The sequence below is a fragment of the Azospirillum endophyticum genome (assembly GCF_016595245.1).
Taxonomy (GTDB): Bacteria; Pseudomonadota; Alphaproteobacteria; order Azospirillales; family Azospirillaceae; genus Azospirillum; species Azospirillum endophyticum.
In genome coordinates, this window is the sequence record NZ_JAENHM010000044.1 from 115,344 (window position 1) to 227,954 (window position 112,611).

General features: G+C 68.7%; 106 protein-coding genes and 2 pseudogenes (1 of these 108 cut by a window edge). 38 read left to right on the top strand and 70 right to left on the bottom strand.

The genetic code is table 11. The features are described 5' to 3' along the window. Positions 1–937 carry the 5' portion of an FAD-linked oxidase C-terminal domain-containing protein gene (locus tag JHL17_RS13860; protein ID WP_200194039.1) on the bottom strand. 485 nt of this gene lie to the left of the window's left edge, so the window shows 937 of its 1,422 coding nt (coding positions 1–937); the start codon lies at positions 935–937; the stop codon falls past the left edge of the window. 272 nt (positions 938–1,209) lie between these two features. Here JHL17_RS13860 and JHL17_RS13865 point away from each other — a divergent pair, with 272 nt between their 5' ends. The 9 genes from JHL17_RS13865 (at position 1,210) to JHL17_RS13905 (ending at position 12,086) form a co-directional block, all read left to right on the top strand. Continuing rightward, the gene (locus tag JHL17_RS13865) at positions 1,210–1,569 is read left to right on the top strand and encodes a hypothetical protein (RefSeq protein ID WP_200194041.1); all 360 of its coding nucleotides are present in this window, start codon (positions 1,210–1,212) and stop codon (positions 1,567–1,569) included. A 225-nt stretch (positions 1,570–1,794) separates the two neighbouring features. After that, complete coding sequence (locus JHL17_RS13870; RefSeq protein ID WP_200194043.1) at positions 1,795–2,229, top strand: DUF4399 domain-containing protein; 435 nt, start codon at positions 1,795–1,797, stop codon at positions 2,227–2,229. 38 nt (positions 2,230–2,267) lie between these two features. Further along, on the top strand, positions 2,268–2,855 hold the full coding sequence (locus JHL17_RS13875) for a DUF4399 domain-containing protein (protein WP_247893529.1): 588 nt from the start codon (positions 2,268–2,270) through the stop codon (positions 2,853–2,855). Between the two features lie 69 nt (positions 2,856–2,924). Further along, the gene (locus JHL17_RS13880) at positions 2,925–4,484 is read left to right on the top strand and encodes a DUF4384 domain-containing protein (RefSeq protein WP_200194045.1); all 1,560 of its coding nucleotides are present in this window, start codon (positions 2,925–2,927) and stop codon (positions 4,482–4,484) included. 118 nt (positions 4,485–4,602) lie between these two features. Then, positions 4,603–5,430, top strand: coding sequence for an OmpA family protein (locus JHL17_RS13885; protein WP_200194047.1), 828 nt, complete (start codon positions 4,603–4,605; stop codon positions 5,428–5,430). Between the two features lie 26 nt (positions 5,431–5,456). After that, positions 5,457–5,831 carry a hypothetical protein gene (locus JHL17_RS13890; RefSeq protein ID WP_200194049.1) on the top strand — a complete coding sequence of 125 codons (375 nt, stop codon included), beginning with the start codon at positions 5,457–5,459 and terminating at the stop codon, positions 5,829–5,831. A 26-nt stretch (positions 5,832–5,857) separates the two neighbouring features. Beyond that, entirely contained in the window at positions 5,858–7,051 is a 1,194-nt protein-coding gene (locus tag JHL17_RS13895; RefSeq protein ID WP_200194051.1) for a DUF4384 domain-containing protein, read from the top strand. A 7-nt stretch (positions 7,052–7,058) separates the two neighbouring features. Further along, positions 7,059–8,990, top strand: a complete 1,932-nt coding sequence (locus JHL17_RS13900; protein ID WP_200194053.1) for an adenylate/guanylate cyclase domain-containing protein — start codon at positions 7,059–7,061, stop codon at positions 8,988–8,990. Positions 8,991–9,260: 270 nt separating this feature from the next. After that, positions 9,261–12,086, top strand: coding sequence for an SUMF1/EgtB/PvdO family nonheme iron enzyme (locus JHL17_RS13905; RefSeq protein WP_200194055.1), 2,826 nt, complete (start codon positions 9,261–9,263; stop codon positions 12,084–12,086). A gap of 12 nt (positions 12,087–12,098) precedes the next feature. Here JHL17_RS13905 and JHL17_RS13910 read toward each other — a convergent pair whose 3' ends face one another. The 7 genes from JHL17_RS13910 to JHL17_RS13940 all read right to left on the bottom strand — a co-directional run bounded on the left by JHL17_RS13910 (position 12,099) and on the right by JHL17_RS13940 (position 16,278). Then, positions 12,099–12,812 carry a hypothetical protein gene (locus tag JHL17_RS13910; RefSeq protein WP_200194057.1) on the bottom strand — a complete coding sequence of 238 codons (714 nt, stop codon included), beginning with the start codon at positions 12,810–12,812 and terminating at the stop codon, positions 12,099–12,101. 101 nt (positions 12,813–12,913) lie between these two features. After that, positions 12,914–13,624 carry a Crp/Fnr family transcriptional regulator gene (locus JHL17_RS13915; protein WP_200194059.1) on the bottom strand — a complete coding sequence of 237 codons (711 nt, stop codon included), beginning with the start codon at positions 13,622–13,624 and terminating at the stop codon, positions 12,914–12,916. A gap of 216 nt (positions 13,625–13,840) precedes the next feature. Further along, on the bottom strand, positions 13,841–14,116 hold the full coding sequence (locus JHL17_RS13920) for a hypothetical protein (RefSeq protein WP_200194061.1): 276 nt from the start codon (positions 14,114–14,116) through the stop codon (positions 13,841–13,843). Between the two features lie 32 nt (positions 14,117–14,148). Further along, entirely contained in the window at positions 14,149–14,505 is a 357-nt protein-coding gene (locus JHL17_RS13925) for a hypothetical protein (protein WP_200194063.1), read from the bottom strand. 49 nt (positions 14,506–14,554) lie between these two features. After that, the gene (locus JHL17_RS13930) at positions 14,555–15,007 is read right to left on the bottom strand and encodes a hypothetical protein (RefSeq protein ID WP_200194065.1); all 453 of its coding nucleotides are present in this window, start codon (positions 15,005–15,007) and stop codon (positions 14,555–14,557) included. 246 nt (positions 15,008–15,253) lie between these two features. After that, positions 15,254–15,796: a hypothetical protein gene (locus JHL17_RS13935; protein ID WP_200194067.1), complete on the bottom strand. Its 543-nt coding sequence runs from the start codon at positions 15,794–15,796 to the stop codon at positions 15,254–15,256. A gap of 116 nt (positions 15,797–15,912) precedes the next feature. Further along, entirely contained in the window at positions 15,913–16,278 is a 366-nt protein-coding gene (locus JHL17_RS13940) for a cupin domain-containing protein (RefSeq protein ID WP_200194069.1), read from the bottom strand. A gap of 117 nt (positions 16,279–16,395) precedes the next feature. On the opposite strand from JHL17_RS13940, the gene JHL17_RS13945 reads away from it, so the two are divergent. Further along, entirely contained in the window at positions 16,396–17,298 is a 903-nt protein-coding gene (locus tag JHL17_RS13945; RefSeq protein ID WP_200194071.1) for a LysR family transcriptional regulator, read from the top strand. Between the two features lie 7 nt (positions 17,299–17,305). On the opposite strand, the gene JHL17_RS13950 is transcribed toward JHL17_RS13945, so the two are convergent. Further along, positions 17,306–18,046 (bottom strand): SDR family oxidoreductase, encoded by a 741-nt coding sequence (locus tag JHL17_RS13950; protein WP_200194074.1) that lies wholly within the window; start codon positions 18,044–18,046, stop codon positions 17,306–17,308. Between the two features lie 99 nt (positions 18,047–18,145). Between JHL17_RS13950 and JHL17_RS13955 the strand changes: the two genes are divergently transcribed. Both JHL17_RS13955 and JHL17_RS13960 read left to right on the top strand, forming a co-directional pair. Further along, complete coding sequence (locus tag JHL17_RS13955; RefSeq protein ID WP_200194076.1) at positions 18,146–19,096, top strand: AraC family transcriptional regulator; 951 nt, start codon at positions 18,146–18,148, stop codon at positions 19,094–19,096. 85 nt (positions 19,097–19,181) lie between these two features. Next, on the top strand, positions 19,182–19,346 hold the full coding sequence (locus JHL17_RS13960) for a hypothetical protein (protein ID WP_200194078.1): 165 nt from the start codon (positions 19,182–19,184) through the stop codon (positions 19,344–19,346). Positions 19,347–19,386: 40 nt separating this feature from the next. On the opposite strand, the gene JHL17_RS13965 is transcribed toward JHL17_RS13960, so the two are convergent. Then, positions 19,387–19,695 carry a hypothetical protein gene (locus JHL17_RS13965; RefSeq protein ID WP_200194080.1) on the bottom strand — a complete coding sequence of 103 codons (309 nt, stop codon included), beginning with the start codon at positions 19,693–19,695 and terminating at the stop codon, positions 19,387–19,389. Between the two features lie 410 nt (positions 19,696–20,105). Here JHL17_RS13965 and JHL17_RS13970 point away from each other — a divergent pair, with 410 nt between their 5' ends. Together JHL17_RS13970 and JHL17_RS13975 are read left to right on the top strand one after the other, a co-directional pair. Beyond that, the gene (locus tag JHL17_RS13970; RefSeq protein ID WP_200194082.1) at positions 20,106–21,872 is read left to right on the top strand and encodes an SLC13 family permease; all 1,767 of its coding nucleotides are present in this window, start codon (positions 20,106–20,108) and stop codon (positions 21,870–21,872) included. A 79-nt stretch (positions 21,873–21,951) separates the two neighbouring features. After that, positions 21,952–22,383: a CBS domain-containing protein gene (locus JHL17_RS13975; protein WP_345773806.1), complete on the top strand. Its 432-nt coding sequence runs from the start codon at positions 21,952–21,954 to the stop codon at positions 22,381–22,383. A 29-nt stretch (positions 22,384–22,412) separates the two neighbouring features. On the opposite strand, the gene JHL17_RS13980 is transcribed toward JHL17_RS13975, so the two are convergent. From JHL17_RS13980 to JHL17_RS14030, 11 genes and pseudogenes are all read right to left on the bottom strand, one after another. Next, positions 22,413–23,015, bottom strand: a complete 603-nt coding sequence (locus JHL17_RS13980) for a DUF533 domain-containing protein (protein ID WP_200194084.1) — start codon at positions 23,013–23,015, stop codon at positions 22,413–22,415. Positions 23,016–23,022: 7 nt separating this feature from the next. Continuing rightward, positions 23,023–23,418: a response regulator gene (locus JHL17_RS13985; protein WP_200194085.1), complete on the bottom strand. Its 396-nt coding sequence runs from the start codon at positions 23,416–23,418 to the stop codon at positions 23,023–23,025. Then, positions 23,411–27,145: a PAS domain-containing protein gene (locus JHL17_RS13990; RefSeq protein WP_200194086.1), complete on the bottom strand. Its 3,735-nt coding sequence runs from the start codon at positions 27,143–27,145 to the stop codon at positions 23,411–23,413. Before JHL17_RS13990 ends, JHL17_RS13985 begins: the two co-directional genes overlap by 8 nt. Positions 27,146–27,501: 356 nt before the next feature. Beyond that, positions 27,502–28,287 (bottom strand): ABC transporter ATP-binding protein, encoded by a 786-nt coding sequence (locus JHL17_RS13995; RefSeq protein WP_200194087.1) that lies wholly within the window; start codon positions 28,285–28,287, stop codon positions 27,502–27,504. Next, a complete protein-coding gene (locus JHL17_RS14000; RefSeq protein WP_345773807.1) occupies positions 28,281–29,345 on the bottom strand; it encodes a FecCD family ABC transporter permease in 1,065 nt (354 codons plus the stop codon). Before JHL17_RS14000 ends, JHL17_RS13995 begins: the two co-directional genes overlap by 7 nt. Next, on the bottom strand, positions 29,342–30,502 hold the full coding sequence (locus JHL17_RS14005) for an ABC transporter substrate-binding protein (RefSeq protein WP_200194088.1): 1,161 nt from the start codon (positions 30,500–30,502) through the stop codon (positions 29,342–29,344). Before JHL17_RS14005 ends, JHL17_RS14000 begins: the two co-directional genes overlap by 4 nt. Positions 30,503–30,506: 4 nt before the next feature. Beyond that, complete coding sequence (locus JHL17_RS14010) at positions 30,507–31,715, bottom strand: MFS transporter (protein ID WP_200194090.1); 1,209 nt, start codon at positions 31,713–31,715, stop codon at positions 30,507–30,509. 6 nt (positions 31,716–31,721) lie between these two features. Further along, a complete protein-coding gene (locus tag JHL17_RS14015; protein WP_200194091.1) occupies positions 31,722–34,133 on the bottom strand; it encodes a TonB-dependent receptor in 2,412 nt (803 codons plus the stop codon). 95 nt (positions 34,134–34,228) lie between these two features. Further along, the gene (locus JHL17_RS14020; protein WP_200194092.1) at positions 34,229–35,260 is read right to left on the bottom strand and encodes a FecR family protein; all 1,032 of its coding nucleotides are present in this window, start codon (positions 35,258–35,260) and stop codon (positions 34,229–34,231) included. A gap of 10 nt (positions 35,261–35,270) precedes the next feature. Next, positions 35,271–35,810, bottom strand: a complete 540-nt coding sequence (locus JHL17_RS14025) for a sigma-70 family RNA polymerase sigma factor (protein ID WP_200194093.1) — start codon at positions 35,808–35,810, stop codon at positions 35,271–35,273. A 150-nt stretch (positions 35,811–35,960) separates the two neighbouring features. Beyond that, positions 35,961–36,651: pseudogene (locus JHL17_RS14030) on the bottom strand (IS5 family transposase). A gap of 273 nt (positions 36,652–36,924) precedes the next feature. On the opposite strand from JHL17_RS14030, the gene JHL17_RS14035 reads away from it, so the two are divergent. Continuing rightward, positions 36,925–37,359: a hypothetical protein gene (locus tag JHL17_RS14035; protein ID WP_247893530.1), complete on the top strand. Its 435-nt coding sequence runs from the start codon at positions 36,925–36,927 to the stop codon at positions 37,357–37,359. 46 nt (positions 37,360–37,405) lie between these two features. After that, complete coding sequence (locus JHL17_RS14040) at positions 37,406–37,942, top strand: HD domain-containing protein (RefSeq protein ID WP_200194095.1); 537 nt, start codon at positions 37,406–37,408, stop codon at positions 37,940–37,942. A 17-nt stretch (positions 37,943–37,959) separates the two neighbouring features. On the opposite strand, the gene JHL17_RS14045 is transcribed toward JHL17_RS14040, so the two are convergent. Continuing rightward, entirely contained in the window at positions 37,960–38,322 is a 363-nt protein-coding gene (locus tag JHL17_RS14045; RefSeq protein WP_200194097.1) for a hypothetical protein, read from the bottom strand. A gap of 246 nt (positions 38,323–38,568) precedes the next feature. Here JHL17_RS14045 and JHL17_RS14050 point away from each other — a divergent pair, with 246 nt between their 5' ends. Beyond that, positions 38,569–39,066, top strand: coding sequence for a nuclear transport factor 2 family protein (locus JHL17_RS14050; protein WP_247893531.1), 498 nt, complete (start codon positions 38,569–38,571; stop codon positions 39,064–39,066). A gap of 68 nt (positions 39,067–39,134) precedes the next feature. Here the strand turns inward: JHL17_RS14050 and JHL17_RS14055 are convergent, their stop codons facing one another. Together JHL17_RS14055 and JHL17_RS14060 are read right to left on the bottom strand one after the other, a co-directional pair. Then, positions 39,135–39,572, bottom strand: coding sequence for a hypothetical protein (locus tag JHL17_RS14055; RefSeq protein WP_200194098.1), 438 nt, complete (start codon positions 39,570–39,572; stop codon positions 39,135–39,137). A 22-nt stretch (positions 39,573–39,594) separates the two neighbouring features. After that, the gene (locus tag JHL17_RS14060; protein ID WP_200194099.1) at positions 39,595–40,953 is read right to left on the bottom strand and encodes an Nramp family divalent metal transporter; all 1,359 of its coding nucleotides are present in this window, start codon (positions 40,951–40,953) and stop codon (positions 39,595–39,597) included. Between the two features lie 183 nt (positions 40,954–41,136). Here JHL17_RS14060 and mntR point away from each other — a divergent pair, with 183 nt between their 5' ends. After that, on the top strand, positions 41,137–41,607 hold the full coding sequence (mntR, locus tag JHL17_RS14065) for a manganese-binding transcriptional regulator MntR (RefSeq protein ID WP_200194100.1): 471 nt from the start codon (positions 41,137–41,139) through the stop codon (positions 41,605–41,607). A 25-nt stretch (positions 41,608–41,632) separates the two neighbouring features. Here the strand turns inward: mntR and JHL17_RS14070 are convergent, their stop codons facing one another. Together JHL17_RS14070 and JHL17_RS14075 are read right to left on the bottom strand one after the other, a co-directional pair. Further along, entirely contained in the window at positions 41,633–42,265 is a 633-nt protein-coding gene (locus JHL17_RS14070) for a response regulator (protein ID WP_200194101.1), read from the bottom strand. Beyond that, on the bottom strand, positions 42,262–43,611 hold the full coding sequence (locus JHL17_RS14075) for an ATP-binding protein (protein WP_345773808.1): 1,350 nt from the start codon (positions 43,609–43,611) through the stop codon (positions 42,262–42,264). Before JHL17_RS14075 ends, JHL17_RS14070 begins: the two co-directional genes overlap by 4 nt. Positions 43,612–44,053: 442 nt before the next feature. Between JHL17_RS14075 and JHL17_RS14080 the strand changes: the two genes are divergently transcribed. Both JHL17_RS14080 and JHL17_RS14085 read left to right on the top strand, forming a co-directional pair. After that, positions 44,054–45,982: a methanol/ethanol family PQQ-dependent dehydrogenase gene (locus tag JHL17_RS14080; protein WP_200194102.1), complete on the top strand. Its 1,929-nt coding sequence runs from the start codon at positions 44,054–44,056 to the stop codon at positions 45,980–45,982. Between the two features lie 75 nt (positions 45,983–46,057). Then, positions 46,058–46,738: a pentapeptide repeat-containing protein gene (locus tag JHL17_RS14085; RefSeq protein WP_200194103.1), complete on the top strand. Its 681-nt coding sequence runs from the start codon at positions 46,058–46,060 to the stop codon at positions 46,736–46,738. A 29-nt stretch (positions 46,739–46,767) separates the two neighbouring features. Here the strand turns inward: JHL17_RS14085 and JHL17_RS14090 are convergent, their stop codons facing one another. From JHL17_RS14090 to JHL17_RS14100, 3 genes are read right to left on the bottom strand one after another with little or no spacing between them, the layout of a single operon-like run. Then, entirely contained in the window at positions 46,768–46,965 is a 198-nt protein-coding gene (locus JHL17_RS14090) for a hypothetical protein (protein WP_200194104.1), read from the bottom strand. A gap of 3 nt (positions 46,966–46,968) precedes the next feature. Continuing rightward, the gene (gene feoB, locus JHL17_RS14095; RefSeq protein WP_200194105.1) at positions 46,969–48,888 is read right to left on the bottom strand and encodes a ferrous iron transporter B; all 1,920 of its coding nucleotides are present in this window, start codon (positions 48,886–48,888) and stop codon (positions 46,969–46,971) included. A gap of 35 nt (positions 48,889–48,923) precedes the next feature. Further along, the gene (locus tag JHL17_RS14100) at positions 48,924–49,190 is read right to left on the bottom strand and encodes a FeoA family protein (protein WP_345773809.1); all 267 of its coding nucleotides are present in this window, start codon (positions 49,188–49,190) and stop codon (positions 48,924–48,926) included. Between the two features lie 850 nt (positions 49,191–50,040). Between JHL17_RS14100 and JHL17_RS14105 the strand changes: the two genes are divergently transcribed. The 5 genes from JHL17_RS14105 (at position 50,041) to JHL17_RS14125 (ending at position 56,535) form a co-directional block, all read left to right on the top strand. After that, on the top strand, positions 50,041–51,579 hold the full coding sequence (locus tag JHL17_RS14105; protein ID WP_211113417.1) for an MFS transporter: 1,539 nt from the start codon (positions 50,041–50,043) through the stop codon (positions 51,577–51,579). 116 nt (positions 51,580–51,695) lie between these two features. Further along, a complete protein-coding gene (locus JHL17_RS14110) occupies positions 51,696–52,850 on the top strand; it encodes an alpha/beta fold hydrolase (protein WP_247893533.1) in 1,155 nt (384 codons plus the stop codon). An 11-nt stretch (positions 52,851–52,861) separates the two neighbouring features. Next, positions 52,862–53,494 (top strand): histidine phosphatase family protein, encoded by a 633-nt coding sequence (locus JHL17_RS14115; protein WP_200194108.1) that lies wholly within the window; start codon positions 52,862–52,864, stop codon positions 53,492–53,494. 86 nt (positions 53,495–53,580) lie between these two features. Continuing rightward, positions 53,581–55,257: a methyl-accepting chemotaxis protein gene (locus JHL17_RS14120; RefSeq protein WP_200194110.1), complete on the top strand. Its 1,677-nt coding sequence runs from the start codon at positions 53,581–53,583 to the stop codon at positions 55,255–55,257. Between the two features lie 153 nt (positions 55,258–55,410). Continuing rightward, positions 55,411–56,535 carry a malate/lactate/ureidoglycolate dehydrogenase gene (locus JHL17_RS14125; protein ID WP_200194111.1) on the top strand — a complete coding sequence of 375 codons (1,125 nt, stop codon included), beginning with the start codon at positions 55,411–55,413 and terminating at the stop codon, positions 56,533–56,535. A gap of 10 nt (positions 56,536–56,545) precedes the next feature. On the opposite strand, the gene JHL17_RS14130 is transcribed toward JHL17_RS14125, so the two are convergent. Together JHL17_RS14130 and JHL17_RS14135 are read right to left on the bottom strand one after the other, a co-directional pair. After that, on the bottom strand, positions 56,546–56,977 hold the full coding sequence (locus JHL17_RS14130) for a DUF1810 family protein (RefSeq protein WP_200194112.1): 432 nt from the start codon (positions 56,975–56,977) through the stop codon (positions 56,546–56,548). Between the two features lie 113 nt (positions 56,978–57,090). Further along, the gene (locus JHL17_RS14135; protein WP_200194113.1) at positions 57,091–58,104 is read right to left on the bottom strand and encodes a zinc-dependent alcohol dehydrogenase family protein; all 1,014 of its coding nucleotides are present in this window, start codon (positions 58,102–58,104) and stop codon (positions 57,091–57,093) included. Positions 58,105–58,210: 106 nt separating this feature from the next. Here JHL17_RS14135 and JHL17_RS14140 point away from each other — a divergent pair, with 106 nt between their 5' ends. Next, positions 58,211–59,173, top strand: a complete 963-nt coding sequence (locus tag JHL17_RS14140; RefSeq protein ID WP_200194114.1) for a LysR family transcriptional regulator — start codon at positions 58,211–58,213, stop codon at positions 59,171–59,173. Between the two features lie 12 nt (positions 59,174–59,185). Here the strand turns inward: JHL17_RS14140 and JHL17_RS14145 are convergent, their stop codons facing one another. Both JHL17_RS14145 and JHL17_RS14150 read right to left on the bottom strand, forming a co-directional pair. Continuing rightward, positions 59,186–60,343: a hypothetical protein gene (locus JHL17_RS14145; RefSeq protein WP_200194115.1), complete on the bottom strand. Its 1,158-nt coding sequence runs from the start codon at positions 60,341–60,343 to the stop codon at positions 59,186–59,188. Positions 60,344–60,351: 8 nt separating this feature from the next. Beyond that, positions 60,352–61,593 carry a polysaccharide pyruvyl transferase family protein gene (locus tag JHL17_RS14150; protein WP_200194116.1) on the bottom strand — a complete coding sequence of 414 codons (1,242 nt, stop codon included), beginning with the start codon at positions 61,591–61,593 and terminating at the stop codon, positions 60,352–60,354. 713 nt (positions 61,594–62,306) lie between these two features. Between JHL17_RS14150 and rpoH the strand changes: the two genes are divergently transcribed. Further along, positions 62,307–63,266, top strand: coding sequence for an RNA polymerase sigma factor RpoH (rpoH, locus tag JHL17_RS14155; RefSeq protein ID WP_200194117.1), 960 nt, complete (start codon positions 62,307–62,309; stop codon positions 63,264–63,266). 258 nt (positions 63,267–63,524) lie between these two features. After that, entirely contained in the window at positions 63,525–64,316 is a 792-nt protein-coding gene (locus JHL17_RS14160) for an SDR family NAD(P)-dependent oxidoreductase (protein WP_200194118.1), read from the top strand. 23 nt (positions 64,317–64,339) lie between these two features. Here the strand turns inward: JHL17_RS14160 and JHL17_RS14165 are convergent, their stop codons facing one another. From JHL17_RS14165 to JHL17_RS14175, 3 genes are all read right to left on the bottom strand, one after another. Next, complete coding sequence (locus JHL17_RS14165; protein WP_200194119.1) at positions 64,340–64,783, bottom strand: hypothetical protein; 444 nt, start codon at positions 64,781–64,783, stop codon at positions 64,340–64,342. 143 nt (positions 64,784–64,926) lie between these two features. Then, positions 64,927–65,706 carry a class I SAM-dependent methyltransferase gene (locus JHL17_RS14170; RefSeq protein WP_345773810.1) on the bottom strand — a complete coding sequence of 260 codons (780 nt, stop codon included), beginning with the start codon at positions 65,704–65,706 and terminating at the stop codon, positions 64,927–64,929. Between the two features lie 32 nt (positions 65,707–65,738). Further along, positions 65,739–66,599, bottom strand: a complete 861-nt coding sequence (locus JHL17_RS14175) for a MipA/OmpV family protein (RefSeq protein ID WP_200194120.1) — start codon at positions 66,597–66,599, stop codon at positions 65,739–65,741. Positions 66,600–67,013: 414 nt separating this feature from the next. Here JHL17_RS14175 and JHL17_RS14180 point away from each other — a divergent pair, with 414 nt between their 5' ends. The 3 genes from JHL17_RS14180 to JHL17_RS14190 are packed head-to-tail and all read left to right on the top strand — an operon-like array spanning position 67,014 to position 69,852. Further along, a complete protein-coding gene (locus JHL17_RS14180) occupies positions 67,014–68,339 on the top strand; it encodes an FAD-dependent oxidoreductase (protein WP_200194121.1) in 1,326 nt (441 codons plus the stop codon). Continuing rightward, the gene (locus JHL17_RS14185) at positions 68,288–69,070 is read left to right on the top strand and encodes a lysophospholipid acyltransferase family protein (protein WP_200194123.1); all 783 of its coding nucleotides are present in this window, start codon (positions 68,288–68,290) and stop codon (positions 69,068–69,070) included. Before JHL17_RS14180 ends, JHL17_RS14185 begins: the two co-directional genes overlap by 52 nt. Beyond that, positions 69,067–69,852: a glycosyltransferase family 2 protein gene (locus JHL17_RS14190; RefSeq protein ID WP_345773811.1), complete on the top strand. Its 786-nt coding sequence runs from the start codon at positions 69,067–69,069 to the stop codon at positions 69,850–69,852. Before JHL17_RS14185 ends, JHL17_RS14190 begins: the two co-directional genes overlap by 4 nt. Here JHL17_RS14190 and fabG read toward each other — a convergent pair. The 20 genes from fabG to JHL17_RS14290 all read right to left on the bottom strand — a co-directional run bounded on the left by fabG (position 69,833) and on the right by JHL17_RS14290 (position 89,359). After that, complete coding sequence (fabG, locus tag JHL17_RS14195) at positions 69,833–70,552, bottom strand: 3-oxoacyl-ACP reductase FabG (protein WP_200194124.1); 720 nt, start codon at positions 70,550–70,552, stop codon at positions 69,833–69,835. The genes JHL17_RS14190 and fabG overlap by 20 nt on opposite strands. Continuing rightward, positions 70,549–71,010, bottom strand: a complete 462-nt coding sequence (locus JHL17_RS14200) for a hotdog family protein (protein WP_200194125.1) — start codon at positions 71,008–71,010, stop codon at positions 70,549–70,551. The genes fabG and JHL17_RS14200 overlap by 4 nt, the downstream gene beginning before the upstream one ends. Further along, positions 71,001–71,813: a beta-ketoacyl synthase chain length factor gene (locus JHL17_RS14205; RefSeq protein WP_247893562.1), complete on the bottom strand. Its 813-nt coding sequence runs from the start codon at positions 71,811–71,813 to the stop codon at positions 71,001–71,003. The genes JHL17_RS14200 and JHL17_RS14205 overlap by 10 nt, the downstream gene beginning before the upstream one ends. Further along, on the bottom strand, positions 71,813–73,006 hold the full coding sequence (locus JHL17_RS14210; protein WP_200194127.1) for a beta-ketoacyl-ACP synthase: 1,194 nt from the start codon (positions 73,004–73,006) through the stop codon (positions 71,813–71,815). Before JHL17_RS14210 ends, JHL17_RS14205 begins: the two co-directional genes overlap by 1 nt. Positions 73,007–73,015: 9 nt before the next feature. Next, on the bottom strand, positions 73,016–73,825 hold the full coding sequence (locus tag JHL17_RS14215) for a class I SAM-dependent methyltransferase (protein ID WP_200194128.1): 810 nt from the start codon (positions 73,823–73,825) through the stop codon (positions 73,016–73,018). Further along, the gene (locus JHL17_RS14220; protein ID WP_200194130.1) at positions 73,818–74,627 is read right to left on the bottom strand and encodes a polysaccharide deacetylase family protein; all 810 of its coding nucleotides are present in this window, start codon (positions 74,625–74,627) and stop codon (positions 73,818–73,820) included. The genes JHL17_RS14215 and JHL17_RS14220 overlap by 8 nt, the downstream gene beginning before the upstream one ends. Beyond that, complete coding sequence (locus tag JHL17_RS14225; RefSeq protein ID WP_200194131.1) at positions 74,620–76,980, bottom strand: MMPL family transporter; 2,361 nt, start codon at positions 76,978–76,980, stop codon at positions 74,620–74,622. The genes JHL17_RS14220 and JHL17_RS14225 overlap by 8 nt, the downstream gene beginning before the upstream one ends. After that, positions 76,977–77,537 carry a LolA family protein gene (locus tag JHL17_RS14230; protein WP_200194132.1) on the bottom strand — a complete coding sequence of 187 codons (561 nt, stop codon included), beginning with the start codon at positions 77,535–77,537 and terminating at the stop codon, positions 76,977–76,979. Before JHL17_RS14230 ends, JHL17_RS14225 begins: the two co-directional genes overlap by 4 nt. 28 nt (positions 77,538–77,565) lie before the next feature. After that, on the bottom strand, positions 77,566–78,531 hold the full coding sequence (locus JHL17_RS14235) for a lysophospholipid acyltransferase family protein (protein WP_200194133.1): 966 nt from the start codon (positions 78,529–78,531) through the stop codon (positions 77,566–77,568). Next, positions 78,528–78,821 (bottom strand): ApeI family dehydratase, encoded by a 294-nt coding sequence (locus tag JHL17_RS14240; protein ID WP_200194134.1) that lies wholly within the window; start codon positions 78,819–78,821, stop codon positions 78,528–78,530. Before JHL17_RS14240 ends, JHL17_RS14235 begins: the two co-directional genes overlap by 4 nt. 11 nt (positions 78,822–78,832) lie before the next feature. Then, entirely contained in the window at positions 78,833–80,191 is a 1,359-nt protein-coding gene (locus JHL17_RS14245; protein ID WP_200194135.1) for an AMP-binding protein, read from the bottom strand. Further along, positions 80,188–80,832: a COG4648 family protein gene (locus JHL17_RS14250; protein WP_200194136.1), complete on the bottom strand. Its 645-nt coding sequence runs from the start codon at positions 80,830–80,832 to the stop codon at positions 80,188–80,190. Before JHL17_RS14250 ends, JHL17_RS14245 begins: the two co-directional genes overlap by 4 nt. Next, positions 80,832–81,107: a phosphopantetheine-binding protein gene (locus JHL17_RS14255; RefSeq protein WP_247893535.1), complete on the bottom strand. Its 276-nt coding sequence runs from the start codon at positions 81,105–81,107 to the stop codon at positions 80,832–80,834. The genes JHL17_RS14250 and JHL17_RS14255 overlap by 1 nt, the downstream gene beginning before the upstream one ends. Positions 81,108–81,498: 391 nt before the next feature. Beyond that, the gene (locus tag JHL17_RS14260) at positions 81,499–82,491 is read right to left on the bottom strand and encodes a carbohydrate kinase family protein (protein WP_200194138.1); all 993 of its coding nucleotides are present in this window, start codon (positions 82,489–82,491) and stop codon (positions 81,499–81,501) included. A gap of 14 nt (positions 82,492–82,505) precedes the next feature. Further along, complete coding sequence (locus JHL17_RS14265) at positions 82,506–83,981, bottom strand: mannitol dehydrogenase family protein (protein ID WP_200194139.1); 1,476 nt, start codon at positions 83,979–83,981, stop codon at positions 82,506–82,508. Between the two features lie 222 nt (positions 83,982–84,203). Further along, the gene (locus tag JHL17_RS14270) at positions 84,204–84,989 is read right to left on the bottom strand and encodes an L-iditol 2-dehydrogenase (RefSeq protein ID WP_282189307.1); all 786 of its coding nucleotides are present in this window, start codon (positions 84,987–84,989) and stop codon (positions 84,204–84,206) included. 14 nt (positions 84,990–85,003) lie between these two features. Next, positions 85,004–86,032, bottom strand: a complete 1,029-nt coding sequence (locus JHL17_RS14275; protein ID WP_200194140.1) for an ABC transporter ATP-binding protein — start codon at positions 86,030–86,032, stop codon at positions 85,004–85,006. A gap of 12 nt (positions 86,033–86,044) precedes the next feature. Then, the gene (locus tag JHL17_RS14280; protein WP_200194141.1) at positions 86,045–86,875 is read right to left on the bottom strand and encodes a carbohydrate ABC transporter permease; all 831 of its coding nucleotides are present in this window, start codon (positions 86,873–86,875) and stop codon (positions 86,045–86,047) included. A 2-nt stretch (positions 86,876–86,877) separates the two neighbouring features. After that, positions 86,878–87,750, bottom strand: a complete 873-nt coding sequence (locus tag JHL17_RS14285) for a carbohydrate ABC transporter permease (RefSeq protein WP_200194142.1) — start codon at positions 87,748–87,750, stop codon at positions 86,878–86,880. Between the two features lie 298 nt (positions 87,751–88,048). Then, a complete protein-coding gene (locus JHL17_RS14290) occupies positions 88,049–89,359 on the bottom strand; it encodes an ABC transporter substrate-binding protein (protein WP_200194144.1) in 1,311 nt (436 codons plus the stop codon). Positions 89,360–89,844: 485 nt separating this feature from the next. Between JHL17_RS14290 and JHL17_RS14295 the strand changes: the two genes are divergently transcribed. Then, the gene (locus JHL17_RS14295) at positions 89,845–91,050 is read left to right on the top strand and encodes an ROK family transcriptional regulator (RefSeq protein WP_200194145.1); all 1,206 of its coding nucleotides are present in this window, start codon (positions 89,845–89,847) and stop codon (positions 91,048–91,050) included. A 38-nt stretch (positions 91,051–91,088) separates the two neighbouring features. On the opposite strand, the gene JHL17_RS14300 is transcribed toward JHL17_RS14295, so the two are convergent. Together JHL17_RS14300 and ccoG are read right to left on the bottom strand one after the other, a co-directional pair. Next, a complete protein-coding gene (locus tag JHL17_RS14300; protein WP_200194146.1) occupies positions 91,089–92,570 on the bottom strand; it encodes an aminotransferase-like domain-containing protein in 1,482 nt (493 codons plus the stop codon). Positions 92,571–92,700: 130 nt separating this feature from the next. Then, positions 92,701–94,194 carry a cytochrome c oxidase accessory protein CcoG gene (gene ccoG / locus JHL17_RS14305; protein WP_200194147.1) on the bottom strand — a complete coding sequence of 498 codons (1,494 nt, stop codon included), beginning with the start codon at positions 94,192–94,194 and terminating at the stop codon, positions 92,701–92,703. Positions 94,195–94,516: 322 nt separating this feature from the next. On the opposite strand from ccoG, the gene JHL17_RS14310 reads away from it, so the two are divergent. The 4 genes from JHL17_RS14310 to JHL17_RS14325 all read left to right on the top strand — a co-directional run bounded on the left by JHL17_RS14310 (position 94,517) and on the right by JHL17_RS14325 (position 99,249). Continuing rightward, positions 94,517–94,873 carry a DUF1289 domain-containing protein gene (locus tag JHL17_RS14310; protein ID WP_211113418.1) on the top strand — a complete coding sequence of 119 codons (357 nt, stop codon included), beginning with the start codon at positions 94,517–94,519 and terminating at the stop codon, positions 94,871–94,873. Between the two features lie 188 nt (positions 94,874–95,061). After that, a complete protein-coding gene (locus JHL17_RS14315; RefSeq protein ID WP_200194148.1) occupies positions 95,062–96,915 on the top strand; it encodes a TOL_0244 family TonB-dependent receptor in 1,854 nt (617 codons plus the stop codon). Between the two features lie 2 nt (positions 96,916–96,917). Then, positions 96,918–97,445 (top strand): YfiR family protein, encoded by a 528-nt coding sequence (locus JHL17_RS14320; RefSeq protein WP_200194150.1) that lies wholly within the window; start codon positions 96,918–96,920, stop codon positions 97,443–97,445. 49 nt (positions 97,446–97,494) lie between these two features. Then, complete coding sequence (locus JHL17_RS14325; RefSeq protein WP_200194151.1) at positions 97,495–99,249, top strand: ATP-binding protein; 1,755 nt, start codon at positions 97,495–97,497, stop codon at positions 99,247–99,249. 17 nt (positions 99,250–99,266) lie between these two features. Here the strand turns inward: JHL17_RS14325 and JHL17_RS14330 are convergent, their stop codons facing one another. The 4 genes from JHL17_RS14330 to JHL17_RS14345 form a co-directional block, all read right to left on the bottom strand. Beyond that, the gene (locus JHL17_RS14330; RefSeq protein WP_200194152.1) at positions 99,267–100,061 is read right to left on the bottom strand and encodes an alpha/beta fold hydrolase; all 795 of its coding nucleotides are present in this window, start codon (positions 100,059–100,061) and stop codon (positions 99,267–99,269) included. A gap of 182 nt (positions 100,062–100,243) precedes the next feature. Further along, entirely contained in the window at positions 100,244–100,786 is a 543-nt protein-coding gene (locus tag JHL17_RS14335; RefSeq protein WP_200194153.1) for a hypothetical protein, read from the bottom strand. A gap of 181 nt (positions 100,787–100,967) precedes the next feature. Beyond that, complete coding sequence (locus tag JHL17_RS14340; protein ID WP_200194154.1) at positions 100,968–101,807, bottom strand: transporter substrate-binding domain-containing protein; 840 nt, start codon at positions 101,805–101,807, stop codon at positions 100,968–100,970. 163 nt (positions 101,808–101,970) lie between these two features. Then, a complete protein-coding gene (locus tag JHL17_RS14345; RefSeq protein WP_200194155.1) occupies positions 101,971–102,414 on the bottom strand; it encodes an Lrp/AsnC family transcriptional regulator in 444 nt (147 codons plus the stop codon). Positions 102,415–102,552: 138 nt separating this feature from the next. Here JHL17_RS14345 and rocF point away from each other — a divergent pair, with 138 nt between their 5' ends. Next, positions 102,553–103,503: an arginase gene (gene rocF, locus JHL17_RS14350; RefSeq protein WP_200194156.1), complete on the top strand. Its 951-nt coding sequence runs from the start codon at positions 102,553–102,555 to the stop codon at positions 103,501–103,503. Positions 103,504–103,522: 19 nt separating this feature from the next. Then, positions 103,523–104,566 (top strand): annotated as a pseudogene (locus JHL17_RS14355) (ornithine cyclodeaminase); the annotation flags it as partial. A 162-nt stretch (positions 104,567–104,728) separates the two neighbouring features. Here the strand turns inward: JHL17_RS14355 and JHL17_RS14360 are convergent. From JHL17_RS14360 to JHL17_RS14395, 8 genes are all read right to left on the bottom strand, one after another. Beyond that, positions 104,729–106,333 (bottom strand): Na+/H+ antiporter, encoded by a 1,605-nt coding sequence (locus JHL17_RS14360; RefSeq protein WP_200194157.1) that lies wholly within the window; start codon positions 106,331–106,333, stop codon positions 104,729–104,731. A 44-nt stretch (positions 106,334–106,377) separates the two neighbouring features. After that, positions 106,378–107,079 carry a YoaK family protein gene (locus tag JHL17_RS14365; protein ID WP_200194158.1) on the bottom strand — a complete coding sequence of 234 codons (702 nt, stop codon included), beginning with the start codon at positions 107,077–107,079 and terminating at the stop codon, positions 106,378–106,380. Between the two features lie 14 nt (positions 107,080–107,093). Beyond that, positions 107,094–107,540 (bottom strand): DoxX family protein, encoded by a 447-nt coding sequence (locus JHL17_RS14370; protein WP_200194159.1) that lies wholly within the window; start codon positions 107,538–107,540, stop codon positions 107,094–107,096. 208 nt (positions 107,541–107,748) lie between these two features. Beyond that, a complete protein-coding gene (locus JHL17_RS14375) occupies positions 107,749–109,626 on the bottom strand; it encodes an amidohydrolase (protein ID WP_200194160.1) in 1,878 nt (625 codons plus the stop codon). A 131-nt stretch (positions 109,627–109,757) separates the two neighbouring features. Beyond that, a complete protein-coding gene (locus JHL17_RS14380) occupies positions 109,758–110,069 on the bottom strand; it encodes a XapX domain-containing protein (RefSeq protein WP_247893536.1) in 312 nt (103 codons plus the stop codon). Between the two features lie 69 nt (positions 110,070–110,138). Further along, positions 110,139–110,819, bottom strand: coding sequence for a hydrolase (locus JHL17_RS14385; protein ID WP_200194161.1), 681 nt, complete (start codon positions 110,817–110,819; stop codon positions 110,139–110,141). A gap of 159 nt (positions 110,820–110,978) precedes the next feature. Next, complete coding sequence (gene dps / locus JHL17_RS14390; RefSeq protein ID WP_200194163.1) at positions 110,979–111,473, bottom strand: DNA starvation/stationary phase protection protein Dps; 495 nt, start codon at positions 111,471–111,473, stop codon at positions 110,979–110,981. A gap of 4 nt (positions 111,474–111,477) precedes the next feature. Next, positions 111,478–112,476, bottom strand: a complete 999-nt coding sequence (locus tag JHL17_RS14395; protein WP_200194164.1) for an alpha/beta fold hydrolase — start codon at positions 112,474–112,476, stop codon at positions 111,478–111,480. Positions 112,477–112,611 lie beyond the last annotated feature (135 nt).

Below are 112,611 nucleotides of genomic sequence, written 5' to 3' on the forward strand. Positions count from 1 at the left end.
CGGTCAGCAGGCCGTCGCCGAAGGCGTCCTCCAGGATCGCCTGCAACTCGGCGTCGAGGGCATCGCCGCCGCTGTTGTCAGACAGCTCGATCAGCACATGCCATTCGGCCTCGCCCTCGATCGGGCTGCGGCGTCCCGGCACGTTCCCGATGACGAGATCGAGCTGGAGCCGGTTGATCATCTCGAAGGCCGACAGCCGGGCGCCGCAGCGCTCCTGCACGCGGGTCAGCAGGGTCAGCGCGTCGGCGGGCGAGGCCATTCCGACCCAGGCGACGGCATGGCGCGTCGGCAGCGGATGCAGTTTCAAGGTCGCCGCGGTGATGATGCCGAGCGTCCCTTCCGACCCGATGAACAGGTGCTTCAGGTCGTAACCGGTGTTGTTCTTGCGCAGCCCGTACAGCCCCGACCAGATGGTGCCATCGGCGAGGACCACTTCCAGGCCCAGCACGTTGTCGCGCGTGTTGCCGTAGCGCAGGACCGAGGTGCCGCCGGCATTGGTGGCGATGGTGCCGCCGATCTGGCAGGAGCCCTCGGCCCCCAGGCTGACCGGATAGAGCCGTCCCGCCGCCGCCGCCGCTTCCTGCACGGTGGCGAGGACGCAGCCGGCCTCGACCTCCATCGTGCTGTTGACCGGGTCGATGGCGCGGACCGCGCGCATCCGCGACAGGTTGAGGATGACCGGGGCGGGGCCCTTTTCAGAGGGAACGGCGCCGCCGCACAGGCTGGTGTTGCCGCCCTGCGGCAGCACCGGAACGCCGTGGCGGGCGCAGCAGCGCACCACCGCCGCGACCTGTTCGGCGGTGGCCGGACGGGCGAGGCACAGCGCCGGGCCGCGGTAGCGCCCGCGCCAGTCCTCTGTGACCGCGTCCAGGTCGGATGGGGATGTCAGGACGGCGTCGGCGCCGATCAGGCCCGACAGCTCAGCGATCACGTCCACACGCGATCTCCTTGATCTGTATGGTGTCTGTCAAATCAATCGCTATACGATTGAAGCAACTGAAATATGATAGTCTGTGATCGCCCTGCCAACAATCCAAATTTTGCTTCGTGTTCGAATTTTTCGCCGGGGCAGCTTTGGTGTGCGGCCGTGCCGATTTGTCCGGCGGTGTGGCCCAGCCCACAGCGGATGCCAGGACCTTTGCGGCAGCATGGGGATCTCACCGCCCGCTCCTCTTGCCGAACTGCGTCCCTGCGTGAAGGAACCGTCCGATGCGCCGACTTGCCGTCATGCTCCTATGCCTGATCCTCGCCACGGCGGTTTCGATCGCCGGCCGGCCGGCTTCCGCCTTCGAGGTGCAGTCCGGCGGCATCCCGCTGTCGGCCGTCGCCGTTGCCGTGCTGGCGAACCGCGTCGGCACCGCGCCGCCGGCCCAGGCAGGCACCGGCAGCGCCTTTCCGCCTTGGATGGGCGGCGGCCGCACGGGAGCCGGGGCCATGGGCGTCGGGACCATGGCGACCGGACTGCCGGGGGCGAAGGGCGCCGGGTTGCCGCCGGCCGGCCGGCCGGCCGGCATGGGTGTCCCGGACCGGGCGGCGATGAACGAGCAACTGTTCGGAATCAAGCGCTGACGGAGGGCGCCGCATTCGATTTCCCGCGCGTCCGGACTGGGCATTCCCCGCAATGTTGGGGAAGGCGACTGCGATAGTCGGCCAATTCGGAAGGGGATGCCGCGGAACCGGGTCGTTTTCCAATGGGATGGGATTACCCAAGAATTCGGGGGCACCCTGCTTCCCGGTCGAAGACTAAGATCAAGGTCTTCAGACGAAGGGCAATGAAGAAAACAGGGGGAAATCATGCTGCGGACTGCCGTGATCGCGGTCGGCGCCCTGCTGCTTCTGCCGCTGTTTATGGCTGGGCAGGGAATGGCCGACCGGGCGAAAGCGCCCGAAGACGCGCGTGCCTATATCCTGTGGCCTCCCAACGGGGCGGTCATCAATGGCGGAAAATTCTGGGTCCGCATGGGCCTCCAGAACATGGGGATATCGCCGGCCGGCATAAGCCACGCCGACAGCGGGCACCATCACCTGCTGATCGACACCGACCTGACGAACCCGGACGAGCCGATCCCCAACGACAAGCAGCACCTGCATTTCGGCGGCGGCCAGACCGAAGCGCGGCTGGAACTGCCGCCGGGAACCCACACGCTGCGGATGGTGCTGGGCGACGCCGACCACATTCCGCACAACCCGCCGGTGATGTCGGAGAAGGTGACCATCACCGTCCGCTGACCGGTCCCGACCGGTTCATGTCCGCCAGGGAGGGCATCATGAAGACAGGTCCCATCAAGACAGGCCCGATCAAGACAGCATTGTCCGCGCTCAAATACGGCTCCGGCCCTTGCGCCGTCTTCGGCGCGATGCTGCTGGGGCTGATGTCGACCGTGCCATTGGTCTTCGCGTCGCTCCCGGCCGTCGCGGCGGAAGCGTCCGCCGATCATAAGGGCGACCATGATGCGGCGGCCGCCGCGCAGCGGACACCCGGCCGCAAGGATGCCTGGCTCTATATCGGCTGGCCCAACAACGGGCAGGTGGTCGGTACGCGGTTCAAGGTGTGGTTCGGGCTGCGCAATTTCGGCGTCGCGCCGGCCGGCGTCCGCAAGGACGGCACCGGGCACCATCATCTGCTGATCGACACCGACCTGAAGACTTTCGACGAGCCGATCCCCAGCGACAAGCAGCACCTGCATTTCGGCAAGGGCCAGACCGAAACGATCCTGGAACTGCCGCCCGGCCGTCACACGCTGCAACTGGTCCTGGCCGACGCCGACCATGTGCCGCACGACCCGCCGATCATGTCGAAGAAGATCACCATCACCGTCAGGGCGGACCGCGGCCAGCAACTGTCGGCGCGGTGACGGCCCGGAGCCGCAGATCCGGACCCTGAACCGGGGGCCGGGCGCGCCAACCCATGGGAGACAGCGCCGATGAGCATGGTCCGGGTCCTTCGTTCCCTCGGCGCGTCCGCCGCCCTGACGCTGGCGCTGGGCGGCTGTTTCACCTCCGGCGAGATGGCGCGCGTGGTGCAGCAGCCCAAGACCCCGGCGGTCCGCACCATCAGCAGCTTCAGCGAGGCGCTGCGCTGCATGGACCGGCTGCTGTGGACCCATGGCAAGCACGACATCTACATCACCGCCAACGGCCTGCCCGACGCCACCGGCCGGGTGGCCGGCGGCACCAAGGAGATGCTGATCACCGCGGTCTCGCGGATGTCGGAAAGTTCCAGCGCCTTCCGCTTCGTCGATTTCGAACCGGCGCTGGACGACGTCAACGCGCTGTACTGGATGATCGGGGTGCAGCCGAACTTCCGTGCGCCGTCCTACTACATCCGCGGCGCCATCACCCAGCTCGACGACAATGTGGTCAGCGAGGCGGCGGGGGCGGGGTTGTCCCTGCCCAAGCTGGATCTCAGCGTCTCGGCCGACCAGGTGGTGTCCATGGTCTCGATCGACCTCAATGTCGGGGAATTGGTGACCCGCCAGATCATCCCCGGCATGTCGGCATCCAACACGCTGGCGGTGGTGTCGTCGGGACGCGGGGCGGATGCCGGCGGGGTGATCGGCAAGGCCGGCCTGTCCTTCAACATTTCGCTGAACCGCTCGGAAGGGCTGCACCAGGGCGTGCGCACGCTGGTCGAGCTCAGCACCATCGAGGTGCTGGGCAAGCTGACCCGGGTGCCCTACTGGCAATGCCTGGGCATCGACCAGACCAACCCCGCCTTCATGGCGGAGGCCCGCGGCTGGTTCGACGGCATGGCGCCGTCGGAACGCGTCACCTTCAGCCAGCGCGCGCTGTCGGCGCAGGGCTATTACGACGGGCCAGTCAACGGCCAGCTCGACCAGCGCACAGCCGAAGCCGTCGGCCGCTTCCAGGCCGACAACGACCTGATCGCCACCGGCCGCATCGACTTCGACCTCTACCAACGCCTGCTCGCCAAGCCGCCCGGCGAAGGCGGGGCGCCGCCGGCCCGGCTGCAGAGCGTCAGCAACGCCGGCGGCGAGGGGCTGCCGCGCGCCCAGCCGTCGCCGTCCCGCCTCGACCTGCTGCTGTCGTCGGACCGTGGCCCGGTGCCACGCTACCGTGCCGGCGAAGCGCTGGTGGTGCGGATGCAACCGACGGCGGACGGCTTCGTCTACTGCTATTACCGCGATGGCGCCGGCACCGTCTCCCGCATCTTCCCCAACCGGTTCCAACCCGACGCCTTCGTCGAGGCTGGCCGGCAGGTGGAAATCCCGCCCGGCGTGCAGAAGCCCTTCAATCTGCGGATGGACCGGCCGGGCGCCGAGGAGACGGTGGCCTGCGTCCTGTCCCATGACGAGATCGGGGTCCGTATTCCGGAAGCGTTCAAGAGCGAGGATCTGCAACCCATTCCCGGTGCCGCCCTGGACGACGTCATCAACGCCTTCGCGACGGCGAAGGGAAGCGACGCCCGTGCCAAGCGGCTGACGGTCAAGGTGCTGCCCGGCACGCTGGCGCAGGGGGAATGAGACCCGGCCGATCGCCGGAAATCGGGAGCCGACTGTTGGCCGGCTCACAGCGCGGGGAGGGGGACGGCGCTAGAACCAGGGGCAACGCCGCTTTCTCTCCAGCCCAGGGAGCTTTCCCATGACCAAGTCCTCCAAATCCGTCGCGTCCCATGCACTGTCCCACATCCTGGTCGCCACGCTGCCGGTGCTGGCCGTCGCCTGGGCCGGCCCGGCGCCGGCCCAGACGATCGAAGGGTCTGGGTCGTCGAAGGTGATGATGTTCGACCGGCCGCCCAGCGTCGAGGAACTGCGCGGGGTGGTGGCGCCCGACCCGAAAATCCGCACCCGCAGCATCGAGATCATCGGCGGCGCCGCCGGTGCCGCCGCCAAGCGGCCCCGGCCCATCGACGAGATCAATTACGGCACGGCGCCCACGCCGCCGGCAGCGCAGCCCGCTCCCCAGCCGGCTTACCAGCAGGAGGCACAGCCCGTCGCGCAGCCGGTTCCCCAGCCCACCTCTCAAGCCACCCATCAATCCTCATCGAGCCGCCCTGTCCATAAGCAACGCCGGCAGGAGGCACGGATGGAGGCCCCCGCCGCCGAGCCGCAGGCCGCCGCCGAACCGGAAGCGGCACCGCAAGCCTTCGGGTTCCGCATCAACTTCGCCCTCAACTCGGCTGAGATCCCGGCGGAGTCCGCCTCCTACATCGACGCCGTCGGGGCGCTGATGAAGGAGGACCCGACCCTGGGACTGACGGTGGAGGGGCACACCGACGCCAGCGGCAACCTTCCCTACAACATGCTGCTGTCGCAGCGCCGCGCGGTGTCGGTGGGCGAGTATCTGGTGCGCGTCCACCAGATCGATCCCAAGCGCATCACCGTGGACGGCAAGGGTCCGACCGCGCCGCTCGCCGCCAACCCCTACGACGGCCGCAACCGGCGCGTCGAATTCAAGCCGACCCATTGAGCGGCGGCCGCAATGGAGGGGATGCCATGAAACATGCCTTGCTCCTCGCCGCCTGCCTTGGCCTGCTGGCCGCTGCCGGCATTGCCGCCTCCGACCGGGCCGATGCGACGGTGGTCCGCAAGAAGGGACCCGAGAATTCCGGTGCCGCCAGCGGCGGGGCCGCGGGCGGGGTGGACATCGCCCCCGCCGGCAAGCGGGTTCGCGTCCAATGCTGGCAGGACGGCCACAAGATCATCGACGAAGCGGACCTTGCCGTCGTCTCGCTCAGCATCGCCAGCCAGATGAACGGGCTGCGCTTCCGCCGCAACGGCGGGACCGATGGGGCGGTGTCGGTGATGACGCAATCCCGCACCGCCTGCCTGCTCGCCCCCGACGAAGGAAAGGGCCGCAACCGCGACTGATCTCCCGCATCCAGAAGGTGACAATCATGTCCAAGCGATCCTTTTTCCATCAGTCCCTTTCCCATCTCCTGGCCGCCGCCTTGGCCCTGGGCTGCGGCCATGCCGCCGGGGCACGGGCGGAGGCCGTGGTCGTGGCGTCCAGCGCCCCCGGCTATGCCCAGGGACAGCTCGTCGCCGACGGACAGGCCGTCCGGCTTCCCGACGGGGCGAATGCGACGCTGCTGTTCGCCAACGGCCGGCTCCTGCGGTTGCGCGGCCCCTATGACGGGGTGCCCGGCGACATGGCAAATCGTGACATGGCAAGTCGCGGCGTGTCGGCCCGCGCCGGCCCCGGCGACGACCGCTTCATGCAGAGCGACCTGGGGGCGGCGCGCGCCCTGGGGAGCCCGCTGGATTCGGCGCTGGAGCGGGCGCTGGCGATCGACCCGTCGGTTTCCGGCGTTCAATGCGTCAAGGCCGGAAGCCCGCCCTGGCTGCGCCGGCCGGCCGAGCCGGGGATGGACCAGCTGCTTCTGCAGGACAAGGCGGGGGGAGAGCGTGCGGCGGTCGGCTGGACGAACGACGGCCCGGTGCCTTGGCCGCGGACCCTGCCGCTGGCCGACGGGATGGATATCGGCGCGCAACGGCCCGACGGAACGCCGGTCGGCACGCTGCATGTGCGGATGGTAGAGGCGACGGGCGGTGCGGCCCTGGCGGTGCGCATGGCGTCGGCCGGCTGTGCCGGGCAGGTCGGTGCGGCGATGGCGACCTTGCGCGATGCGACGGTCCCGCTCGACCTTTTCCTTGCGACCGATCGCCTTTCCGGTCCAGCCGATCGCCCTTCAGGCGATGGTGCCGCCGGAGCCGCCTACCGGCCGGGCGAGGACATCCGTCTGCTGGTCCAGACCGATCGCGACGCCCATCTCTACTGCTATCTGCGCAATGCGCGCGCCCAGTTGATCCCCATCTTTCCAGCCGGCGCCGCGATGAGTGCCCGCGTGGCCGGCAACGTGCCGTTCAGCCTGTCCGGCGACCGCATGCCGTTGCGTGCCGGCGAAGGGCCGGCCGACCTGGAGGTGCGCTGCATCGCCGCTAGCCGCAACCTGGACGGCGAGATGCCCGGCCGCGCCGCGGCGTTCCGCCCCTTGGGCGAGGATGCCGCCGGCCAGCTCGACCGCGCGGTGTCCCGACTGCGCGAGACGGAGGTGGCATCGGCCCAGCTCATCCTCAAGGTCCGGTGAGCGCCGGATGGACGGTCCGCCGGTCCGACCCGGGGAGGGGCCGCTGGTTCCTCCCATCGCGAAACCGGTGGCGCCCCTGCCGCCGGCGTCCGGCCGCAGGGGCTGGCCGGAAACGCGGCTGACGATCGGCATCGTGCTGGGCAGCATGCTGATGGCGCTCGCCGCCACCAGAATGCTGCCTCCGCTGCGCACCGCCGACGAGAGCCTGGGCGACCGGCTGATCGCCGCGTCGACTCCGGCCCGGCCGCAACATCCGGGTATCGCGCTGGTGCTGTTCGGCGAGGACAGTTTCACCGGCCTTGCCTGCCGGTCGCCGGTGGATCGCGGCATGCTGGCCAACATCATCGACGTGCTGGCGGCGGCCGGGGTCCGCGCCATCGGCATCGACGTGCTGTTCGACCAACCGACCCTGCCGGCCTTGGACGAACGGCTACGCCGTGCCCTGCTGGGTGCCCCGGTTCCGGTGGTGGCGATCACGGCGCTGGACCAGACGCCGCTGACCGAGCGGCAGCGACGCTTCCTCGACGAATTCACCGCAGGGATGCCGCGTGGTCATGCCAATCTGGCCAAGGACCGGCTGGATGCCGCCGTGCGCTGGCATGTTCCCTTCGGTGGCGACGGCACCCCCAGCCTGCCGGTGCGGCTTGCCCTCCTCGGCGGCGTGGCGCAGGTGCCGGCGGAGCCCTTCCGCATCGATTGGCGCGGACGGCCGGACGGCGCCACCGCTCCCTTCCCGGTCTATCCCGCCGAGGCGGTCGCCGTCCTGCCGAAGAGCTGGCTGGCCGGGCGAATAGTGCTGGTGGGCACGGTTCTGGCCGGGATCGACCAGCACCGGACGCCGCTGTCGACCGCCGGAGCCTCGACGCCGGGCGTGGAGATCGAGGCGCATGTGCTGGCCCAACTGCTCGACGGGCGGAGAGATCCGCGCCTGCCCGTCGCAGGGGAGGCCGTGCTGGCACTGCTGATGGCGGTGGCCGGCGTCGCGGTGGCCGCCGCCGCTCCGCCGCTGTGGCTGCTGGCGGCGGCGGGCCTGCTGGTGCCGGCGGCCGCCTGGGCGGGGAGCGCGGCGCTGTTCGCGGCGGGCGGGCCGCTGGTGCCGCTGGTGGCGCCGGCACTGGCCTGGGGGGCCGGCATCGCCGCCATGACCGTGCAGATGTCGCTGCGCGAGCGGGCCGACCGGCGCGTCATGATGCAACTGTTCGCCAACCATGTCTCCCAGCCGGTGGCGGAGGAGATCTGGCGGGAACGCGCGACCTTCATGGCCGGTGGACGGCCGCGGCCGCAGCAGCTGACCGCCACCGTGCTGTTTTCCGACATCGAGGGATTCACCACCATCTGCGAGGCGCTGGAGCCGGAACCGCTGATCCGCTGGCTGGAGGGCTATCTCGATGCCATGGTGCGCATCGTCACCGCCAATGACGGAGTGGTGCTGCGCTTCGTCGGCGATGCCATCCTGGCGGTGTTCGGTGCGCCGGTCGCCCGCACCACGCAGGCGCAGATCGACGCCGACGCCTGCCGTGCCGTCCGCTGCGCCCTGGAGATGGGACGGGACCTGGTGGAGCTCAATCGGCGCTGGCAGGCGGAGGGTCTGCCGCCGGTCGGCATCCGCGTCGGGGTGCATACCGGCCCGCTGGTGGCCGGCAGCCTGGGCGGCTTGCGCCACAGCGAATATTCGCTGCTGGGCGACACCGCCAACACCGCCGCCCGGCTGGAGGCCTATGGCAAGATGGTCGACGCCCGGACGTCCCGCCATTGCCGGGTCATCGTCGGCGACCCGACTTGGCAATCGGTGGGGCAATCGGTGGAGCAATCGGCGCGGCGGGCCGTCCCCCCCCTTTGCACGGCCTTGCCGGTGGGGGAGGTGGCGCTGAAGGGCAAGCTCAGGGCGGTGCGCGTCTGGCTGTTGGTCGATGACGACGGCGACGACATCGACCAATGAAGGATGGCGGCATTCGTGATCGATGGGCGAAGTAATCACTTCGGCTTGCCACCCCCTCTTTTTCCATTCCGAGGCGGAAGGGGCGGTTTGGCATCGATTCAAGCCATGGTATGCTTCCACGATCCACGGCAGGCTGTCGACAATTTCCGATATTATTATCGACAGCCTTCCGTCATGCGCCATGAGCTTCGCCGGAAGCCGCGGAGTCACATCCGTGGCCGAACTGACCGGCGACTTGCGGCGCCTCTTCGCTCGGGTACGGAGGCGGGGATGATGGGACCGGTCAGACCCTGCCGGATGGTTTTCGCGCTGCTGCTGGTCCTGCTTCTGGTCGCGGGAGCGGGAGGATCGGTGCGTGCGGCGGGGCCGCCCGCCGCCGGCCAGCCCGCCGGATCCGGTGCCGGTACCGGCGCGGCGGAAAGCCGCCTGGCGCTGGTGATCGGGGTCAGCAATTACCGCAACGCGCCGGAACTGATCAACCCGCGCAACGACGCGCGCGCCATCGGCGAAGCCCTGCGGGCGCTGAATTTCACGGTGGACGAGCAGTACGACCTGGATGCCCGTGGCTTCGCCACCGCCCTGCGCCAATTCGGCATCAAGGCCTCGCAGGCCGACGTGGCGGTGATCTTCTATGCCGGCCATGGCATCCAGGTGAATGGCGTCAATTATCTGCTGCCCGCCGACGCCCAGCTCGAGCGGGAGCGCGACCTGGTCTACGAGGCGATTCCGCTGAACCTGCCGATGGGGGAACTGGCCGGGGCGCGCAAGCTCGGCATCCTCATCCTCGACGCCTGCCGCAACAATCCCTTCGTCGACCGCCTGACCCGCAGCGGGTCGAACCGCAACCAGGCGCATCCCGGCCTGGGCAGCGTGGACGACGCGCCGAGCGACACGCTGGTGGCGATGGCGACCCGTGCCGACCAGTTGGCCGAGGACGGCACCGGCGACCACAGCCCCTTCAGCGCGGCGCTGCTCCAGCATCTCCAGACGCCGGGGCTGGAGTTGAGCCTGTTCTTCCGCAACGTGCGCGATACGGTGAAGCAGGCGACCAACGGCCGGCAGGAGCCGTTCGTCTACGGATCGCTCGGCGCCACGCCCTTCTATTTCAATCCGCGGCCGCCCAACCGGCCGCCGGTGCTGGGCGAGTTGCGGGCGCTGACCCTGTCCGACCGGGCCGGGCCGGAACCGCTGGCGCCCGGCAAGCCGACGGACCCCGACGACGACCAGATGTATGCCCGCGTCACCGGGCTGCCGCGCGGCGGCACCGTGCGCGTCGGCGAGCGCAGCGTATTGATCGGCGATTACCTGACGGTGGACCAGTTGGCGGCCACCAGCTTCAAGCCCGACGGCAGCTTCCGCGGGGAGGCCGGCGCCTTCGAGTTCCTGGTGGCCGACGGCCGCGGCGGCACGGTCACCGGCACCATCCCGGTCACCATAAGGCCGAGCAACCAGCCGCCGGCGGTGGTGGCGGAGCGCAAGCTGCGCGTCGCCGGCAACCCGATGGGGATCGACGCCCCGGTGGATCCGGACGGCGATCCGCTGACCGTCACCGTCACCGCCGTGCCGGAGCGCGGCAGCGTCCACAATGGGGCCGCGGTGGTGAAGCCGGGCGACCGGCTGACCGTCCAGGCGCTGACCGCCCTGACCTTCGACCCGGAAGCCGCGGCGCCCGGCCCGGCCGGCAGCCTGCGCTACAGCGTCGACGACGGACGCGGCGGCACCGCCACGGCAAGCGTCGGCGTGGACATCGCGCCGCCGGGGACCGCGCCGGTGGCCGAACTGGAGGATGGCGTGTGGAAGCGCATCCAGGCCAGCAAGGAGCCCGGCGACTTCCAGGCCTTCCTGCAATTGTTCGGCGGCAGCGGCCATGCCCCGATGGCCCGCCGCCAGCTGGAGGGGATGAAGCTCGCCGGCAAGCCGGCGGAAGCGCCCCCGAAGGCGGAGGCGAAGCCCGAAGCCAAGCCGGAGACGGTGTTGGGACCCGGCCTGGAACCGGCCGAACCGGGGCGCTACGCCGTCACCGCCGACGGCATCTTGCGGGCGACGCCGGCCAATGGCGGCGCGCGGGTCGGCCGGGTCGCGCGCGGGGCGACGGTGCAGGTTCTCGGCCGCGTGCCGGAGGGCGGGTGGTACCGCATCGCGCTGGAGGACGGCACCCAGGGCTTCATCGCCGCCTCCCTGCTGAAGCGTGAGCCGTTGCCGGCCCCGGCGGCATCCGCAGCGGCTCCCGCACAGGCACCGGTCGCGGCGACCCAGACAGCACCGGCCGCACCCCCGCCCCCGCCCCCGGCCGAGCCGCAGGTGGCGGCGACCGCGCCGCCGGCGCAGGGGCCCGGGCCGACCAATGGGACAACAAACGGCGCGGCGCGCAACCATGGCACCGGCAACAGTTTCCAGGACTGTCCGACCTGCCCGGTGCTGGTGCGGGTGCCGGCGGGCGGCTTCATGATGGGGAACGACAAGGGTGACCCCTCGGAAAGGCCGGTCCATCGCGTCACCATCGCCAAGCCCTTCGCGCTCGGCATGTATGAGGTGACCGTCGGCGAATGGCGCGCCTGCATCCAGGACGGGGGGTGCACCGACATGCCGCGCATGGTCAACGCGACCGACGGGACACCGGTCCACAACCTGCATTGGCAGGACGCCCAGGCCTATGTGGCCTGGCTCAGCCGGAAGACCGGACAACGCTACCGCCTGCCGAGCGAGGCGGAGTGGGAGTTCGCCGCGCGCGCCGGGACGGCGACGCCCTATTGGTGGGGGACGGAGGAGGGAATCCACGCCGATTGCGACGATTGCGGCGGCCCGCACGAGCATCTGACCCCGGCGGCTGCCGGAAGCTACAAGGCCAATCCCTTCGGCTTGCACGACATGAACGGCGGCGTGGCGGAATGGGTGGCCGACTGCTGGAACAAGAACTACCAGGGCGCCCCGGCCGACGGCAGCGCCTGGAGCCAGGGCAACTGCCGCAAGCGCATGCTGCGCGGCGGGTCCTGGCGCGACAAGCTGGAGGCCATCAACGACACGATGCGCAACAGCTATGACGTCGACGTGCGCTATCTCACCAACGGCTTCCGGGTGGCGCGGGAGGTGAACTGACGGATTCTCCGCTCAGCGCTGGACCGTGACCGTCTTCTGGGTCGCCCGGTTCCCCGTGCCGACGGCGGTGTTGGTCGTGGTGTTCACGTTGTTGAACTGCACCCCGCCATGGGCCAGCGCCGAGGGCAGGTGCGGCAGCGGCCCGGCGGTGCTCATCAGCAGGTCCAGCGTCGACGGACCGGCGGGCTTGGCGGCGGGGGCGGGTTTCGGGTCGGGTGCCGGGGCCGGCTCCGGCGCCGGAGCGGCCGTCTCCACCGGTGCTCCGCTTCCCGCGGCGGAGCCGTCGCCAAGCTGCTGCTGGCTGACGTTGCCATCCCCGAAGGCGAAGTTCAGCGCGCTGTTGAAGTTGTTCACGATGAAGGGCGCGTCGATGATGGTGAAGCTGGGATCGACCGGCGGCGGCTGGCGGCTGGCGGCCAGTGGCTGCCCCTTGCTGAAGCCGGCGAGATAGCCGGCGTCGCCGCGGATGCGGGTGATCGCCTGCTGGTTCACGGTGGAGCGGCGGAGCGACGGGTTGGTGACCATTGCGCCGGGAGGAGCGCCGCGGGGTGTCGGGTTCACCGATACCGGCAGGCGCGGCGTCTGAGCGAAAGCCTGGGCCATCGCCGCCCCGGGGATCGGGCCGGGCGGAAAGGCGATGCCGCCGGTGACCTGGGCTGCGGCCGTCCCGGCAGTCAGCAGCAGGGCGGCGGCGGTGGTCAGAAGAGTGGTGCGGGGCAACAGCATCGCGGGCTCCCTCGGGGCTGACGGCCGGTATGGGGAGCATGATGGGATCGCCCGAAGCGGGATGCTGTGGCGCGGCTCACAGGATGCGTGAAATCGGCGTCTCAGCCGCAGGAATCGGCGATCTCGTCCAGTGCGCCGCTGTCGCGGATGACGATGTTGCCGGCATCCATTTCGATCACCCCGGCGCGCTGCCATTCGTTCAGCAGCTTGTTGACGCTCTCCCGCGACACGCCGACCAGACAGCCCAGCTGCTGCTGCGACAGCTTGATGTCCAGCCGCAGTCCCTCCGGCCCCGGCTTGCCGAAGGCGTCGCCCAGCCGTTTGAGGGCGCGGGCGAAGCGGGAGGGCGCTTCGAGGAACAGCGTGTCCTCCAGATGCTCACTCGTCTGGCGCAGCCGCTTGCACAGCACGCTGATGATGCGGAAGGCCAGATCAGGCCTCGCCGTCAGCACCGGCATCAGCTGCGACCGGTCGAGGATCAGCAGGTCGGTCTCCTCCAGCGCCACCGCGTCCGCGGTGCGCGGCTCGCCGTCCAAAAGCGCGATCTCGCCGAACAGGCCGCCCTTGTTGATGATGCTCAGCACCAGTTCCTTGCCGTCCAAGGAGTGGCAGCAGATCTTCACCCGGCCGCGGATGACCGCCATCATGCTGTCGCCGGGATCGCCCTTCTGGAAGATCATCGCGCCGCGCGGGTGGTGGGACAGCCGTGCGGCGGTCGCCAGCCGGTGCCGCTCCTCCCGCTCGAGATGCTTGAGCAGGAAATGGCCGGCGAGGACGAGATCCTTGTCGAAGTTGATCCGTATCGCGGTCATGGCTGTCCCCTGGCTGACATCGCGCGCCGGTCCTGACGAGGGCATGGATACGACCAGGGCATGGTACGCCGGCAACCGGCATGTCCCCCACCGTCAATGGCGGTACGCCGTCGTCGGTGCTTCTGCCCTGTTCGTGTGGGGACCGGACACGAAAAGGGCGGCCGGTGCTGGCCGGTCGCCCCTTGGTCGTGTTGATCGGAAAGAGACTGCCTGCCTTCAGCGGAAGATCGCCTTCGGCGGCAGAGGCTGCGGGTTCAGGGCGCGGTCGCCGCCGTAAACCGGACCCGGCGTGAGTCCCGGCAATGTCGGCGCGCCGCAGGTCAGGCAGGGCGGCGGCTTCGGGATGCCGGGAGCCGGCTGGAGGATCAGCGGGCCGAGCGTGGTAGTCCGCGTATAGGACAAGGTCGGCGGCGCGGCGAAGGCCGGTGCGGTGGCGATCGCGGCGAGGGTCAGCGACAGGGCCAGAAGACGAGAGCTTGGAAGGCGGGACATGGTGGAGCCTCCGGTTCGGTTGCGGCGGGGGATCAGTCGATGTCGGCGTCGTCGTCGTCCTCCAGCTTCAGCGAGCGGGCCTGATGGCCGAAGGGGAAGCCCCGGCGGTCGAGGAGCCCGTGCAGGTCGGGGGCGACTGGGCGGGGCAGCCGATGGATGTCCGCATCGGGAACGACCTCGGACTGTGGGTCGGACGGCGTTGCCGAACAGCGGGTCCGGCCGTCCAGCGTCACGCAGCTCAGCGTTCCCGAGCCCCGCATGCAGACGGTCTTCCCGTTGACCGTCTGGCAGGCGAGGGAATCGGCCCGGACCGGAGCCGTCCCGGCCGCGAACAGCAGGACGGGCGCAACGACGGTCAAGATCGTTGGGAGCTTGGGGAGCTTCGGCATCGGTGGCCTCCCGGGCAAGGGGGTGGCAGGGGAGAGAGCGAAGGGGCGCTCAGCGGCGGAGACCGGTCAGCGACTGGGCGGCGCTGTTGCCGAGGCCGGCGGTGACGTTGGTACCGATCCCGACATTGGTATTGACCATGGGGCCGCGGCCGCTGAAATTCAGCCCGACCTGGACGCCGCTGCCCTGTATGCCCAGCAGCCTCTGCCCGGCAGTGTTGCCGATGCCGGCCGCGACGTTGGTGGCGGTGCCGACATTGGTGTTGACCAGCGGGCCGACGCCGCGGACCGGGGCGCCGCCACCCTGGAGCACGACGCCCTGCTGCTGTGCCGAGTTGCCGATGCCGGCGCCGACGTTGGTGGCATTGGCGACGTTGGTGCTGACCAGCCCGGGTACCGCCATCATCGACGGCATGCCGGGTCCGGGGCCGGTCTTGGGCTGCGCCAGGGCGGGCGTCGCGAGGAGGATGGTGGCAAGGGCGCCGAGGGCGAAATTACGGATCATGGCGGGTTTCCTTCGGTCGGAGTGAGGCTTCGGGCTTCCGCGCCCCGGCAGGCTTTGGCCAGCTTCTGAAAGGCCGTGTTCTTGAGGAGAGCTTAGAGAAGCGCCAGGAAGGCTTCTGTGAGCTGCCCCACAGGTGGGGGCCGAATTCCTGCAAGGTCCCGGCGGAAGGCGCCGGGCAAAAGAAAGCTCCGGCCGGATGCCGGCCGGAGCGAGGTCAGGGGAGGAAGCCGGGAGGAGAGAAGGCGGTCAGCGCTGCTTCACCAGGGCGCTCTGTCCGGCAAAGTTGCCGACGCCGGCCGACAGGTTCTGCATGGAGCTGCGGTTGGAGGGGCCGAACAGCCCGCCCGAACGCTGCAGCACGGTGCCACTCTGCAGGGCGGTGTTGCCGATGCCGGCCGCCGTGTTGCCGACATTGGCGACATTGCCGCCGCCGAACAGGCCGCCGCTCCTCTGCATCACCGTCGCCATCTGGCCGGCATTGTTGCCGATGCCCGCGGCGGTGTTGCCGATGTTGGCGACCGAGCCGCCGCTGAAGGCACCACCACTCCGCTGCTTCACGAAGGCGCTCTGGTCGGCGGTGTTGCCGATGCCGGCGGCGAGGTTGGAGACGGTGGCGACGTTCGGCCCGGCGAAGCCGCCCTTGGACTTCTGCATGACCAGCGCGCTCTGGTTGGCGGTGTTGCCGACCCCGGCCGCGGTGTTGGAGATGTCGGAGATGTTCTGGGCCATCGCCGGGGCGGCGAACAGGGCGAGCGAAGCGAAGCCGGTCAGCAGGGCGGTGCGGATCATGGTCTGTCTCCTGTTTTCGGGGGCCGCGGGGTGCGGCGTGTTGCCGATGGACAGACCCTACCCAAACCCCGGATCCGCGGATGTGAGCCGCTCCACACTCTTGGGTCTTTTGTCGATCACCGCTGTTTCGTGTCGGGATGCGCCTCCTGCCAATGCGGATGGGTGACGTAGGCGGTGAGGGCGCCCTGCTCATGCGAGCGGATGGTGACCGACGAGCCCTTGGGCATGTAGACGATCTCGCCCGGACCGGCGGTGACCGTGCCGGCGGCGGACGAAACCGAGACCCGCCCCTCCAGCACCACCATGACGTCGTCGACGGCGATCGCCTCGTCGATGCTCTGGTCGGGTTCGTAGCGGCCGTAGCCGATGGTGACCGGGCCGCCATGGCGCTGGTCGACCAGGTTTCCGACGAACACGTCGGCTTCCTGCCCGGGCGTGCGTTCGAGCGACACGTCGGTCAGGGCGAATTTGCGGACGGTCATCTGCGTCTCCTTGCAATGGCGTTGCGGAATGGTGCTGTTGACCCCCATCACCTAATATCGGCCGAGCGGGCGCATAAGGCGCCTGCGATGCAACAGCTTGATGGGTGGCATTCAGCAATGCGCAGACGCCTGAAGCCGGGGGAATATGCGGAGGTGCGGGCGTTCGCCGCGGTGGCGGAGGCGTGCAGCTTCCGCCGGGCGGCGGCGGACCTGGGCCTGACGCCATCGACGCTGAGCCATGCGGTCCGTGCCTTCGAGGATCGGATCGGCCAGCGGCTGCTGAACCGCACCACCCGGGCGGTGACGCTGACGGAGGCCGGCACCAAGCTCCTGCAGGATCTGCGGCCGGCGCTGGAATTGCTGGACGATGCCGTCGCGGCGGTCGGCATTCCCGAGGATATGCCGGTCGGGACCGTGCGGCTGGCGGCGCCGCGGCTGGCGATCCAGATGCTGGTCGGACCGGCGATCCGGCGGCTTGCGCGGGATTGCCCGCATGTGACGCTTGACGTCCGCACGGTCGAATGGCCGGGCGATTTGACCGGCGGGTTCGATCTCGGCATCCAGTACGGCAACGACGTGGCGCAGGACATGGTGGCGGTGGCGCTGACCAAGCCGTTCACCGCCGCCGTCGTCGGCTCGCCGGGCTATTTCGCCGACCATCCGCCGCCGCTCCACCCCGCCGATCTGGTGCGCCACCGCTGCATCGGCTGTCTCAGCGGCCCCGCCGGCGCGCTCTATCGCTGGGCTTTCGAACGCGACGGTGAGACGGTGGTGCTCGACGTCGGCGGCACCCTCGTCACCGACGATGCCGACCTCATGCTGGACGGCGCGATCGGCGGCATCGGACTTTGGCACGGCATCGACCAGGTCGTGCAGCCGATGATCGACGACGGGCGGCTGTTGCGGGTTCTGACGGATTGGTCGCCGAGCTTTCCCGGCTTTCATCTTTACTATGCGGCGGGTGCGCCGCTGTCGCCCGCCGTGCGCGCCGTCGCGGACGCCTTGCGGAGCCGCGGCTGACCGCAAGTCATGCCGATGCGAGAGCCACCGCATCGGCACCGGCGGCAAGACGCAGCGGGCAGGACGGATCGGTCGCCGCACGCCAGACGCCATCCGCCACGTCGGATGCATGGGTGACCGGACCCGGCTGCTGCCAGGCAGCGAAAACGCTTTGGGCCAGCGGCGCGTAGGCCTCCGGAATGGCGTTCTCGATGCGGGATCGCGCATTCTGGCCGAAGGCGGTGTCCGGTGCGCGGCCCGGAAGGACCAGATGCGCCCGGACATTGAAGGGCTCCAACTCCAATGCCAGGGATTCGGTGAAGGCGTTCACCGCCGCCTTGCTCGCCGTGTAGACCGAGAGCAGATGCAGAGGCTTCAGGGTCACGCTGGAGGTGACGTTGATGATGACGCCCGACTTGCGTGCCCGGAATTGGGGCAGCATCGCCTGCGTCATCGCCATGGTACCGAAGGTGTTCGTCGCGAAAATTTCGCGCACGCTGTCCATCGTCACCCCTTCCAGCGCGCCGAGCAGTCCGATGCCGGCATTGTTGACCAGCACCTCGACCGCCCCGGCCTCTTCCACCGCCCGCCCGATGCTGTCCGCATCGGTGACGTCGAGGCGGAGGATGCGCAGGCGCTCCGAGCGGGGAAGGATATCCTCGCGCGGGGTTCGCATGGTGGCGATGACCGTCCAGCCGCGATCGAGGAAGAGACGGGCCGTTTCCAGGCCGAAACCGGATGAGCAGCCGGTGATGAGGATCGTCTTCATGGAATGGCTCCTGCCGCTGAATTGCGAAGCGGAAGATAGACCGCCTCGTCCGGATCATCTACGATCTGAAGTCCGGAATTCATTGGCAAGAGTCCGAAATTGATCGATCCCCTGGCTCAGGTGGTCGGCCTGCTGCGGCCGAGCGCCTCCTTTTCGAAGCTTACCCAAGGAGCCGGCCACTGGCGGGTCCGGCGGACGGAAAGCGGGCGTCCGTTCTATTGCGTGGTTCTTGACGGCTCCTGCCGTCTGACCGTTGGCGGCGGCGATCCGATCATCCTCGAAACGCATGACTTCGTGCTGATCCCGGCAGCGTACCAATTCACGATGTCGAGCATCGAACCGATGCCGCCGGGCGCCGCCGATACCGCTCCCGTCGAATTGCGCCCAGGCGAATTCCTGCTCGGCAGCCCCGACCAGCCACCGGAGGTCCGCAGCCTCATCGGCTATTGCGCATTCGGCTCGCCTGATGCGGCCTTGCTGCTGTCGCTTCTGCCGCAACTCGTGCATGTTCGCGGCGAGAGGCGGTTGAGCACCCTGGTTCAACTGGTGAACGAGGAATCGCGGTCATTGCGGCCGGCGCGCGAGGTCATCCTGGCCCATCTGCTGGAGGTTTTGCTGATCGAGGCCCTTCGCTCTACGACGTTGTCGGCTGGATCGCCGGGCCTGTTGCGGGGGCTCGGCGACGATCGGATCGCCGCTGCACTGAGAGGCATCCATGACCGCCCGGCCTTGCCCTGGACGGTCGCGCAACTGGCGAAGGAGGCCGCGCTGTCCCGGTCGACCTTCTTCGAGCGGTTCCGGCAGGCGGTCGGCGTCGCGCCGATGGAATATCTGCTGCAATGGCGCATGGCGCTGGCGAAGGACATGCTGCGCCGGCGGGATGGCGGCATCGCCGCCGTCGCGGAGCGTGTCGGCTACAGCTCCGCCAGCACCTTCAGCGTGGCCTTCACCCGCCATGTCGGCGTCCCGCCGACGGTCTATGCGCGCCGGCAGGACGAGGGGGAGATGGAGCTTTCCGACCAGGTGCCGGCTGCCGGCCCGGATGCCTGAAACCGCTTTTTCCACGGTCGCCGGGGAACCGGCGCCCCGCTTCACCGGTTGGCGGATCGTATCCTGCTTTCCAAGGGAGCCGTCCATGTCCAGCACGAAAGAGCAAGACCGGGGACCGAAGCGGCCGGCCGGCCGCGATCCGGCCGCCCCCCATGACGACGGCGCGGTTCCGCGGACCACGGAGGACAACAGGGAGGCGGCCGACGGCAAGCGCTTCGAGAAGGTCCCCAATCCAGGTCACCCGGTCTGAGGCGCTTGACCCGTCTGCGCAAGGCGGTACCGCCCACCAATCATTCCGCTGCGGTCATCGCCGGCGTGACGGACTGCGCCAGCTTGCCGGAGCGGAAAACGAGCAGGGTGAAGAGCGCGAGCGCACCGAAGACCAGCAGCGAACTGACGGCGGCGACCGGTTCGAACGCGGCGTAGCCGAGATGCAGGGCCGCCACGGCGATCGTCAGGAACGCCGTGCCGACACACCAGACGACGATCTGGGTCATCGCGAGGCGGCTGGCTTCCAATGCCGGATGCAGCCGGTAATAGACCCCGAACAGGAAGAGCGACACCCAGCCCAGAAGATTGAGGTGGGCGTGAGCCGGCATCAGGCTGTGATCCTGCGAGGCTGCCATCCCAATACCCATGCCGAGACCGCAAAGAGCGAACAGGCACGCCGCCCTGAAACTTGTGGATGAGGCTTTCATTACCCGAACCTCCCGTCGCCGTCCCCGTTAAAGTTGGTGCACGAACGATGTCAGAGCACTGAAGACGTGTCCATGGAAAATCTCGGCATGTCCATTTGAGCGGTGACAATGGATATTTGCAAAGGCTCGGATATCGACGGGGATACTTCTCCTCTCCCAAGTCGTGGCGCGTCATAACGAAAAATTCCCTCCCGATCGCGCGTTCCCGTGCTCGGGAGGCGGCGATCATCCCGGAACCAGCGCGGGCTCTGCGGGAACGCGGCCGGGGGTCGCGGGGTTACCTCCGGGCGACATCAATGGACGGACACCCGATGACCCTGCAGCAGTTCATGGCTTTCGCGCTGGTGGGCATCGTGGTGGCGATGCTGGTCTGGAACAGGTGGCGCTTCGACGTGGTTGCGGTACTGGCCCTGCTGGCCGGCGTGGCCCTGGGGCTGGTTCCGGCCAAGGAGGCCTTCTCCGGCTTCGCCGACGACATCGTCATCATCATCGCCTCCGCGCTGATCGTCAGCGCCGGGATCGCCCGGTCGGGGGTGATCGATGCACTGGTACGCCCGGTGGCGGCGAAACTCAGCACGCCGACGCGGCAGATCGCCTTCCTGTGCGGGTCGGTGGCCTTCATGTCGGCGCTGATGAAGAACATCGGCGCGCTTGCCATCTTCCTGCCGATCACCATGCAGCTGGCGCGGCGGCATCGGACCGGGTCGCATCGGGTGCTGATGCCGATGGCCTTCGCTTCCCTGATGGGCGGGCTGATGACGCTGGTCGGCACCTCGCCCAACATCATCGTGTCCCGCGTGCGGACGGAAATCGTCGGCCAGCCCTTCTCCATGTTCGACTATCTGCCGGTCGGGCTGGGAATCACGATCGTCGGGCTGCTGTTCCTGATGGTCGGCTGGCGCCTGCTGCCCCAGGACCGCAGCGGCGCGCGGTCGGCGGAGGAGACCTTCGCGGTCGAGAACTACGCCAGCGAGATGAGGCTGCCGGCCTCCTCGTCCTTCGTGGGGCGCAAGGTCGGCGACGTCGACGCCCTGGCGGAGGGCGAGGCGCAGGTGATCGGGCTGATCCGCGAGCGGTTCCGCCGCTATGTGCCGGACAAGCATTGGACCTTGCTGGCCGACGACGTGCTGGTGCTGGAAGGCGACGCCCCCGCCCTGCAGCGCATCGTCCAGGGCGCCTCGCTGGAGCCGCTGGGCATCCTGGAAGGGGTGGAGGGCGAACTGCTGGCGGTCGAAGCGGTGGTGACGCCGGATTCGCCGCTGTCCGGCAATTCCGACCGCAAGCTGGATCTGCGGCGGCGCTTCGGAGTCAGCCTGCTGGCGGTCAGCCGCGCCGGCGAGCGGATCTCCCGGCGCCTGCACCATGTGATGTTCAAGGAGGGCGACCTGCTGCTGCTCCAGGTGCCGGCGGAGCGCTATCCCGATGCGCTCGCCGATGCCGGATTGATCCCGCTGGCCGAACGCCGCCTGCAGATCGGGCGGCGCCGGCCGGTATGGGTGCCGGTCGGCATCCTCGTCGTCACCATGCTGGTCCTCGCCTTCCATCTGGCGCCGCTGGCCGTCACCTTCCTGGCTGCGGCCACGGCGATGATCGTCACCGGCGTGCTCAGCGTCGAGGATGCCTACCACGCGGTCGAATGGCCGATCATCATCCTGCTCGCCGCCCTGATCCCGGTCAGCGGCACGCTGGAGAGCACCGGGGCGACGCAGGTGATCTCCACCCTGCTGGCCGATGCCGCGCGGGGCCTGCCGGCGGTGGCCTGCGTGACGCTGATCATGGCGGCGGCGATGGCGGTGACGCCCTTCCTCAACAATGCCGCGACGGTCCTGGTGATGGCGCCCATCGGCGCCGGGGTGGCCCAGCAGCTCGGGCTCAGCCCCGATCCGTTCCTGATGGCGGTCGCCGTCGGTGCCGGCAGCGATTTCCTGACGCCCATCGGCCACCAATGCAACACGCTGGTGATGGGACCGGGCGGCTACCGCTTCGCCGATTATCCCCGGCTGGGCGTGCCCCTGTCGCTGATCATCCTGGCGCTGGGAACCTGGCTGATCGTGATGGTCTGGCCGCTGGGCGGCTGAAGGGCAGGCCGAGAAGGCGTCCGGGGAACAACGGCGAAGGGCCTCCGTTCCCGAATTCCAATCGACGAGGATCACGACCGTGCTGGTTTCCGAGATCATGGCGAAAGCGCTGGAGTTCATCTCGCCCGACGCCACCGTCCAGGAGGCCGCGACGCTGATGGGCGAACTGGACGTCGGCGCCCTGCCGGTCGGCTCGCCGGACGATCTCGTCGGCATCCTGACCGACCGCGACGTCCTGTTCCGCGTGGTGGCGGAGGGCGGCGACAACGCACGGGTGCGGGTGCGCGAGGCGATGTCCAGCGCCCTGTTCACCTGCCGCGACACCGACACGTTGGCGACAGCCATGGACATCATGGGCGCCTATCACGTGCGGCGCCTGCCGGTGCTGGACGAGGGCGGGCAGGTGGTCGGCTGGATAACGCTGAGCGACATATCGCGCCGGCTGCTGCTGGAAACCGACACGATCCGCAACGCGCTGAGCGAACTCAGCGCCAGCGGGCAGGATGTCTGACGACTGGAGGCGCCCCTCGCTTCCGCCGCCTACAGGCGCAACCCCATCTGCCGGTTCAGCCGGACCACCAGATCGGCCGGAAGGCCCAGACGCTGGGCGAGATAGCGCAGGTAGGAGCGGTTGATCGGCGCGTTCTTGTCCACCGTCGCCAGCGAGACGGCATAGAAGCGCGCCGCCATCCGTGGGGTGTCGACCCGACGGACCAGTTCCTCCAGGCATTGCGGCTCCTCGATCATCCGCTCCAGCCGGCTCCGTTCCTCCTCCTCCAGGCTGCTGGTGCGGAGCCTGCTGCCGATCCGGTCGCGCTCGGCCGCGTCCAGCCCGCCGTCGGCATGGGCGGCGGCGGCCATGGCGAGGACCAGCAGACGGGTCTCCTCGGCGTTGAAAGTCCGGAAATCCGAGGGCGCGCGGTCGAGCAGCTGGTGGCGGTTGCGCAGATGGGCGTCGAGGATCTGCCGCGCCAGCATTTCGTGCAGCACCGGCCGATGGCCCAGGCGTGATTTCGTTGCACCCGGCTCCCCCGCCGGCCCGGCGACGAGGGCAGGGGCGGGTTCGGATGGGGACGCCTGCTGCACCGTGGCGAAGAGGCGTTTCAGCAGGCCGGGCTTGGTCGGCTGACGGGCATGGCTCATCCTGCGGCTACTCCCCGGCGCCCGCGGCCGCTTCCGGGCGCCGTTGCATGGCGGTGTCGATCTGGGTCAGCAGGCGAGAGAAATCGATGGGCTTCGGGTGATAATCGTCGCAGCCGGCCTGCAGCGTCTTTTCGCGGTCGCCGGACATGGCGTGGGCGGTCAGGGCGATGATCGGGATGCCGGCGGTCTCCTCGCCCGCCTTCAACTCGCGGGCGGCGGTCCAGCCGTCGATGACCGGCAGGTTCATGTCGAGCAGGATGACGTCCGGCCGCTCGCCGCGCGCCATGTCCACCCCCTGGCGGCCGTCGAAGGCGAGAACGACGTCGAAGCCGCGCCGTTTCAGCCGGCGCGACAGGAAGTCCCAGATTTCCTCATGGTCCTCGACCAGCAGCAGCTTAGCCATCGGTTCCTCCTGTTCCGTCCATGGGTCCGCTTCCCTTGTCCCGTTCGGGGGGAGCGGGCCGCAGGCGTGCGATCGCTTCCTTCAACTCCTCGATCATGCCGTCCGATCCATCCTCCGCCAGCGGGATGATGTCCCGCACCCGGCCGCGCAGCTCTTCGGTCTCTTTGTGTCCGATCTCCTGGGCGGCGACGACGATGACGGGAATGCGGCTCCAGTCGGGGTTGCGGCTCAACGCCTTGAGGAAGGCGAAACCGTCCAGCCCAGGCATGAAGGGGTCCAGCAGGATCACGGTCGGCACCGTGGCGGCGAGCTGCCGGAACGCCTCCTCCTCGGTTTCGGCATCGCCGACCCGCCAGCCGTCGCGTTCCAGCTCGGCGCCCAGCAGGGCGCGCGTCTCGTCCGCCTCTATCAGCACCAGCGCCGTGCCGGGAGCCTGGCCGCTGAGGCCGCCAAGCACCCGGTGCAGGCGCTGCCAGTCCACCGGCTTGGTGAAATAGTCGGCGGCACCCAGCGACAGGGCCAGCCCCTTTTCCCGGCGCGACGACACGATGATGACGGGGATGTCGGCAAGGTCCGGCTCGGCCTTCAGCACCGACAGCACCGACCAGCCGTCGGTCCGCGGCATCATCACGTCCAGCAGGATGGCGCGCGGGCGGATCTGCCGGGCGATGGACAGGCCGGTCTGCCCGTCGGCGGCCAGCGCCACGCCGAAGCCCTCGCGGTGCAGGAAGCGGGCGAGCAGTTCGCGCATCGCCTGCTCGTCGTCGATGATCAGGATCGTCTCGCGCGCGGCCTGGGCCGGCGTGACCTCCTCCACCCGGACGGGACCATGATCGATGGCGCCGGGCAGGCGGCCATGCCGCAGGTCGGCAGGCAGGCGCAGGGTGAAGCTGGTGCCGGTGCCCGACGCGGTGTCGACGGCGATCTCCCCGCCGAGCATGTCGGCAAAGGCCTTGGTGATCGCCAGCCCCAGCCCGGTGCCGCCGAAGCGGCGGGTGGTGGAGCTGTCGGCCTGCATGAAGCGTTCGAACAGCCGCCGGACCTGCTTCGGAGTCATGCCGATGCCGGTGTCGGTGACGCGGAAGACCACCGTGTCGGCGGGGGGCGTCGCGGACTCGTCCCTGGCCCGTTGTTCCACCGACAGGGTCACGGTGCCGTTCTCGGTGAACTTGGCGGCGTTGCTCAGCAGGTTGAACAGGCACTGGCGCACCTTCACCACGTCGGTGTGCATATGCCCGGCCCCGTCGGCCACCTCCACCGCCAGCCGGTTGCCCTTCTTCGACACCAGAGCCTCGACGGTCGCGGCGACCTCGCGCGTCAGGTCGGCGACGTCGGCGTCCTCGCCATGCACCTCCATCTTGCCGGCCTCGATCTTGGAGATGTCGAGGACGCCGTTGATCAGGTTCAGCAGATGGCGGGCGTTCGCCTCGATCTTCTCCAGGTCGGGCAGCATGCTGTCGACGCCGAGGTCGGCCAGCTCCTCCTCCAGCATCTCGGTGTAGCCGATGACGGCGCTCAAGGGCGTGCGCAGTTCATGGCTCATGTTGGCGATGAACAGGCTCTTGGCCCGGTTGGCCTCCTCGGCGGCGAGGCGGGCGGCCTCCAGCTCCTCCTCCACCCGCTTGCGAACGCTGATGTCCTGCATGGCGCCGATCATGCGCAGCGGCTGGCCGATCGGGCTGCGCAGCACGAATCCGCGGTCGAGGATGCTGGCATAGCTGCCGTCGGCGCGGCGGAAGCGGTATTCGTCGTTCCAGCGCGTGCCGCCGCCGTCGATCACCGCATGGATGCCGGTGACCACATGGTCCTGGTCGTCGGGATGGATGTGGTCCATCCACCAGGAGGCGGAGGTCTCGGCCGCATCCTCGCCATAGCCGAACAGGGTGCGCACCGCCTCGTTCCAATGGATGCGGTCGGAGGACAGGTTCCAATCCCAGATGGCGTCGTTGGTCGCCTGCGCCGCCAAACGGTAGCGCTCCTCCGTCTCGCGCAGAGCCTCCTCGGCCCGGCGCCGCGTAGTGATGTCGGTGTGGACGCCGACCCATTCCTGAACGCCGCCGCCGGCATCCAGCAGAGGAACGGCGCGGACCAGCATGTCGCGATAGACGCCGTCGTAGCGGCGCAGCCGGTGCTCCGCCTTGTAGATCGTCCGCCCGGCCCGGGCCGCGCGCCAGGCTTCCGAGGTGTGGGGACGGTCGTCGGGGTGGATGGCCTCGACCCAGCCGGTGCCCTGCAGTTCCTCGAAGCGCTGGCCGGTGAAGCAGCTCCAGCTTGGCTGCGGGGCCTCGAAACGGCCGGCGCCCGACGTGTTCCAGACGATGGCGGCGGTCGCCTCCACCAGCGAGCGAAAGCGTTCCTCGCTGAGGCGCAGCTTCTCCTCCGCCCGCTTGGCGTCGGTGGTGTCCCAGGTCACGCCGATCAGCGTCAGGCTGCGTTCCGGCGTGCTGTCGGTCACGATGCCGCGCGCCACTGCCCAGCGCACCTCGCCCGACGGCAGCAGGATGCGGAATTCGGCGTCATATTCGCCGCGCTTCCGCCGGGCGGTGTCGATGATTTCCTGGATCCGGGGCCGGTCGTCGGGATGGACGCGGCCGGTCACATTCGATCCCGAAATCGGCTCATCCGCCGTGAAGTCGAAGATCTCGCGCAGCCTTGCGTCGGCCTCGATGCGGTCCTCCCGCAGGTTCCACGACCAGGCGCCGATCCGTGCGGCGCGGAGTGCCAGTTGCAGCCGTTTCTCCGCCTCCGTCACCCGGGATTCGGCCTTGCGCTGCTCGGTGACGTCGGTGTTGGTGCCGAGCCAGCGCAGGATGCGTCCGTCATGGCCGCGCACCGGCACGGCGCGGGACAGGAACCAGCGATAGCGGCCGTCCTTGCCGCGCAAGGGGAAGGTGTCCTCCCATGGCTCGCCCGTCCGGATCGCGCGGAAGAAGCCGTCGGAGGCGCGGTCGACATGGTCGGGGTGGTGGACGCTCCGCCAGTTCCAGCCCTCCGTCTCGCCCGGTTTGGCGCCGGTGAAATCATACCAGCGGCGGTTGTACCAGTAGACGGCGCCGCCGGCATCGGCCATCCAGGTCAATTGCGGGATCAGGTCGGCGAGGCCGCGGAACTGGGCCTCGTTCTCGCGCAGCAGGGCTTCGGTGCGTCGCCGCTCGTCGGCATCGCCGGCGCGGTCGATGGCGCCGCCCAGCAGGTTGGCGACCGCTCTGAGGAACGTGGCGTCGGCAGCGTCGAAGCGGCCCTCGCGGCGGCCGTCGGCCTCCAGCACGCCGAATGGTTCGCCCTCGCCGCGGATGACGACGGCGATGGTGCTCTTCACTCCATGCTCCGCCAGCAGATCGGGGCAGCGGAAGCGGGGGTCACCGCCGATGTCATCGGAGACGACCGGCTCGCCGGTCTTCAGTGAATAGCCGGCGGGGGACGCAAGGTCGACGCCGACCGACCGGTGTCCGACCACGCCTGGCTTCCAGCCGACCCCGGCGCCGACCAGCAGGTGTCCGACGCCTTCGGTGTCCTTCACCCATTCCAGGACCCCGCACAGTTCGGCCTCCAGGCCTTCGGCGCACAGGGTGGCCGCCTCCTGCCGCAGGGCGCCGATGTCGGTGCTCTTCAAGGCGGCCATGCCGAAGCGGGCCAGCAACTCGTGCTGCTTCTCCCTGCGGCCGAGAAGTTGGGCGAGATGGCCGCCGGACAGGGTGTCGCTGTGGGAGGCTTGGGCTGGGGGCATGAACCGCGTGCGGAAAGGGAAGGGCAGCGATAGGAACAGCCGGCGACGGCATTCGTTCGCAACGGCGTGATGGGTACTGCACACGACCCGCGTCGTCGCAGGCGGGCCACAGCCCGATGGGGCAGGGCGGCACGCGTCCGATGCGATAGGACGCGGTACCGGGCCTCTGGAATCTTGTGACGGTGCGGCTCGTTGGCCTTGTGGGGCATCGGGGCCTCGGACTCAGCGGGCCGCTTCTATGCCCGTTCGCCCTCACGACCGCCACCAGCCCGGCCTTTTTGCACCAACGTCGCCTGAAGCGGCTGGCTCCCAAGGAGGTCAACGTGTGACTGCTGCGAATAGACACTCAGTTCCCGTTAGCCAGTCTGATGAAGAATTTCGCCACCGGCAGCGCTATACCCGTCAATGATGACGTGGCTGCTGCCTTGGGTGCAGCGTTCGATCCGGGCGTCGATCCGGTAGACCTGACGCAGCAGATCGACGGTGATGACGTCCTTGCAGGAGCCGCTGCCACGGGACGTTCCGCCGGCAAGCACCAGGACCTTGTCGGCGAAGCGCAGGACCTGGTTGAGGTCGTGCAGGGCGATGAAGACGAGAATCCCTCGCTCCCGCGCGAGGTCGCGGACGAGGGTCAGCACCTGCATCTGCCGGTGCAGGTCCAGCGCGCTCGTCGGCTCGTCCATCAGCAGGATCTCGGGATCGCGGGCGAGCGTCTGTGCCAGCGAGGCGAGCTGTCGCTGGCCGCCGCTGAGTTCACCCAGACTGCGGAAGGCGATGTCGGCGATGCCCAGGGACGCCAGGACCTCGTCGACCGCCGTGAGATCCGTGTCATGCACCACCCATGAGGCGTTCTGCTTGCGGGCCAGCAGGACGGACTCGTAGACGGTCAGCGCCGCACTCGTCGGCGGGTCCTGGGGCATGTAGCAGATGCCCGAGGACCCGCGTTGCGTTCCCGCCACCACGACTTCGCCGGGACCGCCCAAGAGGCCGGCCATGCGCTTGAACAGCGTCGATTTGCCGGCGGCGTTCGGGCCGATGACCGCCACCACCTCGCCGCCGGTAAAGGCCGGGGTCTCGATCCCGGAAATGGTGAGATGGCGCCCGTGGAAGGCACCGACGCCGTCGAGTTGCAGCGTCACCATGCGCGCCTCCTGCTTCCCAGAATCAGCGAGATGAAGAACGGAATGCCGATCAGCGAGGTGACGACCCCGATCGGAAAGATCGTCCCCGGGATCAGGATTTTGCTGACGACCGAACTCAGCGACAGGATGACCGCCCCCGCCAGCATCGAGGCCGGCAGGAAGAAGCGCTGGTCCTCGCCGATCAGCATACGGGCGATGTGGGGGCCGACCAGCCCGATGAAGCCGATGGTGCCGACGAAGGCCACCGGGAACGCGGCCAGCAGGCTGACCAGCACCAGCGTGTGCAGGCGCAGCCGGCGCACGTCCACGCCGAAGCTGGCCGCCTTGTCGTCGCCCAGTCGCAGCGCCGTCAGCGCCCAGGCCCGCCGCAGGAAGAGCGGAAGGGTCGCCGCCAGCACCGCCGTGGTGATCGCCAGCTTGCCCCAGGTGGCCTTGGTCAGGCTTCCCATCGTCCAGAACACCACGGCGGCGACCGCCTGCTCTGTCGCGAAATACTGCACCAGCGCCAGCAGGGCGTTGAAGGTGAAGACCAGCGCGATGCCGAGGAGGACGATGGTCTCCGCCGTCACCCCGCGCCGCAGGCTCAGCGCGTGGATGATCAGGGCCGTGAGCATGGCCATGACGAAGGCGTTCAGCGGCAGCATGTACTCCGCCGCCACCGGCAGCAGCCGCAGGCCGAAGGCGAGCCCCAGCGCCGCGCCGAAGCTGGCGGCCGCCGAGATGCCCAGGGTGAAGGGGCTGGCCAGGGGATTGTTGAGGATCGTCTGCATCTGCGCTCCGGCCAGCGACAGCGCCGCGCCGACGACCACGGCCATCAGCGCCACGGGCAGGCGGATGTCCCAGATCACCACGCGCGCCTGCGGCGGCACGCTGTCCGGGGACAGCAGCGCCTGCACCACCTCCCAGGGGCCGAGACGCACGGACCCCAGCCCGAGGTCGAGCAGCAGACTGCACAGCAGCGCCAGCGCCAGCAGGCCGAGCAGCAGCCGCTTGCGCCTGACCACCGCGCGGTAGCCGTGGCGGGTCGGTGAGTCCGGCAATGGCATTGCTTGGGTCACGGGCTGGTCGCCTTTCCGCCGAGCGACACGAAGTAGCCGGGCTGATGGGGGATGGGCAGGAAGCGTTCGTGCAGTTCCCGGAAGGTCGCTTCCGGGTCGAGGTCGACGAACAGGGTGGGATGGAACCATTTGGCGAGCTGCTGGAGCGCCACGAACTGGTAGGGGCTGTTGTAGAACTGGTGCCAGATGGCGTGGAAGGATCCGGTGGCGTTGGCCCGGATGCCGGTGTAGGCGGGGCGTCCGGTGAAGGCCCTCAGCTTGCGCGCGGCTTCGCTCAGGTCGGCGCCCGGCCCGACGCCGATCCAGCCGCCGCCGGGAACATAGGCTTCCCAATTGGCGCTGGTCACCACCACCTGATCGGGGTTGGCGGCGATCACCCGCTCCGGACTCAATTGCCCGAACGTGCCGGGGATCAGATCCCTGGCGATGTTGCTGCCGCCGGCCATCTCCACCAGCCGGCCGAAATTCTCGTCGCCGAAGGTCAGGCAGCAGTCCGGGGTGTAGCCGCCGATCCGCTCGATGAAGATTTTCGGGCGCGGCGGCCTGCTGGCGGCGATCACGTCGGTGACGCGCCGAATCTGTTCGGCGCGGAAGGCGATGAAGGCCTCGGCGCGCTCCTCCTGCCCGAACAGCCGGCCGAACAGGCGGATCGTCGGCTCGGTGTTCTCCAGCGGCTTATGGCGGAAATCGGCGTAGACGACCGGAATGCCCAGCGCCCCCAGCTTCTCGATGATGCGTGCGTCCTCGGTGGACCGCTGCGCTTCGATGTTGAGGATGAGGGCGTCGGGCTGCAGGGCGATCGCCTTCTCCAGGTCGAAGGTACCGTCGTCGATTCCGCCGAAGGTCGGGATGCGGGCGATCTCCGGAAAGGCCCGCAGATATTGGTTGTAGGTGTCCGGATCGGCCTGGATCAGATCCTTGCGCCAGCCGGCGATGCGGCGGGTCGGATCCTCGCGGTCCAGCAGCGCCACGACGTAGAGCTGCCGCCCCTCGCCGAGGATGACGCGCCGCACCGGCGTGCGGACCTCCACCGTGCGTCCAGCGAGGTCGGTCACCGATGCCGCCTTCGCCGCACCGGATGCCGGGATGCCGAACGCCGACAGGATGCACAGTGCGCAGAGGCCCGCGAGGATCGTCGGTTTGCCGAGGAACGCCATGATGTCACCTGTGTCGGTCGCGTGCCGCCGCCCACAGGGCGACGGCGCTCGCCGCGTAGGCCGCGGCGACGAAGAAATACGTGTGCTCGAATCCGACCGTCTGGCCCAGTCCGACCCCCAGGGCGATGCCGGCCATGGAGGCGCCCTGCGTCGTGCTCTGCGCCACGCCGAGGATCCGGCCCTGCCGCGCCCCGTCCGTCGCGCGGGAGACCAGCGCCATCAGCACTGGTGTCGTGGCCCCCAGCAGGACGCCCCAGGCGAGATAGACGGCGGCGAAGACGGCGACGCTGGCGGTCAGGCCGGCGACTGCCGTCAGGCCGGCGCAGCCCGCCGCCACCCATGTCATCCGGCGAAGCGTCGCCGTCCGCGCCATGCCCTCGAAGTGCCGGGCCCAGGCGGGAGCCGCGATCACGAAGCCCAGCGCCAGCATCGCGTAGCACAGCCCCGTCACCCCGGTGCCGGCACCCAGAACCGACGTCACATACAGCGAGAAGGGCGCTTGCGTGATCATGCGGGCGGCGAGCAGCAGCCCCATGACGCCGAGCAGGGCGAGAACCGGCGCCGGCAGCCGGGATCCCGCCGTGGGCCGGTCTGCCGGCACCGGGGTCTTGGTACCGGAGGTGGGCGGAGGCGTGTCGGGCAACAGCGTCGCCACGGCCACCGCACAGGCGGCGCATATCGTGGCGGCGGCGGCGTTGATCCAGAAGAACGCCGCGTGATCGAGGATCACGCCACCCGCCACCGCCCCGACGACCGAACCGACGTTGGTGGAAACCTGCAGATGAGCGAAGAGACGCGTTCGCGCCGCAGGCGATTCGATGCCGACCCCATAGGCCTGGGCCGGGGCGATGTATCCGGCACAGGCCCCTTGCAGGAAACGCAGCGCCAGGATCGTCCAGACGTCGCCGGCAAGGGCCAGCGCCAGCTGTGTCAGCGCGAGTCCGAGCAAGGCCCGGATCATCATCGGCCGGTGTCCGAAGCGGTCGCCGACCCGTCCCCAGAAGGAACCGGTCAGCGCGACGCCCAGCATCGGCCCGACATAGACGACAGTCCCCGCGACGCCGAACAGCCAGCCCGGCGGGTCGTAGGAGGCGAGATGGACCGGCCAGAAGGGACCGCTCATCTCCATGGCCCCCATGGAGATGAACTGGACCACGAACAGGATCCGGACGGCGCGCCGGACACGGTCCGGCGCCAGGGAAACGCTGGTCATCCGGCTTCAGAAATCGGTCGAGACGGACAGCAGCGCGGTGCGCGGCGCCCCCTGCGACACGCCGCCCCAGCTCGCCACGCCGGACCAGTATTCGGTGTCCAGCACGTTCTGCACCGTCGCCCGGACGGTGACGGGCCGGTCGTGAATGGTGGTGCGGTAGCGTGCACCCAGGTCGAGCCGGGTCCAGGCCGGAATGCGCTGCGTGTTGGCGACGTTGACGTATTGCCCGCTGGTGTGCGCGACGCTGCCGACCACGGTGAGGGCGTCCAGGAACGGCGTGTCCCACTCGGCGCTGAGGTTCGCCAACACCTTCGGCACGCCGACCGGCGCGTTGCCGCGGGTGGCGGCGCTGTTGGTCCTGGTCAGTTCGGCGTCGATGAAGGTCACGCCGGCCAGCAACCGGACCGACGGCACCACCTCGCCGAAGACGGAGAGTTCCAGGCCGCGGTTGCGCTGCTCGCCTCCGGCCGAATAGACATTGCCGGCCAGTTGCCCCGACGGCTTGGTGATCTGGAATACGCTGGCGGCGGCGCCCAACTGGCCGAAGTCGAGCTTCACGCCGGCCTCGTACTGCTTGGCGACATAGGGGGACAGGGCCTCGCCGGCATTGACGGCGGTGGCCGGCGCGACATCGCCCTTGCTCAGCCCCTCGATGTAGTTGGCATAGACGGTGACCCTGTCGCTCGGCTTGAAGACGAGGGCGGCCATGGGCGTGACCGTGCTCTTCTTATAAGACGAGGTGGTGGCGCCGGTCGTGGCGCTGAAGTTTTCCGACTTGATGGTCTGCTGCCGGACGCCCAGGACCAACTGCACGCGGTCGTCCAGGATGCCCAGCGTATCGGACAGCGCGACGCCGGTCAGGTCGGTTTCCGAGATCTTCGGCACCCAGCTTGGCGCAGCGACCGACTGGGCGATCCGGTCGACCGGGCTGTAGATGTTCGACGTCACCGCCCGGCCGGCCGTCAGAGCGCGCGACAGCGTGTCGTGGTAGCGGCTTGCCTGGACGGTCATGCTGTGGCTGACCATGGCGGTGTCGAAGCGCGCGCGCAATCCGGCATCCAGCGTCGAGCGCTCGACGTCGAACTTGTAGTGCTCCGGCGTCTCGCTGGTGTCGCCGCGCGGGTTGAGGATGGTCGGCGTGCCGAAAAGCCGCTCCACCTCGGTCCAGCCGCCGCCGGCATTGGCGAACACCGTCACGCTGTCGGTCAGGTCGTATTCGCCGCGCAGGAGCGCCGCGCGGTCGGTGGCCTCCGACCATGCCCAGGGCTGGGTGATGTTGCGCCGGCCATCGGGCGCCGAGGGAACGGGCACGCCGGCCGCGACCAGGAACGGACGGGACGGCGCGTCGAAGTCCTCCTTCTGCTCCAGCAGGTCGAGGGAGGCGCGGAACCGTTCGCCACGATAGTCGAGGGCCAGCGCGCCGACGCGCGCCTCGCGCGACTGGTTGTCCAGCGGCGTGTCGCCGCCCCGGTAGCTGCCGTTGAAGCGGACGCCGAACTCGCCGTTGGGGCCGAAGCGGCGACCGACGTCCAGCTGTCCGCCGAACTGCGAAGTGCCGACATATTCGGCCGTCAGCCGCGTCAGGTCGGTATCGGCGGCGCGCTTGGGAACGATGTTGATGCCGCCGCCGATGCTGCTGCTGGGCGACATGCCGGACAGCAGCGCGGTGGGGCCCTTGATCACCTCGACCCGCTCCGCGTAGTCGGCGAAGACGCGGTAGTTGGGAGCGACGCCATAGACGCCGTCGAAGCTGATCTCGCCGAGGTTGCCCTCGCCGACGGGAAAGCCGCGGATGAAGAAGGAATCGAGCATACCGCCGGTCTGGCCGCTGGTCCGCACCGACGGATCGCCGGCCACCACGTCGGCGACGGTGGTCGCCTGATCGTCCTCGATCTTCTTCGCGGTGTAGCTGGTGACGCTGAACGGCGTGTCCATGATATCGCGGTTGCCCAGCATGCCGATGCGCCCGCCGCGCGCCACCTGTCCGCCGGCGTAAGCCTGCGGCAACGCGTCCGGATGCGTCGCGCCGGCGGATACCGTCACCTCCGGCAGCGTCATCGCCCCATCGGCCTCGGCTTGCCCCGCCACCGATGCCGGCACCAGGACATAGCCGGCCGGCGTCCTGGCGATGCGGTAGCCGCTGCCTTGCAGCAGTGCCGTGAACCCCTCGTCCACGCCATAGCTGCCCCGGAGGCCGGGAGAGCGCAGCCCCTTCACCTTTTCGGCATCCACGACGATGGCGGTGCCGGACTGCTGCGCGAAGTGGTTCAGCGCGTCGGCCAGCGGGCCGGCCTGAATGTCGTAGCGGGCAACGGGTTGGCCGGCGGACTGGGCGCGGGCCGGCACGACGCCGGCGGTGGTGAACAGCAGGGCTGCGGCAAGAGGGAGGACGGCGGCGCGGGCGTGCTTGAACGACATGTTGGACGGCTTTCCATGGCGGAGGTCTCGCTTCCCTTGACGGACGAGATCCGGAAAGCCGAACCGACCCGGCAGAACTTTTTTCCGCGCTCCGTTTATGGGGGGCCCGGCGCGTCCACCAGCACCACCCAGGGGGTCAGGGTCCGTACCCGGATGGCTGGGAAGCTGGCTGCCAGCAGACTGAGCGCCCGGTCGGTATCGTCCAGCGGCAGGACGGCGGAGACCGTATAGGATTGCAGCGCGGCACGGTCGTAGTGGATGAGGCCCCGACGGTAGCGGCTCAACCGCTCCAGCACGTCCGGCAACGGTTCCCCCTGCACCACCAGCTGGCGGAAACGCCAGGCGCCCTCGACGCTGCGCACGTCGACGGCGGTCACCGGCCCCGGCCCGGCGGCGGTCAGCCGCAGGCGCTGGCCGGCCTGGACGACCAGACGGTCCGGCGACGCCGGGATTTCGACGGAAACCTTGGATTCGACCACCGTCAGCACGGTGGCATCCTCTCCCCTGTCCGTCTCCCGGGATACCGAGAAGCGCGTGCCCAGCGCCCGCATCCGGCCTTGCGGCGTCTCCACCACGAACGGGCGGTTGGCATCGGGCGCCACATCGACGAAAATCTCTCCCCGCAGCAGTTCCACCGTCCGCCGGCTTTCGTCGAAATGCAGATCGACGGCGCTGCCGCTGCCGAGCGTCAACCGGGTATTGTCGGCCAACGTCCGGGTGGCCCATTCCCCGGTCCCCGTGTGCGCATCGGCGGTCAGGGTGGCCATCAGCTCGGTGGGGGGATAGGCCCGAACCGCCAGCCAGCCCGGCAGGCCGAGCGCCAGGACGATCGCAAGCGCCGCCACCAGACGGCGGGAGCGTGTACGCCTGCCGTTGGCAAGCGCTGCGTTCAAGGCGGCGCGGGCTGGCCGGGTGGTGCCCCCGGCGCGCATACGCTGCAGCTGTTCCACCAGATGTTCCATGCCGGCGGCGGCTTCGGCATGGCGATGATCCTCCTTCTGCCAGCGCTCGAAACCGGCACGGGCCTGTTCGCGCTCGACCGCACTGTCCGCCGTCAGCGCAACCACCCACCGCGCCGCCTCTTCGGCAATGGCATCGTCGGCCGTGTTCCGGGTTTTCGCACTCATGTCGGGCGCCTCACAGATGGCTGTCGCGCACCCGGCAGCACTGCAACAGGCACTGCGCCAGATATTTCTGCACCATCCGCGTCGACACGCCGAGGTGACCGGCGATGGAGGCATGGGTCTGGCCGTCCAGATAATGCATCAGGAAGGCCTCCCGCGCCCTGGCCGACACCGCCTGCAAGGCAGCGCCGATCTGCTCGAGCGCCTGTACCGCGGCGAGCACATCCTCCGGCGACGGATGGCCGGCTATCGTCTCGGCAGCGAGCGCCAGCTCGGCCAGATAGGCCTGCTCGATCGTCTGGCGGCGCGCACGATCCAACAGCAGACGCTTCGCCGTGGTGGTGAGGAAGGCACGGGGTTCGCGGATGCCCAGCAACGCGTCGCGTGAGGCCAGGATACGCAGGAATGTGTCCTGCGCCACATCGGCCGCGTTGTGCGTACATCCTAACCTGCGTCGTAACCAGTTGTGCAGCCAGCCATGATGCTCGCTATAGAGCAGTCCAAACTGAGCGGTCCCACAAGCTTCTTCGAGTACAGGTTGTTTAATGGACATATACTGACCCCCCGGCCCCTGGTCCGCCTGAACACAAGCATGAGAATGACAATCACTATCATGTTTGCGGCGTAAAGTGGAAGTCGCCGTTTTATAGAGCTTGGTGCAGAACTCGGCCTGCGGACGGATTTTGCCCAAAGGCGGTGGAGATCAGACGACCTTCCGGGAGTCTGGCATGCCGAGGCTGGTCATGCGATTGATGACAGCGCAGGCGGCCTTGGCTTCGGCTTTTCGTGCGGGCGGAGTGCGGGCGCGCAGGCTGCGTCCGATCAAAACCGTGGACCGAAGTATCGCCACCTCGACCAACGATCTCCTGCCGCATTGGACGGCTCGCTGCCAGCCCAGCCGACCACGCTCCTTGATCGTCTGGATGTGATGGTCGCGCAGGGTGGGGGCGCTCTCGGCGGTGTCGCTTGGCACCGCGGTCGCACGCAGCGGGATGATCACCTCGGTGTCCGGAGCACGCTCGGCGACAGCACGATAGACGGGCTCGCCGTCGTAGGCGCCGTCCGCCAGCACCGAGCCGATCGGGCCCGTGACCTGGTCGAGCAAAGGATCGACCAGCGAGGCGTCTCCCTCCTCGTTGCCTGTCAACGCCGAGGCGAGGATCGCGCCGGTGGCGGGATCGACGGCCAAGTGCAGCTTGCGCCAGCATCGGCGCGCTGTGCCGCCGTGCTTTTCCAGGTGCCACTCGCCCCGGCCGAACATCTTCAGCCCGGTGGAATCGATGACCATGGTGACCGGCCCGTCCGTCCTGGCAAGCGCCGACGAGACGGCCAGATCGGCGCTGCGCCGCATCGTAGGCCGCCCAGTTCTCCACACGGTACCGGGCCTTCGGGATCTTGTGACGGCGCGGCTCGTTGACCTTGTGGAGCGTCGGAGTCTCGGACTCAGCGGGCCGCTTCTATGCCCGTTTGCCCTCACGACCGCCACCAGCCCAGCCTTTTTGCACCAACGTCCGCAACCACCCCTTCGACAGGGCAGGGCCGCACACTGGTCATACCACTTGACGATATGTCGCGCCCTGCTGCTGCGGTGCAGCATGTTAAGGAAATGGACGGGAGACGCGCCGGGATCGGCCCGTCCACGCCTCCCTCCAGGAGTGCCATTTCCGATGCCTCACGATGCCTTGTCCCATCGCTGGTCCGTTGCCCCGGCCCAACGTGCCCTCGACCATGAACCGCTCGATTCCGGCATCCGTGCCGCCTTCGCACAGGTGGTCGCCCGTCTGCAGGTCGAGGCCGGTGCGCTCGCGCGGCGCATGGCCGATGCCGGTACCGTCGAACTGGTGGAGCGGGAAGGCGGTGCGCAGGTCCTGTACCGCGCCCATCATGGCGAGGACTGTGGCGAAGGTTCCCACAGGCTGATCGGCGACTTCGACCTGCATCTGACGCATGACGGACGGGTGGCGATCCATATGCGGATCCGCGGCGATGTGCCGCCGGCCGAGATCCTGGACTTCGACCGCGCGACGGCGGACCATTTCCGGAACAGGCTGCGCGCGTTCGAGAGCGGCTGTCGCCATGCTCCCGCCGCAAACGCTGCCTGAACGGGCCAGGGCCTTCGCCGCCCGCCTGCGGCACGGAGGAAAGCACATGTCCATGGACAAGCAAGTGATCGTCGCGGCTCTGCGCTACGCAGCCGCCCTGCATGACGGCACCTATCGGCCGGATCGGGCGCGCACGCCCTTCGTGTCGCACCTGTCGGAGACGGCGGAACTGGTGGCGCAGGCCGGCGGTTCGCCGGCGGAGGTCGCCGCGGCCTGGCTGCACGACGCGGTCGAGGACGGCCTGACCACGGTCGAGGATCTGGCCCAGCGGTTCGGCCGGGAAGTCGCCGACCTCGTCGCGGCGGTCAGCGATGCGCCGGAGGATGTCGGCAGGGCGATCGCCGAGCGCAAGGCGATCCAGGCCGAGCGCCTCGCCGCCGCGCCGGAGGGGGCCAAGCGCATCAAGCTGGCCGAGCAGATCTCGATCCTCAAGGCGCTGGCGGTCGAACGCCCGCTGTCCTGGAGCGTCGAACGCGCCGAAGACTACGTCGAAGGATCCCGCCTGGTGGCCGCGGCCTGCGCCGCGGCCAGTCCGCTGTTGGCCGAGCGCTACGCCGCCGCCCTGGCCGCGGCGCGGCACTGAAGCCGGGCCGGCGCTTCTCAGACCATCGAGGAACGCCAGAGCCAGACCAGGCCGGCGACCGCGCCGGCCGCCAGCACGACCAGCGCCAGGATGATGGCGAGCGCGGTGCGGCGATCCTTCGCGTCGCGCTGTTCGGCCTCACGCCGCTTCTTCAACAGATATTGCTGTTCCGGGCTGAGGAAGCGGCCGGCGGCGGCATCGGGGGTGGCCGAGAAACGCACCCTGCGGTTCTTGGCCCCGGCGGTCGGCCCGCGGATCGCCGTCGCGATGCCACCCGGCGATGCCCGGCCGGCGGCGATGCTCTCCGCCGCCGATCCGCGGACCGCCGTTGCCTGCCTGCCTTTGCGCTTGCGCGGCATCTTGCGCCGTCTGCCCGCCATGTCGTCCCCTCGCTCTCGTCCCCTTGGTCAAGGAGGGCGAGCATAGACGCCTGGACGGCCGGACGCAGCCCATCACAAGAGGATCTGCGGAAAGTTACATGACCCATGCGGCCGGCGCTCCATTTGTCCCGGGATCAATCGGCGCGCGGACAAACTGTTTGCAGCACTGATTTGAATACTAGTATACTAGTCTTGCGCCTGCTCCACCGCGGGTGGGCGCAACGGCAATCGATTGGGAGGATCACCATGCTCAAGAAGTCTGCATTCAAATCCGGCCATATCCGCTCGCGTCGCGTCCTGCTGGCCTCCGTGGCCGCCGGCTTGGCCATGCCCGCCGTCGTCGCCCCCCTGGCCACCGCGCTTGCCGCCGATGATGACCAGCAGCTCGTGACGAAAGCCGTGAACGCGCTCCGCGACGCCATGCTGGCGGGCGATGGCGCCACCCTGCGGGCGATGACGATGGACCAGCTCACCTACGGCCATTCGAACAGCAGGCTTGAAGACAAGGCTGCCTTCGTCGGCAGCCTGGACGGCAAGAACGCCTTCAAGGCGCTCGACCTCAGCGACCATGCGATCCAGCTGGTCGGCGACGTCGCCATTGCCCGTCATACCTTCGATTCGGTCAACAATCTGCCGGATGGCAAGACCAACACCGCTCACATCAAGGTGCTGCAGGTCTGGAAGAAAATCGACGGCACCTGGAAGCTGCTGGCCCGTCAGGCCTCGCCGCTCCCCGCCGCCTGATCCGGTCTCCTGCCGCCTCTTCCATCATGGCGGGAGGGGCGGCAGGGTGACGGGTGATGGACCAGCGATCAGCGCACGCAATTTCCGACGATCCCGTAGCACAGCGTGGGGTCGCGCCTCTCGTTGTAGCGCACCGCCGCCACTTGGCCGCCGCGCAACTCGACGGTGGCTTCGCAGCTGTAGGTGCGGGACCAGGTCGTCACGTCGGGCTGCCAGAGCATCGGGCCGCGCGGGCCGAGCCAGGGGCTGGGCTCCCAATCGACGTCGCGGTCGACCAGCGTCTGCCGGCGCGTGTAGACCAGATACTCCGCATCGCCGGAGACCGCCGACCGTTCCGGCACGCCGGCACAGGACAGCAGGCTGCCCTTGCTCATGCCGATCATCGCCGCGGGCGCCCGCAACGCCAAGTCCGCCTGCGGGTTGGCGCAGGAACCCGCCAGCACGGCGACGGCGGCCAGAAGCCCGCCGCGCCATATCCAAGTCATCCGGTTACGGCCGATGGTCATGTCTGGTCCTCCGCAACGGCGGTCAGCCGAGAACGGTATCGTACAGCAGCTTCAGGTTCAGCACGACGATCAGGCCGGCCACGATCCAGGACAGCCCGGCGACCCAGCCGGGGACGACGAAGCGGCCCATCTTGCCGCGGTCGGTGACGAAGCGGACGAGCGGGATGACCGCGAAGGGAAGCTGCATCGACAGCACGACCTGGCTGAACACCAGAAGCTGCGCCGTGCCGCTCTCGCCATAGAGCGCCGTCACCACCACCACCGGGATGATGGCCAGCCCGCGGGTCAGCAGCCGGCGCGCCCAATGCGGCAGCCGCAGCCGCAGGAACCCCTCCATCACGATCTGCCCGGCCAATGTCGCCGTCACCGTGGAGTTCAGGCCCGACGCCAGCAGCGCCACCGCGAACAAGGTCGAGGCGATGCCCAATCCCAGCAGCGGCGACAGCAGCTCGAACGCCTCGCCGATCTCCGCCACCTCGGTGTGGCCGCTGCCGTGGAAGACGCTCGCCGCCAGGATCAGGATGGCGGCGTTGACGAACAGGGCCAGCATCAGCGCGACCGTGCTGTCGACGGTGGCCCAGGTGATGGCGTCCCGCCGGCCCTCGTCCGTCCGCGGATAGGCCCGCGTCTGCACGATGGAGGAATGGAGGTACAGGTTGTGCGGCATCACCGTCGCCCCCAGGATGCCGATGGCGACATAGAGCATGCCGGGGTTGGTCACGACCTGCGTCGTCGGCACGAAGCCGTGGAGCACGGCGGCCACCGGCGGGGATGCTGCGATGATCTGCACCAGGAAACAGCCGGCGATGACCGTCAGCAGGGCCACCACGAAGGCTTCCATGTAACGGAAGCCCCGCTGCATCAGCAGCAGCACCAGGAAGGCGTCGAGCGCGGTGATCAGGGCACCGCCGATCAGGGGAATGCCGAACAGCAGGTTCAGCGCGATGGCGGTGCCGATGACCTCGGCAAGATCGCAGGCGATGATCGCCGCCTCGCAGGCGACCCACAGCGTCAGGTTGACCGGGCGCGGGTAGTGGTCGCGGCAGGCCTGCGCCAGATCGCGTCCGGTGACGATGCCCAGCCGGGCGGCCAGCGACTGCAGCAGGATCGCCATCAGGTTCGACAGCATGATGACGGACAGCAGCGTGTAGCCGAACTGCGACCCGCCGGCGAGGTCGGTCGCCCAGTTGCCGGGATCCATATAGCCGACCGACACCATGTAGCCCGGGCCGGCGAAGGCCAGCAGGCGCCGCAGCCACAGGCCACCCTGCGGCACCGCGACGGAGGCATGGACCTCCGGCAGGCTTGGCCGGCTCGTCCCATCCGGGCTGGCGTATCTCCAGGCGCTATGGGGCGGCACGGCGGCTTCGGCTTCCGACATCGACGAGACTCCCGGCCGAACTGAGAACTGGTATCAATCAAGTATGTACCGGGGCAACGAGTATGCAAGGTGCTATACTTTCCCGCCCCGAACATTTTTCCGGTAAGGTCAGGGCCTGACTGTCAGAAGAGCGCGGAGCACGCGATGGCCGATCTCCCTAAATCGACCGGTTGGGGTGTGGATATGTCCGCGCAGGCCGAGCCGACCCAGGCCGACACCGCACTGCCCGACACCACGCTGCCCGATGCCGAACTCCACGCCGAGGGCTTCCGCAAGACGCGGGAGGCGCAGCGGACCGCGCTGGCCGAGGATTACGTCGAACTGATCGCCGACCTGATCGAAAGCGGGCAGGAGGCGCGTCAGGTCGACATCGCCGCGAGGCTGGGGGTGGCGCAGCCGACCGTCGCCCGCATGCTCGACCGGCTGGCGGCCGAGGGGCTGGTCTACCGCAAGCCCTACCGCGCGGTGTTCCTGACCGACGCCGGCCGCCGGATCGCCGGGGAAAGCCGCGAGCGCCACCAGACGGTGGAGGCTTTCCTCCGTTCTCTCGGCGTCAGCGCCGACACCGCGCGCATCGACGCCGAAGGCATCGAGCACCATGTCAGCGCCGAGACGCTGGCCGCCTTCCGCCGTGCGCTGGCGAGCGGCGGTTGAAGTGAGGAAAGCGGTCGACGGGCGCTCAGTCCGCCAGACCGTTGTCGATGGCGATGCGGATCAAGGCGCGGGCGCTGTCGGCGCCCAGCTTGTCCTTGATCTGGGTGGAGGCGTTGGCCACCGTCTTCTGGCTGATGCCCAGCCTTTCCGCGATGGCCGCCGCGGTCATCCCGCGCCCGACAAGACCCAGGATCTCCCGCTCGCGTTGGGTCAGGTCGGCCAGCGGGTCGGATGGCGGCGACAGGGTCATCAGCGCCAATTCGCGGGCGAGCCCGTTGTCCAGATGGATGCGCCCCGCCAGCACCGTGCCGATGGCGGAGGCCAGGCTGTCGGGCGCGTCGTTCTTGGTGACGTAGCCCCTGGCCCCCGCCTTCAGCGCGCGGGCGGCGATGGCCGGATCCTCGTGCATGCTGAAGATCAGGACGGGGACTGCCGGGGTTTCCTCCCGGATGCTGCGCAGCACGGCCATGCCGCCGCCGTCGCCCGGGATGTTGAGATCGAGGACGACGACGTCCGGCCGCTCCGCCCGCCACAGGTCGAGGGCGCTGCCGACATCCTCCGCCTCCACCACGCGGCCGAGCGCCGCTTCGGCAAGCAGGCGCTGGCAGCCGGCGCGGACGATGGGATGGTCGTCGACCAGAAGGATGGTGCGGGTCATGCCATGCGCTCCAATGCGGACGGTGACGGCGGCGAGAGGGTCGGCCGGGGCAGGCGGGCCGACAGGCGGGTGCCGCCGCCGGCCGCCGCGCCGATCGACAGGGTGCCGCCCAGGGTCCGCACCCGCTCGGCCATGCCGGAGATGCCGAAGCCGCCCCGTCCCGGCTCATCGCCGCCGGGCAGGCCGGGCCCGTCGTCGGCGACCGTGACCTCCAGCGTTTCGGGGTCGATGCGCACGCCGACCGCGACGGCTGACGGCTTGGCGTGGCGCAGGGCATTGACCAGCGATTCCTGCACCAGCCGGTAGACGGTCAGCCGCAACACCTCGTCGCAGCCGTCCAGTTCCGCGCTTGCCGACGGCGGTTCGATGGCGAGGGTCAGGACGACGCCGGGCTGGCGCCGCATCCAGCCGCCAGCCAGTTCTGCCAAGGCTTCGCTCAGCGGCAACTGGTCCAGCAGGGCGGGACGCAGCCGGGCCAGGATGCGGCGGCTCATATTGTGGACCTCGGCCGCGGCGTCCAGGATCTTGGCGGCGCGCTCTGCGGCTTCCCTTGCTGCCTCCCCCTTTGCCGCCTCGGCTCCGCCATCCCGCAGGCGCAGGATGCGGCCGGCATCCACCTTGATCGCGAAGAGGGCGGCGCCGAGTTCGTCGTGGATCTCGCGGGCGATCTCCCGCCTGTCGGCATCCTGCGCCGCGACGATCCGCTGGCCGGTCCGCCGGTTCTCCGCTTCCGCCGCCGCCAGCCCCTCGGCCAGCGCGGCGATGCCGGTTCCCAGCCGGACGAGTTCGGGGACGCCGCGGCCGTCGAAGGCGAAGGCGTACCGGCCGGCGCGCAGCCGTTCCACCCCGGCCTCAAGGCGCGACAGCGGGCTCAGGGCACGCCCGACCGCCAGATGGGCCGCCCCCATCAGCAGCAGCCCGACCGCGAGCATCGCGGCGGCGAGATCGCTCATGTCCTCCCAGACCTCGGCGATCTCGTCCCATGGCTCGGCGACGATGCGCAGACCGCTCCCCGCCAGCCGCCGTTCTTGCGGTTCCCCGCCGATCAACGCGGCGAACCAGTCGGGTGCACGCCGTTTCGCCGCCCCGGACTCCGGCTCCGGCGGGCCGTCGGCCCCGACGAAGCGCAGATGGCGCAATCCCAACCCGTTCAGCAGTCCGATGCCGCCCGGCACATCCCCGCGTTCCGCCGCGGCAAGGCCGAGCGCACCGCCCAGTTCCAGGGCCGAGTCCATTTCCGCACGGACGGCGTCGCGGGCGTTGGCGACCATCACCGCCCCGCCGGCGGTCGCCATCAGCAGCAGGAAAAGCCCGATCAGGGCCAGGATGCGCATCCTCAGCGACACCGTCGCCCACTCCATAATAAGACCATAGGCGGAATGTTAGTCGATCCACCGGATCGGGCGCCATCCGCCCTTCGGACAATCGAATGGCGGTGCGGACGCAGAGTCCGGCGTCCGGCGCAAGTGCGCGGGAAAAAATCCCGGATCCTACGGGATGTCGTCATGGCGGCGCATCAAGAAGTTCTTCCCCGGATTGTCGAATGGAACGAAAAATCCGCCGGAGAGACTATTGGCATCGGCAAGACATGGTGCTGTGCGCCGGGCGGGATGCACAGGCCGGCTTTCAAAGGTCCTGCCGCTCAGAAAGCAACGGCCTTCTGGCACGACATCGTCACGCCCGGTCTTTCCCGCTCCCGGAAGCGGCATCGCCTCCCGCCGTCGGCGGGAACGGGATGGGCCGGCGTGACGGTATCGCCGGCATCGGGTCAATCAACGGGGGAAACGCATGACACTTTCGTCCTACAGCAAGACGGCAGCCTCCACCGGCCGCAAGCCGCGGCGCCGGTCTCGCGGGATTCCGCTGCCGGGGATCGCCACCGGAATCGGCGCCGTGATCGCGGGACTGTTCCTGGCCGCGGCGCCGGCCGCTCCGTCGCTGGCTTCCGACATCACCTGGGATGCCATCGCCAACGATGCGAAGAATCCCGGCGACGTGCTGATGTACGGCATGGGGGTGGAGGGCAAGCGTTTCAGCACCCTGAAACAGATCGATACGGAGAGCGTGTCGCGTCTGGTCCCGGCCTGGTCCTTCTCCTTCGGCGACGAGAAGCAGCGCGGGCAGGAGACCCAGGCGCTGGTCCATGACGGGGTGATCTACGTCACCGGTTCCTACTCGCGGATGTTCGCGCTGGACGCCAAGACCGGCAAGCGGCTGTGGAGCTATTCCCACCGGCTGCCCGACGACATCCGGCCCTGCTGCGACGTGGTCAACCGCGGCGCGGCGATCTACGGCGACAAGCTGTTCTTCGGCACGCTCGACGCCTCGATCGTCGCGCTGAACAAGGATACCGGCAAGGTCGTCTGGAAGAAGAAGTTCGCCGATCACAAGGTCGGTTACACCATGACCGGCGCGCCCACCGTGGTGAAGGACCAGAAGACCGGCAAGGTCCTGCTGATCCACGGCTCGTCGGGCGACGAGTTCGGCGTGGTCGGGCGGCTGTTCGCCCGCGATCCCGACACCGGCGAAGAGATCTGGATGCGCCCGCTGGTCGAAGGCCACATGGGCCGGCTGAACGGCAAGGACAGCACGCCCACCGGCAGCGACAAGGCCCCGTCCTGGCCGCGCGACAAGGACGGCACTCTGGTGGAGGCCTGGAACCATGGCGGCGGCGCGCCCTGGCAGAGCGCCACCTTCGATGTCGAGACCAACACCATCGTCATCGGCACGGGCAACCCGGCGCCGTGGAACGGCTGGGCGCGCTGGCCCGGCGACAGCCTCTACACCTCGGGCCAGGCCTATGTCGATCCGACCACCGGCGAGCTGAAGGGCTTCTACCAGCACACGCCGAACGACACCTGGGACTTCTCCGGCAATAACGAGCTGGTGCTGTTCGACTATACGGACCCGTCGGGGAAGACGGTGAAGGCGACGGCGCATGCCGACCGCAACGGCTTCTTCTACGTCACCGACCGCATCAAGCTGGCGACGGCCGGCGGCGAGGCGAACAAGCCGAACAGCGTGCTGGCGGCCTATCCCTTCGTCGACGGCATCACCTGGGCCAAGGGCATCGACCTGAAGTCCGGCCGGCCGATCGAGAACGAGGGCCAGCGTCCGCCGCTGCCGGCCGAAGGCGAGAAGCGCGGCAAGCCGGTGGAGGTCTCGCCGCCCTTCCTGGGCGGCAAGAACTGGAACCCGATGTCCTACAGCGAGGACACCAAGCTGTTCTACATCGCCGCCAACCACTGGAAGGAGGATTACTGGACCGAGCATGTCGGCTACAACCCCGGCTCGGCCTATCTCGGGATGGGGTTCCGCATCCACAAGATGTTCGACGACCATGTCGGCAGCCTGCGGGCGCTGGATCCGAAGACCGGCAAGATCGTCTGGGAGCACAAGGAAGAACTGCCGCTGTGGGCCGGCACGCTGGCGACCGCCGGCAACCTGGTCTTCACCGGCACCGGCGACGGCTTCGTCAAGGCCTTCGACGCCCGGACCGGCCAGGAGCTGTGGCACTTCCAGACCGGGTCGGGGATCGTCTCCTCCCCCATCACCTGGGAGCAGGACGGGGTGCAGTATGTCGGCATCACCACCGGCTATGGCGGCGCCGTGCCGCTGTGGGGCGGCGACCTGGCCGACCTGACCACCCGCGTGACCCAGGGCGGCTCCTTCTGGGTGTTCAAGCTGGCCGACGTGAAGCTGTCCAGCACCAAGTGACCGGTTCCGGGAAACCGGAGCACGGAGCGCCGGGGCGGCCGCCGCCCCGGCCCTTTCCCTCTCGGAGGCATCACCATGACGTCGCGCAGCAAGGCCGTGCCTAATAAATTGTGCCAGTTTCTGACACTGAACATCTTGGCCCTCTGCCTCGCGTCGCCCGTTCCGTCCGCCTTGGCGGCCGAGATGGAGACGGCCGCGATCCCGGCCGCCGCCGAAGACCAGGCCGGGCAGCCGGTCGGCGGCGGTGAGGAGGAGCGGGCGAGCGTCGTCGACGGATGCACGCTCGGTCCCCGCGTCGTCTGCCCCAAGCTGGATTTGCGGCACCGCAACCTGCGCGGCCTGTCGCTGGCGGGGGCTGATCTGCACGGGGCCAACCTGATGCGGGCCGATTTGCGCAAAGCCGATCTGCGTGGCGCAGACCTGACGGGCGCCATCCTGGACGGCGCCGACCTGCGGAACGCTTTCCTCCAGGGCGCGCGCCTGTCGGGTGCCCGGCTGCGCGGTGCCAATCTGGAGTTCGCCCGCGCCACCGGCGCCGATTTCACCGGAAGCGACCTGACCGCCGCCAATCTGGAGGCGATCCGCGCCGACAAGATCAACCTCGCCGGCGCGAACCTGGAGGGGGCCAACCTCCAGGAGGCGAAGATGGGCCTGTCCAACCTGTCGAACGCCAACATGGACGGGGCCAAGCTGCGCTTCGCCATCTTCCAGGATGCGCTGATGACGGGATGCCGGGCCTGCCCCACCGGCTGGTGAGCGGCCGTGTGGAAGGCCGTGTGGTGAAATCAGCAGTGCCGGCTGCGCTTCGGCGTCGCCGCGTCGCAACCGCAGCATCCCCCGCCACAGCCTGCCGCCTGCGATGGCACCGGCCGTCCGGCCAGCCGGCGCAGGCGGTTGCGCAGGCCGGTCGGCAGCAGGATGGTCCAAGCCACCCAGGCGAAGGCGGCGGCGACGATCAGGCCGACGAACAGGCTTTCCATCATGGCTCACCCTCCCAGCAGGGCGCTGGAGACCCGGAAGGTGACGAAGGCGGCGCCGTAGGCGAGCGCCGTCATGTAGGCGATCATCACCAGCATCCAGAACCAGCTGTTGGTCTCCCGCTTCACCACCGACAGGGTGGAGACGCATTGCGGGGCGAACACGAACCAGGCAAGCAGGGACAGCGCGGTCGGCAGGCTCCAATCCGCCGCCAGCACGCCGGCCAGCGAGCCGGACAATGCGTCTCCCGTCTCGCTCAGCGCATAGACGGTGCCGAGCGCCGCCACCGCCACCTCGCGCGCCGCCATGCCCGGCACCAGGGCGATGGCGATCTGCCAAGTGAAGCCGATGGGGGCGAGCAGCGGTGCCAGCGCATGGCCCAGCATCCCGGCGAAGCTGTAATCGATGGCCGGACCCGTCGCCCCGTCCGGCGCCGCCGGGAAGCTGCCGAGGAACCACAGCAGGATCATGATGGCGAAGATCACCGTGCCGGCGCGGGCCAGGAAGATGCGCGCCCGTTCCAGCAGGCCGAGCAGGATGTCGCGCGGGCTGGGCAGCCGGTAGGCCGGCAGTTCCATCAGCAGCGGATCGCGGGCGCCCTTGAAGATCGTGCGTTTCAGCACGAAGGCGACCGCCAGCGCCGACAGGATGCCGGCGGCATAGAGCGTGAACATCACCAGCCCTTGCAGCCCGATCAGACCGCCGGCCACGGTCCGCTCCGGCACGAAGGCGGCGATGATCAGCGTATAGACCGGTAGCCGGGCCGAGCAGGTCATCAGCGGGGCGATCATGATCGTCGCCAGCCGGTCGGCGCGGTTCTCGATGGTGCGGGACGCCATGATGCCGGGCACGGCGCAGGCGAAGCTGGACAGCAGCGGGATGAAGGCCCTGCCATGCAGCCCGACCCCACCCATCAGCCGGTCGAGCAGAAAGGCGGCGCGGGCCATGTAGCCGGTCGATTCCAGGATCAGGATGAAGAAGAACAGCACCAGGATCTGCGGCAGGAAGATCACCACGCTGCCGACCCCGGCGATGATGCCGTCGGTCAGCAGGCTTTTCAGCAGGCCGTCCGGCAGGGCGGCCCCGGCGGCAGCCTGCACCCAGCCCAGCCCCTTGTCGATCATGTCCATCGGCACCGCGGCCCAGGCGAACACCGCCTGGAACATCAGGAACAGCACCAGGAACAAAAAAGGCAGGCCGATGGCCGGGTGCAGCAAAGCGGCGTCGATGCGCTGCGTGGCGAGCGACGGCCGCCCGGCATCGCGGAGCGCCGCGGCCAGGATGCTCTCGACCTCCTGGTGATAGGCGCGCAATTCCCGTGCCGACGGTTCGCTCCAGCCGCAGGGGGAGGAGTGGGAACGAGCCGTGCTTGCGGTCATCACCGTCATGCTGCGGTCGATCTGGTCGAGCAAGCCGGCCACGCCGTTGCGCCGGATCGCCACCGTCGGCACCACGGGCACGCCCAGCGCCGCCGACAGGGCAGCCGCGTCGACGCGGCAGCCGCGCGCCTCCGCGACGTCCATCATGTTGAGCGCGAGGATGATCGGCCGGCCGAGCTTCTTCAACTCGAGCACCAGCCGCAGATGCAGGCGCAGGTTGGTGGCATCGGCAACGCAGACCATGGCGTCGGGCGGTGCCTCATGCTGGAAGCGGCCGAGCACGACGTCGCGCGTCACCTCCTCGTCGGGGGAGCGGGCGCGCAGGCTGTAGGTTCCTGGCAGGTCGACGATCTGGACGCGGATGCCGGCGGGGCTGAGGAACTCGCCCATCTTGCGCTCGACCGTCACGCCGGGATAGTTCGCCACCTTCTGGCGGGCGCCGGTCAGGGCGTTGAACAGGGCGGTCTTGCCGCAGTTGGGGTTGCCGACCAGCGCGAGGCGCGGTGGGGCGGCCGGAAAGACGGGGGTGGATAGAACGGTATCGGACATCGCGGAAGCCTTTCCGCAGGAAAAGGAGGCGACGCTCAGGCGAGCGTCACCAGGACGGCGTGCGCCTCAGCCCGGCGCAGCGCCAGGGTGTGGTCGTCGATGCGCACGGCAAGTGGATCGGCGCCGGGGAATCCCTCATGCAGGATCTCCACGCGGGCGCCTTCGATCAGGCCCATCTCGATCATGCGGCGTTCCAGTTCGCCGGGCGGCAGCGGTGTGGCGACGGCGGTCTCGTCGAGACCGGTCACCACCGCGCGCTGACCCTTGCGCAATGCGCCGAGACGGCAGCCATCGCTTTCCACTTTCGGAGGGTCGGCGGAACCTCCCGGCATGGGGCCGGGAGTCTGACGGGTGGCAAGACAGGGACGCGCATCAAGAGCGGAGCCGGGTAGCGGCGGGATCATTGGGAAACACCTGTCGGCGGCACGCCGGGCAACGGCGGGCGGATCAGCGGCAATGGCCGCGAAAGGCCATAGTCATGCGAATCATTTTCATTTGCGATGTGGCGAAGCGCCGCGGACCCTTCTTGCCAAGCGTGAGTGGTGTTTGGCGGGGGCATCCCGGTCGCGATGGCTGATGAAATTTTTAAATTTTTTCCCTCTAACCCCGGCAACGTCCGGAGCTTCGCTTCCGCTCCGTTCGCACGTCATATGAAGATCTGACAGCTACCCCAATTCGAAATTGCATAGCTTGACCTTTGCTGCAATGCAACCAAGGTGTGTATTCGCCGGACAGCGATCGCGCTTTGTTTGGTGGTAGGTGTTCGCTCCCCCATAAAACGTGGCGCCGCCCGTAGAAAAATGCATGAAACCAGGTCTCCGGAGAATACTTCGGCGCATTTTACCAAGTATTTTCAGTATCAGTTCCGTCAACAAACCGCATACCCACGTATGCTACATAACAGCCTGAACTTTTATTTTCGATGCAATTTCGGTTTACCAATTCTTTGGAGTTAGGATTTAGCCTCCGGAGCACTTCTTCGCAGCGGTTGTGTGTCTGGAGCTAATAATGCAATCGAATTCGGTCGCACGTCCGCGCGTGTCTCTGCCCATTTTGGCGATATCGAGCATTCTTCTGTATTCGCTTTTGATTTGCGGAAAATTTTATGAAGCTATGGCGGCGGATTTGTCATTCTCTGCCGCACAGGTTGTGATGAGTGGCGTGCGCGATCATCTGGCGGCCGTCGCCGGTCTGATCTCGGCGGCGTTTGCGGCGATCGCGCTGCTGTTTCCGTCCGTCCTGCGGAGGGCGGGCACCACACCCTTGCGAGCGCTGATGACGGTAGCGTCGGCGATGCTGGCCTGCGGGGCCGGAACCCTGCCGCGGCTCGCGGGGCTGCTTCCGGACGAAGCGGTGCAGGGCTTCCTCACTGACGGGGCGGTGCTGCTGGTCGTCTGTCTTCTCCTGACGTTCGAAGGGCTGCTCCTGCTCGCAGCCCGGCCAAGCCGGGGGGAAGCGCGACCGGCATCTGAAGCGGCATCCGCGGTTGCCTGCATGCGCGCCGCCCTGTTCCTGTTCATGCTGGCGGAGGAACTGTCGCGATCCTTCCTGCCGCTCTACACGCGCGACCTCTACACACCCGTTGCAGGCCTGTCGGAGACCCTGATGATGGGGCTGCCGATCGGGCTGTTCATGTTCCTGGTCGCCGTCTTCACGCCCTTCGCCGGTGCCTGGGCCGACCGGTTCGGCAGCCGCCGCACGCTGCTGCTCGGCACCCTGCCGGCGGTGGCCGGCTTCGCCGGGACGGCGATGGCCGGGTCGCTGGTGGAACTGCTGCTGTGGCGCAGTGCCTGCGCGCTCGGCTATGCGGTGATGTTCATCGGCGCGCAGGGCTTCGTCGCCCGCCACACCCCGGCGGACCGGCGCGCGCGCGGCATGGCGCAATTCGTCGCCGCGGTGATCGTCGCCGGCCTGTGCGGCGCTCCGCTGGGCGGCATCCTGGCCGACCAGTTCGGTTACCGCGCCACCTTCGCGGTCTCGGCGCTGCTGGCGCTGGCCGCGGTGGCGGCGGTGACGCTTCTTCCGGCCGACCGGGTGGAGCGGGTGCAACGGCATCCCTTCCGCATCGCCGACGCGCGCGCACTGCTTGCCAATCCCCGCTTCCTGGCCCTGCTGATGTTCTCGTCGGTGCCGACGAAGCTGATGCTGACCGGATACCTCTTCTATCTCGTCCCGGTCTCCCTCCATGCGGCCGGCGAGACGCCGGCCGGAATCGGCCGGCTGATGATGACCTATGGGCTGATCATCGTCCTGCTCGGCCCCTGGGTGTCGAGGGTGGCCGACCGGACCGGGCGACACGCCCTGTTCGCCGGGTTGGGCGGGCTGGTCGGCGGGGCCGGCACCCTGGCGATCCTGCAGGAACAGGGCGTCGCCGGGACCCTGATCGGCATCGCGGCGCTCGGCGTCGCCCATGCCTTCAACAACGCCACCCAACTGGCCCTGGTGCCGGAAGTCTGTCGCGCCGACTGTGCCCGCATGGGCGAGTCCAGCGTCTTCGCGGTCTACCGCCTGCTGGAACGCGGCGGTTCGGTGATCGGCCCGTTGCTGGCCGCGGCCCTCGCCGACCGGTTCGGGATCCAGGCTGCGCTGGTGGCGCTGGGCGTACTCGGCATGCTGTGCGGCACGGCCTTCTGCGCCGTCTTCCTGCTGGCCCCGTCCGCTTCGCCGACGGCAGGGGAAGCCGCCCGATGATCGACCCGGCAGCCACGCATCGCCCGTCCCCCTTCGATCTCCCGAACGCCCGACTTGCACCCATCGCCCTCGAGACAATCGCCCCACACCCATCGATCACGGAGGCTTCGACGCCCATGCCTGACCAGATGCTCGTGGAACCCATTCGCACCATGCCCGCCCCCTCCTTCGCCGGGGAGGCTCTTCCCGCCTACGGACGCCAAGACCGCGCCATGGAGGCGCTGCGCGCCACCCTGGACGCATTCGGCATCGGGTCGGCCGAGGAGATGACCTGGAAGAATTATGAAACGATCATGCGGGTGATCGAACCGCTGGTCGGTGCCGGTCATCGGCTGCGTCACTTCGACTACACCCACAGCGCGGCCTTGCAGCCCGGCACCGTGGAGCGGCTGCGCAGCGACTACACGATCCGTCTCGCCTACACGGAATGGGGCAGCCCGCAGAAGCCGGCCCTGCTGTGCCTGGGCGGCATCGCCAACTCGGCCCGGCGCTTCGACTATCTCGCCCGCGCCCTGTCGCACGATTATCATGTGCTGTGCCTGGACTGGGCCGGGCGCGGCCGCAGCGGCTGGCTGGCCGACCAGTCGGACTACAGCTTCGAGGGCAACGTCGCCCAGGTCCTGGCGCTGATCCGGCACAAGCGGCTGGGTCCGGTCACGCTGCTGGGCTCCTCGCTCGGCGGCAGCGTGGCGATGCGGGTGGCGGCGGAAGCGCCGGAACTGGTCGACCGCCTGATCCTGAACGACATCGGTCCCTACATCCCGACCGAACGCCGCCGCCGCCGGGCCGAATCCGTCGCCCGCCACTATGTCTTCCGCCATCCGGCCCAGCTGTTCCACCGCACCGGTGCCGCCCAGAAGAACGACGGGCCGGTCGACGACACCGTTCTGCTGCACAACAGCTTCCACCAGACCCGCTGGTCCGAGGAGAATGGCGGCCGGGTCTACCGCCACGACATCCGCGCTCTGCAATGCTACCGCGACGGTGCCGCGCTGGACCACGACCAGTGGGACGACTGGGAGCGCGTCGACTGCCCGGTGCTGCTGGTGCACGGCATGATGAGCGATGCGCTGCAGGAGGCGACCATCGCCCGGATGATCGGCAAGCCGGGGACGACCGTCCTGCATGTGCCCGATGTCGGCCATACCCCGACGCTGAGCGACCCGCTGCACATCGACGCCCTGGCCCGCTGGATGGCGGCCCGCCATGCCCTGCCGGTGGAAAGCACCATCGGCTGGAGCACGGGCGCCGCCCGCCTCCTGTTCCGCTGAGAGGACCGGTGATGACCGACGGCTTCCACTTCGTGCGCCATGGCGAAACCGAGGACAACCGGCGCGGTCTGCGCTGCGGCGGTGACCGCGACGTGCCGCTGACCGGGCAGGGGGTTGAACAGGCCCGGCAGGCGGCGGAGCGCTTCCGCCGCTCCGGCCGGGCCTGCGGCCTGGTGATCGCCGGCCCGCTGGAGCGCACTGCCGTGACCGGCGCCCTGTTCGCCGAGGCGCTCGGCGTTCCGCTTCTCCGGCGCGACTGGCTGCGCGAGCGGATCCTGGGGGACTGGAACGGCTTGCCGATCGACCTGACCCGTCCCTGGTTCGCCGCCGGGGAGACGCCGCCGGGCGGGGAGGGGGAGGGGGCCTTCGCCGCCCGCGTCCTGGACGGCGTCGACGAACTCGCCAACGGGCCCGCCGGCCTGCTGGCGCGCCGGCCGCTGCTGGTCGGCAGCAAGGGGATCGCCCGCATCCTGCTGCACCGCCTCGCCGGGCGGCCGGGCGTGGAGCTGGGGAACTGCGAGGTCGTCGCCTTCACCAGCCTGCCCGCCCCGCCGGGCGGACCGGGATGGTGGCGCTGCGACCCGTTGGAAAGCCCGCCGGAGGTTCCGGTGAAGGCGATGGCCGGGGACTGCTGCCCGGCCTGACCGGGGAAACCGGTCGGAAGACCAATTCAAGAATGATGCGTGGATGCCGCGCGATGCCGCGTGGATCAGGAGTGAGGAGAGGGGCGATGAAGCTCAAGATTGGTACGCGGCTCATGCTGCTGGTGTTCGGTGTGGCGCTGCTCAGCACGCTGGCCGGCGCCACCGTCCACCTGACGGGAACGCGCACGAACCTGATCGAGCAGCGCAAGGCCAAGGTCAAGGAGATGGTCGACGCCGCCGCCTCCGTCGTCGCGTTGTATGGCGAGCAGGAAAAGGCGGGGAAGATGCCGCGCGCCGAAGCGCAGGAGCGCGCCCGCGACGCCGTACGCGCCATGCGCTACGGCAACGGCGAGTATTTCTTCGTCTACGACTATGCCGGCGTCAGCCTGGTGCATGGCCTGCGTCCGCAGGTCGAGGGCAAGAACCTGCTGAACCTGAAGGACCCCGACGGCGTCCCCTTCAACGTGCAGATGACCGACGCGGCCAAGGCGGGCGGCGGTTTCGTCGCCTTCCGCCACAAGCGCAGCGACGATGCCGAACCGACCCCGAAGATCGCCTATGCCACCGGCTACCAGCCCTGGCAGTGGATGATCGGAACCGGTGTCTACACCGACGACGTCGATGCGGAATTCCGGGCTCGCATCTGGCGCGAGCTCGAGGTGTCGCTGCTGCTGCTGGCGATCAGCGTCGGCATCGGCATCTGGGTGTCGCGCGGGATGTCGCGTCCGCTGCTGGCGATCCGCGACGTGCTGGGCCGCATCGGCGGCGGCGACCTGACCGTCGCCGTGCCCCATGCCGACCGCCCCGACGAGATCGGCGACATGGCCCGCGCCGTGGCCGGCCTCGCCACCACCCTGCAGGATGCCCGCGACGAGTCCCAGCGCGCCGATCTGGAGCGTGCCGCCCGCGACCTCCAGCGCGAACGCCTGTCCGTCCGCGCCGCCGAGTTCGCCCGCGCGATGGACGAGGTCGTGGCGACGCTCAGCACCACCACGGTGGCCCTGAACGAGCGCACCGCCGCCCTCACCAACGACGCGGCCAGCACCACCGACGAGGCGCATGCCGCCGCCGGGGCGGCGCAGGGTGCCTCCGACAGCGTCGAGTCCGCCGCCCAGGCCAGCGAGGAACTGCGCGGTTCCATCGCCGCGATCAGCCGCCAGGTGGAAAGCGCCGCCCAGACCGCGTCCCGCGCGGTGACGGAGACCGCCAACACCACCGGCATCGTCACCGGCCTCGCGTCGGCCGCCGAACAGATCGGCGCGGTGGTGGAACTGATCAACTCGATCGCCGGCCAGACCAACCTCTTGGCCCTGAATGCCACCATCGAGGCGGCGCGCGCCGGCGAAGCCGGCAAGGGCTTCGCCGTCGTGGCGAGCGAGGTCAAGAGCCTCGCCACCCAGACGGCGAAGGCCACCGAGGACATCCAGTCGCAGGTGGGCGCCATCCGTGCGGCGACGGCGAACGCCATCGGCGCCATCGAGAGCATCGCCAGCCTGATCACCAACCTCAGCGGACTGAACGGCGAAGTGGCGTCGGCGGTGCAGCAGCAGGAGGCGGCGACCCACCAGATCTTCGCCAACGCCCGCACCGCCGCCGACAACTCCCGCCGCGTCACCAGCAGCGTCGGCTCGCTGTCGTCGACCATGTCCACCACCAGCGAACGGATGCGTCTGGTCTCCGCCAGCGTGGAGAACGTCTCGCAGCAATCCGACCGCCTGAAGGACGAAGTCCAGCGCTTCGTGTCGGAAGTCAACGCCGCCTGATCGGCATCTGACGGGGGCATCGACGACGAGGGGGCGGATCCCGGCGGGTAAAGCGCCGGGATCCGCCCTCTCGTCGTTTCCACCAATGATTTTGCCCTTGCTCCGCCCGGCTGCCTGCAACCAATTAGGGGCCATGCAACGGGAAGGCAGATCATGACGGAGAAGCAGATGGACCCCTTTGCCGCGGCGGCTTCCTTCAATGCCGGCGTTCATGGCACCAGCATCCGTCCGGTCCGGGCGGACCGGCTGGCCGAGGCCGTGCGCCGACTGCTTCGTGCAGCCGGCAGCGCGGCCGAGGAGGCGGCCGTCGTCGCCGACCATCTGGTGGAGGCGAACCTGCGCGGGCACGACAGCCACGGTGTCGGCATGCTGGCGATGTATATGCCGGCGATCGCCGCCGGGCTGTTGCGGCCCAACCGGCATGCGACCGTGATCGGTCAATCCGGCCCCTTCCTGGCGGTGGGCGGCGGCAGCGGCTATGGGCAGGTCATCGCGCGGGAGGCGATGGACCTCGCCATCGAACAGGCGCGGCGGGATGGGCTGGCGGTGCTGTCCCTGCGCGACAGCCACCATATCGGCCGTGTCGGCTCCTATGGCGAGCAGTGCAGCGACGCCGGCCTGGTCGCGCTGGCCTTCGTCAATGTGGTGACCCGCCCGGCGGTGGCGCCGCATGACGGCACCCGGCCACGACTGGGCACCAACCCGATCTGCATCGCGGTTCCCGCAACGAACTCCACCCCGGCCCTGATCCTGGATTTCGCCACCAGCGCCGTCGCCGTCGGCAAATGCCGGGTCGCCATGGGCAAGGGACAGGAGATGGCGCCCGGCCTGCTGCTCGACCCGCAGGGCGGTCCCACGCAGGATCCCGGCGTGATGTTCCAGGACCCGTCGGGCGCCCTGCTGCCGCTGGGCGGGCATAAGGGGTTCGGTCTGGCGCTGATGTGCGACGTGCTGGCCGGGGCGCTAGCGTCGGCGATGCCGGGAACGCCCACCCACCAGGATTCCGGCCGGGTGATGAACAACATGTTCGCCATCGTTTTCGATCCGGTGCGCGGCGGCAACGCCGGCTGGGCGGCCGATCTCGACGAGCTGGTGGCCTATGTCCGCGATACCCCGACGGCAACGGGGGCCGACGCCATCCAGTTGCCGGGCGAGCCGGAAAGCCGCACCCGACGCCAGCGTTTGGCCGACGGCATCCCGCTTGACGGCGCCACCTTGGCGATGCTGGACAGCCTGGGACGGGAGCGCGGTTTGGACCTCGCCGAATTGCTGGGCTGACGAGCCGCCGTCAGCCCAGCTGCGTCAACGTCGCTTCGTCGGGATGGCCATCGCAACAGCGGTCGAGCGCGTTGCGGTAAAGCTCCTCCCCCTCCGCCGCGGCCTGGGCGAACAGGGTCATCGAGGAGCGGAACTTCACGTCGTCGGGCGAGCCGAAGATCTCGTGAAGTGTCCGCTCTTTCACCGCCAGGACGGTGTCCGTTGCTTGCACCAGCCGGGGTCCGAGCAGCGGATGGGCCAGATAAGCCCGCGCCTCGTCGAGGGAGGCGATTCCGTAGAACTGCGCGGTGGGGGAGCGGCCGAGGTCACGCAGCTGCGGGAAGACGAACCACATCCAGTGACTGCGCTTGCGGCCGTTGCGCAATTCCGCCAGCACGGTCGCGAAGACCGGGTCCTGCGCCTTGACGAAACGCTGGAGGTCGAAGGGATCGCCGTCCGGCATGGCACCGCTCCTCATTCCGGGGTCCATATCGACAGATCGGCCCTGCGTCCGTGATTGGCAACACCCCTGTGCCGACGGGTGGGGTCGTCCGTCGGCACGATGGCGGCGGCGGATCAGCCGCCGTTGCCGAGCGCGATGGCGATCTTGCCGAAATGGCTGCCGCGCGACAGGGTCGCATAGGCGTCGGCAGCATCCTCGAACTCGTGGACCCGGTCCACGACCGGACGGATCCGGCCGGCATCAATGGCGCGGACCGCCTCGCGCAGGTCGGCGACCGATCCGGTGTTGCTGCCGACCACCTTCAGCATCTTCATGATGATCGGGAACAGCGAAGCCTGCAGGTCGGCGCCGCTGAGGAAGCCGACGACGAAGACCGTTCCCTCCGCCGCCGTGGCGTTGAGCGAACGGGCGAAGGTCCCGGCACCCCCCGTCTCCACCACCAGATCGACGCCGGCTCCGTCGGTCAGCTCCAGCACCCGTGCGTCCCAGTCGGGGGTGGTCGTGTAGTTGATGGTCTTGTCGGCACCGAGCGCCTTCGCCCGCTCCAGCTTCGCGTCCGAGGACGAGGTGATGATGACCCGGGCACCCGACGCCTTGGCGAATTGCAGGGCGAACAGGCTGACGCCGCCGGTGCCGAGCAGCAGTACGGTGCTGCCCGGACGCAGCGCGCCGGTCCGTACTGCCCGCCAAGCGGTGGTGGCGGCGATCGGCAGGGTGGCCGCTTCGGTGAAGGACAGATGATGCGGCACCGGCACGAGGCTGGCGACGGGCACCACCGCATAATCGGCGAGCGAGCCGGGCATGGTGATGCCGCGCATCCGCCGCCCAGCCACCGGCGGCAGGGCACCGGCGGACCAATCCGGCAGGAAATGCGGGATGACACGATCTCCTTCCACCACTCCGGTCACGCCGGGGCCGATCTCCACCAACTCGCCGGCACCGTCGGTGACCGGGATGAGCGGCAGCGACGGTGCCGGGAAGGCGCCGGTCGCCACCGCCAGATCGACATAGTTCAGGCTGGCGGCGCGCAGGCGGACCAGCACCTCGCCCGCTCCTGGGGCAGGTCGCGACAGTTCGACCATGCGCAGGGCGTCGAGACGGGGGGCTTCAAGCTGATAGGCGCGCATCGGAAAGGATCCTCGCTTGCGGTGACGTGTGACGCGAGGCTAGCTCTTTGCGCTGCCACCTTTAATCCGGCGCCTGTGCATGATATTGCTGCAGACTATGCATGAATTGAGCGATCAGGGCCTGGAGGAGGTCGCCGCTTTTTTGGCGGTTCTGGACAGCGGCGGCTTCGCACCGGCGGCACGGGTCATCGGGCGCGATGCCTCGGTGCTGTCGCGCCGGGTGTCGGCGCTGGAGCGACGGCTGGGCGTCCGGCTGCTGGAGCGGACGACGCGGCGGGTGACGCCGACGGAGGCCGGGCGCCGCTTCGCCGACCGGGCGCGCATGGCCCTGACCCTGTTGGCCGATGCCGAGCGGGAGGCTGCCGACGCCGGGGCCGCTCCGCAAGGCACGCTGCGGTTGGCGCTGCCGGAGGCCTTCGGGCGGCTGTGGGTGGCGCCGCTCCTGCTCGATTTTCTCACCGCGTTCCCGCGCGTACGGATCGAGGCCTTCTACAGCGACCGTTTCGTCGATCTGGTGGGGGAGGGCTTTGACCTCGCCATCCGCATCGGCCGGCTGCCCGACAGTTCGCTGGTGGCGCGCAGGCTGGTGGTGGACCGGCGGCTGATCTGCGCGGCGCCTTCCTACCTCGCGTCGCGCGGAACCCCAAAGGAGCCGGCCGATCTGGCCGGCCATGACGCGCTGTTGTTCGCGCTCTTCGCCTCGCCGTCGGAGTGGCGTTTCGCCCGCGGGCGCGAGCGGGCTCGCGTGCGGGTTTCCGGGCCGCTGCTGACCGACAATGCCGAAAGCCTTCTCCATGCCGCCGTGGCCGGGAAAGGGGTGATGATGTGTTCGGAATGGCTGGCCGGGCGGGAACTGGCCGACGGGCGTCTTGTGCCCGTGCTGCCGGACTGGAGCGTGGAGGTCGGCGCCAGGGGAGATGCCGTTGGCGATTTAGGCGGCGATGCCGACGGGGAGACCGCGATCCATCTGATCCGGCCCTCCGGCCGATTCATCGCCGGCAAGACCAGGGCCTTCGCCGACTGGATCACGGAGAGGTTGTCGCCGCCGCCCTGGAGCCGGCTGCCCTGATCGCCTCCCCGTTCAGCCCCCGTCGATCTCCACCCGCAGGCGGACGAGGTCGCGGTTCCAGGTGATCTTGCATTTATCCAGGTTCAGCCGGGTCATGTAGACGTAGGCCGTCTTGCCGACATCGTCGAAATTGCGGCTCGGGCTGCCCGGATCGAGCAGGGCGGGATAGTCGAAGGCCGCCGCATCGCCGCAGCCATAGCGGAACAGCAGCGGCGCCGTCCACAGAAGCTCCGGCTTCGACCAGGTGAGCAAGTCGGGCGAGGTGGTGGTCCAGATCCCGGTGCGGCCGTCGCGGGTCATCGCCAGCGTGGCGATGAACAGGCCGCTGGTCCGTTGGCGGACGATGCTGCGCACCGTGCCCTGCAGCACGCCGGGAGCCACCGGCGCGCAGAGATGCATCTCCGGCGCGTCCCCGGATTGTCCATCCCGGACGAAGCGGACGGAGAAGGCTTTGCCGTCCCAGCCGCGCCAGGACTGGGGATCGGCAAGGTTGTCGGTCCGCATCAGGCAGGCACCGCGCTGCTGCGCCCCGAAGCGCTCGGCCCACAGGAAGGCGTACCAGTGATCGCCGTTGCGGACGATGTTGCTGGGCGCGAAATAGCCGGTGCGCTGCCCGACGTCGCCGCCATAGGGATAGGGCAGCGTCGCTACGGTGTGGTTGGGTGGCGCCGAGCTCAGCCGGAAGCTCACCCCGCCATCGGTCGAGACCGCGGCGGTGATGCTGTTGCGCCAGCAGCGCATGTATTCGCCGGACGGGCAGAGCGCCCGGCGCTTCTGGGCGTGGAATTCATTGCTGACCAGCGCAAAGACCGTTTTGCCGTCCATGGTGTAGAAGGACGAAATCCAGCTGCGGTCGTCATGCAGGCGCGGGTCGTCCTGGCCATGGCCCTGGAAGATCACCGCGCAGTTCGGTCGTAGGGCGTCGAGCGAAGGGCCGGTCAACGCCCGCGCGGTGGAGTGCGAGGCGATCAGATGCACGATGCCGCTTGCGTCGCGGAAGGCGCGCGCCGGGGTGTCCGGCGCGTCGCTTTCCGAACAGGCGTCACGCTGCCAGGAGGTGACCGTCTCCGGTTCTCCTGTCGTTCTGATCGTCAGCGTTTGCGCCGGAGCCGGAGTCGATGGGGCGATCAGGGTCAGGCCCAGGACTAGGGCGATCGCGGCATTCCGCATGGCGTCCGTCACTTGCCGTTGGCGATGGACTTCAGGAAGGGTGCCGGCTGCAGCCGGTTGGCGACCAGGAAGTCCAGGTAGCGGGCGGCGGATTCGGCGCGATGGCGGTCATAGGCGTCGGGGTCGAAGGCGATCAGCGACTTCAACCGATTACGGGTCAGCGGCGCCGTCAGGTCGGCGGCGTCGGCATAGGGCACGCCGGTGTTCTCGCACAGCTCGCGGGTGCGGGAATCGATGGTCACCGTCAGCCCCATCCGCTCCGCCTGGATCGCCAGCGCGACGCCGTGATAGCGGCAGCCGATGGTCAGATCCTGCTGGCGCAGATTGTCCATCCAGGCCGGCACGTCATAGTAGGATCGCATGTAATTCCGGCACCAGGCCTTGAACTCCTCGACGGAGTAATGCGGCACGGTGTGGCGATGGATTTCCTTGAGGGCATGCGGGTCGATGCTGTCGAACAGCCCGCGCGACGCCCGGATCATCTCGCCCATCGACTGGACGATGTACTGGCCGGGGGCGATCGGATCCATCATCAGGGCGATCAATTGGTGCTCGATCTCCCGCGTCTTGACCCAGGCCTGATGGCCGCCGGCGACGGTGATCGAACGCGGCAGGTCGAGGGCCGACCAGTTCGCATGGATCTTCTTCCCTAGCCCCGGCGCCTGGTTGAGGAAATGCGATGGGCAGCCGCCGGGCAGCGAGCCGGTGATGCCCAGCTTGTCGAGCTGCGCCGTGGTGTAGGCGCCGCGGGTGTAGATGTTGGGCGACATGGCGGAGGACGGGTTCGACGCCGCGATCACCTGCGCCCAACGCAGCGTGCCGGGGCTGAGCTCGATGTCGTGGTCATAGCTGTTCGCCTGGGCGCCGAGACCGATGGCGACGATGGGCAAACCGGACTTTTCCAGATTCTCCGCCATCTGGCCGTAATCGGTATGGCGGCCGAGCTGGTTGGCGCAGGGAATGACGATGATGTCGGCGTTGTTCCGCAGCGTCTCCGCCGAGGAGCCCCAGCTGAAATGCTTCACCGGATTGGTGATGTGGCTGCAGATCGAATGCACGAAGGCGAGGTTGCCGTTGTTGTGCCCGATGCCGTTGTACAGCTCGTCGAATGCGGCGTTCGAATAAAGGCCGAGATTCGGCGTCTTCCACAGAACCGCGACGCGCAGAGGCTGGGTCGACGCATGTCCGGTGGTCTGTCCGGAAGAATGTGGCCGGACGACGGGAGTGTCGATGACAATGTCTTCAAGCATGTCGGCTCTAGCCTCGGGTCGGTGATGCTGGAAACGAACCGACGTTAAGCGCAGAAGAGGTAGGACTGCAAGTGACATCCGGAAAATAACACAAGGATCTCTTGCTCGGAATATACGAAGATTTTCTAAGCGATTCCGGTTTTCCTTACATTATAGAAGATATGTCGTGAGTTGATTGATCTCCATTTCTATTTTCACCGAAATTCGAAGGAAGTTCAAAAACTCTCTGGCGGGGGCTTGAAAGCGGCGTTGTGCCGTCGTATCTCAGGCACCGTTCCCGGAACTCCAGGCGGGGACATAGCTTCAGTCAGGGTGCCAGGAAAATCCGCCTGGGCGCCCCTTTAATGCGTTGCGGAAATTCCTATATAGTGTCTGTTGCGCCGCACGATGGCGCCGTTCCGACAGGATGGCTTTCGTCCCTATGACCGCTCTTTTACACCCGGTTCGGCCGCGCTGACCGCTTGGCCCTGCCGTTCCTCTCCGGCGCCGCGGCGTGCTGGCTGCCACGCCCCCTTCCCCGGTCGTCGCGCTGCCCGCGGGGCCGGAGAGGACCCCTTCGATCCTGCACCGAGACCCGGTGCACGCCGTCCGGCAGCGTCGAATGCCGGCAACGCAACAAACCAATAACCGACCTTCAACAAGGACCGACCCGAACCACGCCAGGGCCTTCGCCCACGGCGCCGCTCCCGTCGGCTGGGAGAGATAGAGACACCATGCAGCGCAACGCTGAAACCCGCACCGCCCAATCCGCCGCCACTCAACCTCGCACCGTCGAATCTCGCGTTGCCGAACCCCGTTCCGCCGAACCGATGCAGCTCTATCTGCAGGACGCCCGCAAGTATCAGTATCTCACTCCCGAGCAGGAGCATGAGCTGGCCGTCCGCTGGCACGACCATCAGGATCCGGCGGCACTCGACAAGCTGGTCGGCAGCCACCTGCGCCTTGTCGTCAAGATGGCGCGTGGCTATCTCGGCTACGGCCTGCCGCTGGCCGATCTGGTGGCGGAGGGCAATGTCGGCGTGATGCAGGCGGCACAGAAGTTCGATCCCGGCAAGGGCTTCCGCTTCGCCACCTATGCGTCCTGGTGGGTGCGTGCCGCGATCCAGGAATATGTCCTGCACAACTGGTCGCTGGTGAAGATCGGCACCACCGCCGGGCAGAAGAAGCTGTTCTTCAGCCTGCGCCGCCTGAAGGCGCGGATGCAGGAACTGGAGAGCGGCGACCTGTCGCCGGAAGCGGTGGAGAGCATCGCGACCGAACTCAGCGTGTCGAAGGCGGAGGTGGTCGAGATGAACCGCCGCCTGGGCAACGACCGCTCGCTGAATGTCGGCCTGTCGGAAGACGGCGATGCCGAGTGGCAGGATCTGCTGGCCGACGACCGGCCGGACCAGGAGACGACGCTGGCCGAGTCCGAGGAGCGCCGTCGGCGCCAGCAGTTCCTGAATCTGGGGCTGGGCGTGCTCGACGACCGTGAGCGCCGGATCCTGGTTGCCCGCCGCCTGCGTGACGAGCCGCTGACGCTGGAGGAGCTGAGCCAGACCTTCCACGTCTCGCGCGAGCGCGTGCGGCAGTTGGAGGTGCGTGCCTTCGAGAAGCTCCAGAAGGCGGTGATCGCCACCGCGCGGACGGAACAGGTGACGGTGGAGAAGAACCGCCTGCTGGCCACCGCCTGACCGGGCGGACTGACGCACGGTTTTCGGCCGTCTGATTTGGAAAGGGCGCGGCTTTCGAAGGCCGCGCCCTTACTCGTCGTGCCGCTCTCGCGCTCCCTCTTCGAATGGTATCGTCCGAATGGGGCATCCGGTGCGCTACCGTCAGGGTCCAGTCCCCATATCCTCTGCACGGATAGGTAGGGGGAGCGACGAAATCGGAACCCGCCTTTCGGCGGCAGGGTTGTTCGGGGCAGCTCCATCATTCGAGAGGAACGTCCCATGGCCCGCGCCGCCAACACGCAATTCGCCGTCGTCACCGGAGCCTCCAGCGGCATCGGATTCGAGCTTGCGAAGCAATGCGCCGGCAATGGCTTCGACCTCGTCATCGCCGCCGACGATCCGGCGATCGAACAGGCGGCGGTGGACCTGCGCAAGCTGGGTGCTGCGGTCGAGACGGTCCAGGCCGATCTCGCCACGCTGGACGGGGTGGACCGGCTTCATTCCGCCCTGAAGGGCCGGGCGGTCGATGCGTTGCTCGCCAATGCCGGACACGGGCTGGGACACGCTTTCCTCGACCAGGATTTCACCGAAGCCCGCCACGTCATCGACACCAACATCACCGGCACGCTCTACCTGATCCAGAAGATCGGCCGCGACATGCGCGGCCGTGGCCAGGGACGCATCCTGATCACCGGCTCGATCGCCGGCTTCATACCCGGCAGCTTCCAGGCGGTCTACAACGGGACCAAGGCCTTCATCGATTCCTTTTCCTTCGCGCTGCGCGACGAGTTGAAGGACAGCGGCGTCTCCGTCACCTGCCTGATGCCCGGCCCGACCGACACCGAATTCTTCGAGCGTGCCGGCATGATGGACACCGAGGTCGGCCAGGGGAAGAAGGATGACCCGGCCATGGTCGCCAAAGTCGGTTTCGATGCGATGATGAGCGGCGAGGGCGACGTGGTTGCCGGCTGGAAAAACAAGCTCCAGACGGCGATCGCCACCGTCACCCCCTCCGGCCTGCTGGCCGGCCAGCACCGCAAGATGGCGGAACCGGGGTCCGGCAAGCACTGACCGGGTTCGTCGGACGCTTGGGATCAGGTGTCCAGGCAGCCGCCCTGCGGTGCAACGGTGATGCGGATCAGTTCCGAGCCGCCTCCGCCGAAGACGTTGCCGCCGGTGTAGGTCAGGCAGCCTTCGTTGCGGTAGATGACTTGCAGCCGCTGGGCGTCGTTGCCGAAATAGAAGGGGATCCAGCGCTTGCCGGTCTCGTGCCGGATCATGTTGTCGGGGCCGCCGATCAGGGTGGAGACCTCCTCCATCGTCATGCCGATCTGCAGCTTGGAGAAGCGGCTGCCGGGAGCGGGGGTGCCGATCACCTCGCCTTCGTACCGGCCGTCGCGTGACTTCACCATCTTTGCACCTGGTGTCGACGGCGCAGCCGAGGCGGTGGTGCCGGTGGCCGAGCCCTGCTGCTGGCCGGCGCAGCCGATCAGCAGCGCCACGACGGACAGTGCCGCCCAAGTCGTTTTCCCCACCATGTCTTTCCTCACCGGTTCCGTTCTGGTCATTGCCTCGCGAGAGCGACTATGAGTGCGATAACCCCAGGACGGCATCGGCAAAGGCGGATGAACAATGCCTAAGAGGGGTAGTAACAACAGGCAGTCCGCCGGTTGCCCCGCTTTCAATTCGCGGTTTCCGCCTGCTGCCGCCCGGTATAGTTCTTGAAAAGGTCGTAATCGGTGTCGCAGCGCACCTGAGCCAGCCCGGCTGCGGCCATCGCGTCTGTGATGACCTCCGGTTCCACGCAGCGGTCGATCGTCTCCCAATAATAGCGCATCAGCGTCCGGCCGCTCTCGCCGCCGCCGCTGAGCCGCGAGACGGCCGGCACCACCATGCCGAGATAGGCGTTCATCAGATGGCGGGTGACCGGGCGCCGTGGCCGGCCGATCTCCATCACCAGCACGGTTCCACCCGGTCGCAGCACGCGGCGGAACTCGCGGAAGGTGGCGGTCAGGTCGCCGACATGGCGCAGCGCATAGCCGATGGTGACGAAATCGACGCTGCCGTCGGCCAGCGGCAGGGCGTCGGCCACCCCCTGGATCAGCGGGATGGACAGGCTGCGCCGAGCCTCGGCCAGCATCGCTTCGCTGAGATCCAGGCCGATGACGGCGTCGGCGTCGCCGCAGAGCGCCACCGCCTCCCGGGCGACCAGACCGGTGCCGATGGCGACGTCGAGCACCCGCATCCCCGGCCGCAACCCGGCCCGGCGCAGGCATTGCGCCCGATACCAGGAGCCGGAGCCCATCGCGAAGATCGCGTTGATGCGGTCGTAATGATGGGCGGTCCGGTTGAACAGCCCGCGGACGAAATGCTGCCGCTGGGCCTTGTCCCCGTAATAGGCGTCCAGAACGGGGTGAGGTTCGACGGCGGTGCCGACGCGGGGGGAGGGTTCGGTCGGCACGGCTTTGGTCTCCTTGGTGGAAGGGAGCGGGCTCAGTCGAGAATGTCGCTCACAGCGCTGACCCGGCTGTCCGAGCGGTAGAGCGAGAAGGTGAAGCCGGCTCCGACCGACAGGTTGAGGGTGCGTTTGTAGAGCGGACTGTCGTCGTTGGTGGCGCCGGAGAACAGCTCCCCCCGAACGGCGCCGAAGGCGGAAATCCGCTCCGTCACCGGCATGACCAGCGAGCTGTGCAGCCGCAGTCCCAGATAGCCGGCCCGCGCGTCGTAGGCCGGACGGTCCGGGCGCGCATATTGCGGGTCCACTTGATAGAAATAGTCCATCAGATGGCTGGACGCGAAGATCGGCCCCAGGCTGAGGCGGAATTGGTCGTCTCCGGAAATCATGCCGGCCCTGCTGTAGGCGACGTCGGGCGCGAAGACGAGGCCGCGGTATTTGATGCGGCTGAAATCGATTGAGAAGACGCTGCGCACCGGCAGGGTCAGATCGACCCGGTCGCGCCGGTCGACGTCACGGAGCAGGTTGATCTTCAGCGCCGGCCCGACCTCCCCCAGCAGGTCGATGTCGGGCATCCCCTGCCGCGCCCGGTTGTGGTCGGCAGAGGAGCCCAGCGCACCTTCCAGGCTGACCTCGAAAGTCACGCGGCCGGACCGGTACAGACGGCCCTGGATGCCGTTGCGGTCGGCACGGAACACGTCGCCGCGATAGATGACATAGGGCAGGGCGGCGGCCTGGACATGATTCTGGTCGGCGGCGGGATAGTCGGGGATATAGCCGGCGCCGCCGCCGATGCCGATCTCGAACAGCGGCTTTCCCGAGTCCTGCGCATTGCCCTGGACCGGTAGGCAGAGGATCGCCGACATGGCGGAGGCGGCAACGGCAAGCGTCGTTGACAACACACGCACCATGCATCCCCGGTTGAGTTGATCGATTTCAGACCGTCGGCATCTTGTGGGCGGAGACCTCGGCAGGCAAGAGGGTTCGCATGTCACCAAATGGGTAACCACTCAAGAAGATTGCGATCCTTGAAGTGCATCGCTGGGAATCCCCCAGCACTGTGCAGCGTAGACTGAAATCAACCTGAAACATCGGTACGGCATTATAGTCGAACAGTGGATGCTGATATCCCTGCCGGATGGATATGTCTTTTGGCTAGGCTCAAGATAAAGGGCAATGTCGGGCTTTTGTCCCTGGATCGCACATAAGTGGGTTTGATAAAATATTTGCAAGAGTTGTACGGTGTATTGCCAGAATTGATGTCAGGAACGAGTATCAACCTCGAACATCCCGAAGCAGGGAAAACTGGGAGAGTGGCGGGCCCCATGCTGTCGAACGGTTCCGATTACGATTGCGATGTTCTGGTGGTGGGCGGCGGCCCTGCCGGGTCTACCGCGGCGGCTCTGCTGGCCGGCAAGGGCCATCGGGTGGTGCTGCTGGAAAAGGACCATCATCCCCGCTTCCACATCGGCGAGTCCCTGCTTCCCTGCAACCTGCCGCTGCTGGAGCGGCTGGGCGTGCTGGAGGAGGTCGAGCGGATCGGCATGTTGAAATATGGGGCGGAATTCGTATCGCCCTATCACGGCAAGGCCGTCACCTTCGACTTCGCCAATGCCTGGGACAAGACCAAGCCCTACGCCTTCCAGGTCCGGCGGTCGGAATTCGACCACATCCTGATCCGCAACGCCGCCGCCAAGGGGGCGACGGTCTTCGAAGGCTGCAAGGTTACGGATGTCGACATCCGTGGCACCGAAGGCAGCATCGTCACCGCCCGGCAGGAGGACGGCACGAGCCGCAGCCTGCGCACGCGCTTCCTGGTCGACGCGTCCGGCCGGGACACGCTGCTGGCCTCGCGCTTCGGCATCAAGCGGCGCAACACCAAGCACAACAGTGCGGCGATGTTCGGCCATTTCACCGGTGCCAAGCGGCTGCCGGGCAAGGCGGAAGGCAACATCACCGTCTTCTGGTTCGACCATGGCTGGTTCTGGTTCATCCCGCTGGCCGATGGAACCACCAGCGTCGGGGCGGTCTGCTGGCCCTATTACTTCAAGACGCGCAAGACCGACCAGACGCGCTTCTTCCTCGACACCGTTGCCCTCTGCCCGGCTCTCGCGGAACGGCTGGAGGGGGCGGAACTCACCGGCCCGGTGACGGGAACCGGCAACTTCTCCTATCAGGCCGACCGCATGTCCGGACCGGGATACGTCATGCTGGGCGACGCCTTCGCCTTCATCGATCCGGTCTTTTCCACCGGCGTCTATCTGGCGATGACCAGCGCCTTCGAGGGGGCCGAGGCGGTCGATTCCTGCCTGCGCGAGCCGGCGCGGCAGGAGCAGGCGCTGAGGCGTTTCGAACAATCCGTCCGCCAGGGCATCGGCACCTTCTCCTGGTACATCTACCGGGTGACGACGCCGGCGCTGCGCAACCTGTTCATGGGGCCGCGCAACGTCTTCCGGGTGGAGGAGGCGCTGCTGTCGCTGTTGGCCGGCGACGTCTTCCGCCCGTCGCCGATCAAGACGCGGCTGAAGATATTCAAGGCGATCTACTATATGAACGCCCTGCTGGACATGAAAAGGAACTACATGGCATGGCGGAAACGGCGGCAGAACGTGCGCACCCCCCTGGGCGACGCGGTCTAACCCTTGGCGGCGCGGTCCGACGGGCCTGGGAATACCCCCTGTTCTACTGCCTGCTGTTCCTGTTCGGCCTGATGTCGCTGGCCTGGAGCCTGACTGCGGCCTTGATCGGCCCGTTCCTGCCGCGCCGGATCGCCGGGCCGCTCGGCCGGCAGGCGATCGGGACGGGTTTCCGCCTGTATCTCGGCACGCTGCGCGCCTGCGGGGTGCTGAAGACCGACCTGTCGGCGCTGGATGCGCTGAAGGAGGATGACGGGCTGCTGATCTGCCCGAACCATCCGTCGATCATGGACGCCGTGCTGCTGATCTCGCGCTTGCCGGACGTGGTGTGCATCGCCAAGGCCAAGGTCTACGACAACCTCTTCCTCGGCGGCGGCGCTCGCATGGCCGGCTACATCCGCAACGATGCGCCGAACTCCCTGGTCAAGATGGCGGCGCAGCAGGTGCGTGCCGGGCGTCAGCTGCTGATCTTCCCCGAAGGCACGCGGACCGAACAGGCGCCGGTCAACGCGCTGAAGGGCGGCTTCGCGCTGATCGCCAAGACCGCCGGTGCACCGGTGCAGACCGTCTTCATCGACGCCAACAGCAATTTCCTCGGCAAGGGTTGGCCGCTGTTCCGCAAACCGGAATTTCCCCTGGTTTACACCGTCCGCCTCGGCCGACGCTTCGATCCGCCGACGGATGTGCGCCTGCTCGTCGAGGATTTGGATCGCCATTACAGGACAGAGCTGTGATCACCGACGCCTCTTCCAGCCATCTCGTCCTGATTCCCAGCTACAATACCGGGCCGAAACTGGCCGAGACGGTGCTGGCCGCGCGCGAGCATTGGGCACCGGTCTGGGTCGTCATCGACGGCAGCACCGACGGCACGACGGAGACGGTGCGCGCGATGGCCGCGGACGATCCGCATCTGCGGGTGCTGGAGCTGCCCGTCAACCGCGGCAAGGGAGCCGCCGTGCTGCATGGGCTGGAGGAGGCCGAGCGCTGTGGCTTCACCCATGCGCTGACCATGGATGCCGATGGCCAGCACCCGGCCGACCGCATTCCCCAGTTCCAGGGCGTGTCGCTGGCCCATCCCGACGCGGTGGTGCTGGGCAAGCCGGTTTTCGATGCCGCCGCGCCGCGCCTGCGGGTGGGCGGACGCAAGATTTCCAACTGGTGGGCCAATCTGGAGACGCTGTGGGGCGGGATCGGCGATTCGCTGTTCGGCTTCCGCGTCTATCCCATCGCGCCGCTGCGGGCGGTGATGCGGCGCAACCCGTGGATGCGGCGGTTCGATTTCGATCCGGAGGCAGCCGTGCGGCTGTGCTGGCGCGGTGTGCCGACCATCAACGTCGCCGCCCCGGTCCGCTATTTCAAGCCGGAGGAAGGCGGCGTTTCCCATTTCAATTACTACCGCGACAACGCCCTGCTGACCTGGATGCATACCCGGCTGATGCTGGGCTTCATCGGCCGCCTGCCGATGCTGGCAGTGCGCCGGGTCCGTTCCCGGTCCTTCAGATCATCCCGCCGTTGATCGAGACGATCTGGCCGGAGATGTAGGCGGCGCGGTCGGATGCCAGGAAGGCGACGAGGTCGGCCACCTCCTCCGGCCGGCCGGCGCGCTTCATCGGCACCAGCCGCTTGACCATGTCGGCATCGAAGGCGATGTCGGCCATCGGCGAAGCGATGATGCCCGGCGCCACCGCATTGACGGTGATGCCGCGCGGCGCCAGTTCCAGCGCCAGCGACTTGGTCGCGCCATGCAGCCCGGCCTTGGCGGCGGCATAGTTGGTCTGGCCGCGGTTGCCGGCGACGGCGGCCACCGACGACACCGTCACGATGCGGCCCCAGCGCGTACCGATCATCGGCATCAGCAGCGGCTGGGTCACGTTGAAGAAGCCGTTCAGCGACACGTCGATGACGCGGCTCCATTGCTGCCGACGCATCGCCGGCATCACCGCGTCGTCATGGATGCCGGCATTGTTGACCAGGATCTGGATCGGGCCGGCTTCCAGCACCCGGTCCAGCGCTGTCGTGGTTGCCTCGGCATCGGTGACGTCGAAGGCGACCGCTTCCGCCGATCCGCCGGTCACGGTGATCTCCGCTGCCAATGCCCGCGCCCGGTCGGGCGAACCGTTGGCGTGGACCAGCACATGATGGCCCTCGGCAGCCAGCGCCTTGCAGATCGCGGAGCCCAGCGTGCCGCTGCCGCCGGTGACGAGCGCGCGCTTCATGCCACCCCCCGATCCGTGCCGCCGGCATCGATCACCACCGCCGCCCGGCCGCTCAGCAACTCGCGGCCCCCTGCGGTGACGGAGAAGCCGTAGATCATGCGGCTGCCCTCGCCGGTCAGATTCTCGGCTTCGATGATCAAATCCTCCGCGATGTCGTCGAGCCGCGCGACGTGACAGGCGAGGTCGCGCAGACTGGCGAGATAGCCGGCCGGCGGGCGTTCGCCGCCGCTTGTCAGTCCGCCATGCACCGCCATCGCCTGGGATGCGTATTCGACACCGCACAGCGCGGCCAACCGGCCGGCGTGGCGCAGCGGGTTGTCCGGGGCACGATGGCTGCGGGCGATGCAGCGGATGCGGCTGCGGTCCCAGGCCAGCACGCCGTCCAGCAGGCACATCGTCCCGGCATGCGGGATCAGCCCGGCGAGTTCGTCGCGCGTCATCGGGCGCGTCATCGGCATGGCTGGCCCACCCGGACCACCACCCGTCCGCCCGGCGGCAGGTCGAGCACCACGGTTTCCGGATGGCCCCCGTTGCCGACACGCGCAAGCGCTGCCAGCAGCGGCAGCGCGCGCGCGGTCGGGTTGCCGGTCCGCAAGGACTCCAGCCCGCTGTCGGCCATGCGGCTCACCGGCTCATCCCCCCGCGTCAGGTCGATGTCCAGGCAGGCAAGGCAACGGTCGGTCGGCTGGGGTGTCAGCACCAAAGCGGTGCCGAAGGTGCCGGTGATCGGACGGGCCTCGTTCAGCGGCTCCGGATAGGGCAGGTCGTAGGCGATCAGCCCGACGGTCCAGCCGTCGGCCGCCACCTCCGCCGCCGCCTCCAGCAGTCCCGCCTGGAAGCTCTCGTCATGGGCGGACAGGCTGGTCGACGGCTCGCGGCAGCGGGTGGCGATGCTCCAGTAGCCGGCCGGCGCGTTGTGGACGGAGTTGTGGAAGCGCGTCGGCGAGATGTCGCGCTGCTCCGTCGCCAGCGTCTCCAGGATTTGGTGCAAGGTGTCGGGGTCGCCGCTGGACGAGGCGAAGACGGTGGCGACGGTGGCCGGATCGCGACCCGCCTGCTCCAGCGCCTCCGCTCCCACCGTCATGGCGAGCTTGACGGTCGGCACGCTGCGGCGCCGCTCCGCGGGGGGCAGCAGCGGGCTGGCGGCCAACACCGCCGGCGAGGCCGCATAAGGGCTGCCGCCTGTCAGCACGGCCCGGGACTCCGCCCAGCCGGCAAGGCCGGGGCCGAGCAGGCCGATGCCCTCGACATGGACCCGCATCACGCCGCCCACCCGAAGATCAAACTGCTGTTGCTGCCGCCGAAGCCGAAGGAATTGGTCATCACGCGGTCCAGCCGTCCCTTTTCGTTGGCCTGGAGGTAGCGGCTGCGCAAGGCGGGGTCGAGAGTGCGGGTCTGCGGGCTGCCGGGGATCAGGCCGGTGCGCAGCGCCATGACGCTGATGATCGCCTCGACGATGCCGGCGGCCCCCAGCGTGTGGCCGGTATAGCCCTTGGTCGAGCTGACCGGAATGCGGGTGCCGAGCAGTCCGGTGATGGCCTGATCCTCCGCCGCGTCGCCATAGGTGGTGGCGGTGCCGTGCAGGTTGACATAATCGATGTCGCCCGGCCGCAGCCCGGCGCTGGACAGCGCCCGTTCCATCGCCAGCCGGGCGCCCAGCCCCTCCGGATGCGGGGTCGACATGTGGTGGGCGTCGTTGCTTTCGCCGGCACCCAGAAGATGGACGGCCCCGGACGACGGCCCCGCTTCCGCCCGCTCCAGCAGGGCGAAGCCGGCACCCTCGCCGAGCGAGACGCCGCTGCGCTGGACATCGAAGGGACGGCAGGGGGCGGGGGACACCAGCTCCAGGGAATGGAAACCGTAGAGGGTCGTCAGGCACAGGCTGTCCGCGCCACCGACCACTGCGGCGTCGCAGAGCCCGGCGGCGATCATGCGGGCGGCGTTGGCGAAGACCTTCGATGTCGTGGCGCAGGCCGAGGAGACGACGAAGGCCGGTCCCTCCAGTCCCAGGCGACGGCGGACGAAATCGGCGAGCGATCCGGTGCTGTGGGTGGTGGCGAAGTTGAAGGTTGGCGGCAGGCCTCCGCTTTGCGGATCGCGCGCTCGGAAGGCCAGTTCGGCCGACAGGATGCCGGAGGTGCTGGTGCCGAGGAACACGCCGATCCGGTGCGCGCCATAGCGCTCGCGCGCCGCCGCGACGGAGTCGGCGAAGCCGTCCTGGCGCAGAGCCATCTCGGCCAGCCGGTTGTTGCGGCAGTCATAGCCGGCGAGATCGTCCGGCAGCCGGACGTCCTCCACCCCCCGCACTTCGCCGATATGCGTGTCCAGAGCGACCGTCTCGAACCTGCAAGGTTTCAGGCCGCCCCGGCCGCTGCGCAGAGCATCCAGGGTTGCATCCTGGCCGGCGCCAAGACTGCTGACGATGCTCATATGGCTTAGGGAAAGTGGCTGCACGATGAGTTCTTATGATCTCTGGGCCGGATCGGCGGCGGATTGCGGATTCATTGCCGGCCGGATGCTAGCATCGGAGAATTCATCCCAGGAAGGGCAAATTCGGCCTCCGCCGTTGCTTCGGCGGGCTATGAACAAGGTGTTGGCGAAAGGTGTGCCCTGGCTCATCGGCAGAGCCGCGGTATCGAAGCCGAGTTCGGCCAGCAGCGTCGACCACTCCGCCGCCGGGCGGTAGGTCAGGGGCTGGCGCCATCGGCCGCGTCCGGCGCAGGCGATCTGTTCGGCCCAGCGGGTGACCCGGAAGGGCAGGCCGCCGTCGGCGTCGGCCTCCCGCAGCAGCAGCAGCCCGCCCGGCGCCAGCGCGTCGGCGCAGCGGGCGAGCACCGCCGCCTGCTCCGCCCGGCCGAGATAAAGCAGCACGTCGAGGATGACGATGGCGTCGCAGGCCGGCAGGTCGGCGTCGCGGATGTCGCCGCGGACGACCGCGTCGGCGCCCAGCGCCAGCTGAGCGGTGCGCACCCGTCCGGGCGACAGCTCGATTCCGTGGGTGGCGAGCGCCGTGGGCGGGGCGGGCCAGTCCGCCGGCCAGTCGCCGGCCGCATGCCGTTCCGCAGCCGCGCGCAGCAGGGCCGTCAGTACTCCCTGGCCGCAGCCGAGGTCGAGCAGCCGGCCGCGGGCGGGCAGCAGCGCCCGGCTCAACAGATGGCGGAAAACGGGATCGCCGGCCAGCTTGCCCTTGGCGAAATGCCAAGCGTAGCGGCCGCAGCGACGGTACGGACGGGCGGCGGCGCTGACCAGATCGCGGAACACGGCGTCAGTCATCGGCCACCACCTCCAGAGAAACGGCCGACAACTTGCGGGCGGACAGGGTGTCAAGCAGCCGCGGCAGCACCGTCAGCACCACCGGCCGGCCGGTGCCGTCGCGGGCGGCGGAGCCGTCATGGAGCATCAGCAGGTCGCCGGCGGCGAGATTCCGCATCAGGCGCCGTTCCACTTTGGCGGGGTCGCGTCGCACGGCGTCGAAGCCGCGCCGGGTCCAGGTCGCCAGATGCAGGCCGAAACCCGCCAGCACGGGCTCCAGCAGGGGATTGCGCAAACCGGCCGGCGGCTTGAAGAAGCGGGGCGGCCGGCCGGCGAGGTCGGTCAGGATGCGCTGTGCCTCCCCCACCTCGCGGCGGATGGCGCCGATGCCCATAGCGGCGAAGCGGTGGGAATGGTGCCAGCTGTGATTCTCCACCGTGTGGCCGCGCCGGACGATGGTCTCGACCAGGGCGGGGTGGCGGGCGGCACGGGCGGCGATGCAGAAGAAGCTGGCCTTGGCGCCCGCCCGGTCCAGCTGGTCGAGGATGGTGGGCGTCACTTCCGGATCGGGGCCGTCGTCGAAGCAGAGGCCGACCTGGCCCAGCCGGGCGTTGGCGTCGGGCAGGCGGCGCAGGTTGGGACCGAGCAGGCCGCTGCGCGGCCAAAGCCCGACGGCGCCCAGCAGGGCGTGGTTGCCGACGACGGCGCCCAGTGCCCAGGGCCATGCGGCGGGCAGAAACGCCACGCCGGCCAGGGCCGCGGCATGCAGCGCGGCAGAGGCGTTCAGCAGAGGCGACGGGGACCAGCTCCGGCGCTCAGCCATGGGCTGAGGCTTCCGGTTCGACGGGGGTCCGGCGGCTCAGCACGGCGGCGAAAGCGAGGCTGAGGAAGGCGCCGACCGCCACCGTCATGCCGATACCGTGCAGGACGGGAATGCCGGAGAAGGCCAGCGTGCCGAAGCCGATGACGGTGCAGAGATTGGCGATGGCGACCGAGGCGACGGTCCGTTCGCGCAAGGGCAGGGACGGCTCCGGCCGCTGGAACAGCAGCGAATAGTTGGAGCCGACGCCGACCACTAGGAGCAGACCGACCAGATGGAAGATCGACAGCGTTTGGCCCAGCGCGGTCAGCAGCGCCATGGTGACGACGACCGCCGCCGCCAGCGGCATCACCGCGACCGCCAGCGACCGCCAGGAGCGCAGGGCGACTGCCAGCAACAGCGTGATGGCGAGGGCGCCGAGGACCGCCAGCGTCAAGGCCTCCTGCCGGTAGGTCCGGTAGAGGCTGTCGGACTCCTCCTTCAGGTTCAGCAGGATGGCGTCCCGTGCCGCGGGCTCGCCGGCCAGACGGGTGCCCAGCGCCCGCGGGTCGGCGACGCCGCGCAGCGGCAGCATCGCGGTCCAGCCGGTGCCGTGGCGGACCAGCAGGGAGTCGAATTTCAGCTTCAGGCTGGTGCCGTCCAGGCTGACCGGTGTCAGCAGCGGCTGAGTCCTCGCCGTTTCGGCGTCGGTCAGGAAAGGCGCGAAGACATCGGGGCGGAAAGGCAGGCCTTGCAGGGCTCGGTCCAGGGCTTCGCGCAGTTGGTCGGGCGGCGGCAGGGCGGCTTGGCGCATGCGTTGGGCTGCTTGGCTTGGCAGGGTCAGGGCGGGCGAATCATAGCCGGCGATCAGGCGCTCCCGGGCCAGCGCGTCGAGGGTCGGCACCAGCCGTTCGGCGGCGGCCAGCGCCTCCTCCACCGTGGCGCCACCGATGACCAGCAGATGGCCGGCGTCGGGGGCGCCGAGGTCGCGGCGCAGCGCCTCGTCCAGCCTTTGGTCGGCCTCCGCCACCGGGCTGAGGCTCGACAGCTCGGCCGACCAGACGGCGGGGCCTTGGTGGACCAGCCACGCCAAGGACAGCAGAGTCGCGATGGCCAGCGGCAGGCGCAGCGCCGGGGCGGAACGGGTCAGCGCGGTCAGCAGCGGCGCCAGCCGGGCCGGGCGTTCGGTCGAATAGCCATCCGGCAGCAGGGACAGCAGCACCCAGCGGGTGACGGCCAGCGCCACCACCAGCCCGGTGATCGAGAAGAGGCCGAGCTGCGCCAACCCGCTGAAACTGGAAAACATCATCGACCCGAACCCGGCGACGGAGGTCGCGACGCCCAGAAGCAGGGTCGGCCAGATGCGCCGAAGGGTATGCCGGGCCGGGCTGCCGGGCTGGGTCTGGGTGAAGAGGTAGATGGCGTAATCGACGCTTTCGCCCAGCAGAGTGACGCCGAAGCCCAGCGTGATGCCGTGCACCGTGCCGAAGCCCAGCCCGACCGCCGCGATGCCGGCCAGCGTGCCGGTCGCCGCCGGCAGCAGCGACAGCGCCAGCACCCGCAGGGAGCGGTAGACCAGCAGCAGCACGCCGGCCACCAGCACCGTGGCGATGATCGAGGACCGGGTCGCATCCGCCTCGATGCGGTCGCGGGTCTGGACCGAGAAGACGCCCGGCCCGGTCATCACCAGAGCGGCGGGTCCGGACGCCCCCTTCACCTCGGCGAAGGCGCCGCGGATCAGGTCCAGCGTCTTCTGCTGGGCGTCGAGGTCGAATCCGGCGGCGGCGGTCTGCACCAGCAGCAATGCCCGCGCCCCGTCGGCCGACACCCAGACGCCGTCGCGGCTGGCCGGGCCGCTGGAGTCGCCCAGCATCCGGTCGGTCAGGCTCAGGATCTCGGCGGTGGGGTCCGCCGGCAGGGCCTGTTTCAGCGCCATGCCGGCCGGCGATTGCAGCAGCCGCAAATCGTTTTCCAGCGCCCGCCGCAGCCCGTCGGCGGTGAAGCGCTCGGCGGTGACGGCGGGGCTCAGCAGATAGCGGTTGGTCCAGAGATAGGCACCGTCGGGGCCGCGCCCGGTCCGCTCGCCGTTCTCCACCGCGGCGACCAGCGGATTGCCGCGCAGCCGGGCGGCGAGGGAACGGCTGATGCCGGTCAGCCGGTCCAGCGCGTCCCCCTCGATCGCGACGAGGATCAGACGGGAGACGACGCCGTCGCGCAGCTGGTCGACCAGCAATTGCTGGGTGGCGGAAGGGGACCGGGGCAGGAAGGCCGACAGGTCGGCGGTGATCGGCGTCCGCGCGACCAGAAGGCCGCAGGCGATCAGCCCGGCCAGCCACAGCGCGATGCCCCATCCGGCCCTTCGCACCGCAGCGGTCATGCCGGGTCCGGCTGGATGGTCATGACGGAGCGGTCGCCATCGGCCTGGAGCACCTCGATGCGGCGGATCGTCGCCTCGCGGCCGGCGATGACGATGCGCTGCACGATCCTGCGCGCCTCCTCCGCCCGCGGGGTCAACTGCATCCGCCAATCCTGCAGGGAGCCTTCCAAAGCCACCTCGTAGAAGCGCATGACGGTGGGTACGTCGCCGCGCAGGGTCGCCCGGATGCTTTCGACATAGGTCTGGATTTCCGGCATGGACGACACCGACAGCGTGCGCGACGCGCCGTCGGCCCGGGTCAGGGTCAGGCGGTCGCCGTCGAGCCGCAGGCTTTCCGCTTCGGGCCGCAGCGTGCGCTTTTCCAGCAGGTCGGGACGGCGGTAGGTCAACGTGCCGCTGCTCTCCAGCGGGGTCGTCAGCAGGCCGACCTCGCGCGTTTCGGTGAAACGGGCATCGGAGCTGGTGATCTTGGCGAAGCGGGCGAACAAATCCTCCAAACCCCAGGACTCCGCCGCCAGGGAATGTGCCGCGGTGCCGGCCAGCAGGAAAGCGGCCAAGCCGATAAGGATCGGGCGGCGGGGGGGGCTATTTCCAGAAATCATAGAAATTGAACCAGTTGTAGGGAGAGGCTTTGGCGTAATGCTCCAGCCGGTCGGCGAAACGCCCGGCCGCCCAGCGCACCAGTCCCGATCGCTCCTGCACCGGCACATCGGAGAAATCGGCGATGCGTTCGAAATGGACGTCATAGCGGCGGCCGCTCTGGTACAGCCCGACCATCAGCACCACCGGCCGCTTCAGCATCGCCGCCAGTTGGAAGGGACCGAGCGCGAAGCCGGCCGGCTGGCCGAGGAAGGGCAGGCGGACCTCCTCCTCGCCATCCAGGGTGCGGTCGGCCAGCATGCCGACGAAATGGCCCTGGTCCAGCCTTTCGCGCACGCGCAGCATCGAATCGGGGCGCCCCAGCGCGATCACCTCCATCGACAGCAGGGGGTTGATGGCGTTGAGGACCGAGTTGATCTTGCGCGCATTCTCCTCGTACATCACCAGGCTGACGCGGAGGTCGCGCTGGCGATGGCCCAGCATGCGGATCGCTTCGAAGCTGCCCATATGGGCGCCGAGCAGCAGGCACCCCTCCCCCCGCTGCATCAGGTCGATGACGATGTCCTCGCCATGGACGCGGATGTCGAAATCGTCGGTCTGGTCGTTCAGGAAGAAGACGCGGTCGAGCAGGCAGGCGGCAAAAACGTGATAGTGGCGGAACAGGTCGCCAAAGCAGGGTGCCCTGCCCAGCGCCTTGGACAGGAAGTGCGCCGACGCTTTCCGCGGCTTGCGCGAGAACAGGACGAAATAGAGGCAGATCGGGTAGAGCAGCAGCCGTGCCGCCCGCCGGCCCAACCGTAGGGCGACCCAGACGATGAACTTGATCGCCGCGGTGGTGCTGCGTTCCGGCCGGTTCATCCACTCCTTGCGCCGCCGCCGTCGCGGAGGCGGCGCGCCGACCGGCGCGGACGCGGCGTCGGCCGCCGGCTTGGCACGCAGGGGAAGCTTCATGAGGTCACGCTGCCGGTCATCACGGGCTTGCCCGCCACGCTGCCGGTGAAGGCGATGCCGCCGGCCGGGGCGGCCTGCCATTCGACCCGCATTCTCTCGCCCGGCCGCACCGGGTGCAGGAACTTCGCCGCGCGCAGGCGGCAGGACCCAAGGATCAGTCCTTCCGCCGCCGCGATGGCCGTGAGCGCGGTATCGAGCAGGACGGCGCCCGGAATGACCGGGTTGCCGGGGAAATGCCCGGCGGCGGTGGGGTGGTCGGCGGGGAAGTGGATCTCGGTCTGATGAGGCACGGCGTCGCCACCTACTCGCGTCGGGGATCGTCGAGCATCCGCAGCAGCGCCTCGCGCGGCAGCTTGCCGGTCGGGTTGCGCGGCAGGGCATCGACGAACTGCAAGGGGCGTGGCAGGAAGATCGGGTCGATCCGCTCGCGCAGGTGGGCCAGCAGAGTCTCGGCGGTCAGGCCGGGCGCCACCACCAGGGCGGCGAGGCGGGTGGTCCCGCTCTCCCCCTCCCGCGGCATGAAGAAGACGCCGTCCTTCACCCCCTCCACCGAGTTCAGATGGTGGTTGAGGAAGGCGAGCGAGCTGCGCTTGCCGGCGATGTTGACCTGATCGGCGGAGCGACCGTGCAGGACGAAGCGGGTATCGCTCTTCAGCTCGATCACGTCGGCCAGCAGGGTCTCGCCGTCGAGGAAGTCGCCCGACGCCCAGGTTCCCTGCTCGTCCTGGCGCAGGCGGATACCGTCGATGCAGAGCCACTCCGCCGTCGCGCTGGTGCGGCGGACGGCGAGCTGGCCGGTCTCCGAACAGCCGTAGATTTCGTGCAGCGGGGCGCCCAGCTTCGCCTCGGCGTCGATGGCGAGCTGTGGGGCCAGCGGGGCGGTGGCGCAGAGGATGAAGTCGAGCGGCGGCAGGGCGGTGCCGTCGGCCAGCAGCGCCTGGAGATGGACCGGCGTGGTCACCAGGATACGGCGGCCCGGGAGATCGTCGAGGCTGGCGGCGATGTCGGCCGGGAACAGCGGACGGCCGCCATGCAGGACCAGGCCATGCTGGAGCGCCAGCAGGATGACCGACTCAAGCCCGTACATGTGCTGGTGCGGCACGGTGCCGACCAGTCCGGCTGGGCCGAGCCGGGCGATCCCGAGCGCGGTACCGGCGCCATGGACGCTGCGGACCAGGGTGCCCCAGCTTTTCACCTGCGGCATCGGCCGGCCGGTGGAGCCGGAGGTGAAGGCGATCGCCGCCACCTGATCTGCCGGGAAGGCGAGGTCGGCGTCCTCCGGCGGAGCGGTCAGGGAGTCGAGGCCGTCCCGGGGCAGCGCGTCGACGCAGGCCATGCCGGGATAGCGTACCCCGGCGTCGGTCAGGCAGATCAGGCCGGGGTAGCCTTCCTCCAGCTGGCGCAGCGTGTCCGGAGTGTCGTTGGGGGGATGCAGGCTGATCTGCCGGCGCAGCAGGGCGGCACCCAGCCCGACGGCGAAGCCCAGCCGGTCGCCGCACAGGTTCAGCAGATAGGCGCCATCGGGCAGGCGCCGCGCCAGATCATGGACGGCGGCGAGGTAAGCCCGCACCGTCACCGGACGGCCGTCATGCCAGGCGAACAGGGCGTCGGGGCTGCCGTGGCGCAGCAGCGGCAGGCGGCTGGTGGACAGGATGGTCATGGGGTTGGCCGCTCCGAGAAGACGCGGACGACGTCGGCGATGGAGCCGTGGGAGTGGTTGCGGAACTTCCGCAGGCGGTAGGCGTATTCCGCCAGGAACATCGCGGCGACCAGGGGCAGGTCGAGCACGTTGATGAAGAAGGACCGGAACGCGGGCGGGGCGGAGACGAACAGCAGGGCCGACATCGCCAGCTGGCCGGCGAAGAACAGGCACCAGGCGATGGTGACGCGGCGGGTGTAGACCAGCATCTCGTCGGTCAGGCTGCCGCGGATGCGCCGCGCGACCCAGGTGATCAGCGGCTCCCGCCCGGCCAGCAGGGTGCGGGCGAACAGGGTCAGCAGGCCGACATAGATCGCGGCATGGCTGATCGCCGAAGCCGCCAGCAGCCCGTCGCGGGCCGAGCGCCAGGACAGCCCGAACAGGGCGATGGCGCCGGCCAGCGCGACCCAGCGGAACCGCGGTGCGGCACGGCCGATCACCAGCCCGGTGACCCCCGCCTGCACCAGCGCCAGGATCAGCGCGGTGTCGGCGTCGAGGTCGGCGACGATGGCGCCATGGACCAGCAGGGGATAGAGCGCGAAGAGCGACAGGCCGGCGCCCACCGCGGCCCCTCCCCTGGCCCAGGCAGCGACACCCGGCATCAAGCGGCTTTGAGCTGTTGAATGTGGTCGTTCAGCGTGCGCAGCGAGGTGAAGATCTTCGTGTTGTTCTCGTCGTCCGCCCGCAGCTTCACCCCATAAGTCTTGGAGACGGCGAGCGCCACCTCCAGGATGTCGATCGAATCGAGGCCCAGACCCTCGCCATACAGGGGGGCGTCCGGGTCGATGCTCTCCGGGTCGGCTTCCAGGGTGAGGGTGTTCACGATCAGCGTCGCCAGATCGAGTTCGGTCGGCGACAGGGCCTTCAAGTCACTCATCATGCCTCACTAAAGCAACGCCTGCCGCCCCTGCGATCTTCTATCCCTTTGGATATAACCATTGGGAATGAAAGCCGTATTGGAACGATAGGATTCGCAATTTCAGGCGTCACGATAGCTATGCACCCAGGGCGATGCCATCATTATTTTGGAGTGATCGTTTCGTCCAGTTGAAGCTTGAGTTTGTTTCTAGGACTGCCGGCCGGGGTGGAGTGTGCCCCTGGAATGAGACATTTGAAACACCATGAAACAGTTTTCGGGGTGCTGTTCAGTGTTTCACTCCGGAGCGAGAGGGCGTTCATTGCTGCGGCGACGAAGGAGATGTCGATCCGGGAAACTCTAATCCCGGATCGAACGTCACACCACCGGAAGCTTCAAAACACGTTCCGGCTCAACCAGCCAGCAGCCGTTCGACCTCGGCGCGGTCGGGCAGGGAGGGGATGGCGCCGGGTGCGGTGGTGGTCAGGGCGCCGGCGGCGTTGGCGAAGCGGCAGATCCGGTGCAGCCGGTCGGGCGTGAAGGCGGTGTCGACATCTTCCAGGATGCCGGCCAGAAGCGCCGCGACGAAGGCGTCGCCGGCACCGGTGGTGTCGACGGTGGCGACGGCCATTCCCGGCACCGAGCCCGACGCGTCGGCGGTCAGGAAGGTGCAGCCGTTGCGGCCATGGGTGACCACCAACAGCCGCAAGCCTTCATGCCACAGCGTGCGGCCGGCGGCTTCCGGGTCGGCGCCGCCGGTCAGGAACTCCAGCTCCTCGTCGCTCAGCTTGACGATGGAGGCGGCGGCGATGCCCCGGCGGATCAGACGCTCCGCCGATTCGCGGTCGGGCCACAGGGCGAGGCGCAGGTTGGCATCGAAGGACACCAGCCGGCCGTTGCGGCGCGCCGTCTCCACCGCCAGCAGGCTCGCCTCGCGCGCGGCCGCGTCGATCAGGCCGATGGAGCCGGAATGCAGCAGGCGCGCCGCCGCCACCGCATCGAGGTCGAGGTCGGCGGCGGAGAAGCCGGCCATCGGCTCGCCATAGAACAGGAACTCCCGCTCCCCCTCCTCGTCGAGGGAGACGAAGGCGACGGGGGTCTTGGCATCGGGCACGCGGCGCAGGCGGGACACGTCGACGCCGGCATCGGTCAGCGCGCGCGCCAGGAAGCGGCCGAAACCGTCCGCCGCGGTCCGGCCCATGAAGGCGCTGCGCGTTCCCAGCCGGGCCAGGCCGACCGCGACATTGGCCGGCGCGCCGCCCGGCGCCGGGTCGAAGGCGCCGATCATGCCGGGCCGGGCCGGGCCGGCGGGCATGAAGTCGATCAGCACCTCGCCCAGGCACAAGGCGTCGGGTGCGGGACGGGAGGCGTCGGGCAGGCCGTCGCCCTGCGGCAAAGCGGTCATGGCGGGCATGTCCTTCAGTTGGTTCCGCCGGTATAGCGGGTCAGAACGGCGCGGGTGCCGTCCGCCCACAGGGCGCGCAGGGCGGCGGAGAAGGCGTCGCGGAAGGGCTGCGCCCGGCCGACCTCGCCATAGACGTCGTCCATGTCGAGCCAAGCGGTCGGTTCGTCGCGGGCGGCCTTGGCGACCTGGGTCAAGCGGTCCCAGTTGGGATCGTTCGGCTCGATCGGCAGGCCGCCTTCGTCCGTCCCGTAGCAGTAGCGGCACCACAGCGCCGATTCCAGCGCCAGCCCCTCGATCCCGGCACCGGCCTTCAGCCGGTCGGCGATGGACGGGACGATGAATTTCGGCTGGCGATTCGAGCCGTCGAGGCAGAGTCGGCGGATGGTGTCCTTGATCTTGGGGTTGGCGAAGCGCCGCTCGATGATGCCGAAATAGCCGGCGAGGTCGGTGCCCGGCACCGGCGGCACGGTGGGGATGATCTCTTCCCGCTCGATCTTCTGCAGGAAGGCACGGATCAGCGGGGTTTCCATCGCCTCATGGGCGAAGGTGATGCCGAGCAGCCCGGCCGGATAGGCGATCACCGCATGGCCGCCGTTCAGGATGCGGATCTTCATCGTCTCGAAGGGCGTCACGTCGGGGACGAACTGCACGCCCACCGCCTCCAGCGCCGGCCGGCCGGCGGAGAAGCGGTCCTCCAGCACCCATTGGGTGAAGTCCTCGCAGAAGACCGGCCAGTTGTCGGCGATGCCGAAGTCACGGTCGAGCGTCTCGCGTTCCTGCACGCCGGTGGCCGGGGTGATGCGGTCGACCATGCCGTTGGGGAAGGCGACGGAGGTTTCGATCCAAGCGGCGAGGTCGGCGTCGATGGCCTTGGCGATGCCCAGCACGGCGTTGCGGGTGACGACGCCGTTGTGGGGGATGTTGTCGCAGGACATGACGGTGAAGGGCACCGTCCCATCGGCGCGGCGGCGGGCGAGGCCGGCGACGATCAGGCCGAAGATTGTGGTCGGCCGCGCGGGCAGGGCGATGTCGGCGCGGATCGCCGGATGGCTGGCGTCGAATTTGCCGGCGGCGTCGATGTAGTAGCCGCCCTCCGTCACCGTCAGCGAGACGATGCGGATGGCGGGATCGGCCAGCTTGGCGATGAGGACGTCGGTGTCGCCGACCGGCAGCATGCCGACCATGGCGCCGGTGACGCGGGCGAGGCTCTGCGCGCCGGATTGCTCGACCACGGTGGTCAGCCAGTCCTGGCCCTCCAGCGCGTCGCGCATGCGCTGGTCCGACGGCATCACGCCGGCACCGAGAATCGCCCAGTCATGGTCGCGGCCCTGGGCGAACAGGCTGTCGAGATAGACCGCCTGATGGGCGCGGTGGAAGTTGCCGACGCCGAAATGCAGGATCCCGGCGGACAGGGCGGACCGGTCGTAGGCCGGCACCGATGCCCGCGCGGCGATGTCCGGAAGGGTGGCGGCGGAAAGGGCGATGGTCATGGCGATGTCCTGCGGGGGATCGGGGGATCGGGGATCCTCCCTCTCCCCCCCGGGGAGAGGGTCGGGGTGAGGGGGATGCATGGCGTGGATGGGGGGAGAGCGCGGGGCGTCCGATTCTTGAAGGTCCTCGTTGTGTGTCCCCCTCACCCTAACCCTCTCCCCGGGGGGGAGAGGGGATCCCTCTGGGGGAGAGGTGAACCGGGGGCGGGAGAGGGAAGTTCTTCAACTCATCCAGTTGCCGCCGTCGACGTTGTAGGTCTGGGCGACGATGTAGTCGGACTCGCCGCTGGCCAGGAAGATCGCCATGCCGGTCAGATCCTCCGCCCGGCCCATGCGGCCGAAGGGGACCGCTTCGCCGACCATGCGCTTCTTCTCGCCGGGCTGGAGCCCTTCATGCTTGGCGAACAGGGCATCGACGCCGTCCCAATGCTCGCCGTCGACCACGCCGGGGGCGATGGCGTTGACGTTGATGCCGTGTTTGATCAGGTCGAGGCCGGCCGACTGGGTCAGGCTGATCACCGCCGCCTTGGTGGCGCAATAGACGCCGACCAGCGCTTCGCCGCGCCGTCCGGCCTGGGAGGCCATGTTGACGATCTTGCCGCCGCGGCCCTGCGCGATCATCCGCTTCGCCACCGCCTGCAGCGTGAACAGGGTGCCGGCGACGTTGATCGAGAACAGCCGGTCATAGCTCTCCCGCGTGATCTCGACGATGGGGGCGAGATCGAACAGGGCGGCGTTGTTGATCAGGATGTCGACGCCGCCGGCCCGCTCCACCACCGCGGCGACCGCCGCGTCGATGGAGGACTGGCTGGTCACGTCGAGCGCCACGGCATAGGCGCCGGGACCGATCTCCGCCGCCGCCGTCTCCGCCGCCGCGAGGTTGATGTCGGCGATGGCGACGGTGGCGCCCTCCGCGACATAGGCGGCGGCGAAGGCGCGGCCGATGCCGCGGGCGGCGCCGGTGACGATGGCTGATTTGCCGTCGAGACGTTTCATGGGGCTGGTCATCGGACTGAACCCTTTCATGCCACTTTCATGCCCGCCGCCGTCGAGGGCAGGGCGTTGCCCTCGGCGTCGAAGCGGTGGATCTTTTCGGTCTGCGGCGTCAGCCAGACGCGGTCGCCGTGATGGACCGGGAACTCGCCGCCGGCCCGCGCCACCATGGTTCCGATGCCGTCCACCTGCACATAGACGAAGGTGTCGGAGCCCAGATGTTCGGACACGGTGACGGTGCCGGCCCAGCGGCCGGACTCCGTGGACAGAACGAGATGTTCGGGGCGGATGCCGATGCAGTCGGCGCCGTCGCCGCGGGCGAATTCCCCTTCGATGAAGTTCATGCGGGGGGAGCCGATGAAGCCGGCGACGAAGCGGTTGCGCGGACGCCCGTACAGCTCGATGGGCGAGCCCACCTGCTCGATCCGGCCGGCGTTCAGCACCACGATCTTGTCGGCCATGGTCATCGCCTCCACCTGGTCGTGGGTCACGTAGATCATGGTGGTGCCGAGGCTGGCGTGCAGCTCGGAGATCTCCAACCGCATGTTGACGCGGAGTGCTGCGTCCAGGTTCGACAGCGGCTCGTCGAACAGGAAGGCGGTCGGCTCGCGGACGATGGCGCGGCCGATGGCGACGCGCTGGCGCTGGCCGCCGGAGAGCTGGCCGGGGCGGCGGTCGAGATAGTTGGTGAGGTTCAGCACCTTGGCCGCCGCCTCGACCTTGCGGTCGATGGCGGCCTTGTCCAGCCGGGCCATCTTCAGCGGGAAGGCGATGTTGTTGCGCACGGTCATGTGCGGATAGAGCGCGTAGGACTGGAACACCATCGCCAGCCCGCGCTGGGCGGGCGGCAGGGCGGTCGCGTCCTTGCCGTCGATGCGGATGGTGCCGGACGACACATCCTCCAGCCCGGCGATCAGCCGCAGCAGCGTGGACTTGCCGCAGCCGGACGGGCCGACGAACACCACGAACTCGCCATTGCCGATGGAGAGATCCAGCGGCGGGATGACGGCGATGTCGCCGAAGCTCTTGGTGACGCGGTCGAGCGTGATCTGACCCATAGCGGGTTCCCCCTACTTCACGGCGCCGAAGGTCAGGCCGCGCACCAGCTGCTTCTGGCTGAACCAGCCGAGAACCAGGATCGGCGCGACCGCCATGGTCGAGGCGGCCGACAGTTTCGCGTAGAACAGCCCCTCCGGGCTGGAGTAGCTGGCAATGAAGGCGGTCAGCGGTGCCGATTGCGAGGCGGACAGGTTCAGCGTCCAGAAGGCCTCGTTCCACGCCAGGATGATGTTCAACAGCAGGGTGGAGGCGATGCCGGGCACCGCCATCGGCAGGAGGACGAACAGGATCTCGTCGCGCAGCCCGGCGCCGTCCATCCGCGACGCTTCCAGGATCTCGCCGGGGATTTCGCGGAAATAGGTGAACAGCATCCAGACGATGATCGGCAGGTTGATCAGCGTCAGCACGATGACCAGACCGATGCGGCTGTCGAGCAGCCCGAAATCGCGGAACAGCAGGTAGATCGGGATCAGCACGCCGACCGGCGGCAGCATCTTGGTCGACAGCATCCACATCAGCACGTCGCGGGTGCGCTTGCCGGGGACGAAGGCCATCGACCAGGCGGCGGGAACGGCGACCAACAGGCCGAGGAGCGTCGAGCCGACCGAGATGACGACCGAGTTCCAGAAATGGAGGAAATAGTCGGAACGCTGCTGGACCTCGGTGTAGTTCTCCAGCGTCCAGTGGAAGGCGAGGAAGGTCGGCGGGGTCGCCACCGCCTCGGCCTCGGTCTTGAAGCTGGTCAGCGCTGTCCACAGGATGGGAAAGAAAATCACGATCCCGATGGTCCAGGCGACCAGGGTCACGACCAGTTTTTTGCGGTTGGTTGCGGCGCGCGCCATGGTCAAATGTCCAGGTTGCGGCCGATCATCCTCATCAGGAAGACGGCGACGATGTTGGCGAGGACGACGGCGACGATGCCGCCCGCGGAGCCGCCGCCGACATCGAACTGCAGCAGCGACTGGGCATAGACGAGGTAGGTGATGTTGGTGGTGGCGGTGCCGGGGCCGCCGTTGGTCGTCACCAGAATCTCGGCGAAGACCGACAGCAGGAAGATGGTCTGGATCAGCGTCACCACCGTCATCGCGCGCGCCAGATGGGGCAGGATGATGTGGATGAAGCGGTCGACCGCGCCGGCGCCGTCCATCTCCGCCGCCTCCAGCCGTTCGCTGTCGAGCGACTGCAGGGCGGTCAGCAGGATCAGCGTGGCGAAGGGCAGCCACTGCCAGGTCACGATCAGGATGATCGAGGACAGCGGCGCCTCGGCCAGGAAGTCGAAGGGCTGGAGGCCCAGCCCCTTGGCGATGGCGGCGAACAGGCCGTTCACCGGGTTCATCAGCATGTTCTTCCACACCAGCGCCGAGACGGTGGGCATGACGAAGAAGGGGGCGATGACCAGCAGGCGGACGATCCCCTGTCCCCAGAAGGGCTGGTCGAGCAGCAGGGCCAGCCCGATGCCGCCGGCGATGGTCAGCACCAGCACCCCGCCGACGAGCGCCAGCGTGTTGCCGAGCGCGGCGAAGAAGGCCGGATCGGTCAGGAAATACTGGTAGTTCAGCGTGCCGATGAACTCCTCCGTCCCCGGCATCAGCAGGTTGTAGCGCAGGAAGGAGAAGTAGAGCGTCATCACGAGCGGGATCAGCATCCAGCACAGCAGCAGGATGACGGCCGGAGACATCGTCAGGCGCGCGGCGGCACGCGAGTGGGCGGTGGCCATGGCTCGACCCTTGGGTAACGGCGTTGTGAGATGCGCGGTTAGGCGTCAGGGTAATCGCATTTGAAGTGAGACCGGGGACAGTCCGCTTCCGAAGCCTTTCTCCCCTTGAGGGAGAAGGGTTGGGATGAGGGGGCGACGGCCGTCAGGCCGGGGAGGAAGCCTAAATTTGCAACCCCTCACCCCACCCCGCGGGTCGGCAAAACGCCGTTGGCGTTTGGCCGATCCCACCCCGCAAGGGGAGAGGGACCCTGTCTGCGAACGAAGCCCAGATGCGATCGGTCTGATCAGGCGTGACCGCTTACTTGATGTAGCCGGCCTTCGTCATCTCGCGGGTGGCGATCGTCTGGGCGGTCTGCAGCGCCTGGTCGGCGGTCGTCTGCCCGGCGAGCGCGGCGGAGAAGGTCTGTCCGACCGCCGTGCCGATGCCCTGGAACTCGGGAATGGCGACGAACTGCACGCCGGTATAGGGGACCGGCTGCACCGTCGGGTGCTGCGGGTCGGCGGCCTGGATCGACTTCAGCGTCAGGTCGGCGAAGGGGGCCGTCTTGCGGTATTCGGCGTTGGCGTAGAGCGAGCTGCGGGTGCCCGGCGGCACGTTGGCCCAGCCCTCTTCCTTGGCGACGAGGTCGAGATAGTCCTTGGAGGTCGCCCAGGAGATGAAGGCCTGCGCCGCATCGCCCTTCTTGCTGCTGGCGGGGATCGCGAGGTTCCAGGCCCACAGCCAGTTCGAGCGCTTGCCGAGTCCGGTGTCGGGGGCCAGCGCGTAGCCGACCTTGTCGGCGACCTTGCTCTGCGCCGGGTTGGAGACGAAGGAGGCGGCGACGGTGGCGTCGATCCACATCGCGCATTTGCCGGACTGGAACAGCGCCAGGTTCTCGTTGAAGCCGTTGGAGGAGGCGCCCGGCGGGCCGGCGTCCTTCATCAGGCCGAGATATGTGGTCAGCGTCTGCTTCCAGGGATCGGTGTTGAACTGCGGCTTCCAGTTCATGTCGAACCAGCTGGCGCCGAAGGAGTTCGCCATGGCGCTGAGGAAGGCCATGTTCTCGCCCCAGCCGGCCTTGCCGCGCAGGCAGATGCCGTAGACCTCGGCCTTCTTGTCGGTCAGCTTGCGCGCGGCGTCGGAGACGAAGGCCCAGGTCGGCGCCTCCGGCATGGTCAGGCCGGCCTTCTCGAACAGGTCCTTGCGGTACATGACCATCGAGCTTTCGCCGTAGAAGGGCGCGGCATAGAGCGTGCCGTCGGTGGTCAGGCCGCTGCGGATCGAGGGCAGCAGATCCTCGACGTCGTAGTTGGCGCCGAGCTTGTTCAGCGGCATCAGCCACTTCTGCTTGGTCCAGATCGGAACCTCATAGGTGCCGATGGTCAGGATGTCGTACTGGCCGCCCTTGGCGGCGATGTCGGTGGTGACGCGCTGGCGCAGCACGTTCTCTTCCAGCGTCACCCAGTTCAGCGTGATGTCGGGGTGCGCCTTGGTGAAATGCTCCGACAGCTTCTGCATGCGGATCATGTCGCCGTTGTTCACCGTGGCGATGGACAGAGTCTCCGCCTGGGCGGAGCTGCCGAGAAACGCGGCGACCGCCGCGCCGATCAAGGAAAGTGCACGCTTCATTCCTGTTTTCCTCCCCAATGTCCGTCCGGCCGCGCCCCGGTTGCGGCACGCCGGTTCGGCGGAGGCTTGCCGCCCCGCCGGCCTTTGCGACTGGTCGCCCGACATCCGCATGCGTCCACGGCATTCGGTTTGTAGGGCACACCAACACTATGGCGCGGCGGGCCGGGAGGCGCAATAGATAAATCACATTGATTTTAATATTCGGTGCGGCGCAGCGTTGATGGCGCCCACGACGTCGGCGAAACCGCTGGTCCGGCGAACTGGCATTCTCGAACGGGCAGGGGGAAGAAGGCAGGGTTTAAGCCGTTTTCGCGGTATCGCTTGCCCCGTTCGGGCGCGGCTTGCTACGGTTGCGAAGCGTCGAAGATGACCGGCCCTTTGGCCAGGATGGTGACCGAGTCGCACTAATTAAATCACTTTGGTTTTGTTATATTGGTTGTTATACGGATTGTTGCGGGAATTCGAGGCGGGGAGGCGGCGGGAGGATGCGGGGCGGCGATACCACCGGGCTGCGCGCCTACAACGAGCGGCTGGTCATGCATGCGCTGCTGCAGACCGGCATGCTGTCCAAGGCGGAGATCGCGCGGGAGACTGGGCTCAGCGGGCAGGCGGCGTCGGTGATCGTCAACCGGCTGCTGGAAGACGGGCTGCTGGTCAAGCTGGACAAGGTGCGCGGGCAGGTCGGACAACCCTCCACTCCGATCGCGCCGAATCCGGACGGGGCCTATGCGCTGGGGGTGAAGATCGGTCGGCGCAGCGTCGAGGCGATCCTGATCAACCTGCTGGGGGAGGAGCTGGGGGCGAGCCGGGTGCGCTACGACGCGCCGCTGCCGGAGCCGACGATCGCCACCGCCATCACCCAGGCCGGGGGCCTGCTGGCGCATCTGTCGCCGGCGGCGCGGTCGCGGGTGGTCGGGCTGGGCGTCGCCATGCCGGACGAAATCCATGCCTGGTCGGCCGAACTGGGGCTGGCGCCGGGCGCGCTGGACGGCTGGCGCGACGCCGACATCGCCGGCGCCTTCGCGCGCGCGACCGGGTTGCCGGTGACGCTCTACAACGACGCGGCGGCGGCCTGTGCGGCGGAGATGATCGCCGGCCATGCCATCACCAGCCGAAGCGCGCTCTACATCTATCTCGGCACTTTCATCGGCGGCGGGGTGGTGATCGACGGCCGCCTCTATCGCGGCGAGCAGGGCAATGCCGGCGCCATCGGATCCATGCCGACCATGCCGGCCGGGCCGGGAGCTCCACCCGGGCAGCTGATCCACAGCGCCTCCGTCTTCCTGCTGGAGCGCGCGCTGGAGGCCGCCGGGATCGACCCGTCGGCGGCGCTGTCGGCCGCCCTGGCCGACGGCAGCGGCGAGAAGGCGGACGCCATCTTCGACGCCTGGGCCGACACGGCGAGCGCCGAGCTATCGCGCGCCGTCGTCTCCGCGCTGAGCGTCATCGATTTCCAGGAGGTGGTGGTCGACGGCTTCCTGCCGCCGTCCTGGCGCGACCGCTTTACCCAAAGGCTGTCGGAAGCGGTGGAACGCTTCAACCGGTCGGGCCTGAAGACGGCGCCGGTGATGGCGGGGTCGATCGGCCCGATGGCCCGCGTGCTGGGGGCGGCAATGCTGCCGCTGAAGGCGCGCTTCTCGCCCGATACCGACCTGTTGATCCGGTCGGGCATGGCGCGGGATCTGGTCTGATACCAGCGGTCTCCCTCGATGACCGCCGGCATGACGGCTCAGATCACGATCCCCGCCAGAGCGGGACTCTGGTCGAGGGCGTCGGCTAGGGTTTCCAGCATGCGGCGGCAGTCGGGGCGGCCGACCGGGGCGCCCAGGCAGATGCGCAGGGCCTCCGGTGCCGTTCCGCCGGTCAGGAAGACGTCGCTGACGGCGGCGGCGATGCCGTGGCCGCGCAGATGGGCGGCGAATTCCCCGCGCGTCCAGCCCGGCGGCAGGCTGAGCCACAGATGGAAGCCTTCCGCATGCGCGGCCATCGATGCATGGGGAAGGACCTCGCGCGCCATGCGCTGGCGGACCGACGCCTCGGCGCGGATGGCGGCGAGCAGCGCGTCGGCGGTGCCGTCGGCGATCCATTGGGTGGCGACGGCGGCGGGAATCGGCGGCGTGCCGAGGATGGTCGCCCGCTGGGCGGCGGCCAGGCGGGCCGCCTGCCGCGCGTCCGGGGCGGCGACATAGGCGATGCGCAGGCCCGGTGCCACGCATTTCGCGAGGCCCACGACATGGAAGGTCACGTCGGGCGCCACCGCGGCGATCGGCGGCGGGGCGTCCTGCGGCAGCACGCCGTAGATGTCATCCTCGACGATCGGGAGATTGTGGCTGCGGGCGATGGCGGCGATGGCGGCGCGCCGCTCCGCCGGCAGGGTCGCCGTCGTCGGGTTGTGCAGGGTGGGGGTGCAGTAGAGCAGCTTCGGGGCATGGGCCGCGACGGCGGCACGCAGGGCGTCGGGATCGAGGCCGTCGCCGTCCATCGCCACCCCGACCACCCGCAGGCCGAGCTGCCGCGCGATCGCCTTGAAGCCGGGATAGGTCAGCTCCTCCGTGCAGACGGTGTCGCCGGGGCGGGTGTGCATGCACAGCAAGGCGAGCAGGGCGCTCTGCGTGCCGGGACAGACGACGATCCGCCCTGCGGCGTCGCCTGCACGGAGGTCGGGCAGCCGCCTGCCCAGCCAGCGCGCGCCGGCCGCGAGGTCCTCCTCCCCGGTCTGGAGACCGGCGCCGGCCTCCTGGTAGCGCAGCAGGGCCTGGGGATCGAGCCGCTCCATCGCCTGGGCCAGCCCTCGGCTCACGCGGTCCAGCAGCTCCGGTGAATCGGGCAGCGGCGGCTGGTTCATGGTCATGTCGATGATCGCGGCCGGAGCGGCGGCCACGCGCCGGGGCGAGGCGTTCTGCGCCGGGACGTCATTCGCCGCAACGGACTGCGCACGGACGAAGGTGCCCTGACCGACACGGGCGTCGAGCAAGCCGCGGCGGCGGGCTTCGCTGTAGGAGCGGCTGACCGTGGTCAGGTCCACCCCCAGCCGGTCGGCCAGGACACGTTGCGGCGGTAGCCTTTGACCCGCCGACAGCCGGCCGCTGGCGATGTCGTCGGCAAGGGCGTCGGCGATGGCGAGATAGACCGGCTTGGCCCGCCCGGTCAGATCGGGTTGCCAGATGCCAGTGTCCGACTGTCCGGCGTTTTCCAGGTTATCGGATTGCATGGATGGTCTGGCCGTTCCCTTACCCGCATGCTGCGGCACCGTCGGTATCATATGCGCTTTCCCTTGTCGGTGCCGCAAGGTTCCGATAATCCCCAACCTGGGGCGAAGGCGATCCACGCCGCGTGATCGATCACGGGGCGAGGAAGACGCTGTCATGCCGGGCCGGCTGGCCGGCTCCGCCTTCGGGCGTCAGCGTGACGGTCAGCGGCGTGGACGGGGCCGACAGGGCCGCCTGCGGCACGCGGACCTGGATGCGGTAGGTCTCCACCGCGTTGGCACGGGCCGACAGCGACAGCTCGCCGGTTTCCGTGCCGTCGCTCGACAGGCTGAGGCTGGCCTGCGGCAGGCCGGACAGGGTGAGGCGATAGTGACGCTCCACCAGCGACATGTTGGAGATCTTGATGGTGTAGGCGTTCTGGATGCGGCCGTCGTTGAGCGTCACGAACAGCGGCGCCCGGTCGCGCAGCACGGAGACGTCGTTGCTGGACTTCATCGCCAGCGCGATGGCCATCACCCCGACGACGACGACCAGCATCAGGCCGTAGACGATGGTGCGCGGCCGGATCAGGCGGTAGCGGGGCGGCGGCGTGCCGGTCGCCTTCGCCGCCTGGGCGGTCAGGGTGTCGAAGCGGATCAGGTCGCCCGGCCGGCCGATCCGCACCATCACGTCGTTGCAGGCGTCGACGCACAGGCCGCAGCCGATGCATTCCATTTGGATGCCGTCGCGGATGTCGATGCCGGTCGGGCAGACCTGGACGCATTGGCCGCAGTCGATGCAGTCGCCGAAGCCCTTGTGGGTCCGGGTGTCCCAGCCTTCGCTCTTGCGCAGCGGCGCGCGCCCTTCGCCGCGCCAGTCCTGGTAGGTGACGACCACGCTGTCCTCGTCCAGCATGGCGGCCTGGATGCGCGGCCAGGGGCAGACGTAGAAGCACATCTGTTCGCGCATGAAGCCGGCCATCGCATAGGTGCAGCCGGCGATGAACAGGACGGACCCGGCGGCAAGCGCCGAAGCGTCGAAACGCAGCAGATCGAGGGCCAGGGTCGGCGCGTCGGTCAGATAGGCGATGCCGAAGAAGCCGGTGACGGCGGAGATCGCCAGCCACGCCGCATGCTTGACCGTCTTCTTCGCCAGCCATGCCGCGGTCCACGGGTGCTTGTCCAGCCGGATGCGGTCGCCGCGATCGCCCTCCACCCGCCGCTCCACCCAGACGAACAGGTCGGTCCATACGGTCTGCGGACAGGTGAAGCCGCACCAGACCCGCCCGCCGAGTGCCGTCGCCAGGAACAGGCCGATGGCGGCGATGATCATCACGCCGGTGACGTAATAGACATGCTGGGGCCACAGCTGCAGCGCGAAGATGTAGAAGCGCTGGCCGTCCAGGTCGAACAGCACCGCCTGGTCCGGTTGCCCCGGCCCGCGGTCCCAGCGCAGCCAGGGCAGGATGGCGAACAGCGCCAGCAGGACCACGCCCAGCACCGACTTCAGGCGCCGGTATCGCCCCCGCACCGCCTTGGGATGGATCTTGCGGTGGGACGCATAGGCCGGCGGCGGATCCGGGTTGGCAGCCGCATGGTCGGGGCGTCGGGTGATGGTCGGGGCGTCGCTGGGCGCATCGCTGGGCATGGCTCACCTGGCACGAAGAAGCCGTCCGGCCGCTCGCTCGCCGCCCGGCAGGCGTATGGAGCGACGGCGATCCGGCGATGCCGCTTGTATGGATAAGTAACGCCCGTGCATCAAGTGTATTGTATGGAAATATGTCCGGAATCCGCCCGGTGCGGCGGTTTGCCGCATTCAATGTACGGATTTCTAAAGAAGAAATTCCCTACAATATCGGAAATGGCGCCGGGCCGGCTCATTGCACGTATCCCGTTGCCCCGCTCCTATTGTCGCGCGCGAATCCTGGCGCACATTGTCGTCGAGCGGAGAAAAGCATGCGACGGGCGTCATGAGCGAAAACCCTGTGGGAGCCATATCGAAGAAGGACACCCGCAATCCCTGCATCGGCCTCTGCCGGTTCGGCGGAAACGGCGCCTGCCTGGGCTGCCACCGCAGCAAAGCGGAGGTCAAGGGATGGAAGCGGCTGGGCGATGCGGCGAAGGCGGCGATAAACCGAAGGATCGCGCAGGGACTCCAAGCCGAATCGGCCGAAGCGAAGGCGCCGCGCAAACGCCTGCGCAAGCTGGACAGGAAGATCGGCAAGCTGGAATCGAAACTCGCCACCTTGCGGGCCGAGCGCGAGCGCGAGCGCTTGGCGGGAGCCGGCTCCGAACCCGGCCGGCAGCCGCCCGAAAGCTCTAGGTAGCATTCGGCCGTTCCGCCTAGCGTGAAGCCGGAGCCTGGGCTGCTATAAAGCTCGTTCGTCCGGACACTGAACAGAGCAAGCCAGCCCCAATGCCATGGCCAGACACCCGTCGGGAAAGCCGGTGCCGCAGGCCTGAGAATGACGTCGGTTCGGTCCGCAGGCTGGCGGCCGCCCTGTCGTTGTCGCTGATGCTGCTCCCGAACGGGGCACCGGCCCAGACGGTCGAGGATCTGTCGACCCTGTCGATCGAGGAGCTGGGATCGGTCAAGGTCACCTCGATCTCCAGACGGCCGGAGCCGCTGAGCGATGCGGCCGCGTCGGTCTATGTCATCACGGCGGAGGACATCCGGCGGTCCGGCGCCACCAGCCTGCCCGAGGCGCTGCGGCTGGCGCCGAACCTGGAGGTGGCGCGGCTGAACACCGCCGCCTACACCGTCACCGCCCGCGGCTTCAACTCGCCGGAATCCGCCAACAAGCTGCAGGTGATGGTCGACGGCCGCAGCGTCTATTCGCCGGTCGCCTCCACCGTCTTCTGGGAGGCGGTGAATGTCCCGCTTTCGGAAATCGAGCGGATCGAGGTGGTCAGCGGTCCGGGCGGCACGCTGTGGGGAGCCAACGCGGTCAACGGCGTCGTCAACGTCATCACCAAGTCCGCCGGCGACGGCCTGGGCCCCGAGTCCAGGGGTGGCTTCGCCGAACTCGGCACTGGCTCCGGCGAGCGCAACGGCACGCTGCGCTATGGGGCGAGGATGGGGGAGATGGCCCTGCGCGGTTACCTGACCGGCTTCGACCGGCGCAGCAGCCACGCGGTGACGCCGGGCGACGCCTCCACCGACGGCTTCGACGGGGCACAGGCCGGATTCCGGCTGGATGGAACGGCCGGCGGCGGGGTGGCATCCTATACCCTGCAGGGCGACCTCTACCGCAACCATACGGAATGGCTCGACACCACCCTGCATGGTGGGAATCTGCTGGGGCGCTGGACCCACAGGCTGGGCGACGGGTCGTCGGTGCAGGTGCAGGCCTATTACGACCAGCAGAACCGCGACTACCAGGTCGCGACCGACCGGCTGCAGACCGTCGACGTCCAGGCCCAGCACAATGTGGCGCTCGGCACGCGGCACCAGCTGGTCTGGGGCGCGCAGTACCGGGCGTGGCAGTCGACCTTCCGTTCGCGGGTCGCCTTCGGCTTCCCGGAGGATGAGGCGACCATCTCGCTGGGCAGCCTGTTTGCCCAGGACGAGATGACGCTGGCGCCGCGCCTGAAGCTGACGGTCGGCATGAAGGCGGAATACAACAGCTATTCCGGCTTCGACATCCTGCCCAACCTGCGGCTCGCCTGGCGGCTGTCGGACGCGCATCTGCTGTGGACGGCGGTCAGCCGGTCGGTCCGCACGCCGTCGCGCGTCGATCGCGAGCTGTCGGGGGCGGGCATCCTGGCGCCTTCTCCCGATTTTCGGTCGGAACGGCTGACCGCCTACGAAGTCGGCTATCGCGGCCAGCCGGCCGCGAACAGCCAGGTGGCGCTGTCGGCCTTCTACAACGTCTATGACGACCTGCGCACCACCAGCCTGACGAATGGCGGCCTGCCGGTCATGCTGCGCAACGATATGGAAGGAAGCACCTATGGCCTCGAAGGCTGGGGCAGCTACGGACTGACCAGCTGGTGGACCCTGCATGCCGGGGCCAACTGGATGCACAAGAATTTGCGGCTGAAGCCGGGGGCGACCGACCTGTCCGGTTTCCAGGCCGCCGGGCAGGATCCGGCCTATCAGGTGCAACTGCGGTCGCGGATGAACCTGACGCCGGAGGTGGAGTTCGACGCCACGCTGCGTCGGGTCGGCCGGGTCGCGGTGTCGGGCGTTCCGGCCTATACCGAGGCCGATCTGCATCTGGGCTGGCACGTCACCCCGTCCCTGGAGCTGTCGCTGTTCGGCCAGAACTTGCTGCATGCCCGGCATCTCGAGGCCTATGATCCGTCCAACAACGCGCCGCGCGCCATCGGGCGGAGCGTCTATACCCGCCTGCGGGTGGGGTTCTGAGCATGGGGAACCGGCGTTTCCCCAATCGCTGCGTTTTCGCCCTGGCCCTGCTGCTGGCCGGTGGGCCGCCGTCCCTCGCCACGGCGGCGGAGCCGCTGGAGGCGGCGGTGAAGGCGACCTTCCTTTACAAGTTCATCGCCTTCGTCTCCTGGCCGCAATCCGCCTTCGCCACGGCCGAAGTCCCTTTCCGGATCTGCGTGGCCGGGCCGGATCCCTTCGGCGACCTGCTGGACCGCGCCGTCGCCGGGCAGAGCGCCGGCGGCCGCCCCATCGAACTGTGGCGCCGCCCGAGGTTCGACCGCGGATCGGGCTGCCATCTGCTCTACGGCAGCGGAAGCCAGGACGGGCTGCGCGGCGAGCCGGTTCTGACGATCAGCGATGCCGATGCGCCGGGCGGCCCGATGGCCGGAGCCGTCGTCACCTTCGTGCTGCAGGACGACCGGGTCCGCTTCGTCATCGATGCGGCAGCGGCCCAGGACAACCGTCTGAGCGTCAGTTCAAAGCTGATGAGCCTGGCGGTCCGGCAATGAGACAGCCGACGATCGGAAAGCCGGCAACGAGAAAGCGGGAGGGCGGGGCGTGACCGATCTGGCCGGACTCTGGCGGCACACGCCGCGTCTGACGGTGCTGGCGATGGCCGTTCTGCTGATCGCCGGCGGCCTGATGGCGGTCGCCAGCGAGACCGCCTTTCGCGAGGAGAAGGTCGGCGACGTGGAGGTGCAGACCCGCATCCTGGCCGCCACCGTCACCGCGGCGCTGAGCTTCAACGACAGGACCACCGCCGGCGAGTATCTGACGGCCTTGTCGGCCAGCCCGGAATTCGAGGCCGCCGGCGTCTATGACGGCGGCGGCGACCTGTTCGCCGCCTATACCGCGCCCGGAATGAAGCCGGTGCTGCCGATGGCCGAACCGCCGGGCCATCATTTCGACGACGACACCCTGACGGTCAGCGTGCCGGTGATGCAGGACGGACACCGCATCGGCAGCGTGTCTCTGCGCACGGAGCTGGAGTCCTTCGCCCGCCGGGCCGAACGCTATGTCGGCATGGCGCTGCTGCTGGCGATGACCCTGCTGATCGTGCTGGTGCTGGGAGCGGCGCAGGCGGCACTGGCGCGGGCGAACCGAGATCTGGCCGAACGGGCACGCGACCTCTCCAGCGCCAACCAGGCGCTGAACGCCGAGATCGCCGAACGCGAGAAGGTCGAGGCCGCCCTGCGCCAGAGCCAGAAGATGGAGGCGATGGGCCAGTTGACCGGCGGCATCGCCCATGACTTCAACAACCTGCTCCAGGCGCTGTCGAGCTGCCTGCAGCTGGTCGGCCGCCGGGCGAAGCAGCCGTCGATCCAGCCGCTGCTGGAAACCGGCCAGCAGGCGATCGACCGCGGCGCCAAGCTGGTGCAGCAGTTGATGGCCTTCGCCCGCCACCAGACCCTGCGGCCGGAGGCGATGGACGTCCGCGACCGGTTGCTGGGCATGGCCGACCTGCTGACCCGCGCCATCCGCGCCGACATCACGCTGGAGACCGACGTCGAACCGGGGCTGTGGCCGGTGGAGGTCGACCCGACCCAGTTCGAGCTGGCGATCCTGAACCTGACCGTCAACGCGCGCGACGCCATGCCGGACGGCGGCCGGCTGCGCGTCGCCGCCCGCAACCGGCCGGGTGAGGGCGGCGGGACGGATCTGGTCCAGGTGACGGTGAGCGATACCGGCACCGGCATGGAGGAGGAGGTGATGGCCCGCGTCTTCGAGCCTTTCTTCACCACCAAGGAGGTCGGCAAGGGCTCCGGGCTCGGGCTGGCGCAGGTCTACGGCTTCACCCGGCAATCGTCGGGCCGGGTGGAGATCGACAGCGCGCCCGGCCGCGGCACCGCGGTCTCGCTGTTCCTGCCGCGGACGGCCAAGCCGGTGGCGGCACCGGCCTTGGAGCGGGCGCAGGGCACCGCGCGGGCGTCGGGCCGGCGCCTGCTGCTGGTGGAGGACGACCCGATCGTCGGCAGCATGGTGGCGGCGGCGCTCGACGAGATCGGCTATGCCGTGCTGCGCGCCGCCAACGCCGAGGAGGCGCTGGGGCTGCTGTCCGACAGCGACCTGCACATCGACATTCTGTTCAGCGACGTGGTGATGCCGGGGGCGATGAACGGCATCGACCTCGCCCACACCGCCCGGCGCCTGCGGCCCGGCCTGCCGGTGGTGCTGACCACCGGCTACAGCGAGGACATCGCCCGGATCGAGGGGGTGCGGGTGCTGCCCAAGCCCTACCGCGTCGGCGCGCTGGCCGAACTGCTGGATACGGCGCTGGCCGCGGGCGGCGCACCGGTCCAGCCTGGAGCCTGACGGTTCGATCGGGTCGGTCAGACCCGGGTGAGGAAGCCGCCGATCGCCTCGACCAGCTCGTCCTCGCGCTCGCGGTGGGGGACATGGCCGGTGTCGGCAAGCATCCGGACCGTTCCACGCCCGGCGGCGATGCGGGCGGGATGGTCCGACGAGCCATATTCGTCGCAGTCGCCATGCAGGGCCAGGACCGGGCAGCGAATCGTCTCCAGCGCGGCATCGAGGCTCCAGTCGGCGAATTCCGGGGACAGCCAGGATTCGGTCCAGGCATCGAGCACCCAGCGCGCCCTGTCGCCATGGTATCTCGTCAGCCGGGCGAATTGGTCCGGGTCCTGGAAGTCCCGCTTCGCCACCCGGATGCCGTCCAGCGTCCGCTCCTCCACGAAGGCCTGGGCGGCGATGGTCACCAGCGCCCGGCAGCGTGTCGGGAAATACGCCGCCGTCTCCACCGCCATGCCACCGCCGACGCTGTGGCCGCAGGCGACGAAGGCGCCGATGCCGAGCCGGTCCAGCAGGGTGGGAAGGACGGTGCGCGCCTCCGCCGCGACGAAACCGGGGACGAGGCGTCCGGGATGCGGGTCGGAACGGCCGAAGCCCAGCCGGTCATAGGCGACGACCCGTCTTGCGGTCCGTGCCGCGAGACGGGCCGGGAAGCTGCGCCACAGGTCGACGCAGCCCAGCGAATCGTGGAACAGCAGGATCGGCGGCAGGGCGCCGTCACTGTCAGGCGTCCAATCCTTCACATACAGGCGGCCGGCGCCGGCGGGGAGGGAGAGGGGGATGAGGCGGTCCTGGTCGCTGACGGCGGTGATCATGTCGTCCGGTTGCCGGTGAAGTCGAAGCCGGATGGCAGGATAGCATGAACGCATCCTCTCGGACCCGCGCCTCCTCCGCGCGACATTGCGGCACGGCTTCGATGATGCACCGAATCCGCCGTTCGAGGCCGTATCGGACCCTCCGCCAAAATCATCCCGGCAAAATTGTCCGGTCGGCACGATCACGCCATCTGCTGGGTCAGGAACAAGAGGCGGGCCTTCTTGGTGTCCTGAAGGGTCTGATACAGGGGATCCTGCCGCATCGCGTCGTGATCCACCGTCGGCGTCAGCGACGGCAAGGAGTCGTAGCGCGCCTGCGTGATCGCTGTTTTCGCCATCGCCACCGAACCGCCGAGCAGGCGGGCGATGGTCTCGGCGCGGCTCTTCGCCAGATCCGGACCGGAGCCGCCATGTTGCCATTCGTTGGAGATAACCCCGTCCAGCTTGGCGGCAAGGCTGTTGGACGTCTCCACCATGCCGTTGTTCTGCAACCGCGCGACCTCCCTGCCGTTGACCATGACCCGCGCATAATCCTGGAAAGCCGGGCTGCCGGCCGTGTCCGGCATCTTCAAGTGGCTGTTCCGCAGCATGGTCTCGGTCGATTTCACGAAGTCCTGAAACATCTCCTCCGGTGCCTCGGAGAGCTTGATCGCTTTGACCTTCGACATGTCGATCGGCCGCAAATCGGCGAGCGCGTAGCGCGTGGACAGATTTTGATCGGACATCCTGCTCCCCCAATGAATGCCGACGGCTCCCGCCGTGGCGGCTTTTCATTGCAGGAATTGCGCCATAAAATTGCGTCTCGTGGGGGAAAGCGCGCTGGCGCCGCCGAAGGTGAGACCCGGCGGCAAGGACGGCGGCGCCAGAGCGATGGCCGTCCCCGGCAGCGGCTGAAGCCCGGCGGCGTCAACGCACCGAAACGTCGTAGCCGAAATGCTTCTGGCTCAGCGTCGCGATGGTGCCGTCCTTGTTGGCCTCGGTGATGGCCTTGTCCAGCCGGCCCTTCAGGTCGGCATCCGCCTTGCGCAGACCGACGCCCATGCCCTCGCCCAGCACGCCGCGCGTCATCGCCGGGCCGAACAGGGCCATGCCGCCGTTGCCCGCAGCGCGCATGAGCGCCTCGATCGGCGACCGGTCGCCGAAGATCGCGTCGACACGGCCGGCAGCCAGATCGATGGCGGCATTGTCGATCTTGTCGTAGCTGCGCACCGTCACGTCCGGCAGGTACTTCTCCAGGAAATCGACCTGGATGGTCGAGGTCTGGACGCCCACCGTCCTGCCCTTCAGCAAATCCGCCAGCTTGGCGACGGCCGGCTTGGCCGCCGCCTCGTCGGCGAGGTCGACATGGTCGGCACCGATGCCGGCGCCGGCCAGTTTGGAGGATTTCAGGGCGGCGAAGGTCGATTGCTCGGTACCGTAGGGGCCGGCGAAGGCGATGACCTTCCTGCGTTCGTCGGTGATGGTCATGCCGGCCATGATGGCGTCGATCTTGCCCTGTTGCAGCGACGGGATCATGCCGTCCCAGTCCATCGCCACCAGCTCGCAGTCGGCGTCGATGCGCTTGCACAGGTCCCAGGCGAGGTCGATTTCGAAGCCGACCAGCTTGCCCGACGAATCCATGCCGTTCCACGGCGCGAAGGCGCCTTCCGAGGCGATGCGGATCTTCTTCGCGTCCTTCGCCATCGCCGGAACGGCGCTGCCGGCCGCCAGGGCGCCCAGCACCAGGGCCAAAAGGATCTTCTTCATTGGTTGGTGTCCCGTGTTCGTTCGTCCGCTCGGGTCCGGCTCTTGCGATTCGTGCCGGTCGCGGAGCGCCGGACTTTGGCACAGGCGTCCATTGTCCGTCATCGTCGCGAAGGCGGGGAGCCCTGCGCTTTCGTGGCGCACCCCCCTTCTATCGCGGGACGGCCTACAGCCGGGCGCGGGTGCTGCGCGGGGTGTTCAGCAGCAGGTTGGTCTCGCTGGTGGTGATGCCGGGGATCAGCCGGATGCGGCGCAGAACCCCGTCGAATTCCGGCAGGCTGCCGGCCGACAGCTCGACGATCAGGTCCCAGCGACCGTTGGTGCTGTGGATCTCCAGGATCTCGGGGAAGCCGCTGAGCGTTCGCACGACCCGGTCGGCGGCCTGTCCCTCCACCTCGATCAGCATGATGCCGCGCACCGGCGCCTCCACCGTGTCGGCGCGCAAAATCACCGTGTAGCCGGTGATGATGCCCGAGCTTTCCAGCCGCTCCATCCGCGAGCGCACCGTCGCCCGCGACACGCCCAGTTCGATGGCGAGGTCGGAGATGCTGCGGCGGCCGTCATGGCGCAGCAGGGTGATCAGCTTCCCGTCGAGCTGGTCGAGCATCATCGTCGCGGCCCTCCGCCATTTCGGCAAGCTTGGCTGCTCAGTTTGGTAGGCCGATTGAAGACATTTGTCAAATTGCCCTGTCCGTTCCGCCGGGTGCCTGTGGTTTGCTGGTGAGAGGAACAGGCAAGAGACCGAACGATGTCCCAGCAGAAAACCAGGACGAAGCAGTGCCGGCTGGTCGGTGCGCCGGTGCAGGACGGGGCGGGGCGGCTCGGCTGCGAGATGGGGCCCAGCGCCTACCGCACCGCCGGCATCGCGCGGGCGCTGGCGGACCTCGGCCACAGCGTGTCCGACCTCGGCAATGTGGCGCCGGTGCCGCAGCATCCGATGGCCCATGGCAACGCCGCGCTGAAATTCCTGTCCGAAGTGGCGGGCTGGACCGCCGCGCTGTCCAAGGCGGCCTATGAGGCGAGCGCCGGGGAGGACGCCATGCCGATCTTCCTGGGCGGCGACCACAGCCTTGCCGCCGGCACCCTGACCGGTCTGGCGCAGCGCGCCGCCGAGATGCGGCGGCCGCTGTTCGTGCTGTGGCTGGATGCGCATCCGGATTTCCACACGCTGGAGACGACGGAAAGCGGCAACCTGCATGGCGTGCCGATGGCCTACGCCACCGGCCGCGCCGGCTTCGACGGCTATTTCCCGCCGCCGCCGGCACGGCTCGATCCGCACAATGTCTGCATGATGGGGATCCGCAGCGTCGATCCGGCCGAACGGCGGGCGCTTGAGAATTCCGGCATCACCGTGCACGACATGCGCAAGATCGACGAGCATGGCATCGTCGCCCTGCTGCGCCCGTTCCTGGAACGGGTGGTCGAGGCGGATGGCTTGCTGCATGTCAGCCTGGACGTCGATTTCCTCGATCCCGGCATCGCCCCCGGCGTCGGCACCACGGTCCCCGGCGGCGCCACCTTCCGCGAGGCGCATCTGGTCATGGAGATGCTGCACGACACCGGCCTGGTCAGCAGCGTCGACCTGGTGGAGCTGAACCCCTTCCTGGACGAGCGCGGCCGGACCGCGACCCTGATGGTGGAACTGCTGGCGAGCCTGATGGGGCGCCGCGTTCTCGACCACCCGACCCGCAGCTTCTGACCGACCGGAGCGTTTGACCATGATCCCGAACCTGAACCTCGTTCCCTTCGTCAGCGTCGACCACATGATGAAGCTGGTGCTGCACATCGGCGTGGAGCGCTTCCTGACCGAGCTGTCGGCCTATGTGGAGGAGGATTTCCGCCGCTGGGAAAGCTTCGACAAGACGCCGCGGGTGGCCTCCCACAGCGCGGAGGGCGTGATCGAGCTGATGCCGACCAGCGACGGCCGCACCTATGGCTTCAAGTATGTCAACGGCCATCCGAAGAACACGCGGGAGGGGCGGCAGACCGTCACCGCCTTCGGCGTGCTGGCCGATGTCGGCAACGGCTATCCGGTGCTGATGACGGAGATGACCATCCTGACGGCGCTGCGCACCGCCGCCACCTCGGCCGTCGCGGCGAAGCATCTGGCGCCGAAGGATGCCTCTTGCATGGCGATCATCGGCAACGGGGCCCAGGCGGAATTCCAGGCGCTCGCCTTCAAGGCGCTGCTGGGCATCGACACGCTGCGGCTCTACGACATCGATCCGGCGGCGACGCAGAAATGCGTGCGCAACCTGCAGGGCCAGGGCTTCGAGATCACCGCCTGCACCTCGACCGAAGAGGCGGTGGAGGGCGCGCAGATCATCACCACCGTCACGGCCGACAAGCAGTATGCCACCATCCTGACCGACAACATGGTCGGGGCCGGCGTGCACATCAACGCGGTCGGCGGCGACTGCCCCGGTAAGACGGAACTGCACCGCGACATCCTGCTGCGCTCGGACATCTTCGTCGAATATCCGCCGCAGACGCGGATCGAGGGCGAGATCCAGCAGCTCGCCCCCGACCATCCGGTGACGGAGCTGTGGACGGTGATGACCGGGCAGGCGGTCGGCCGGCGCGATGCGCGGCAGATCACGCTGTTCGATTCGGTCGGCTTCGCGACGGAGGACTTCTCCGCCCTGCGCTATGTCCGCGACAAGGTGGCGGGGACCGGCTTCTTCGAAAATCTGGACATGCTGGCCGACCCGGACGAGCCGCGCGACCTGTTCGGCATGATCCTGCGCGCAGCGAAAGTCCTCCCTCTCCCCCCCGGGGAGAGGGTCGGGGTGAGGGGGATGCGCAGCGTGGATTCTATGGGGAGCGGGGAGTGTGCGATGCTTGTAGATCCATGCGGTGCGCCCCCCTCACCCTAACCCTCTCCCCGGGGGGGAGAGGGGATCTTTCCGAAAGAGAGAGGCGCTTTATCCCACGCCCTCACCCTCGGCCAGCGCCTGCTCGGCGCTCAGTTCCTCCAGGTCCAGTTCGGCTTCCAGGCGGTGGAGCACCGTGTCGTGGATGCGGCCGCCGCGGTGCAGCCCCAGGATCTCGGTGCGGGCGGCGCGGTTGGCGGCCAGGACGGCGGCGAAATGCTCGCGCCGGTCCTCGCTCAGCATGCCTTCGCTCTCGTGGAAGCGCTCGGCCATGGTGGCGCGGTGGCCGTATTGTTCGAGCAGGCGGGGATGGCGCTGCTGGCCGTCGGCACTGCCGGACCGCTTGCGCACCGCCTCCAGCGCGGCGCGGGCCATGCGGATGCGCGCCTCGGATTCCGACAGGGTCGGCTGCCGTTCCAGCGTGAAGCCGCCGAGCCGCATCATGCGGATCAGCGGGGCCAGCGTCGTCGCCTGCACCAGGATCGACACCAGGATTACCGCCCAGGTCGTCGCCAGAATGATGTCGCGCCCGGGGAACTCCGCCGGAACCGACAGGGCGACGGCGAGGCTGACCACGCCGCGGATCGCCGCCCAGCCCATGATCGTCGGCACCGCCGCCGAGGGGTAAGGGTCGCGCCGCCGCAGGGCGGGAAACAGGAAGCGGGGCAGGTAGGTCGAGGGGAAGAGCCAGGCGAAGCGCGACAGCACCATCGCCAAGGTGACGGCGACGATCATCGGCAACAGGTCGGTCAGGCCGCCGCCGGCCGCTTCCAGCCGGCCCAGCACGCCGCGCAGCGACAGGCCGATGATGATGAAGACCATCGACTCCATCAGGAAGACTGCGACCGCCCACACCGCGTTGGCATGGGTGCGGAGCTGGGCGCTGAACAGATCGTGCTGGCGCCGGCCCATCACCAGCCCGCAGCCGACGGTGGCGAGCACGCCCGACACCTCCAGCGCCTCGCCGCCCAGATAGCTGCCCCAGGCGGCGAGGAAGCCGCCGACGATGCTGAGCGGCACGTCGCGCAGGCGGCCCAGAGCCAAGGCCGCGATGTGGCCGAACACCACCCCGGCCACTACCCCGCCGATGGCGAGCCACAGGAATTCCAGCGAGGCATGGCCGGCATTGAAAGTCCCGGTCATTCCGGCGGCGATGGCGATGCGAAACAGCACCAGCCCGGTGGCGTCGTTCACCAGGCTCTCGCCTTCCAGCAGGGTGACGATGCGGGGCGGCAGCGGCAGGCCCTTCAGCGCCGCCTTCGCCGCCACCGCGTCGGGCGGCGACAGGATGGCGCCGAGCGTGAAGCAGGCCGCCCAGGGCAGCGACGGCATCACCAGATGGGCGGCCACCCCGACCGCCAGCGTGGTGAAGGCGACGGCGCCCACCGCAAGCTGGAGGATGATGCGCAGATTGGCGCGGAAGTCGCTCCACACCGTGAAATAGGCGCTGGCGAACAGCAGCGGCGGCAGGAACAGCAGCAGGGTCAGGTCGGGATCGGGCGTGATCTCCGGCAGGCCGGGGATCAAAGCGAGCGCGATGCCGCCCAGCACCAGCACCGCCGAGGGCGGCATTCGCAGGCGTTTCGCCGCCAGCTCCAGAACGATGATCGCCGCCATCAGGCCAAGGACGAGTTCGAACTGACCGGAAGGCGACATGCTGTTGGCCCGCTGTTCTGTTTGAAAGATGGAAGGGAAGGGGGTCAGGCGGCCGTCGGCGTCGCCACGTCCGGGTGCAGCGCGCTGGCGGCGGTGCCGACCAGCCCCAGCGCGCCGGCCAGCAGCAGCGGCGCCGCCAGCCCGCTGTTCTTGACCAGGATGGCACCGATGGCGGCGCCGACGAAGATCGCGACGACGCTGCCGATGCGGCGCACCCAATTGGTATCGGCCCCGCCGGCCAATCGGGAATCCGCCGCCAATCCGGTCAGCGTCAGGGTCAGAACCGTGGTGGTCAGGTCCGGCACCTTCAGCTGGCGGATCGTCGCGTTGCGGAAGCCCATGGCCAGCGCGGTCAGCAGGATGATGCCGTAGAAGCTCGTCGGCGAGACCTCCCCGTCCTGGCGCAGCCAAGCCAGACCGGCGGCGGCCCACAGCAGTCCGGCCTCGATCAGGGCGGCACTCAGCAGCCAGCGCCGCAGCGGCCGTCCGGCATGGGCCTTCCCGGTGCGCCCGGCGACCAGCGCTCCGATCAGGAAGGCGCAGATCGCCGTCAGATAGGGGGCGACGTCGAAGCCCTGCGTGCCCGCGGCGGCGAAACCGAGGAACACGATGTTGCCGGTCATGTTGGCGGTGAACACCTTGTCCAGCCCCAGCACGCTGGTGGCGTCGACCAGCCCGGTCGTCACCGACAGCAGCATCAGCAGCCAGGGCAACGGCGCCGGGACGGCGGAGGCGGGCGGGGCCATGACGTTCCCTTCGCTTACGCGTTGGAGCCGAGGCGGCGCCGCATCCGCGATATGATCGCGGCGAGTGCGAAGCCGCCGACCAGCCCGATATGCTCGAAGAAGGCGTTGGTCGCCATGAAGCGCTCCGGCCCGGCCATCGTCCAGAAATCATTGGCGATCAGGGCGGCCAGCACGGTGAAGACGCCGAGCGCGCCGGCGCCGAGCCATAGCGCCCGGTCCAGCAGGATCAGCAGCGGGCCGCCCAGTTCGACCAGGATGGTCAGCGCCGCCCAGAGGGCCGGCGGGGCGAGGCCGAAATGCGCCTGTTCGGCGACGGCGCCGGGCCAGTCGGTGAGCTTCACCACCCCGCCCAGCAGATAGGCGCCGACCAGCGCCAGCCGGGCCAGCAGCCACGTGCCATCCCAGTCGAGGATGCGGTCGAGGATGTTTTCTGCCGGACGTTCGAGGTTGCGGAAGGTCATGACGGGGGGTGTTCCGGTTTTGGGAAAGTGAGGGGACTCGATGGTCGCCCTCTCTCCCCCGGGGAGAGGGAGGGGACCCGCGCCGCAGGCGTGGGGAGGGTGAGGGGGATGCACATGTTGGATTCTCGATAGGGGGCCGCCGCGCGCCCCCCTCACCCTAACCCTCTCCCCGGGGGGGAGAGGGGATTTTTCCCAATGTGAGAGGCGGTTACACCGCCCAGCAGCCGCAGCCCAGCGCACCCCAGAAGGACTGCACGTCGGCGGCCGGGACGTCGGCGGCATAGGCGGCGGCATGGTCGTGGCCATGGACGCCGCAGCCGGTGGCGCAGCCGCAGGCCGAGGCCAGCGCCTGACGCTGGTTGTTCGCAGCGGCGTCGGCCGACTTGTAGTAGCCGCCGAAGGTCCGCACCGGCGACCAGTCCGGCATCGGCTTGGGCAGCTGCGGCGCCAGCGGGCCGTAATCGCCCTCGCCATGCACCACCGCGCCGCCGAGCATGGTCAGGACGGAGGTCAGGTGGACGATGCGGTCCTCCGGCACCGAGAAGAAGTCGTCGGACAGCACGGCGAGGTCGGCGAGCTGGCCGGCCTTGATCTGGCCCTTCTTGCCCTGCTCGTTGGAGAACCAGGTGTTGGCCTCCGTCCACAGCCGCAGCGCCGTCTCGCGGTCCAGCAAATTGGCCCGCGGATAGAGGCTGAGGCCGCCCACCGTCCGGCCGGTCACCAGCCAGGACAGCGAGACCCACGGGTTGTAGCTGGCGACGCGGGTCGCATCGGTGCCGCCGCCGACCGGCAGGCCGGCCGCCATCATCTTGGCGATCGGCGGGGTCTGTTCCGCCGCCTTGGCGCCGTAGCGCTCGACGAAATATTCACCCTGGTAGGCCATCCGGTGCTGCACGGCGATGCCGCCGCCGAGCGCCGCGATGCGGTCGATGTTGCGGTCGCTGATCGTCTCGGCATGGTCGAAGAACCAGTGCAGCCCGTCGAAGGGGACGTCGCGGTTGACCTTCTCGAAGACGTCGAGCGCCCGGCTGATGGTCTGGTCATAGGTGGCGTGCAGGCGCCAGGGCCAGCGATTCTCGGCCAGCAGGCGGACCACCGGCTCCAGGTCGCCTTCCATGCTGGGCGGCATGTCGGGACGGGCGACGCGGAAATCCTCGAAATCGGCGGCGGAATAGACCAGCATCTCGCCGGCGCCGTTGTGGCGGTAGCTGTCGTCGCCGTCGCCGGGCTTCACCTTCGACGCCCAGCCGGCGAAGTCGGCCAGCTCCTCCTTCGGCTTCTGGGTGAACAGGTTGTAGCTGATGCGCAGGGTCAGCTCGCCGTCGGCATGCAGCTTCTCGACGATGGCGTAGTCGTCGGGATAGTTCTGGTAGCCGCCGCCGGCGTCGATCACCCCGGTCACGCCCAGCCGGTTCATCTCGCGCATGAAGTGGCGGGTGGAGTTCAGCTGGTACTCGGGCGGCAGCTTCGGCCCCTTGGCCAGCGTCGAATAGAGGATCGTCGCGTTGGGCTGGGCCAGCAGCAGGCCGGTCGGGTTGCCGGCGGCATCGTGCACGATCTCGCCGCCCGGCGGGTTCGGCGTATCCTTGGTGTAGCCGACGGCGCGCAGGGCCGCGGCGTTCAGCAGGGCGCGGTCGTAGAGGTGCAGGATGAAGACCGGCGTGTCGGGGGCGGCGGCGTTCAGCTCCTCGATGGTCGGCAGGCGCTTTTCGGCGAATTGGTGCTCGGTGAAGCCGCCGACGACGCGGACCCATTGCGGCGCCGGGGTGATGGCCGCCTGCTGCTTCAGCATCGCCATGGCGTCGGCGAGGCTCGGCACGCCGTCCCAGCGCAGCTCCATGTTGTAGTTCAGGCCGCCGCGGATGATGTGCATGTGGCTGTCGATCAGCCCGGGGATCACCCGGCGGCCCTTGGCGTCGATCACCGTGGCCTGGGGGGCGGCGGCCCGCACCTCGGCCTCGGTGCCGACGGCGAGGAAGCGGCCGTCGCGGATCGCGATGGCGCCGGCCTGCGGGTTGGCGCGGTCGAGCGTGGTGACCTTGGCGTTGACGAGGATCAGATCGCCTGAGGCGGCAGTGTTCGGCATGGCGGCATTCCCGGGTCTGGACGCGAGGGTGGACAGCAGCGGCGATGCTAGCAGGGATGCGGCGGCACTTCCCGCCATCGCTTTCCGGCGGTCGATCATGGGAGGCGTGGGCTTGGGAGGCGTGGGAGGCGTCACGCCTTGTCTCCCTCGGCGGTCTTGGCGGCAGTCTTGCCGGCAGTCTCGGCAGCGGCCTTGACGGCCGGCGGCGCCTCCGCTCCCACATGCGGCCCCAGCACATGGCGGGCGCAGTCGGTCTGGATGAAGGCGACGACCGGTTCACCGGCGATCAGCCGCTTGACGACCGGCACCACCTGTTCGCCGACCAGCATGCCGAGCAGTCCGATCAGGGCAATGGTCGGCGGTGCGGGCGAGCGGACGCCGATCAGCGCATAGATGACGCCGACCAGGATGCCGGCGCCGGCCGAAAGGAGATAGGGCATCATGGGTCCGGACTCCCGGTCTGTAAATTGGGACCGGTGCCCAGGCGGAGCCGGGCACCGGGGCATGTCGGATCAGCCGTGCTTGATGCCGCCGACCACCTTGTGCGGGAACTCGCCGCGCTGCGGGGCCTTGTGCAGCATGGTGTAAGCGTAATCGACGCCCATGCCGTAGGCGCCGAAATGCTCGCGCACGATGTTCATCACGCCGTCATAGGTCTCGCGCTTGGCCCAGTCGCGCTGGATTTCCAGCAGGACGTTGACCGCGGTGATCGAATGGGCGCCGGCCTGCTCCATGCGGCGGACCGCGGCGTCGTGGGCCTCCTGCGAGGTGCCACCCGAGCAGTCGGTGACGATGTAGACCTCGAAGCCTTCCTCGATGGCGCACAGCGTCGGGTACAGCAGGCAGGCTTCCGTCCACAATGCCGCGATGACCAGCTTCTTCTTGCCGGTCGCCTTGACGGCGGCCACCAGCTCCTCGGAGTCCCAGCTGTTCATCGAGGTGCGCTCGATCGGGTCCTGCTTCAGGACATCCATCAGCTCCGGCCAGATGTAGCCCGAGAAGCTCTCGGTCTCCACCGCGGTCACAATGGTCGAGGCGCCGAACAGACGGGCGGTCTTGGCCAGGGCGATGGTGTTGTTCTTCAGCTGCTGGCGGTCGATGTTGACGACGCCGAAAGACATCTGCGGCTGATGGTCGACGAAGATGAAGACGGTGTCGTCGGCGTTGATCAGCGACTTGGCCGGAAAGGTCATGATTTTTCCTGTTTGGTGCGGGTTTCAAAGAGGTCGTCGCCTGCCGTCGGTGCGTCGTCGGCGCCGTCTGACAGGGACTTTGTCACAGTGGAGGTGATTGGAACAATCATGTGTAATTGAACATGACTGTTGCCTTAATCATGACAGTAGAGATGAGGGTCAGCCGGCGGCTTCGCCGGTCACCAGATGGGCTTCGAGCATCCACAGCTGCTTGTCGCACTCGCGCGAGACCTGGGTGAACAGGTCGGCGGTGTCGGCATCGCCCACCCCGGTGGCGGTCTCGATATCGGCGCGGGCGCGGGCGCCGAACTGGGCCAGCGCACCGGCCAGCGCCTTCAAGTGCGCCACGCCGTCCACCGCCTGAAGCGGATACTCGTACAGCGCGCTGCGGGCGGCGGTGGTCTGCACCCGGCCGTCGGCGACATGGCCCAGGGCGGTGATGCGCTCGGCGATCAGGTCGACGAAGCCTTCGACCTCGTCATGGATGCGGTCGAACAGTTCATGGAGCTGCAGGAAGTGCGGCCCCTTGACGTTCCAGTGCGCCTGCTTGGTCTGGGCTTCGAGGTCGAGCGCGTCGGACAGGCGGGCCTGGAGCAGCGCCGCCGCTTCTTTGCGCACCGATTCATGCAGGTCGAGACGGGACAGGTAGGTCATCGGCTCAGCTCCGGATGAAGGCCAGCAGTTCCTCGTTCACGATGTCCTTGTGCGTGGTGCACATGCCGTGCGGCGCACCGGCGACCACCTTTAGCGTGCCCTTCGGCAGAAGCGCGACGGCAGCCTTGGCCGAGGTGGCGATCGGGACGATCTGGTCGTCGTCGCCATGCATGACCAGCGTCGGGACGATCATCTTCTTCAGGTCTTCGCGCTGGTCGGTCTCGGAGAAGGCCTTGACGCACTCGTACTCGGCCAGCAGGCTGCCCATCATGCCCTGCATCCAGAAGCTGTCGATGACGCCCTGCGAAACCTTGGCCCCCGGCCGGTTGTAGCCGTAGAAGGGCGTCGTCAGATCCCGGAAGAACTGCGAGCGGTCGGCCTTCACGCCGGCACGGATGCCGTCGAACACCTCCATCGGCACGCCGTCCGGGTTCCAGTCGGTCTTCACCATGATCGGCGGGATGGCGCCGATCAGCGCCGCCTTGGCGACGCGCGACACGCCGTGGCGGCCGATGTAGCGGGCCACTTCGCCGCCGCCGGTGGAATGGCCGACATGGACGGCGTTCTTCAGCCCCAGCGCTTCGGTCACCGCGGCCAGATCATCGGCGTAATGGTCGAGGTCGTTGCCGAAGCCCGGCTGCGACGACCGGCCGTGGCCGCGGCGGTCATGGGCGATGGTGCGGTAGCCGTGCTGGGCCAGGAACATCATCTGGTCTTCGAAGGCGTCGCCGGTCAGCGGCCAGCCATGGCTGAAGACCACCGGCTGGCCGGTCTGCGGACCCCATTGCTTGACGTAGATCTGGACGCCGTCCTTGGTGGTGACGTAGCTGCCCTGGAGCATGGGTTTGAATCCTTTGGTCTGGTCTTGGCGGACGGCCGTCTTTTCGGCCGCAGCGGCGGCGGGGCCGGCGACCGCTGTCAGCACGCTGCTCCCCGCAACGGCGAGGGCGGCGCTGCCGGAGAGGACCGTGCGGCGGGACGGCTGGAAATCCTGGGTGGTCATGCGAAGTCCATTCGGGGCCGGGCCGGCAGGGCGGCGTCGGCTGTCTTGATGAACGGATATTAGGGAATGGGCGAAGAGGGGGATTGCCTCTTCGGAACCGCTTTTGCCGGTTCTGCGCATTATCCCCTCTCCCCC

Coding starts and splice junctions, on each gene's coding strand:
- JHL17_RS14185 (WP_200194123.1), top strand. CDS start 68,288: ATGGCGGAAACGGCGGCAGAACGTGCGCACCCCCCTGGGCGACGCGGT.
- JHL17_RS14220 (WP_200194130.1), bottom strand. CDS start 74,627: ATGGCTGAGCGCCGGAGCTGGTCCCCGTCGCCTCTGCTGAACGCCTCT.
- JHL17_RS14145 (WP_200194115.1), bottom strand. CDS start 60,343: ATGCGGAATGCCGCGATCGCCCTAGTCCTGGGCCTGACCCTGATCGCC.
- JHL17_RS14245 (WP_200194135.1), bottom strand. CDS start 80,191: ATGACCATCCTGTCCACCAGCCGCCTGCCGCTGCTGCGCCACGGCAGC.
- JHL17_RS14125 (WP_200194111.1), top strand. CDS start 55,411: ATGACGGAGAAGCAGATGGACCCCTTTGCCGCGGCGGCTTCCTTCAAT.
- JHL17_RS14335 (WP_200194153.1), bottom strand. CDS start 100,786: ATGTCCGATCAAAATCTGTCCACGCGCTACGCGCTCGCCGATTTGCGG.
- JHL17_RS14070 (WP_200194101.1), bottom strand. CDS start 42,265: ATGACCCGCACCATCCTTCTGGTCGACGACCATCCCATCGTCCGCGCC.
- JHL17_RS13985 (WP_200194085.1), bottom strand. CDS start 23,418: ATGGCTAAGCTGCTGCTGGTCGAGGACCATGAGGAAATCTGGGACTTC.
- JHL17_RS14110 (WP_247893533.1), top strand. CDS start 51,696: ATGCCTGACCAGATGCTCGTGGAACCCATTCGCACCATGCCCGCCCCC.
- JHL17_RS13865 (WP_200194041.1), top strand. CDS start 1,210: ATGCGCCGACTTGCCGTCATGCTCCTATGCCTGATCCTCGCCACGGCG.
- JHL17_RS13915 (WP_200194059.1), bottom strand. CDS start 13,624: ATGACCGCGATACGGATCAACTTCGACAAGGATCTCGTCCTCGCCGGC.
- JHL17_RS14380 (WP_247893536.1), bottom strand. CDS start 110,069: ATGATGCCCTATCTCCTTTCGGCCGGCGCCGGCATCCTGGTCGGCGTC.
- JHL17_RS14055 (WP_200194098.1), bottom strand. CDS start 39,572: ATGACCATCGGCCGTAACCGGATGACTTGGATATGGCGCGGCGGGCTT.
- JHL17_RS14160 (WP_200194118.1), top strand. CDS start 63,525: ATGGCCCGCGCCGCCAACACGCAATTCGCCGTCGTCACCGGAGCCTCC.
- JHL17_RS14135 (WP_200194113.1), bottom strand. CDS start 58,104: ATGCGCGCCTATCAGCTTGAAGCCCCCCGTCTCGACGCCCTGCGCATG.
- JHL17_RS14385 (WP_200194161.1), bottom strand. CDS start 110,819: ATGACCTTTCCGGCCAAGTCGCTGATCAACGCCGACGACACCGTCTTC.
- JHL17_RS14035 (WP_247893530.1), top strand. CDS start 36,925: ATGCCTCACGATGCCTTGTCCCATCGCTGGTCCGTTGCCCCGGCCCAA.
- JHL17_RS14235 (WP_200194133.1), bottom strand. CDS start 78,531: ATGAAGCTTCCCCTGCGTGCCAAGCCGGCGGCCGACGCCGCGTCCGCG.
- JHL17_RS13930 (WP_200194065.1), bottom strand. CDS start 15,007: ATGATCCGTAATTTCGCCCTCGGCGCCCTTGCCACCATCCTCCTCGCG.
- JHL17_RS14310 (WP_211113418.1), top strand. CDS start 94,517: ATGAGCGAAAACCCTGTGGGAGCCATATCGAAGAAGGACACCCGCAAT.
- ccoG (WP_200194147.1), bottom strand. CDS start 94,194: ATGCCCAGCGATGCGCCCAGCGACGCCCCGACCATCACCCGACGCCCC.
- JHL17_RS14215 (WP_200194128.1), bottom strand. CDS start 73,825: ATGACTGACGCCGTGTTCCGCGATCTGGTCAGCGCCGCCGCCCGTCCG.
- JHL17_RS13990 (WP_200194086.1), bottom strand. CDS start 27,145: ATGCCCCCAGCCCAAGCCTCCCACAGCGACACCCTGTCCGGCGGCCAT.
- rpoH (WP_200194117.1), top strand. CDS start 62,307: ATGCAGCGCAACGCTGAAACCCGCACCGCCCAATCCGCCGCCACTCAA.
- JHL17_RS13895 (WP_200194051.1), top strand. CDS start 5,858: ATGTCCAAGCGATCCTTTTTCCATCAGTCCCTTTCCCATCTCCTGGCC.
- JHL17_RS13935 (WP_200194067.1), bottom strand. CDS start 15,796: ATGATCCGCACCGCCCTGCTGACCGGCTTCGCTTCGCTCGCCCTGTTC.
- JHL17_RS14330 (WP_200194152.1), bottom strand. CDS start 100,061: ATGATCACCGCCGTCAGCGACCAGGACCGCCTCATCCCCCTCTCCCTC.
- JHL17_RS14105 (WP_211113417.1), top strand. CDS start 50,041: ATGAGTGGCGTGCGCGATCATCTGGCGGCCGTCGCCGGTCTGATCTCG.
- JHL17_RS14225 (WP_200194131.1), bottom strand. CDS start 76,980: ATGACCGCTGCGGTGCGAAGGGCCGGATGGGGCATCGCGCTGTGGCTG.
- JHL17_RS13880 (WP_200194045.1), top strand. CDS start 2,925: ATGAGCATGGTCCGGGTCCTTCGTTCCCTCGGCGCGTCCGCCGCCCTG.
- JHL17_RS13945 (WP_200194071.1), top strand. CDS start 16,396: ATGCGCAGACGCCTGAAGCCGGGGGAATATGCGGAGGTGCGGGCGTTC.
- JHL17_RS14365 (WP_200194158.1), bottom strand. CDS start 107,079: ATGGCCCCGCCCGCCTCCGCCGTCCCGGCGCCGTTGCCCTGGCTGCTG.
- JHL17_RS14290 (WP_200194144.1), bottom strand. CDS start 89,359: ATGAAGCGTGCACTTTCCTTGATCGGCGCGGCGGTCGCCGCGTTTCTC.
- JHL17_RS14320 (WP_200194150.1), top strand. CDS start 96,918: ATGGGGAACCGGCGTTTCCCCAATCGCTGCGTTTTCGCCCTGGCCCTG.
- JHL17_RS13970 (WP_200194082.1), top strand. CDS start 20,106: ATGACCCTGCAGCAGTTCATGGCTTTCGCGCTGGTGGGCATCGTGGTG.
- JHL17_RS14270 (WP_282189307.1), bottom strand. CDS start 84,989: ATGACCAGCCCCATGAAACGTCTCGACGGCAAATCAGCCATCGTCACC.
- JHL17_RS14285 (WP_200194142.1), bottom strand. CDS start 87,750: ATGGCCACCGCCCACTCGCGTGCCGCCGCGCGCCTGACGATGTCTCCG.
- dps (WP_200194163.1), bottom strand. CDS start 111,473: ATGACCTACCTGTCCCGTCTCGACCTGCATGAATCGGTGCGCAAAGAA.
- JHL17_RS14340 (WP_200194154.1), bottom strand. CDS start 101,807: ATGAAGAAGATCCTTTTGGCCCTGGTGCTGGGCGCCCTGGCGGCCGGC.
- JHL17_RS13940 (WP_200194069.1), bottom strand. CDS start 16,278: ATGACCGTCCGCAAATTCGCCCTGACCGACGTGTCGCTCGAACGCACG.
- JHL17_RS14080 (WP_200194102.1), top strand. CDS start 44,054: ATGACACTTTCGTCCTACAGCAAGACGGCAGCCTCCACCGGCCGCAAG.
- JHL17_RS13925 (WP_200194063.1), bottom strand. CDS start 14,505: ATGCCGAAGCTCCCCAAGCTCCCAACGATCTTGACCGTCGTTGCGCCC.
- JHL17_RS13920 (WP_200194061.1), bottom strand. CDS start 14,116: ATGTCCCGCCTTCCAAGCTCTCGTCTTCTGGCCCTGTCGCTGACCCTC.
- JHL17_RS14045 (WP_200194097.1), bottom strand. CDS start 38,322: ATGGCGGGCAGACGGCGCAAGATGCCGCGCAAGCGCAAAGGCAGGCAG.
- JHL17_RS14295 (WP_200194145.1), top strand. CDS start 89,845: ATGCGGGGCGGCGATACCACCGGGCTGCGCGCCTACAACGAGCGGCTG.
- JHL17_RS13885 (WP_200194047.1), top strand. CDS start 4,603: ATGACCAAGTCCTCCAAATCCGTCGCGTCCCATGCACTGTCCCACATC.
- JHL17_RS14115 (WP_200194108.1), top strand. CDS start 52,862: ATGACCGACGGCTTCCACTTCGTGCGCCATGGCGAAACCGAGGACAAC.
- JHL17_RS13995 (WP_200194087.1), bottom strand. CDS start 28,287: ATGGTGACGCTGCAACTCGACGGCGTCGGTGCCTTCCACGGGCGCCAT.
- JHL17_RS14165 (WP_200194119.1), bottom strand. CDS start 64,783: ATGGTGGGGAAAACGACTTGGGCGGCACTGTCCGTCGTGGCGCTGCTG.
- JHL17_RS14205 (WP_247893562.1), bottom strand. CDS start 71,813: ATGCGGGTCCATGTCGAGGGCATCGGCCTGCTCGGCCCCGGCCTTGCC.
- JHL17_RS14060 (WP_200194099.1), bottom strand. CDS start 40,953: ATGTCGGAAGCCGAAGCCGCCGTGCCGCCCCATAGCGCCTGGAGATAC.
- JHL17_RS14130 (WP_200194112.1), bottom strand. CDS start 56,977: ATGCCGGACGGCGATCCCTTCGACCTCCAGCGTTTCGTCAAGGCGCAG.
- feoB (WP_200194105.1), bottom strand. CDS start 48,888: ATGTCCGATACCGTTCTATCCACCCCCGTCTTTCCGGCCGCCCCACCG.
- JHL17_RS13980 (WP_200194084.1), bottom strand. CDS start 23,015: ATGAGCCATGCCCGTCAGCCGACCAAGCCCGGCCTGCTGAAACGCCTC.
- JHL17_RS14250 (WP_200194136.1), bottom strand. CDS start 80,832: ATGCCGGGTGTCGCTGCCTGGGCCAGGGGAGGGGCCGCGGTGGGCGCC.
- JHL17_RS14265 (WP_200194139.1), bottom strand. CDS start 83,981: ATGACCATCGCCCTTTCCGCCGCCACCCTTCCGGACATCGCCGCGCGG.
- JHL17_RS13910 (WP_200194057.1), bottom strand. CDS start 12,812: ATGCTGTTGCCCCGCACCACTCTTCTGACCACCGCCGCCGCCCTGCTG.
- JHL17_RS14015 (WP_200194091.1), bottom strand. CDS start 34,133: ATGTCGTTCAAGCACGCCCGCGCCGCCGTCCTCCCTCTTGCCGCAGCC.
- JHL17_RS14010 (WP_200194090.1), bottom strand. CDS start 31,715: ATGACCAGCGTTTCCCTGGCGCCGGACCGTGTCCGGCGCGCCGTCCGG.
- JHL17_RS14375 (WP_200194160.1), bottom strand. CDS start 109,626: ATGCCGAACACTGCCGCCTCAGGCGATCTGATCCTCGTCAACGCCAAG.
- rocF (WP_200194156.1), top strand. CDS start 102,553: ATGTCCCAGCAGAAAACCAGGACGAAGCAGTGCCGGCTGGTCGGTGCG.
- fabG (WP_200194124.1), bottom strand. CDS start 70,552: ATGAAGCGCGCGCTCGTCACCGGCGGCAGCGGCACGCTGGGCTCCGCG.
- mntR (WP_200194100.1), top strand. CDS start 41,137: ATGTCCGCGCAGGCCGAGCCGACCCAGGCCGACACCGCACTGCCCGAC.
- JHL17_RS14005 (WP_200194088.1), bottom strand. CDS start 30,502: ATGGCGTTCCTCGGCAAACCGACGATCCTCGCGGGCCTCTGCGCACTG.
- JHL17_RS14050 (WP_247893531.1), top strand. CDS start 38,569: ATGCTCAAGAAGTCTGCATTCAAATCCGGCCATATCCGCTCGCGTCGC.
- JHL17_RS13965 (WP_200194080.1), bottom strand. CDS start 19,695: ATGCCGGCTCACGCCCACCTCAATCTTCTGGGCTGGGTGTCGCTCTTC.
- JHL17_RS14200 (WP_200194125.1), bottom strand. CDS start 71,010: ATGCCGATGACGCGCCCGATGACGCGCGACGAACTCGCCGGGCTGATC.
- JHL17_RS14280 (WP_200194141.1), bottom strand. CDS start 86,875: ATGGCGCGCGCCGCAACCAACCGCAAAAAACTGGTCGTGACCCTGGTC.
- JHL17_RS13900 (WP_200194053.1), top strand. CDS start 7,059: ATGGACGGTCCGCCGGTCCGACCCGGGGAGGGGCCGCTGGTTCCTCCC.
- JHL17_RS14360 (WP_200194157.1), bottom strand. CDS start 106,333: ATGTCGCCTTCCGGTCAGTTCGAACTCGTCCTTGGCCTGATGGCGGCG.
- JHL17_RS14120 (WP_200194110.1), top strand. CDS start 53,581: ATGAAGCTCAAGATTGGTACGCGGCTCATGCTGCTGGTGTTCGGTGTG.
- JHL17_RS14395 (WP_200194164.1), bottom strand. CDS start 112,476: ATGACCACCCAGGATTTCCAGCCGTCCCGCCGCACGGTCCTCTCCGGC.
- JHL17_RS13960 (WP_200194078.1), top strand. CDS start 19,182: ATGTCCAGCACGAAAGAGCAAGACCGGGGACCGAAGCGGCCGGCCGGC.
- JHL17_RS14085 (WP_200194103.1), top strand. CDS start 46,058: ATGACGTCGCGCAGCAAGGCCGTGCCTAATAAATTGTGCCAGTTTCTG.
- JHL17_RS14300 (WP_200194146.1), bottom strand. CDS start 92,570: ATGCAATCCGATAACCTGGAAAACGCCGGACAGTCGGACACTGGCATC.
- JHL17_RS13875 (WP_247893529.1), top strand. CDS start 2,268: ATGAAGACAGGTCCCATCAAGACAGGCCCGATCAAGACAGCATTGTCC.
- JHL17_RS14260 (WP_200194138.1), bottom strand. CDS start 82,491: ATGACCGCTTTGCCGCAGGGCGACGGCCTGCCCGACGCCTCCCGTCCC.
- JHL17_RS13890 (WP_200194049.1), top strand. CDS start 5,457: ATGAAACATGCCTTGCTCCTCGCCGCCTGCCTTGGCCTGCTGGCCGCT.
- JHL17_RS14040 (WP_200194095.1), top strand. CDS start 37,406: ATGTCCATGGACAAGCAAGTGATCGTCGCGGCTCTGCGCTACGCAGCC.
- JHL17_RS14025 (WP_200194093.1), bottom strand. CDS start 35,810: ATGTCCATTAAACAACCTGTACTCGAAGAAGCTTGTGGGACCGCTCAG.
- JHL17_RS14255 (WP_247893535.1), bottom strand. CDS start 81,107: ATGAGTGACTTGAAGGCCCTGTCGCCGACCGAACTCGATCTGGCGACG.
- JHL17_RS14370 (WP_200194159.1), bottom strand. CDS start 107,540: ATGACCTTCCGCAACCTCGAACGTCCGGCAGAAAACATCCTCGACCGC.
- JHL17_RS13905 (WP_200194055.1), top strand. CDS start 9,261: ATGATGGGACCGGTCAGACCCTGCCGGATGGTTTTCGCGCTGCTGCTG.
- JHL17_RS14090 (WP_200194104.1), bottom strand. CDS start 46,965: ATGATGGAAAGCCTGTTCGTCGGCCTGATCGTCGCCGCCGCCTTCGCC.
- JHL17_RS14345 (WP_200194155.1), bottom strand. CDS start 102,414: ATGATGCTCGACCAGCTCGACGGGAAGCTGATCACCCTGCTGCGCCAT.
- JHL17_RS14020 (WP_200194092.1), bottom strand. CDS start 35,260: ATGAGTGCGAAAACCCGGAACACGGCCGACGATGCCATTGCCGAAGAG.
- JHL17_RS13950 (WP_200194074.1), bottom strand. CDS start 18,046: ATGAAGACGATCCTCATCACCGGCTGCTCATCCGGTTTCGGCCTGGAA.
- JHL17_RS13870 (WP_200194043.1), top strand. CDS start 1,795: ATGCTGCGGACTGCCGTGATCGCGGTCGGCGCCCTGCTGCTTCTGCCG.
- JHL17_RS14150 (WP_200194116.1), bottom strand. CDS start 61,593: ATGCTTGAAGACATTGTCATCGACACTCCCGTCGTCCGGCCACATTCT.
- JHL17_RS14315 (WP_200194148.1), top strand. CDS start 95,062: ATGCTGCTCCCGAACGGGGCACCGGCCCAGACGGTCGAGGATCTGTCG.
- JHL17_RS14275 (WP_200194140.1), bottom strand. CDS start 86,032: ATGGGTCAGATCACGCTCGACCGCGTCACCAAGAGCTTCGGCGACATC.